Source organism: Lichenifustis flavocetrariae (genome assembly GCF_026130545.1).
In the GTDB taxonomy this organism is placed as follows: Bacteria; Pseudomonadota; Alphaproteobacteria; order Rhizobiales; family Beijerinckiaceae; genus Lichenihabitans; species Lichenihabitans flavocetrariae.
This window is the reverse complement of the sequence record NZ_JAMOIM010000002.1, coordinates 111,795-225,701: the sequence shown is the minus strand read 5'-3', so window position 1 is coordinate 225,701 and position 113,907 is coordinate 111,795. Positions and strand designations below refer to the sequence as shown.

General features: G+C 62.9%; 108 protein-coding genes and 4 tRNA genes (2 of these 112 running past the window's edge). 55 read left to right on the top strand and 57 right to left on the bottom strand.

What is annotated here, in order from left to right; genetic code table 11:
* From M8523_RS04510 to M8523_RS04475, 8 genes are all read right to left on the bottom strand, one after another.
* Positions 1–132, bottom strand: the beginning of a protein-coding gene (locus tag M8523_RS04510; RefSeq protein WP_282583640.1) for an alpha/beta fold hydrolase. The gene continues 984 nt to the left of window position 1, outside the view; the window shows 132 of its 1,116 coding nt (coding positions 1–132); its start codon is at positions 130–132; the stop codon falls past the left edge of the window.
* Positions 133–335: 203 nt separating this feature from the next.
* Complete coding sequence (locus tag M8523_RS04505) at positions 336–2,123, bottom strand: magnesium chelatase subunit D (RefSeq protein ID WP_282583639.1); 1,788 nt, start codon at positions 2,121–2,123, stop codon at positions 336–338.
* Positions 2,120–3,145 (bottom strand): magnesium chelatase ATPase subunit I, encoded by a 1,026-nt coding sequence (gene bchI / locus M8523_RS04500; RefSeq protein WP_282583638.1) that lies wholly within the window; start codon positions 3,143–3,145, stop codon positions 2,120–2,122. The genes M8523_RS04505 and bchI overlap by 4 nt, the downstream gene beginning before the upstream one ends.
* Before the next feature lie 89 nt (positions 3,146–3,234).
* A complete protein-coding gene (locus M8523_RS04495) occupies positions 3,235–3,501 on the bottom strand; it encodes a hypothetical protein (protein WP_282583637.1) in 267 nt (88 codons plus the stop codon).
* Positions 3,502–3,597: 96 nt separating this feature from the next.
* On the bottom strand, positions 3,598–3,990 hold the full coding sequence (locus M8523_RS04490; RefSeq protein WP_428349882.1) for a c-type cytochrome: 393 nt from the start codon (positions 3,988–3,990) through the stop codon (positions 3,598–3,600).
* A gap of 231 nt (positions 3,991–4,221) precedes the next feature.
* Positions 4,222–4,998: an exodeoxyribonuclease III gene (xth, locus tag M8523_RS04485; protein WP_282583635.1), complete on the bottom strand. Its 777-nt coding sequence runs from the start codon at positions 4,996–4,998 to the stop codon at positions 4,222–4,224.
* Between the two features lie 4 nt (positions 4,999–5,002).
* On the bottom strand, positions 5,003–5,881 hold the full coding sequence (locus M8523_RS04480; RefSeq protein WP_282583634.1) for a lysophospholipid acyltransferase family protein: 879 nt from the start codon (positions 5,879–5,881) through the stop codon (positions 5,003–5,005).
* Between the two features lie 67 nt (positions 5,882–5,948).
* Positions 5,949–7,184 carry an FAD-dependent monooxygenase gene (locus tag M8523_RS04475; RefSeq protein WP_282583633.1) on the bottom strand — a complete coding sequence of 412 codons (1,236 nt, stop codon included), beginning with the start codon at positions 7,182–7,184 and terminating at the stop codon, positions 5,949–5,951.
* Positions 7,185–7,412: 228 nt separating this feature from the next.
* On the opposite strand from M8523_RS04475, the gene sdhC reads away from it, so the two are divergent.
* The 6 genes from sdhC (at position 7,413) to M8523_RS04445 (ending at position 12,470) form a co-directional block, all read left to right on the top strand.
* On the top strand, positions 7,413–7,829 hold the full coding sequence (gene sdhC / locus M8523_RS04470; RefSeq protein WP_282583632.1) for a succinate dehydrogenase, cytochrome b556 subunit: 417 nt from the start codon (positions 7,413–7,415) through the stop codon (positions 7,827–7,829).
* 7 nt (positions 7,830–7,836) lie between these two features.
* Entirely contained in the window at positions 7,837–8,229 is a 393-nt protein-coding gene (gene sdhD, locus M8523_RS04465) for a succinate dehydrogenase, hydrophobic membrane anchor protein (protein ID WP_282583631.1), read from the top strand.
* A 48-nt stretch (positions 8,230–8,277) separates the two neighbouring features.
* Positions 8,278–10,098 (top strand): succinate dehydrogenase flavoprotein subunit, encoded by a 1,821-nt coding sequence (gene sdhA, locus M8523_RS04460; protein WP_282583630.1) that lies wholly within the window; start codon positions 8,278–8,280, stop codon positions 10,096–10,098.
* Positions 10,099–10,248: 150 nt separating this feature from the next.
* A complete protein-coding gene (locus M8523_RS04455; RefSeq protein WP_282583629.1) occupies positions 10,249–11,028 on the top strand; it encodes a succinate dehydrogenase iron-sulfur subunit in 780 nt (259 codons plus the stop codon).
* A gap of 322 nt (positions 11,029–11,350) precedes the next feature.
* A complete protein-coding gene (locus M8523_RS04450) occupies positions 11,351–11,746 on the top strand; it encodes a thioredoxin family protein (RefSeq protein ID WP_282583628.1) in 396 nt (131 codons plus the stop codon).
* A 4-nt stretch (positions 11,747–11,750) separates the two neighbouring features.
* Complete coding sequence (locus M8523_RS04445) at positions 11,751–12,470, top strand: cytochrome c biogenesis CcdA family protein (protein WP_282583627.1); 720 nt, start codon at positions 11,751–11,753, stop codon at positions 12,468–12,470.
* 75 nt (positions 12,471–12,545) lie between these two features.
* Here the strand turns inward: M8523_RS04445 and M8523_RS04440 are convergent, their stop codons facing one another.
* Positions 12,546–13,784, bottom strand: coding sequence for a cation:proton antiporter (locus M8523_RS04440; protein WP_282583816.1), 1,239 nt, complete (start codon positions 13,782–13,784; stop codon positions 12,546–12,548).
* Between the two features lie 81 nt (positions 13,785–13,865).
* Positions 13,866–15,185 (bottom strand): DUF2254 domain-containing protein, encoded by a 1,320-nt coding sequence (locus tag M8523_RS04435; RefSeq protein WP_282583626.1) that lies wholly within the window; start codon positions 15,183–15,185, stop codon positions 13,866–13,868.
* Positions 15,186–15,285: 100 nt separating this feature from the next.
* On the opposite strand from M8523_RS04435, the gene M8523_RS04430 reads away from it, so the two are divergent.
* A complete protein-coding gene (locus M8523_RS04430) occupies positions 15,286–15,576 on the top strand; it encodes a hypothetical protein (RefSeq protein WP_282583625.1) in 291 nt (96 codons plus the stop codon).
* A gap of 117 nt (positions 15,577–15,693) precedes the next feature.
* Here M8523_RS04430 and purC read toward each other — a convergent pair whose 3' ends face one another.
* On the bottom strand, positions 15,694–16,488 hold the full coding sequence (gene purC / locus M8523_RS04425) for a phosphoribosylaminoimidazolesuccinocarboxamide synthase (protein ID WP_282583624.1): 795 nt from the start codon (positions 16,486–16,488) through the stop codon (positions 15,694–15,696).
* Positions 16,489–16,818: 330 nt separating this feature from the next.
* Between purC and M8523_RS04420 the strand changes: the two genes are divergently transcribed.
* From M8523_RS04420 to M8523_RS04385, 8 genes are all read left to right on the top strand, one after another.
* The gene (locus M8523_RS04420) at positions 16,819–17,139 is read left to right on the top strand and encodes a DUF1476 domain-containing protein (protein ID WP_282583623.1); all 321 of its coding nucleotides are present in this window, start codon (positions 16,819–16,821) and stop codon (positions 17,137–17,139) included.
* A 57-nt stretch (positions 17,140–17,196) separates the two neighbouring features.
* Complete coding sequence (gene tesB, locus M8523_RS04415; RefSeq protein ID WP_282583622.1) at positions 17,197–18,057, top strand: acyl-CoA thioesterase II; 861 nt, start codon at positions 17,197–17,199, stop codon at positions 18,055–18,057.
* A gap of 220 nt (positions 18,058–18,277) precedes the next feature.
* Positions 18,278–18,616, top strand: coding sequence for a P-II family nitrogen regulator (locus M8523_RS04410; protein ID WP_282583621.1), 339 nt, complete (start codon positions 18,278–18,280; stop codon positions 18,614–18,616).
* A 41-nt stretch (positions 18,617–18,657) separates the two neighbouring features.
* Complete coding sequence (locus M8523_RS04405; RefSeq protein ID WP_428349800.1) at positions 18,658–20,178, top strand: ammonium transporter; 1,521 nt, start codon at positions 18,658–18,660, stop codon at positions 20,176–20,178.
* Positions 20,179–20,411: 233 nt separating this feature from the next.
* Positions 20,412–23,054 (top strand): DNA translocase FtsK, encoded by a 2,643-nt coding sequence (locus M8523_RS04400; protein ID WP_282583620.1) that lies wholly within the window; start codon positions 20,412–20,414, stop codon positions 23,052–23,054.
* A gap of 115 nt (positions 23,055–23,169) precedes the next feature.
* Entirely contained in the window at positions 23,170–23,853 is a 684-nt protein-coding gene (locus M8523_RS04395) for a LolA family protein (RefSeq protein WP_282583619.1), read from the top strand.
* A gap of 67 nt (positions 23,854–23,920) precedes the next feature.
* Entirely contained in the window at positions 23,921–25,360 is a 1,440-nt protein-coding gene (locus tag M8523_RS04390) for a lipopolysaccharide biosynthesis protein (RefSeq protein ID WP_282583618.1), read from the top strand.
* Positions 25,361–25,612: 252 nt separating this feature from the next.
* Entirely contained in the window at positions 25,613–26,428 is an 816-nt protein-coding gene (locus M8523_RS04385; protein ID WP_282583617.1) for an exodeoxyribonuclease III, read from the top strand.
* 58 nt (positions 26,429–26,486) lie between these two features.
* Here the strand turns inward: M8523_RS04385 and M8523_RS04380 are convergent, their stop codons facing one another.
* Both M8523_RS04380 and M8523_RS04375 read right to left on the bottom strand, forming a co-directional pair.
* The gene (locus tag M8523_RS04380; protein ID WP_282583616.1) at positions 26,487–26,915 is read right to left on the bottom strand and encodes a cyclic nucleotide-binding domain-containing protein; all 429 of its coding nucleotides are present in this window, start codon (positions 26,913–26,915) and stop codon (positions 26,487–26,489) included.
* Between the two features lie 42 nt (positions 26,916–26,957).
* The gene (locus M8523_RS04375) at positions 26,958–27,644 is read right to left on the bottom strand and encodes a response regulator transcription factor (protein WP_282583615.1); all 687 of its coding nucleotides are present in this window, start codon (positions 27,642–27,644) and stop codon (positions 26,958–26,960) included.
* Positions 27,645–27,871: 227 nt separating this feature from the next.
* On the opposite strand from M8523_RS04375, the gene M8523_RS04370 reads away from it, so the two are divergent.
* The 3 genes from M8523_RS04370 to M8523_RS04360 all read left to right on the top strand — a co-directional run bounded on the left by M8523_RS04370 (position 27,872) and on the right by M8523_RS04360 (position 31,987).
* Positions 27,872–28,369 carry a L,D-transpeptidase family protein gene (locus M8523_RS04370; RefSeq protein ID WP_345894220.1) on the top strand — a complete coding sequence of 166 codons (498 nt, stop codon included), beginning with the start codon at positions 27,872–27,874 and terminating at the stop codon, positions 28,367–28,369.
* Between the two features lie 284 nt (positions 28,370–28,653).
* On the top strand, positions 28,654–31,482 hold the full coding sequence (locus M8523_RS04365; RefSeq protein ID WP_282583613.1) for an EAL domain-containing protein: 2,829 nt from the start codon (positions 28,654–28,656) through the stop codon (positions 31,480–31,482).
* A gap of 28 nt (positions 31,483–31,510) precedes the next feature.
* Positions 31,511–31,987: a hypothetical protein gene (locus M8523_RS04360; protein ID WP_282583612.1), complete on the top strand. Its 477-nt coding sequence runs from the start codon at positions 31,511–31,513 to the stop codon at positions 31,985–31,987.
* A 190-nt stretch (positions 31,988–32,177) separates the two neighbouring features.
* On the opposite strand, the gene groL is transcribed toward M8523_RS04360, so the two are convergent.
* Positions 32,178–33,818, bottom strand: a complete 1,641-nt coding sequence (groL, locus tag M8523_RS04355) for a chaperonin GroEL (protein WP_282583611.1) — start codon at positions 33,816–33,818, stop codon at positions 32,178–32,180.
* A 43-nt stretch (positions 33,819–33,861) separates the two neighbouring features.
* Complete coding sequence (gene groES, locus M8523_RS04350) at positions 33,862–34,149, bottom strand: co-chaperone GroES (protein WP_129219255.1); 288 nt, start codon at positions 34,147–34,149, stop codon at positions 33,862–33,864.
* A 457-nt stretch (positions 34,150–34,606) separates the two neighbouring features.
* Between groES and M8523_RS04345 the strand changes: the two genes are divergently transcribed.
* Positions 34,607–35,593, top strand: a complete 987-nt coding sequence (locus M8523_RS04345) for a glutathione S-transferase family protein (protein ID WP_282583610.1) — start codon at positions 34,607–34,609, stop codon at positions 35,591–35,593.
* Positions 35,594–35,606: 13 nt separating this feature from the next.
* Here the strand turns inward: M8523_RS04345 and nhaA are convergent, their stop codons facing one another.
* From nhaA to M8523_RS04310, 7 genes are all read right to left on the bottom strand, one after another.
* Positions 35,607–36,782: a Na+/H+ antiporter NhaA gene (nhaA, locus tag M8523_RS04340; protein ID WP_282583609.1), complete on the bottom strand. Its 1,176-nt coding sequence runs from the start codon at positions 36,780–36,782 to the stop codon at positions 35,607–35,609.
* A 147-nt stretch (positions 36,783–36,929) separates the two neighbouring features.
* The gene (locus M8523_RS04335; protein ID WP_282583608.1) at positions 36,930–37,478 is read right to left on the bottom strand and encodes a cytochrome b; all 549 of its coding nucleotides are present in this window, start codon (positions 37,476–37,478) and stop codon (positions 36,930–36,932) included.
* A 121-nt stretch (positions 37,479–37,599) separates the two neighbouring features.
* The gene (ppc, locus tag M8523_RS04330; RefSeq protein WP_282583607.1) at positions 37,600–40,386 is read right to left on the bottom strand and encodes a phosphoenolpyruvate carboxylase; all 2,787 of its coding nucleotides are present in this window, start codon (positions 40,384–40,386) and stop codon (positions 37,600–37,602) included.
* 130 nt (positions 40,387–40,516) lie between these two features.
* Entirely contained in the window at positions 40,517–41,656 is a 1,140-nt protein-coding gene (locus M8523_RS04325; RefSeq protein WP_282583606.1) for a zinc-binding metallopeptidase family protein, read from the bottom strand.
* Between the two features lie 130 nt (positions 41,657–41,786).
* Positions 41,787–42,719 carry a division plane positioning ATPase MipZ gene (locus M8523_RS04320; protein ID WP_282583605.1) on the bottom strand — a complete coding sequence of 311 codons (933 nt, stop codon included), beginning with the start codon at positions 42,717–42,719 and terminating at the stop codon, positions 41,787–41,789.
* 115 nt (positions 42,720–42,834) lie between these two features.
* Positions 42,835–43,995 carry an FAD-dependent monooxygenase gene (locus tag M8523_RS04315; protein WP_282583604.1) on the bottom strand — a complete coding sequence of 387 codons (1,161 nt, stop codon included), beginning with the start codon at positions 43,993–43,995 and terminating at the stop codon, positions 42,835–42,837.
* A 22-nt stretch (positions 43,996–44,017) separates the two neighbouring features.
* Positions 44,018–44,266 (bottom strand): zinc-finger domain-containing protein, encoded by a 249-nt coding sequence (locus M8523_RS04310; protein ID WP_282583603.1) that lies wholly within the window; start codon positions 44,264–44,266, stop codon positions 44,018–44,020.
* Positions 44,267–44,434: 168 nt separating this feature from the next.
* Here M8523_RS04310 and M8523_RS04305 point away from each other — a divergent pair, with 168 nt between their 5' ends.
* The 3 genes from M8523_RS04305 (at position 44,435) to M8523_RS04295 (ending at position 46,770) form a co-directional block, all read left to right on the top strand.
* Positions 44,435–45,202 (top strand): alpha/beta fold hydrolase, encoded by a 768-nt coding sequence (locus M8523_RS04305; protein WP_282583602.1) that lies wholly within the window; start codon positions 44,435–44,437, stop codon positions 45,200–45,202.
* Positions 45,203–45,346: 144 nt separating this feature from the next.
* Positions 45,347–46,192, top strand: coding sequence for a serine O-acetyltransferase (gene cysE / locus M8523_RS04300; RefSeq protein WP_282583601.1), 846 nt, complete (start codon positions 45,347–45,349; stop codon positions 46,190–46,192).
* 182 nt (positions 46,193–46,374) lie between these two features.
* On the top strand, positions 46,375–46,770 hold the full coding sequence (locus M8523_RS04295) for a DUF3126 family protein (protein WP_282583814.1): 396 nt from the start codon (positions 46,375–46,377) through the stop codon (positions 46,768–46,770).
* 260 nt (positions 46,771–47,030) lie between these two features.
* Here the strand turns inward: M8523_RS04295 and M8523_RS04290 are convergent, their stop codons facing one another.
* From M8523_RS04290 to ndk, 7 genes are all read right to left on the bottom strand, one after another.
* Entirely contained in the window at positions 47,031–48,518 is a 1,488-nt protein-coding gene (locus M8523_RS04290) for an ABC transporter substrate-binding protein (protein WP_282583600.1), read from the bottom strand.
* 107 nt (positions 48,519–48,625) lie between these two features.
* The gene (locus tag M8523_RS04285; RefSeq protein ID WP_282583599.1) at positions 48,626–49,147 is read right to left on the bottom strand and encodes a GNAT family N-acetyltransferase; all 522 of its coding nucleotides are present in this window, start codon (positions 49,145–49,147) and stop codon (positions 48,626–48,628) included.
* Positions 49,126–50,166 carry an extracellular solute-binding protein gene (locus M8523_RS04280; protein ID WP_282583598.1) on the bottom strand — a complete coding sequence of 347 codons (1,041 nt, stop codon included), beginning with the start codon at positions 50,164–50,166 and terminating at the stop codon, positions 49,126–49,128. The genes M8523_RS04285 and M8523_RS04280 overlap by 22 nt, the downstream gene beginning before the upstream one ends.
* Positions 50,167–50,190: 24 nt before the next feature.
* A complete protein-coding gene (locus tag M8523_RS04275; RefSeq protein WP_282583597.1) occupies positions 50,191–50,964 on the bottom strand; it encodes an ABC transporter permease in 774 nt (257 codons plus the stop codon).
* A 26-nt stretch (positions 50,965–50,990) separates the two neighbouring features.
* The gene (locus tag M8523_RS04270; RefSeq protein ID WP_282583596.1) at positions 50,991–51,881 is read right to left on the bottom strand and encodes an ABC transporter permease; all 891 of its coding nucleotides are present in this window, start codon (positions 51,879–51,881) and stop codon (positions 50,991–50,993) included.
* Positions 51,882–51,883: 2 nt separating this feature from the next.
* Positions 51,884–52,987: an ABC transporter ATP-binding protein gene (locus M8523_RS04265; protein WP_282583595.1), complete on the bottom strand. Its 1,104-nt coding sequence runs from the start codon at positions 52,985–52,987 to the stop codon at positions 51,884–51,886.
* Between the two features lie 307 nt (positions 52,988–53,294).
* Positions 53,295–53,717, bottom strand: coding sequence for a nucleoside-diphosphate kinase (gene ndk / locus M8523_RS04260; protein ID WP_282583594.1), 423 nt, complete (start codon positions 53,715–53,717; stop codon positions 53,295–53,297).
* A 198-nt stretch (positions 53,718–53,915) separates the two neighbouring features.
* Between ndk and panS the strand changes: the two genes are divergently transcribed.
* Positions 53,916–54,860 (top strand): ketopantoate/pantoate/pantothenate transporter PanS, encoded by a 945-nt coding sequence (panS, locus tag M8523_RS04255; protein ID WP_282583593.1) that lies wholly within the window; start codon positions 53,916–53,918, stop codon positions 54,858–54,860.
* Positions 54,861–54,869: 9 nt separating this feature from the next.
* Here the strand turns inward: panS and M8523_RS04250 are convergent, their stop codons facing one another.
* The 3 genes from M8523_RS04250 to M8523_RS04240 are packed head-to-tail and all read right to left on the bottom strand — an operon-like array spanning position 54,870 to position 58,201.
* Positions 54,870–56,387: a DHA2 family efflux MFS transporter permease subunit gene (locus M8523_RS04250; RefSeq protein ID WP_282583813.1), complete on the bottom strand. Its 1,518-nt coding sequence runs from the start codon at positions 56,385–56,387 to the stop codon at positions 54,870–54,872.
* 10 nt (positions 56,388–56,397) lie between these two features.
* Complete coding sequence (locus M8523_RS04245) at positions 56,398–57,741, bottom strand: HlyD family secretion protein (protein WP_282583592.1); 1,344 nt, start codon at positions 57,739–57,741, stop codon at positions 56,398–56,400.
* Positions 57,734–58,201, bottom strand: a complete 468-nt coding sequence (locus M8523_RS04240; protein WP_282583591.1) for a MarR family winged helix-turn-helix transcriptional regulator — start codon at positions 58,199–58,201, stop codon at positions 57,734–57,736. Before M8523_RS04240 ends, M8523_RS04245 begins: the two co-directional genes overlap by 8 nt.
* Positions 58,202–58,254: 53 nt before the next feature.
* On the opposite strand from M8523_RS04240, the gene M8523_RS04235 reads away from it, so the two are divergent.
* From M8523_RS04235 to M8523_RS04225, 3 genes are all read left to right on the top strand, one after another.
* Positions 58,255–58,656: a hypothetical protein gene (locus tag M8523_RS04235; protein WP_282583590.1), complete on the top strand. Its 402-nt coding sequence runs from the start codon at positions 58,255–58,257 to the stop codon at positions 58,654–58,656.
* 154 nt (positions 58,657–58,810) lie between these two features.
* Positions 58,811–60,691, top strand: coding sequence for an ABC-F family ATP-binding cassette domain-containing protein (locus M8523_RS04230; protein ID WP_282583589.1), 1,881 nt, complete (start codon positions 58,811–58,813; stop codon positions 60,689–60,691).
* A 70-nt stretch (positions 60,692–60,761) separates the two neighbouring features.
* A complete protein-coding gene (locus M8523_RS04225) occupies positions 60,762–61,304 on the top strand; it encodes a VPLPA-CTERM sorting domain-containing protein (RefSeq protein WP_282583588.1) in 543 nt (180 codons plus the stop codon).
* 103 nt (positions 61,305–61,407) lie between these two features.
* Here the strand turns inward: M8523_RS04225 and msrB are convergent, their stop codons facing one another.
* Together msrB and M8523_RS04215 are read right to left on the bottom strand one after the other, a co-directional pair.
* On the bottom strand, positions 61,408–61,812 hold the full coding sequence (gene msrB / locus M8523_RS04220; protein ID WP_345894219.1) for a peptide-methionine (R)-S-oxide reductase MsrB: 405 nt from the start codon (positions 61,810–61,812) through the stop codon (positions 61,408–61,410).
* Between the two features lie 12 nt (positions 61,813–61,824).
* The gene (locus M8523_RS04215) at positions 61,825–62,394 is read right to left on the bottom strand and encodes a GNAT family N-acetyltransferase (protein WP_282583587.1); all 570 of its coding nucleotides are present in this window, start codon (positions 62,392–62,394) and stop codon (positions 61,825–61,827) included.
* Positions 62,395–62,521: 127 nt separating this feature from the next.
* Between M8523_RS04215 and M8523_RS04210 the strand changes: the two genes are divergently transcribed.
* Complete coding sequence (locus tag M8523_RS04210; RefSeq protein ID WP_282583586.1) at positions 62,522–63,550, top strand: agmatine deiminase family protein; 1,029 nt, start codon at positions 62,522–62,524, stop codon at positions 63,548–63,550.
* Here the strand turns inward: M8523_RS04210 and M8523_RS04205 are convergent.
* The 5 genes from M8523_RS04205 to M8523_RS04185 form a co-directional block, all read right to left on the bottom strand.
* Complete coding sequence (locus tag M8523_RS04205) at positions 63,547–64,032, bottom strand: GNAT family N-acetyltransferase (RefSeq protein WP_282583585.1); 486 nt, start codon at positions 64,030–64,032, stop codon at positions 63,547–63,549. The two genes, M8523_RS04210 and M8523_RS04205, sit on opposite strands and share 4 nt — an antisense overlap.
* Complete coding sequence (locus M8523_RS04200) at positions 64,029–64,463, bottom strand: GNAT family N-acetyltransferase (protein WP_282583584.1); 435 nt, start codon at positions 64,461–64,463, stop codon at positions 64,029–64,031. The genes M8523_RS04205 and M8523_RS04200 overlap by 4 nt, the downstream gene beginning before the upstream one ends.
* Before the next feature lie 107 nt (positions 64,464–64,570).
* Complete coding sequence (locus tag M8523_RS04195; protein WP_428349879.1) at positions 64,571–68,167, bottom strand: molybdopterin cofactor-binding domain-containing protein; 3,597 nt, start codon at positions 68,165–68,167, stop codon at positions 64,571–64,573.
* An 11-nt stretch (positions 68,168–68,178) separates the two neighbouring features.
* Positions 68,179–68,652: a (2Fe-2S)-binding protein gene (locus M8523_RS04190; protein ID WP_282583582.1), complete on the bottom strand. Its 474-nt coding sequence runs from the start codon at positions 68,650–68,652 to the stop codon at positions 68,179–68,181.
* Between the two features lie 144 nt (positions 68,653–68,796).
* The gene (locus tag M8523_RS04185; RefSeq protein ID WP_282583581.1) at positions 68,797–69,441 is read right to left on the bottom strand and encodes a glutathione S-transferase family protein; all 645 of its coding nucleotides are present in this window, start codon (positions 69,439–69,441) and stop codon (positions 68,797–68,799) included.
* 233 nt (positions 69,442–69,674) lie between these two features.
* On the opposite strand from M8523_RS04185, the gene M8523_RS04180 reads away from it, so the two are divergent.
* From M8523_RS04180 to M8523_RS04130, 11 genes are all read left to right on the top strand, one after another.
* Positions 69,675–71,171, top strand: a complete 1,497-nt coding sequence (locus M8523_RS04180) for a 6-hydroxynicotinate reductase (RefSeq protein WP_282583580.1) — start codon at positions 69,675–69,677, stop codon at positions 71,169–71,171.
* The gene (locus tag M8523_RS04175; RefSeq protein WP_282583579.1) at positions 71,168–72,070 is read left to right on the top strand and encodes a UPF0280 family protein; all 903 of its coding nucleotides are present in this window, start codon (positions 71,168–71,170) and stop codon (positions 72,068–72,070) included. The genes M8523_RS04180 and M8523_RS04175 overlap by 4 nt, the downstream gene beginning before the upstream one ends.
* The gene (locus tag M8523_RS04170; RefSeq protein WP_282583578.1) at positions 72,063–72,644 is read left to right on the top strand and encodes an amino acid synthesis family protein; all 582 of its coding nucleotides are present in this window, start codon (positions 72,063–72,065) and stop codon (positions 72,642–72,644) included. Before M8523_RS04175 ends, M8523_RS04170 begins: the two co-directional genes overlap by 8 nt.
* The gene (locus M8523_RS04165; protein WP_282583577.1) at positions 72,641–73,225 is read left to right on the top strand and encodes an amino acid synthesis family protein; all 585 of its coding nucleotides are present in this window, start codon (positions 72,641–72,643) and stop codon (positions 73,223–73,225) included. The genes M8523_RS04170 and M8523_RS04165 overlap by 4 nt, the downstream gene beginning before the upstream one ends.
* A 118-nt stretch (positions 73,226–73,343) precedes the next feature.
* Positions 73,344–74,543 carry an ABC transporter substrate-binding protein gene (locus tag M8523_RS04160; protein ID WP_282583576.1) on the top strand — a complete coding sequence of 400 codons (1,200 nt, stop codon included), beginning with the start codon at positions 73,344–73,346 and terminating at the stop codon, positions 74,541–74,543.
* 38 nt (positions 74,544–74,581) lie between these two features.
* Positions 74,582–76,462, top strand: a complete 1,881-nt coding sequence (locus M8523_RS04155) for an ABC transporter permease (RefSeq protein ID WP_282583575.1) — start codon at positions 74,582–74,584, stop codon at positions 76,460–76,462.
* Entirely contained in the window at positions 76,459–77,244 is a 786-nt protein-coding gene (locus tag M8523_RS04150) for an ABC transporter ATP-binding protein (RefSeq protein ID WP_282583574.1), read from the top strand. Before M8523_RS04155 ends, M8523_RS04150 begins: the two co-directional genes overlap by 4 nt.
* Complete coding sequence (locus M8523_RS04145) at positions 77,241–77,945, top strand: ABC transporter ATP-binding protein (RefSeq protein ID WP_282583573.1); 705 nt, start codon at positions 77,241–77,243, stop codon at positions 77,943–77,945. Before M8523_RS04150 ends, M8523_RS04145 begins: the two co-directional genes overlap by 4 nt.
* Positions 77,946–77,987: 42 nt before the next feature.
* The gene (locus tag M8523_RS04140; protein WP_282583572.1) at positions 77,988–78,434 is read left to right on the top strand and encodes a MarR family winged helix-turn-helix transcriptional regulator; all 447 of its coding nucleotides are present in this window, start codon (positions 77,988–77,990) and stop codon (positions 78,432–78,434) included.
* 406 nt (positions 78,435–78,840) lie between these two features.
* Entirely contained in the window at positions 78,841–80,655 is a 1,815-nt protein-coding gene (locus tag M8523_RS04135; RefSeq protein ID WP_428349877.1) for a methyl-accepting chemotaxis protein, read from the top strand.
* Positions 80,656–80,764: 109 nt separating this feature from the next.
* Entirely contained in the window at positions 80,765–81,241 is a 477-nt protein-coding gene (locus M8523_RS04130) for a MarR family winged helix-turn-helix transcriptional regulator (RefSeq protein ID WP_282583570.1), read from the top strand.
* A 227-nt stretch (positions 81,242–81,468) separates the two neighbouring features.
* Here the strand turns inward: M8523_RS04130 and M8523_RS04125 are convergent.
* Positions 81,469–81,544 (bottom strand) — tRNA-Asn (locus tag M8523_RS04125).
* Positions 81,545–81,741: 197 nt separating this feature from the next.
* On the opposite strand from M8523_RS04125, the gene M8523_RS04120 reads away from it, so the two are divergent.
* Positions 81,742–81,815: transfer RNA gene (locus tag M8523_RS04120), tRNA-Cys, on the top strand.
* 210 nt (positions 81,816–82,025) lie between these two features.
* Entirely contained in the window at positions 82,026–82,310 is a 285-nt protein-coding gene (locus M8523_RS04115; RefSeq protein WP_282583569.1) for a cysteine rich repeat-containing protein, read from the top strand.
* Between the two features lie 94 nt (positions 82,311–82,404).
* On the opposite strand, the gene M8523_RS04110 is transcribed toward M8523_RS04115, so the two are convergent.
* The gene (locus M8523_RS04110; protein ID WP_282583568.1) at positions 82,405–83,247 is read right to left on the bottom strand and encodes an EcsC family protein; all 843 of its coding nucleotides are present in this window, start codon (positions 83,245–83,247) and stop codon (positions 82,405–82,407) included.
* 297 nt (positions 83,248–83,544) lie between these two features.
* Here M8523_RS04110 and M8523_RS04105 point away from each other — a divergent pair, with 297 nt between their 5' ends.
* The 4 genes from M8523_RS04105 (at position 83,545) to M8523_RS04090 (ending at position 87,770) form a co-directional block, all read left to right on the top strand.
* Entirely contained in the window at positions 83,545–85,272 is a 1,728-nt protein-coding gene (locus M8523_RS04105) for a tetratricopeptide repeat protein (RefSeq protein WP_428349875.1), read from the top strand.
* A gap of 30 nt (positions 85,273–85,302) precedes the next feature.
* Positions 85,303–86,367 (top strand): RluA family pseudouridine synthase, encoded by a 1,065-nt coding sequence (locus M8523_RS04100; protein WP_282583566.1) that lies wholly within the window; start codon positions 85,303–85,305, stop codon positions 86,365–86,367.
* Between the two features lie 15 nt (positions 86,368–86,382).
* Positions 86,383–87,162 carry an ATP12 family chaperone protein gene (locus tag M8523_RS04095; protein WP_282583565.1) on the top strand — a complete coding sequence of 260 codons (780 nt, stop codon included), beginning with the start codon at positions 86,383–86,385 and terminating at the stop codon, positions 87,160–87,162.
* A 146-nt stretch (positions 87,163–87,308) separates the two neighbouring features.
* The gene (locus tag M8523_RS04090; RefSeq protein ID WP_282583564.1) at positions 87,309–87,770 is read left to right on the top strand and encodes a hypothetical protein; all 462 of its coding nucleotides are present in this window, start codon (positions 87,309–87,311) and stop codon (positions 87,768–87,770) included.
* Positions 87,771–87,878: 108 nt separating this feature from the next.
* Here M8523_RS04090 and M8523_RS04085 read toward each other — a convergent pair whose 3' ends face one another.
* Positions 87,879–88,028, bottom strand: coding sequence for a hypothetical protein (locus tag M8523_RS04085; protein ID WP_282583563.1), 150 nt, complete (start codon positions 88,026–88,028; stop codon positions 87,879–87,881).
* A gap of 104 nt (positions 88,029–88,132) precedes the next feature.
* Between M8523_RS04085 and M8523_RS04080 the strand changes: the two genes are divergently transcribed.
* Positions 88,133–88,582 (top strand): gamma-glutamylcyclotransferase family protein, encoded by a 450-nt coding sequence (locus M8523_RS04080; protein ID WP_282583562.1) that lies wholly within the window; start codon positions 88,133–88,135, stop codon positions 88,580–88,582.
* A gap of 2 nt (positions 88,583–88,584) precedes the next feature.
* Here the strand turns inward: M8523_RS04080 and lipB are convergent, their stop codons facing one another.
* Positions 88,585–89,334, bottom strand: coding sequence for a lipoyl(octanoyl) transferase LipB (gene lipB, locus M8523_RS04075; RefSeq protein WP_282583561.1), 750 nt, complete (start codon positions 89,332–89,334; stop codon positions 88,585–88,587).
* 145 nt (positions 89,335–89,479) lie between these two features.
* Between lipB and M8523_RS04070 the strand changes: the two genes are divergently transcribed.
* Together M8523_RS04070 and M8523_RS04065 are read left to right on the top strand one after the other, a co-directional pair.
* Positions 89,480–89,564, top strand: a tRNA-Leu gene (locus M8523_RS04070).
* Positions 89,565–89,611: 47 nt separating this feature from the next.
* Positions 89,612–89,752, top strand: a complete 141-nt coding sequence (locus M8523_RS04065) for a glutathione S-transferase family protein (RefSeq protein WP_282583560.1) — start codon at positions 89,612–89,614, stop codon at positions 89,750–89,752.
* Between the two features lie 26 nt (positions 89,753–89,778).
* Here M8523_RS04065 and M8523_RS04060 read toward each other — a convergent pair whose 3' ends face one another.
* The 3 genes from M8523_RS04060 to M8523_RS04050 form a co-directional block, all read right to left on the bottom strand.
* Positions 89,779–90,099 carry a cupin domain-containing protein gene (locus M8523_RS04060; RefSeq protein ID WP_282583559.1) on the bottom strand — a complete coding sequence of 107 codons (321 nt, stop codon included), beginning with the start codon at positions 90,097–90,099 and terminating at the stop codon, positions 89,779–89,781.
* A 172-nt stretch (positions 90,100–90,271) separates the two neighbouring features.
* The gene (locus tag M8523_RS04055) at positions 90,272–90,406 is read right to left on the bottom strand and encodes a hypothetical protein (protein ID WP_282583558.1); all 135 of its coding nucleotides are present in this window, start codon (positions 90,404–90,406) and stop codon (positions 90,272–90,274) included.
* 1,185 nt (positions 90,407–91,591) lie between these two features.
* Entirely contained in the window at positions 91,592–93,865 is a 2,274-nt protein-coding gene (locus tag M8523_RS04050) for an FdhF/YdeP family oxidoreductase (RefSeq protein ID WP_282583557.1), read from the bottom strand.
* A gap of 196 nt (positions 93,866–94,061) precedes the next feature.
* Here M8523_RS04050 and M8523_RS04045 point away from each other — a divergent pair, with 196 nt between their 5' ends.
* The 4 genes from M8523_RS04045 to M8523_RS04030 all read left to right on the top strand — a co-directional run bounded on the left by M8523_RS04045 (position 94,062) and on the right by M8523_RS04030 (position 97,561).
* Positions 94,062–95,141: an inositol-3-phosphate synthase gene (locus M8523_RS04045; RefSeq protein WP_282583556.1), complete on the top strand. Its 1,080-nt coding sequence runs from the start codon at positions 94,062–94,064 to the stop codon at positions 95,139–95,141.
* Between the two features lie 8 nt (positions 95,142–95,149).
* Positions 95,150–95,743 carry a histidine phosphatase family protein gene (locus M8523_RS04040; RefSeq protein ID WP_282583555.1) on the top strand — a complete coding sequence of 198 codons (594 nt, stop codon included), beginning with the start codon at positions 95,150–95,152 and terminating at the stop codon, positions 95,741–95,743.
* Between the two features lie 88 nt (positions 95,744–95,831).
* Positions 95,832–96,599, top strand: a complete 768-nt coding sequence (locus M8523_RS04035; protein WP_282583554.1) for a TIGR04290 family methyltransferase — start codon at positions 95,832–95,834, stop codon at positions 96,597–96,599.
* Positions 96,596–97,561, top strand: a complete 966-nt coding sequence (locus M8523_RS04030) for a beta-xylosidase (RefSeq protein ID WP_282583553.1) — start codon at positions 96,596–96,598, stop codon at positions 97,559–97,561. The genes M8523_RS04035 and M8523_RS04030 overlap by 4 nt, the downstream gene beginning before the upstream one ends.
* 136 nt (positions 97,562–97,697) lie before the next feature.
* Here M8523_RS04030 and M8523_RS04025 read toward each other — a convergent pair whose 3' ends face one another.
* The 7 genes from M8523_RS04025 to M8523_RS03995 all read right to left on the bottom strand — a co-directional run bounded on the left by M8523_RS04025 (position 97,698) and on the right by M8523_RS03995 (position 105,677).
* Positions 97,698–98,717 carry a UDP-glucuronic acid decarboxylase family protein gene (locus M8523_RS04025; protein WP_282583552.1) on the bottom strand — a complete coding sequence of 340 codons (1,020 nt, stop codon included), beginning with the start codon at positions 98,715–98,717 and terminating at the stop codon, positions 97,698–97,700.
* A 75-nt stretch (positions 98,718–98,792) separates the two neighbouring features.
* Positions 98,793–99,869: a CgeB family protein gene (locus M8523_RS04020; protein ID WP_282583551.1), complete on the bottom strand. Its 1,077-nt coding sequence runs from the start codon at positions 99,867–99,869 to the stop codon at positions 98,793–98,795.
* Positions 99,866–100,957, bottom strand: coding sequence for a CgeB family protein (locus tag M8523_RS04015; protein ID WP_282583550.1), 1,092 nt, complete (start codon positions 100,955–100,957; stop codon positions 99,866–99,868). The genes M8523_RS04020 and M8523_RS04015 overlap by 4 nt, the downstream gene beginning before the upstream one ends.
* Positions 100,954–102,081, bottom strand: a complete 1,128-nt coding sequence (locus M8523_RS04010; protein ID WP_282583549.1) for a CgeB family protein — start codon at positions 102,079–102,081, stop codon at positions 100,954–100,956. Before M8523_RS04010 ends, M8523_RS04015 begins: the two co-directional genes overlap by 4 nt.
* Before the next feature lie 127 nt (positions 102,082–102,208).
* Positions 102,209–103,504, bottom strand: a complete 1,296-nt coding sequence (locus M8523_RS04005; RefSeq protein WP_282583548.1) for a TIGR04295 family B12-binding domain-containing radical SAM protein — start codon at positions 103,502–103,504, stop codon at positions 102,209–102,211.
* On the bottom strand, positions 103,501–104,565 hold the full coding sequence (locus M8523_RS04000) for an SDR family NAD(P)-dependent oxidoreductase (RefSeq protein WP_282583547.1): 1,065 nt from the start codon (positions 104,563–104,565) through the stop codon (positions 103,501–103,503). The genes M8523_RS04005 and M8523_RS04000 overlap by 4 nt, the downstream gene beginning before the upstream one ends.
* Positions 104,562–105,677, bottom strand: a complete 1,116-nt coding sequence (locus M8523_RS03995; protein WP_282583546.1) for an NAD-dependent epimerase/dehydratase family protein — start codon at positions 105,675–105,677, stop codon at positions 104,562–104,564. The genes M8523_RS04000 and M8523_RS03995 overlap by 4 nt, the downstream gene beginning before the upstream one ends.
* Positions 105,678–106,040: 363 nt before the next feature.
* On the opposite strand from M8523_RS03995, the gene M8523_RS03990 reads away from it, so the two are divergent.
* From M8523_RS03990 to M8523_RS03980, 3 genes are all read left to right on the top strand, one after another.
* Positions 106,041–107,216, top strand: coding sequence for a zinc-dependent alcohol dehydrogenase (locus tag M8523_RS03990; RefSeq protein ID WP_282583545.1), 1,176 nt, complete (start codon positions 106,041–106,043; stop codon positions 107,214–107,216).
* Positions 107,217–107,589: 373 nt separating this feature from the next.
* Positions 107,590–107,665: transfer RNA gene (locus tag M8523_RS03985), tRNA-Ile, on the top strand.
* Between the two features lie 250 nt (positions 107,666–107,915).
* The gene (locus M8523_RS03980; RefSeq protein ID WP_428349772.1) at positions 107,916–109,172 is read left to right on the top strand and encodes an ABC transporter substrate-binding protein; all 1,257 of its coding nucleotides are present in this window, start codon (positions 107,916–107,918) and stop codon (positions 109,170–109,172) included.
* 344 nt (positions 109,173–109,516) lie between these two features.
* On the opposite strand, the gene M8523_RS03975 is transcribed toward M8523_RS03980, so the two are convergent.
* On the bottom strand, positions 109,517–109,792 hold the full coding sequence (locus M8523_RS03975; protein ID WP_282583544.1) for a hypothetical protein: 276 nt from the start codon (positions 109,790–109,792) through the stop codon (positions 109,517–109,519).
* A 662-nt stretch (positions 109,793–110,454) separates the two neighbouring features.
* Here M8523_RS03975 and M8523_RS03970 point away from each other — a divergent pair.
* Positions 110,455–110,721 (top strand): DUF1488 family protein, encoded by a 267-nt coding sequence (locus M8523_RS03970; RefSeq protein ID WP_282583543.1) that lies wholly within the window; start codon positions 110,455–110,457, stop codon positions 110,719–110,721.
* Between the two features lie 440 nt (positions 110,722–111,161).
* Here the strand turns inward: M8523_RS03970 and M8523_RS03965 are convergent, their stop codons facing one another.
* From M8523_RS03965 to M8523_RS03955, 3 genes are all read right to left on the bottom strand, one after another.
* Positions 111,162–111,887: an SDR family oxidoreductase gene (locus tag M8523_RS03965; protein WP_282583542.1), complete on the bottom strand. Its 726-nt coding sequence runs from the start codon at positions 111,885–111,887 to the stop codon at positions 111,162–111,164.
* A 330-nt stretch (positions 111,888–112,217) separates the two neighbouring features.
* Entirely contained in the window at positions 112,218–113,060 is an 843-nt protein-coding gene (locus M8523_RS03960; protein ID WP_282583541.1) for a transglutaminase-like domain-containing protein, read from the bottom strand.
* Between the two features lie 62 nt (positions 113,061–113,122).
* A protein-coding gene (locus M8523_RS03955) for an acyl-CoA dehydrogenase family protein (RefSeq protein ID WP_282583540.1) crosses the window boundary here: on the bottom strand, positions 113,123–113,907 show its 3' end. It continues 964 nt past the right edge of the window; 785 of the gene's 1,749 nt are visible here — the last part of the coding sequence; its start codon lies beyond the right edge, outside the window — the gene reads right to left on this strand; its stop codon occupies positions 113,123–113,125.

Here is a 113,907-nt window from a genome sequence, read left to right as displayed (position 1 = left end):
CCAGGCGCTGGCTGCCAGCAAAGGAATGCCAATCACTGCCTTGCTCAATCGATGCCCGCGCGGTTGATGCCGCGATCGACTGCCACGGTGATCGGGCGGACCGGCGTGTTGCTGCTTGGGTGCCACGGTCATGCGCCGCTCCTCTCAATGTCCACTTTAATGAACGGCTGGCCGACTGATGTGCCTTCCGGTCAACTCTCGTTGGAGATAACCATCAAAGAGAGGTTCGGTCCCGTTTTCAAACCATTTTGGATCCCTTCAGGGTACGACCATTGTGCGGTCGCGATTGGCAGAGACGCAATCTCCCTGAGCTTAGCGAACGTACAGCCGTCGGTTCATGCCCCTCCGGCTGCCCGGACGGCCTGCGACAGAGTCGCTGCTTCTGCGCGCGGCAGGGGGAGATACATGGCGTTCATGGCGGTCGCCAATGCGCGGGCCTGGGCCTGGGGGCGGGGCGAAGCGTCGACCACCAGCATGCGGATACCTGTCGCGCCTGCCGCCTTTGCGGCAGCGCCCGCGTCGTCTTCGGCTCGCGCCCGCCCGGTCGTGCCATCACGGGCCACATTGGCCCGGCCGTCAGTCAGAAACACCACCAAGGGAGTCTGACCACGCCGCCGAAGTTGCTCGGCGAGCGTCACCGCCGCATCGATGGCACCGGCAAGCGGTGTGGCGCCACCGCCCGGAAGTTCCGCCAGACCGCGCTTGGCGCGGGTGAGCGAGCGGGTCGGCGGGAGCACCAGTTCGGTGCCCCTGCCGCGAAAGGCGAGCAGGGCCACTTGGTCGCGGCGTGTGTAGCATTCCGCGAGAAGCAACTCGACCGCGCCTTTGGCTTCGGCGAGACGGTTGACGGCGAGGGACCCCGAGGCGTCGACCGCGAAGATCGTGGTTGTTTCGGTCCGCTGCTTGTAGCGCGTGATGCGCAGATCGTCGCGACGGATCATGACACGGGGCGGCGGCACGGCGGCCGAGTCGCCGCGACCTCGCAGCTTCTGCCATGGAGCCGCGGCACGAAGAGTCTCGATCACGTTCAGTCGTGCGGTGCCGCCGGGCACGCCGCGCCGCACCCCGGAAGGGCGGCCCCGCTTGGCCGTCTCTTGCATCGCTCCGGCTCGGCCTGCGGCATCTTTCGATGTGCGCATGACCATCAAGCTCTGGAGGCGCAGCAACAACCCGGGCGGGATCGCGGCCTTGGCGGCCGCCAGAACCATGTCGTTCGGCGCCTCCTGGGTGCCATGCTGCTCCAGAGCCTCGTTCGCGCCTGGATGCTGCGACGGGCCGCTATCCGGCTCGCTCGGAGTCTGCCGCCCAGGCTCTTGCGACGGCGCCTCAGGGGCATCGGATGCGGCCGGTAGACGTGTGGCGCGGGGCGCCAGGACGAGGCGGGCGGCGATTGCCGCATCCTCGGTCGTGACGGTCTCACGACCGGCAAGCGCCGCAGCCGCACGCGCCGCCCTCACGGCCATGATGGTCGCCCGCAGCGAGTCGACTCCGAGTGCGACCGCGGTCCCGGACAAGACGGTGAGGATCGCATCGTCTGCGACGACATCGGCATAGAGGTCGCGCGCGTGCTTTACCGTCTCCCGGCCATCGGCGACGACAGGATCGGGCACGACCTGATCGAGCTCCACCAGGAAGGCCATGCGGTCTCGGAGGACCGCTGCCAGATGCTCCTCGTCAATTCCTTCGTCGAGCGCGATCATCGCGACCCGCGCGCCCGATGTGCCGTTGAGACCGTCGCGCGCGACAATCACCTGGCCGCTGTCCAGTACCGATCCGAGGCGTGCCGCCAGGGGGACGGTGAGGCGTTCCGCCATGGGGATGAGCAGGATGCCGCCGTCCGCGTCGGCCAGCAGTCCCCGTTCGGCAACGGGACGACCTGCCGCCAGCGTGGCGGCCAGATCCAACCCGCCGAACAGACGGCTTTCGGCGGTACTCATCGGCAATCGGCGCCAGGGTGTCTCAGGCGGCAGCAGTTCGCGCATCTGTGCGAGCCAGCGGTCGCGCGCCAACCCGGCTCGAGCGCGAAGGACAACGCCGCCGAAGCCGAAGGGATCGACCGCACAGAGTAGGGCCGCCCACATTGGGTCGGTCCACTCCGTCGGATCGACCGCCGGTCGGGTCATGCCGCGAACACCTCCGCGACTGCGCGTTCCACTCTCGCGGTGGAGCCCGAATCATCAAGCGGATTGCGCCGCAAGCGATGGCGGAGTGCGGAGGGGGCGAGACGTCGCAGATGGCCGTCGTCCACATGCGCCGCGCCCTCGAAGCTCGCCAGAGCCCGGGCCGCCCGCATGAGGGTGAGTTCGCCACGCAAACCATCGGTCCCGAGCTTGATGCAGAGCGTCGCGGCCCGTTCGAGCGCCGCATCCGGGACGGTCACATCGGGCAGCCGGCTGCGTGCCTCGACGAGGCGTTCGCGCAACCGGGCATCCTCCCTCGACCATTGTGCCTTGAAGCCGGCGGGATCTCGTTCGAACGAATCCCGTCGTCGCACCACCTCGATCCGCAACGGAAGTTCTGTGGGCGTCTTCACCTCGACCGAGAGCCCGAACCGGTCGAGAAGCTGGGGCCGCAATTCGCCTTCTTCGGGGTTGCCGGTGCCCACGAGAACGAGCCGGGCCGCATGGCGGACGCTCAAGCCTTCGCGCTCGACGATATTCTCGCCGGACGCTGCGACATCGAGCAGCAAATCGACGATGTGATCCTCCAGCAGGTTCACTTCATCGATATAGAGGAAGCCACGGTGCGCGCGGGCGAGTAGTCCAGGCTCGAAGGCCTTGATGCCGTGGGCCAGGGCACGCTCCAGATCGAGCGCACCGACGACCCTGTCTTCGGTGGCGCCGAGCGGGAGATCGACCACGGGAACGGGGACTTTCTTGGTTTTCAGAGGACCTTGAAGAGAACGGGCGCTGCAATCCGAGCAAAACAGTGCCGGCGTGGCGGGGTCGCAATTATAGAGGCAACCAGCGTTGACCAACATTGGCGGCAAAAGGTCCGACAATCCCCGCACCGCGGTCGACTTGCCGCTGCCGCGGTCGCCAAACACCAAGACCCCGCCGACCGCGGGGTCGATCGCCGCGATCAGCATCGCGAGCTTCATGTCGTCCTGTGCCACGATCGCCGAAAAAGGAAAGTGCGCTGCCATCGTCGACGTTTCCAGTCAGGATTGAACTTGGAGGCCGTGAGCGTCGTGTTTCGCGCAGCGTCGCTAAGAGGCGACAGACCACGTTGTCGTCATCGGATCCAACGATGTCCCAGGTCTGCCACATGCGCCACCAGTGCGCCGGTGAGGCTTGCTGCGATCCAACCCCACCACCCGTTCACCAGCGCCTCGCGCAGAGCCAGCAGCAGCAGCATGCCGGACAGCAAGTTGCGGTTGAAGTCCCGTGGCGGCACGCCCCGTCCGGTGAGACGGTGGTAGGCCGACAGCGCCAGCCATTCCACCGCCGTCAGTGCCAGAATGGCCTCGACCAGATGCCCGCTTCTGATCAGATCGCCCATGATGCTTTCGTCTGCTTGAGGCCCTGAGCTTCAAGACGTCGCGCCATCGCGCGACGAAACATCCACCGATCTGCAGACACGCGAACGAGAGCGGTTTTACTTTGTCTTGCCGTCCGGACCGAGGGTTTTCAGAAACGCGACCACATTGTTGATGTCGGAATCCTTCTGAAATCCAACGAAGCTCATCTTCGTTCCAGGGACTTTGGCCTTCGGGTTCTTGAGGTAGACCTTCAATGTAGCCTCGTCCCAGGTGATTCCGGAGTTCTTGTTGGCTTCCGAATAATCGTACCCGGGATAGGTCCCCGCTTTCCGGCCCACGACACCATTGAGCACGGGTCCGATCGCATTCTTTGCGCCTTCCCCGAATTGATGACAGGTCTTGCAGATCTTCGCTTTGTTGGCGCCGGCAGCAGCGTCCCCATCAGCGGCGTCTTGCGCCAACGCGCTGTGAGCGCTTGAGAGCAGTACAACACCTGCCAGCACTTTTATAAGTTTCAAGCCAGCCTCCCTTTCCTGGATGTAACAAGGAGAAGATGGCGTCTTTCGGTGCGTGGCGTCAATCCAGATTGACATGAATCAAAGGTGCAAAAGCCGCTAAGGCACGAAGGACCATGCCGGAAAGTCCGCCTCTCTCGACAATTCCTTCGAGATGTCGTGACAATCATCATCAGGAGACGCCGCTGTGCGACCCATGGCCGCGACCGTATCCGTATCGGCAAACTACCGAAGCTCGATCCTGACCGGCACGTGATCGGACGGTTTGTCGGCCGCGCGGGTGTCCTTGTCGATCGTGACGTCCAGGAGCCGGTCAGCTGCCGAGGGCGAGAGGAGCAGGTGGTCGATTCGGATGCCCTTGTTCCGCTGCCAGGCTCCCGCCTGATAGTCCCAGAAGCTGTAGAGGCCGGCCGCATCCGTCGTCGCCCGCAGCGCATCGGTCAGTCCGAGCGACAGCAGGGTTCTGAAACGCTCCCGCGTGGGCGGGAGGAAAAGCGCATCGTCGATCCAGTTCTCCGGGTCGGCCACGTCTCGCGCCTCGGGAATCACGTTGTAGTCGCCCGCGAGCACTAGCGTGGCACCTTCGTTCAAGCGTTGGCGCGCATGGGCGATCAGTCGATCCATGAAGGCCAGCTTGTAGGGATATTTTTCGCTCCCGACAGGGTTCCCGTTCGGCAGATAGATCGAAGCGACATGGATGGAGCCGGCACCGTCCGGCACTTTGGCTTCGATGTAGCGGGACTGGACATCGTCGGGGTCGCCCGGCAGACCGGAGGAGGCCTCGAGCGGCTGCTTGGCCAGGATCGCGACGCCATTGAAGCCTTTTTGACCGTGCACATGGCAATGATAGCCCTGAGCTTCGATCTCGGTGCGCGGGAATGCCTCGTCGGCGCACTTCAGTTCCTGCAGGCACAACACATCGGGTGCGACACTCGCAAGATATCCGAGAACGTGTTCAAGGCGTTGCCGGATGGAATTGACGTTCCAGGTCGCTATTCGCATCCGTTCAGCTCCAGCGCCGATGAGCCCACATCCATTGGTCCGGCGCGTCCCGGACATATCGTTCGAAGGTCTGCTGGATGGCAAGGGTCGCGGCCTCGATGTCGGCTTTGCGATCGTCCGTCTCGGGGATCTCTAGGAGCTCGAAGGATTGTACGAAACGGACGTCAGGCAGGCGCCGCATGCGGACCATCAGGATCGGCGCTCCAATGCTGCGCGCCAGCATGGCCGGGAAGGTGGTGGACGGCGCCGGCTTGCCGAACAAGGACACGACGATGCCGTTGTTTTCCCGCTGATCGCTCAGAAAGCCGATCGTCCCTCCGTCGCGCACGATTTTGAGAAATTGCCGGGGGATGCTTGGCCCCTTGGGCTCGAGACCGCCCGTGTAGAGGAAGCTCCGCATGCGCAGCACTTCGGCGTCCACCAACGGATTATTCATCGGCCGGTAGATGCTCCAGGGCTGAGCGCCCGCCTGCATGATGCCGAGGATCGCGAGTTCCCAATTGCCCAAATGTCCGGCGCAGGCCACTTTTCCGCCCGGCCGAGCGGCCCAGCGCTGAAGCAACTCGACATTCTCCATCCTGACCCGATCGCTCGCCGCGATAGCCTTCAGGTGGAACGATTCGGCAAAGGTGCGGCCGAGGTTTTCCCACATGGCTCGCGCGATCGCCTCACGTTCGGCCTCGGTCTTCTCCGGGAAGGCGTCACGCAGATGACCGAGCGCGCGGCCGTGACGATGGGTCATGGGCGCCACATGACGCCACAAGCTGCCGGAGACACGTGAGGCCGTTTCGACCTTCAAGGCGCCAAATAGTGTCCCGACGGCACGAAACAGGACATATTCGATCCGGTGTCGACACGATGTCCAAAGCGATCGAAGCGACAAAATAAGATCCGGACACCGCAATTGCGCGCGAAAGAGGGCGCTTGATGACCGATGAGGGGGACATGCGTCAAGTGGGTGCGGGAAGCCGCTCCTTCGCGGCCAACCCTTGTCGCATTGCCAAGCGGCGGAGCGGCGCGATGCCGCCGAGAGCCGCAAGCCCCAGTCCGCGCATCAGATCCATGCCGGTCCGGTGGTTGAGAAGCGATCCGTTCAGGGCGCCTACACCCGCGGTGCGGGCCATCACATCGCCGGTTCGTGCGCGGGCATAGTGGTCGAGGCCTTGAATGGCGCCGATATCCTCGCGGTGCCCCCTTGCTGCACGCAGGTGGTCGACAAGGGCTATGACATCTCGGTAGCTGAGATTGAGGCCCTGTGCACCGATCGGCGGCAGCGCATGGGCCGCTTCGCCAATCAAGACCAATCGCTTCGCGGTCAGGCGCAGGGCCGAGCTCGTGACGATCGGAAACGCTCCGATTTGGCTGTCGAGCGTCATATCGCCCAGCAGCCTCGTGCATTGCGTTTCCGCTTCACGCGCGAAATCCGCCGCCGCAAGGAGACGCCGGCGCGCCGCTTCCTTTGGGTTCATCACCCACACGAGGCTCGACCGGTGCACCCCCGCAGAGGTCGGGGGCATGGGTACGAGGGTGAATGGACCCTGGCGTGTGTGAAATTCTGTTGAGGTGTCGTGATGAGGGGCCTCGTGCCTGAAAATTGCCGTCAGGGCTGTCTGAGGATGGTCCGTGACACGGACGCCGATGCGGGCCGCCTTGCGGGCCTGGGACTGGCGTCCATCGGCCGCAACCAGCAGGTGACCCGAGAATCGCTGCTGTCGATCCGTCGTGACAAGGGCCTCGCCGTCACCATAGGCAAAGTCTTTTGCCGACGCGGTGACAACCGTAAGTCCCGGTGTGGCTGTTGCCACAGCCTGAAGCGCATGCTCGAGCGCGGCGTTGTCGACATTGTAGCCGAATGCGTCGAGACCGATCTCCGAAGCCCGGAAGCTCACGGGTGGCGGGCTGAACAGTGAGCCCGTGGCATCGACGAGGCGCATCGTCCGCAAAGGCGCCACCGAGGGGGCCAGCGTTGTCCACACGCCAATATCGTCGAGCAACGCAACCGATCCCTGCAGCATTGCCACCGTTCGGCCAGGCCGCTGCGTCGCTGGCTGGCCCACGAGCGTCACGTGAAAGCCCAGCCCGGCAAGGCCGATCCCGGCGGCGAGCCCGACGGCGCCAGCGCCCACGACGATGATGTCACAGGACGCCGGAGGGGGCAGATGTCCGGATGGCGGTTGCACAGTCATGAAATGCCAAATCCAGTGGGAGCGTGGCTGATGATCCGCGCGACGGTTTGAAGCGAAACAAGGCACGGTTCGGATTGTCAACGCCGAGCCGAGGCGGCAGCGGGCGCGGCACGATGTCCGCTGGTGACCCGGATTTGGGCACAGCGTGTGGTTCCGCCGGGCCCGAACCTGTTGTGCGCTGCGATGGTTCCTTATATCAGTTCCGCGTTACATTCATTGAGGCACCTTATGGCCGATCTCTCCGGGCCGACCACGGCCCCGGTCCGGCACCAGCGTCCCCTGTCGCCCCACCTCCAAATCTATACCCCCATGCTCACGATGATGATGTCGATTGCGCATCGCATCACGGGGGTGGCCCTCTATGTCGGCACCCTGTTGCTGGCGTGGTTCCTGATTGCTTTGGCAAGCGGGCCAGATTCCTTCGCGACCGTCGCTTGGTTCATGGATTCCATCCTGGGCAAGCTCGTCCTCCTCGGTTTCACCTGGGCCTTGTTTCACCACCTTCTCGGCGGCTTGCGTCATTTCCTTTGGGATTCAGGATGGGGCATGGACCACCCGCAAAGGGAATGGCTGGCCCAGGGTACGCTGATTGGCGGCATTGTCCTGACGGTCCTGGTCTGGGCCGCTGCTTTCGCATTGCGTTGAGGGCTCGATGAGCGACAATCCACGTCACGCCAAGAACGAAGCCCGCCGCGTCCGGTATCTCGGCTCAGCCAAATCCGGCACTGCTGGCCTGCAGCATATGCGGCTCACCTCGCTGGCCCTTGTGCCGCTGACGATCGCCTTCGTGTGGCTCGTCCTCTCATTGGTGGGGAGGACCTATGATGAAGTGCATGAGATCATGGCGCGACCTTTTCCCGCGATCGTGATGCTGCTGGTCATCGGTGCAAGCCTCTACCATATGCAGCTCGGGATGCGGACGATCATCGAGGATTATATCCATGGCGAGCATCTGAAGGACTGGAGCCTCGCGGCAAACCTGTTCTTTGCCGTCATCGTCGCCGTGGCATGTGTCTACGCCGTGCTGCGGCTGAGTTTTACCTGATCTGAAATGCGCGGATACCTTCGATGAAGGTGTCGACGGGGATGTTCTATGGCCAGCAACGGCAGCAATGGGGCGGGCACAAGCCCGGCCTATCCGATCACAGATCATACGTTTGATGTCGTCGTCGTCGGCGCCGGCGGCGCCGGTTTAAGGGCGACTGTCGGTTGCGCCCAAGCCGGACTTCGGACGGCTTGCGTCACCAAAGTGTTCCCCACCCGGTCACATACGGTGGCGGCCCAGGGCGGCATTTCGGCGTCGCTCGGCAATATGGGGCCAGATGATTGGCGCTGGCACATGTATGACACCGTCAAGGGGTCGGACTGGCTCGGCGACCAGGACGCCATCGAATATCTCTGCAAGAACGCGCCGGCTGCCGTCTACGAGCTCGAACATTGGGGCGTGCCCTTCTCGCGCACCGACGAGGGCAAAATCTACCAGCGTCCCTTCGGGGGCATGACAACGGACTATGGTAAGGGCACAGCCCAGCGCACCTGCGCGGCTGCCGACCGCACCGGGCACGCGATCCTGCATACGCTCTATGGCCAAGCCTTGCGGGCCAAGACCGAGTTCTTCATCGAATATTTTGCGCTGGACCTCATCATGGAGGAGGGGCGTTGCCGCGGCATCGTGGCGCTCAAGATGGATGACGGAACGATCCACCGGTTCCGTGCCAATCTCGTGATCCTTGCGACAGGCGGTTACGGCCGCGCCTATTTCTCGGCGACCTCGGCCCACACGTGTACGGGCGATGGAAACGCCATGGTGCTGCGCGCCGGCTTGCCGTTGCAGGACATGGAATTCGTGCAGTTCCATCCGACCGGCATCTACGGGGCAGGGTGTCTTATCACGGAGGGCTCGCGCGGCGAAGGAGGTTACCTCACCAATTCCGAGGGTGAGCGCTTCATGGAGCGCTATGCGCCATCGGCCAAGGACCTTGCCTCGCGTGACGTGGTGTCGCGCGCCATGACCATGGAGATCCGCGAGGGGCGGGGCGTCGGCAAGCAGAAGGATCATATCTATCTGCACCTCGATCACCTCGACCCGAAGATCCTGCACGAACGGCTGCCCGGGATTTCCGAATCGGCGAAGATTTTTGCTGGCGTCGATGTCACCAAGGAGCCTATCCCGGTCTTGCCGACGGTCCATTACAACATGGGCGGTATTCCAACGAACTATCACGGTGAGGTGTTGACCAAGGTCAACGGCAACCCGGACGCGATCGTGCCCGGCCTGATGGCGTTGGGAGAAGCCGCCTGCGTCTCTGTGCATGGGGCGAACCGCCTCGGCTCGAACTCTCTGATCGACCTGGTGGTGTTTGGCCGCGCCGCCGGCCTGCGGGCCGCCGAGATCGTCACGCCCGGTGAGAAACAGTCCGAATTGCCCAAGGGCTCGGCCGACCCGGCGTTATCGCGCCTCGATCGCTTCCGCAATGCCGCCGGCTCGACACCGACGGCAGAGCTTCGTTTGCAGATGCAGCGCACGATGCAGAGCAATTGCGCGGTGTTCCGTACCGGTGAAGTGCTGGAGGAGGGCGTCAAGCTCATCCGTGACGTCTACAAAGGCGCATCCGATGTGCGGGTCAGCGACCGGTCACTGATCTGGAACTCCGACCTGATCGAGACACTCGAATTCGACAACATGATCGGCCAGGCGGTGGTGACCATGGAGAGTGCCGCGAACCGCACCGAGTCGCGGGGCGCGCATGCACGTGAGGATCATCCGAAGCGCGACGACAAGGAATGGATGAAGCACACGCTCTCGTGGCTCGATGTGAAGGCCGGTCAGGCCGTGATCGACTATAGGCCGGTGCATACCTACACGATGTCGAACGAGGTCCAGTACGTGGAGCCCAAAGCACGGGTTTATTGATCATGAAGCGGGCCGTGCGCGTCATTCGCAAAACGCCCGCCCCGCCGACAATAACCTCGTTCGCTACGAGCGTAGGAAGCATTCCCGAAACACCGCCGCAGCAGGGTCTTGAGCGCTTGCCGGCACAAGTTCCATTAGGCATCAGCCCCCATGGTCGAACTCGCACTTCCCAAGAATTCGCAGATGAAGCCGGGGAAGACCTGGCCGAAGCCCAGCGGCGCGAAAAGGCTGCAGGAGTATAAGGTCTATCGCTGGGACCCTGACACGGGGGCAAACCCGCGCATCGACACCTATTTCGTCGACCGCGACGATTGCGGTCCCATGGTCCTCGACGGGTTGATCTGGATCAAGTCCAAGGTCGATTCGACGCTGACCTTCCGCCGCTCCTGCCGGGAAGGCATCTGCGGCTCCTGCGCGATGAATATCGACGGCACCAACACACTCGCCTGTACCAAGGGCATGGACGAGGTGAAGGGAGCGATCAAGCTCTACCCCTTGCCGCACATGGAGGTCGTCAAGGATCTCGTGCCCGACCTCACCCGCTTTTATGCGCAGCATGCCCTGATCGAGCCGTGGCTGCACACAACCAGCCCACAGCCCGAAAAGGAATGGAAGCAATCGCCGACCGAGCGGCAGGCGCTCGACGGTCTCTACGAGTGCATCCTGTGCGCCTGCTGCTCGACCTCCTGCCCGAGTTATTGGTGGAACGGGGATCGTTACCTCGGCCCGGCCGCCCTGCTGCAGGCCTACCGCTGGCTGATCGACTCCCGCGACGAGGCGACGGGTGATCGGCTCGACACCCTCGAGGACCCGTTTCGGCTCTACCGCTGCCACACCATCATGAACTGCGCGAAGGCCTGCCCGAAAGGCTTGAACCCAGCCAAGGCCATTTCGGAGATCAAGAACATGATGGTGGCGCGCCAGAACTGAGGCTTGTCGCGAACGTCAGGATGACGGTTGGGGTGGTCGCCGACGCGTGGGCCGTGGCCAAAGGGCCGGCCTAGCTCGGTGCCGGCCACAATCCTGGCGTGCGCCGGTCCCCTTCGATCGATGTGGGCCCGACTGTTCCGATGCAATCCTTCGGCGAGGCTCCGACGAGAGCGTTGTCGTGCCCAAACCGCATGCCCCGACCCTGCTCGGCACCTGTTGCCGATAATCCCCATCGAGATTCAAGAAAGACTGTAACCTCGCCCGGTCGGAGGACGAAGATCTTCGTATCTGGCCGATGCGGGAATCTCGAAGGAGTTCGAATATGATCGACAGGCGTTCCGTTTTGCTGGGCTTTGTGCTCGCCGCAGGTCTCACGGCCTCAACGCGCGCTTTCGCATTCGAGGCTCAACCATTCAGTGAGAAGAGCTTCGAGGCAGCTCAGGCGGCAGGCAAGCCTATCCTGGTCGAGGTGACGGCGCCCTGGTGCCCTACTTGCAAAGCTCAGAAACCAATTCTGTCCGATTTAAGCCAAAAGCCCAAGTTCCAGAACGTCGTAGCGTTTCAGATCGATTTTGATTCGCAGAAGGACCTTCTGCGCAAATTCAACGTCCGCATGCAGAGCACGCTGATCTGTTTTGCGGGTCGCAAGGAAGTGGCTCGCTCCACCGGCGATACCAATAGCGTGTCGATCGAAGCCATGCTCGACAAATCAGTTTAGGCGCATGGGTGCTGCATTCGGCTTTGCTTTCGTGGCGGGCCTCGCCTCGATGTTGTCGCCATGCGTGCTGCCACTTGTCCCTCTCGTGCTTGCGCCAGCGCTCTCGACCCATCGGTTCGGGCCGCTTGTTCTTGCCGGCGGTCTTGCGATGTCGTTTACGATCGTAGGCCTCTTCGTGGCCACGATTGGTTACGCTCTCAACATTGATGGAAGTGTTTTCCGCTCCGCGGGCGCCATCGTGATGGTGTTGGTGGGCCTGATGCTCCTGGTGCCCTCGCTGCAGGTCAGGTTTGCCACTGTATCCGGGCCGGTTGCCAACTGGGCCGACCAACGAATGGGGCATCCTGTTGCATCGGGGCTTGCGGGCCAATTTGGCATTGGGCTGCTCCTCGGCCTTGTCTGGTCACCTTGTGTCGGGCCGACACTCGGGGCCGCATCTCTGATGGCGGCGCAGGGCCATAACCTGGGTGAGGTCGCATGCGTCATGCTGTTCTTCGGCATTGGCGCCGCCGTTCCGCTTCTTGCTCTCGGGGTATTGTCGCGCCAGACATTGCAGATTGCTCGCGGCGGCCTCTTGGACGCCGGCAAGGCAGCCAAGATTGCGATCGGACTGCTTCTCGTATTGTTCGGGGGAGGGATCCTGTTCGGACTCGACAAGATCATCGAGGCCGTTCTGGTGGATTGGTCGCCGGCTTGGCTCGTTTCCACGGCGACTCGATTTTGACACCGAGACCACGACCGCCTGCCTCCGAGCTTGGGGCTGAGGCGAGCGGTATGACAAGTCGATCCGGCAGTTTGCTTACCGTTTGACGCTCGGTGCCAACAGGCGTTCGATCGTGGCGCCCTGGGCAATCACCGCAAACAGCACGACCATGTAGGTCGCGGCAAGTATGACCGCGCGCGACGACGTATCGGACAGGCTCAGAGCGAGTGCCACCGATATGCCGCCGCGCAGGCCGCCCCAAATCAGGGTGGCGGGCGCTTGCGGACCGAGCCGCAGGACAGGACGCAGGACAACCAAGGGCAACAGCACCGAGGCGGTGCGGGCCGCGAGTGCCAGCGGAATGGCCAGCGCACCGAGTGCCAGCACGCGAAGGTCGTGCGAGACGGTGATCACTTCGAGGCCGATCAGCAGGAAAAGGATGGCGTTGAGGATTTCGTCCACGAGCGACCAAAATTTTAGTAGGTAGTCCTTGGTCGTCTCGCTCATGGCTTGGGCGACACCGTGATTGCCGATCAGGATTCCCGCGACCGCCATGGCGACGGGGCCACTCACATCGATCTGGTTGGCAAGCGCGTAACCGCCCATGACCACTGCGAGTGTCATCATCACCTCGACGTTGTATTCGTCGATCGATTGCATCGCTCGGACGGCGATCCAGCCGATGAGCAGACCAAGCACGACCCCACCGCCAGCTTCGATGGCGAAAAGTTCGAGCGCGTGGGGTACCGAAAAGGCTTCGCCGCCTGACGCCGCGCTCAACAGGATCGAGAACACCACGACGCCAACGCCATCGTTGAAAAGGCTCTCGCCGGCGACAGTCGCTTGCAAGGTCGGCGACACATCGGTCCGTTTGAGGACGCCCATAACGGCCACCGGGTCGGTCGGGCTAATGAGGGCGCCGAAGACCAGGCACCAGATCGGTGGCACGGCAAGTCCGAGCCAGCCCGACAACAGATAGAAGCCACCGCCGATCAGCGTCGTCGAGAGCAGGACACCGATCGTGCTCAAAACCAGGATCGGCCAGCGTCCTCGCCGCATCTCTTCCCAGTCGACGTGAAGTGCACCCGCGAAAAGCAGGAAAGACAGCATGCCGTTCATCAGGGTCTGGTGAAAGTCGATGCTGGTGATCAGGGAAACAATGTCGTCCGTTGCTCGACTGGCCGGCACAAGCCGATCCACAGCCAAGACGATCAACGAGGAGAATGCCCCCATCAGCGTCAAGCCGACCGATGACGGAAGTCGGATGAAGCGGTTGTTCAGATAGGCGAAGGCGGCCGCAAGGACGATCAGGATGGCGGCGACGTCGAAAGGCATCAGGGTCACGCTGCGGCCACCTGCAATGAAGGCCGGCGATGATTTTGGGACGACCACAAGATGTGTTTGGGGGCCGCCAAATCAGAAATCCAGTCGATCGACGCAGGCAGCTGGACCGCCTGACCGCATTGCTGCGAAGCGACGATGTCGCATGCGCAGATCAAGCAGATCGGAGGGCGTCTCGATGCTCCGCTCCCCGTCACTGAGCACGAGGTCGGCATGCCGCTGAAGGGCTGCGACGCGCCTCGGCTGGGCCTCACAACTTACCACGGCGGTCAGCACCTCGAGGATTCGAATGAGGATGGCGGCGCTGCCATCCGCATTTTGCCGGATCATGTGGAACATGGTGTCCGTCAGCCCATCGTAATCAACGCGAGGCACGAGCAGAACCGCGCGCCCCTCCCTGACCGACACTCCACTCGGCAGGTGACGCGGAACAAGCTCGCAGAGAGCCGCGCCCAGGCGCTCCAGGACGCTCATGGCGGTGTGAGGGTCATTAATGCCGGGCGACAAGGCCCTGACCGCCACCTCGACCAACTGACGCACGGCGAATTCGAGATCGGCGGCACTCACGCGTTGGGGGCCAAGGGCGGTTGCGTCTCGAATAGCGGCATCGGTGCCCTCGATGAGCGGCATGGCCAGCGCAATCGGCGCGCCAGGAAAGACGTAGTCGCCGGGCCGAGCCAGCAGACGGATACGTGTTCCATGCGCCGCAGCCCAGTCAGCGAGCCCCTCTTCGTCAAGGTGTTGAAGATAGCCGCGGCGCGGGTCGCTCACGGGCCTGGCCGACCGCCACATTTCTGACGAGGGAAGGGAGGCTCCGGGCTCCTCTGTGGCGAGGCGCTGCAGGGTCGCCGTCACGTCCTGGCTGACGAGTTCGATCACGGTGTCGACGTTGATGCGCCCCGCCATGTGATTGACGAAGAAAACCAGCATCCCCACGCACACGAAGGCGAGCAGGATGCCGACGCTCATCGAGACGTGCGGAACGAATTCACCCTCGTTCTGCGTCCGGACACTGCGCAAAACCATCAGGGCGTAGGAGAATGTTCCAAGGAAGCTCCCGAGGGTGATCTGGTTGACGCGATCCTTCGTGAAGTTGCGCAATAGGCGAGGCCCCATCTGACCAGCAGCGAGCGACAAGGCCGCAATGGTGATGGAGAACACTGTGCCGGCCACACCGATGGTAGACGACGCCACGGCACCGAGCAGCGTGCGTGCACCGGTGCCGCCGCCGTTGTAAAGCCACGCGCTCTGCAGCAATGCCGGAGGAACGATCCCACTGCGGTCAAGGCTGACCAGGCTCAAGGCGAGGAGAATCCCCGCAAGAACCATAGAGCCAGGCACAATCCAGAACGTTTCCCCGAGCGCGGTGACCAGTTTGCGGACGCGTGCTTTCACGTGCGCGGCCGCACCAGGGGCGGATCTGATTGGAGACGAGGATCAAGCCGCGAGGTGAGGCTGGCAAAGACGAGTGGAATCATGCCCCCTGAAGTGCCGTATGGTCGTGGGTGGCGCCAGCTTTATGTTGCAGGCGCCATGGGGGCAGGCCTTGATCGATGGGTGTGTATCGAGGGCAATCCATAGCGAATCCTGGCCCGCACCGGCCCGTCCATTCGGCACAGCTCTGCAGGACTGCCGCAAGACCGGGATCAAGGCGAAGCTTGTGGCGGCGGGTCGCGTGTCCAACGGCTTCAGCATCGCCGACCCGATAGATGCAAGCATGATGGACGTCGTCGGCTTCGACACCTCGGCGCCCACTTTGATCGCGGATTTCATCCGGGCCGAATGACAAAGGGAGCGATGGGCGATCCACCGCTCCCAAATTTATTTTGTCACAAACCACCGAACTTTCGCTAAGCGGGCTTTATCGACCTGAAAAGACCACTCGCCTCGGCTTTCGGAGGGTTTACTGAACGAGCTGCGGACCAGGTGGGCGCGTCGTTTCATTTTCCTGCATGATTCCGAGGCGGCGTGCGACTTCGCTATAGGCCTCGACCAGCCCGCCGAGATCGCGTCGAAAGCGATCCTTGTCGAGTTTGTTGTTCGATTTGATATCCCACAGACGGCAGGAGTCAGGCGAAATCTCGTCCGCCACGACGATCCGCATCATGTCGCCTTCCCAGAGCCGACCCGTCTCCATTTTGAAATCGACGAGCCGAATACCGACGCCGAGGAAGACGCCCGAGAGGAAATCGTTGACCCGAATGGCAAGCGCCATGATGTCGTCGATCTCTTGCGGAGCCGCCCAACCGAACGCGGTGATATGCTCTTCTGACACCATCGGGTCGTTGAGCTGGTCGTTCTTGTAATAGAATTCGATGATCGAGCGCGGCAGCTGCGTGCCTTCCTCGATGCCAAGACGGGTTGCCAGAGAGCCTGCCGCGACATTGCGGACGACCACTTCTAACGGAATGATCTCAACCTCTTTAATAAGTTGCTCGCGCATGTTCAATCGTTTGATGAAGTGCGTCGGCACGCCGATATTGTTGAGGTTCTGAAAGACGTACTCCGAAATGCGGTTGTTGAGGACGCCCTTGCCGTCGATCACTTGGTGCTTCTTGGCGTTGAAGGCCGTGGCGTCGTCCTTGAAGTGCTGGATCAGCGTACCTGGCTCAGGCCCTTCATAGAGGACCTTGGCCTTGCCTTCATAGATGCGGCGGCGGCGGTTCATGGGGATCAACCGTGGCTTGAGGAAATCCATGGGTCGGCCTGAGCTCCTTTGATCGATCTCTGCCCGTCCCTTGCGGGACTGGCAGAGCGCACTTGCACGAGTGGCCGTTATGACGGTCGGGGTTCCGTTAGAACTCAAACCCTCACCCATCCAACCTATCCGATCGTGGATCATGGCACAATCTGACGCGCTCACGCGCCAGCCGATGAGTCAGGCCTGAACACCTCTCTTGAGATGGTGAATGCAAGGCATCCTTCAATGGCGGGAAGGGCCATGGCTGTCACGCCAGCGGCATCGGGCTGACTTCGGGGGACAGCAGTTCTATGTTCGTCGATGGGCGAACTCGGTAGGGGGAAAACAATGACGACGTTTGATGAACGCGAACATGCCTTCGAGAATTTGTACGTCCACGACCAGGACGTCCGGTTTCGGGTCCTGGCTCGGCGCAACAAGGCGCTGGCCGATTGGGCAGCGGCTCTCGTGGGGAAGACAGGGGCCGACGCCGCGGCCTACCGAGACGATGTCCTCGCTTATGCCTTGTCGCACGATGGCGATGAGATGCTCGCCCAGAAGATCCTGGAGGATCTTCGAAATGGGCAGAAGATCGTCGCTTTGCCGGACATTCGGGCCCAGATGGACAAGTTCATGGCCGCGGCGCTGCAGCACGAAAAGGAAGGGTGACAGGACCATGCGGTCGCGCCATCCGCGTCGCTCTCAGGTTCATGCGGGGCTCTGACAATGTCTTTTTCCGTCGCGGACCTTGTCGGGATCCTCGATCTCGAGCAGCTGGAAGACAACATCTATCGCGGCCGCAGCCCTCAGGTGGGTTGGCAACGTGTCTTTGGTGGCCTCGTGATCTCGCAGGCGCTTGTGGCTTGCAGCCGCACGGCTCCGGAACGTCCTCCCCATTCGCTGCACGGCTACTTTCTTCTGCCCGGCGATCCAACGACTCCGATCGTCTATGAAGTCGATCGCCTCCGTGACGGCCACAGTTTTGCGACCCGGCGCTGTACGGCGATCCAGCACGGCCGCCCCATCTTCACACTGGCGGCTTCGTTTCAAACCGGAGAGGTCGGACTGGATCACGCCATGCCGATGCCTTTGGTCCCGATGCCGGACGATCTACCAAGCGAGACCGAACTGCTGCGGACGTATGGGGCCCGCTTGCCGGCAGCGGTCCGCCGCTACCTCGAGAGGGAGCGGCCTTTGGAACTTCGCCCCGTCGACCTGACGCGCTACGAAGCCGACGCCGATGTGCCCGCAAAGCCTATCCAACGCATTTGGATGCGGATGAACGGTCAACTAGACGACGATCCCGCACTCCATCGCGCCGCGCTCGCCTACCTGTCCGATATGACGCTGCTCGACACCGCGCTTGTGGCGCACCGGCGCTCGATTTTCGAACCGGATTTGCAAGTCGCCAGTCTCGACCATGCCTTGTGGTTCCACCGCCCGTTCAGGGCGGACGACTGGTTGCTCTACGCCCAAGACAGCCCGACGTCGCAGGGTGCGCGTGGGTTCACCCGGGGGTTGATCTACGCGGTCGACGGCACGCTCGTGGCCTCCGTGGCGCAGGAAGGCCTCATCCGCGAGCGGTGAGAGGGTGCTCGAAATTGCCTCTTTCATAGGCACAAAGCTTAGCCATTAGGCCGTTGCCGCACCTTCATTACGGAAGTGTGGCGGAACGCCGTCAAATCCGCGACATCTCGGTTGGCATGGCGCTTGAAGGGACGCACCTGTGCTGCTCCGCCTCGCGGGTCGGCTGATGTCGAACCGTCTGGCGAAGCGCCGCGGTTTCAGTGTTGGAGGAACCGGTGCGATGAAGATTGTGACGGCGATTATCAAACCGTTCAAACTGGAAGAAGTTCGGGATGCGCTTACAGCCGTTGGAGTGCATGGGCTCACGGTGACTGAGGTCAAGGGCTATGGGCGCCAGAAAGGTCACACGGAGATCTACCGTGGCGCCGAATACGCTGTGAGCTTTCTGCCGAAACTCAAGATCGAGGTCGCGGTCGCGGCCGAACTGCTCGACACGGTGGTGGACGCCATCACGGCGACAGCACGGACCGGACAGATCGGCGACGGCAAGATCTTTGTGACCAGCCTCGAAAAAGCTGTCCGCATCCGTACTGGCGAAGTGGACAACGACGCTCTCTGACCCTTCGACACAATCGAACAAAGTATCCCCGGAGTAACAACATGCAGTTGATGAAGACGTCCTCGCGGATGCGATGGGGCGTGGGAATAGGCCTTGTCTCGCTGGCCCTTTTGGCAGCCGGTGCCGCCTATGCGCAAACACCGGCGCCACAGCCAGATGCCGCTGCTGCGGCAGCGGCGGCAGCACCGGTTCCGAACAAGGGCGACACGGCCTGGATGCTCGTCTCGTCGCTCTTGGTTCTGATGATGTCCATTCCCGGACTGGCCCTGTTCTACGGCGGTCTCGTCCGCACGAAGAACATGCTGTCCGTGCTGAGCCAGGTCTTCATGATCGTGGCGCTGCTCGGCGTGATCTGGGCTGTTTATGGCTACTCGCTGGCCTTTGGCGACGGCGGTGCCTGGACGGCTTATATCGGTGGTTTCGGTAAAGCCTTCCTGTCCGGGGTCACCCCGTCCTCGAATGCGGCGACGTTCTCGAACGGCGTGGTCATCCCGGAACTCGTCTATATGGTGTTCCAGATGACCTTCGCGATGATCACGCCAGCCCTGATCGTCGGCGCCTTCGCGGAGAGGATCAAGTTCTCGGCGCTGATCGTCTTCATCGTCCTTTGGTCGACCTTCATCTACTTCCCGATCGCGCATTGGGTTTGGTACGTGGCGGCTCCGGACGACATCGCGAATGCCGCCAAGGCCGTCGCGGCTGCGACCGGGGACGCGAAGACGGCCGCCCAAGGCAAGCTTGATGCTTTGATGGCTGGAACCGGTTGGCTGGCTCAAGCTGGCGCTCTCGACTTCGCGGGTGGTACCGTCGTGCATATCGATGCCGGTATTGCCGGCCTCGTCGGGTGCATCATCATAGGCAAGCGGATCGGTTATCCGCGCGAGCCGATGCCCCCGCATTCGCTCACCATGACCATGATCGGCGCTTCGCTCCTGTGGGTCGGCTGGTTCGGCTTCAACGCGGGTTCCAATCTGGAAGCCAATGGCGGCACAGCCCTCGCTTTCGTGAACACGATGGTGGCGACCTCGGCTGCGACACTGTCATGGTTGTTCGTGGAATGGGCCGTGAAGGGTAAACCTTCCATGCTCGGCATGGCCTCCGGTGCCGTTGCCGGTCTCGTGGCGATCACGCCAGCCTGCGGCTTCGCGGGTCCCATGGGTTCGATCATTCTCGGACTTGTCGTCAGCCCAGTCTGCATCTTCTTCGTCTCGGTGGTGAAGAACAAGCTCGGCTACGACGATGCACTTGACGTCTTTGGCGTTCACTGCATTGGCGGGATCATCGGCGCCCTCGGTACCGGCATCCTGGTGGCGCCCTATTTCGGCGGCACAGGCCTGACCGACTACACGCAATATGCCAACGGCAATACGGGCACCTACGACATGGCGACCCAGATGATCGCCCAGGGCAAGGGTGTCCTTGCGACGCTCGTCTGGTCGGGCGTGGGCTCGGCGATCCTGTATAAGCTCGTCGACCTGGTGATCGGGCTGCGTGTGTCGCCTGAGAAGGAACGCGAAGGCCTCGACATCGCAGAGCACAGCGAGCGCGCCTACAACTACTGATCCTTCATATCTCAAAAGCACATGAAGTGATGGCGGCGCTCTGTTGAGCGCCGCTTTCGTTTGAACGTCCGCAACGGCTGTTCGGTGTGACAAAGCGGGATCGGACGCGAAAATCGAAGCGTTGATGCCGTGCGGTCCACGTCTCGTTAACCTTCACAACCTAATTTTACCCTGTGTCCGCCCGGCGTCGCTAGCCGGCGATGCGACGTTCGTTCGGCGTGGCGGAAAGGCTCATGCGCGCAGGCACATTCTCGCCGGTCGACTTTTTATCCGACGGTGCACGCGAGTTCCTCGCGCGCCGCGCGGCTGAGGCCCTCGGTTTGCTCGTCGTCGGGTCGATCGGGGCGATCAGTCTCTCGCTGGCGACCTGGTCCATCAATGATCCGAGCTGGAATCATGCGTCGGACGGGCCTGTTCACAATCTTCTCGGGTCAACCGGGGCCATCTGCGCCGATATGGTCATGCAGTTGTTCGGCGTGGCGGTCGTGGCTCTCCTGACGCCGATCGCGTGTTGGGGCTGGAGCTTGCTGACCCGCCGCCGCTTGCACCACGTCAAGACCAGACTCGTCCTCCTGCTGGTTGGAACGGCCGCAGCAGCGGCTCTCGTGTCGCTGTTGCCGCCCACGGACCGCTGGCCTCTGCCGACGGGACTGGGTGGCGTCATGGGAGACGCGCTGCTGGCCCTGCCGCGCCGCATCGTCGGGGCATCCGAGCCAGGACGCATGATGGTGGGCCTGTTTTTCGCCGGCACCGCGATCCTGACCCTGACTGCATCGGCGGGCTTCGGCCTCAAGGAAGACGTTGACGACGGCGAGAGAGGTGCGGCGTATCGGTGGGTTCCCGAGGCGCGTGACGCTCCGCAGCGTCAGGAATCGGACGAGGCAGGCGAACCGGGCTTCGCTCTCATGGCTCTGGGAGGCCTCGTTCAACTCGGAATGACCGCACGGGATGCCCTAATGCGATCTTTTCGTCGGCGCGAAGCATCGGCTTCGGAGTCTGACGGTCGCTTTGCTCCCTGGCTCGGCAAGGACGATGCGGCGAAATCGCCTTTCGCGGACTTCGAAGATCCCGCTGCGCGCGCCGCACGTGGCGAGGCTCTCGCAGACGACGGCCGCCTGGAGCCCATTTTCGACGAGGCCTTAGATCTTCGCCGCGCCGCCATGCCCGAGACCCCACAGCGGCCGGGTGGCAAGGGCCGGGCGAAGGCCGATCCACGCGATACGAACGCTCAGGGGTCGGTTCCCTTGAGCAAACGGGTGACGATGCCGATCCGGCCTCCCAAGCCGGATGCGCCCGACTGGGACCGCGAGCCCGGCTGGGACTCGGCTTCGTTTCAGATGCCGCCGGTCACGGTGTTGGCGGAGCCGCGGAAGCAGCATTCGGGCATTTCGGAAGATGCGCTGGAACAGAATGCGCGCCTGCTTGAAGGGGTTCTCGAAGATTTCGGGGTGCGCGGCGAGATCATCAACGTCCGCCCCGGGCCAGTGGTGACGCTGTACGAACTGGAACCTGCGCCGGGCATCAAATCTTCACGGGTGATTGGCTTGGCGGACGATATCGCTCGCTCCATGTCGGCCGTCTCGGCCCGCGTGGCGGTGGTTCAGGGTCGCAACGTGATCGGCATCGAACTCCCGAACCAGCGGCGCGAAACCGTGTTTCTGCGCGAATTGATCGGCTCCGAGGAGTTTGGCGAATCGAAGCACAAGCTCGCGATCGCTCTCGGCAAGACGATCGGCGGCGAGCCCGTCATCGTCGATCTCGCCCGCATGCCGCATCTCTTGGTCGCCGGCACGACCGGCTCCGGCAAGTCCGTCGCCATCAACACCATGATCCTGTCGTTGCTCTACCGCATGAAGCCGGAAGAGTGTCGCCTGATCATGGTCGACCCGAAGATGCTGGAACTCTCGATCTACGACGGCATTCCGCATCTCCTCACGCCAGTCGTCACCGACCCGAAGAAGGCCGTGATCGCCCTGAAATGGGCGGTTCGCGAGATGGAGGACCGCTACAAGAAGATGTCGAAGGTGGGCGTCCGCAATATCGACGGCTTCAACGCCCGTGTCACGGAGGCGGCCGAACGAGGCGAGGTGATCACCCGCACGGTCCAGACCGGCTACGACAAGGAAACCGGCGAGGCGGTCTACGAGCACGAAACCATGGATCTCGCGCTCCTCCCCTACATCGTGGTGGTGGTCGACGAGATGGCCGACCTGATGATGGTGGCCGGCAAGGAGATCGAAGGCGCCATCCAGCGCCTCGCCCAGATGGCGCGCGCGGCCGGCATCCATCTCATCATGGCGACCCAGCGGCCGTCCGTGGATGTCATCACCGGCACCATCAAGGCGAATTTCCCGACCCGCATCTCCTTCCAGGTGACCAGCAAGATCGACTCGCGCACCATTCTCGGTGAGCAAGGTGCCGAGCAACTGCTTGGCCAGGGCGACATGCTGTATATGGCGGGCGGCGGACGCATTTCGCGTGTCCATGGTCCGTTCGTGTCGGACGGCGAAGTGGAAAAGGTCGTGCTGCACCTGAAGTCGCAAGGGCATCCCGACTATCTCGACGTGGTGACGGTTGATCTCGACGGCGAAGACGAGGCCGAGCAGGATCAAGCCGTTATCGACAAGGGTGGGTTCGGCGACGAGTCGGGCGATCTCTACGACCAGGCTGTCCGCGTCGTTCTCCGCGACAAGAAGTGCTCGACGTCCTACATCCAGCGCCGGTTGCAGATCGGCTACAACAAGGCAGCCTCACTCGTCGAGCGTATGGAACGTGAGGGCCTTGTCGGAGCATCCAACCACGCCGGCAAGCGCGAGATCCTGGTCGAGCCCGATCGGCGTGGAAGCTACGAAGGCGAGGATGACGATATGAGATGAGGCGAATGCCTCTTTATTCGCCAATGGAGGGACCAGTTGAGCCGTGCCGTCTCACAATGGCCACACCCCATGACTAACGCGTGAAATGCTTCTGACACGGAAAGATTCGCTGCGAATGACCACCCGCTTGCTAGCTGCCGTTCTTGCTTTTGCAGTGATCCCCCTGGCGGCATCGGCGGAAACTGGACCGCTGCAACTGCAGCCGGCGCGCAAGGCCGCTTCGACCAAAACCGCACCCGTAACCGCACCCTCTCTGAGCCCAGAAGACGTAATTACCAAGGCTGACGAATACTTTAACACCGCCGGCACGATGCAGGCGGACTTCACGCAGATCGGGGGGGATGGACGCAGGACAGACGGCAAGCTCTACGTCGACCGGCCGGGTAAGATGCGATTCACCTACGCACCGCCCGCAACCCTCGAAGTCATTGCCGATGGGACCTCGGTGGCCGTGATCGATCGCAAGCTTCACACGCAGGACCTCTACTTCATCGCCCAAACCCCGCTGAAGTTTCTGCTGAAAGACCATATCGATCTGGCTCAAGATGCGCAGATCATCGATGTCACAAGCGATGCCAAGGATGCATCGATCCTGATCGAGGATCATCAGACCTTCGGCGGAACGTCACGGATCCGTCTGACGTTTTCGATCGAGCCCTTCGCGCTGCGTCAGTGGACCATCACCGACCCGCAAGGCTATGAAACGATGGTCTCGCTGAACGACATGGACCTCGCCAGCAAGCCCGATCCCGCGCTATTTCGTATCTCATCGGAGCGGATGCTCAACTCGCGCAACTGATAAGTTGGCCGGTAACCCTCCCTTCAATCCTCCCGGCTAGCATGTGCCCGTCTCTCGCACGGGCGTCATGCGGACAGTCATCACCTTCCTGCTGAATGCCGGGCTCAATTTCGCGGTCGGCCTGTCGATCGCGGCCGTGCTCGGTCCGGCCGGATATGGGCACTTCGCGGTCGCGGCCTCAGCCGGGGCGCTGATTGCGACGGGATTGTTCGATTGGCTGCGGCTTTCGACGACGCGGTTCTACGGCGAGCCGCAACGCTTACTCTCCCCCGCCTTGCGGCCGACGCTCGACTTCGCGTATCGCGGGTTGACGCTGTTAGTGCTCTGTGGGACCGCCTTGGTGATCTGTGTCGGGATTGATCCGTTCCTGACGCGCGGCTTGGTGATCGCCGTCGCGGTGACCGGGATCGCCAACGGAGCCTTCGACTTTCAGGCGGCGCTTGCGCGGGCCCGTTTCAAAGACCGGGACTATGCGGTTCTGGTGATTGGCAAGGGCGTCTTGGGCCTCGCCTTTGCGCTCGGAGCCGCGCTGCTCACTGAGGATCCGGCTCTTGTTCTCGCCGCGCAGGCAGGTGGCATCCTGCTCGCGACACTTCCGGTGCGGTCCAAACTGCTCGATCCGCCGGGCGCCCGTGCCGAGTCCGCGCTGCTGCGTCGCTTTGCGTCTTACGGTGTGCCCGTGGTGGTCGCCAACGTCGTCTTCCAAACAATGTTGCTGTGTAACCGCAGCGCGGCCGCGTCTCACTTCGGCTATGCGTCCGCCGGACAATTGTCGCTCGCCACCGATATCGCGCTTCGTTTGCTGCTCGCCATGGGCGCGGCCGTCGATGTCTTCGTCTTTCAGTTGGCGGTGCGGGCCGAAGCAACGGAGGGGCATGCGGCGGCCGAACGCCAGCTGCGAGTCAATATGGTGACCGTGTCTGCCGTGCTCGTCCTGTTGGCGGTCGGTTTTGCGCTCACCCTGCCGGCCTTCGTGGCTTTGATCGTTCCTGCTCGGTTTCGCAGCGATTTCGTGCCGCTCGGCCTAACCATTCTCCCTGGCATCCTCTTATTCTGTCTGGGCCAATTCGCCGTGAACCCGGTGTTCCAGATCGCGCATCGCACAGCCCCGATCGTCGGCGCCGCCTTAGTGTCGGCGGCGGTCGATGGCGCGGGGCTGCTGTTGATGCCCGTTGGAGCCGGGCCGATCGGGATCGCGGCCCTGCATTCCGCAAGTCTCGCCGTCGGGTTTGTCATCTTGCTTGGCTTGGCCATGCGAACGCCAGCCGTTCGTCCGCCATTTGGAGACATCGTGGGAATCCTTGTCGCAGCGGCAGTCACGTCCGTCGGGCTGTGGCCAATGCGCGCGATCCCTTCGCCCATACTTTCATTAATCCTCGCCGCGTCCATCGGCCCCTGTCTCTATGGGGCATTGTTGTTTGCATTGGATGTCGGAACGATCCGAGCCGAGGCGGCGCGATGGGCAATCCGGATCAAGCGTCGCGCGAGTGTCCCGGAACCGGTTTAGAAGCCAGAGGCACGACAATCCCGCGTCTGCATCCCGCTTCTCCAGCGTTTAATCGCAGGGAAGGACCACAACGCGAGCCCAGTGGCTTTCGAGCGGCCACGAGTTGAGAGCGTCGTCCGCGGGAGCGGTGAAGCAAGGACTGGCCCGCTTCCGCCCGTTCCGGAGATCAACCCTGGCGGCGTGCAATTCGCTTGCCTGCGGGAGGCGCAGGATGCCAAGTGCCAGCTTTCCCGATCCGACCATGAGCCTTTCGTGCCGCTGACACTTGCCACGTGGAACATCAACTCCGTTCGCCTGCGCCTGCCGATCGTCCGACGTTTCATCGGCGAATATCAGCCGGACATCGTGTGCCTGCAGGAGACCAAATGTCCGGACGATCAGTTTCCGACGGCAGATCTGCGGGCCCTGGGCTACGAACATATCGTGGTCAATGGCCAGAAGGGCTACCATGGCGTGGCCGTGCTCTCGCGTTTGCCGATCGCGTCCGTCGAGAGGGGGCTGTTCTGCCGGCATGGACACTCGCGGCATCTCGCCGTCACGTTGGGAGAGGCAGCCGGTTCAGCAAGCGGCCTGACCATCCATAATTTCTACGTCCCGGCGGGTGGCGACGAGCCTGATCCGGAGATCAACGATAAATTTGCCCACAAGCTCCATTTTCTTGACTGCATGGAGGCCGCGCCCGGCAACGGCACACTGCGCTCGCAGCGGGCGGTCCTGGTCGGCGACCTCAATATCGCTCCGCTCGAAACCGATGTCTGGAGCCACAAGGCGCTTCTGTCCGTGGTCAGCCACACGCCGGTCGAAGTCGAACGGTTCGGCCGCGTGATGCGGGCCGGCGCCTGGATCGATGCCATGCGCCAGTGCATCCCGGCCGAACAGAAGCTCTATACATGGTGGAGCTACCGCTCGCCCGATTGGGCTGCCGCCGACAAGGGCCGGCGTCTGGATCATGTGTGGGTCAGCCAGGATCTCGGCGCGGCGGTTGACGACATCCGGGTGATCAAGGAAGCGCGCGGCTGGGATCGCCCGTCCGATCACGTGCCGGTCCTTGCGACACTGCAGCTTTGATCTTTGCGCCGGGCATTGACGTCGAACCGCCGGTTGGCGGCAGAGTGTTCGCTATAACTCAGGCGTCACCAGCGGGAAGCACCAAGGCACGATTCAAACGCTGCGCCAGAAAGCCAAGGAGGCGCTGTGCCGAAACTGGATGTTCTTCCAGGACCCGCAGCATCGTCGTACGCGGCACCTTGAAGACGGTCGAGGTTTCCTCGGCGACCGCGCTCCGCTCATGGACCGTTTCGCGCAAGAGAGCCGCCTCTCCGAGCAGCGTTCCCGGCCCGAAGCGGGGTCCCTGCCCGTCTCGATCGTGCAGAAGAAACGAACCGCTGAGGACAAGGTAGCCGCCATTGCTCTTTTCTCCTTGTTGGAACAGAGCCGTATCGGCCAGAACGATGCGGGTTTCTCCGGCAAAGGCGAGAAGACGCAGCGCATCCGGTTCCATGACTCGCAGCAACGGAATCTGGGCAAGCCGTTCGATGTCTTGACCGAGTGCCATAGGCCGCGTGCTTCTCCGGACACATGAACGCTGACGGGATCGTCAGGGAACGAGTCGATAGCCTCCCGCCTCCGTGACCAGAAGCTGGGCCTGGGCTGGATCGGACTCGATCTTTTGCCGTAGCCGGTAGATGTGTGTCTCAAGTGTGTGGGTGGTTACGGCGGCATTGTAGCCCCAAACCTCCCGGAGCAGCGTCTCCCGTGGAACAACCTGATCGCCGGCCCGATACAAGAACCGAAGAATCGCGGTTTCCTTTTCGGTGAGCCGCAGCTTGCCCCCCTTGTGATCCACGAGATGCTTGAGGCCCGGTCGAAAACTATAATCGCCGATCTGGAACATAGCATCATCGCTGCTTTCATGGCTGCGAAGATGCGCCCGGATTCGCGCCAACAGCACGGCAAAACGAAACGGCTTGCTCACGTAGTCGTTCGCACCCGATTCGAGGCCACGCACCACGTCCGCATCACCCGAGTGCCCCGTTATGATGATGACGGGGTTCTTAAATCCTTGTTCCCGCATGGCCGCGACGGCGTCGCGGCCATCCATATCCGGGAGGCTGACATCCATGATCACGAGGTCGGGATGTTGATCGGCCGCCAACGCCATGGCAGTGCTGGCCGTCGCAGCCTCGATCGTCTCGAACTCGTCATGGCAATCGAATTGCTCGACCAGCAAGGATCGAAGATCGCCGTCGTCGTCGACAATCAGGATCCTGCGTACCTGGCTCATATGCGTGCAAACTCCTCCTGTGCCACGCCATTCTGGACGCGAGCGAGTTCTCCTTGCTGCAGGACCACGCCTTTCGCAAGGTGCGCAATGCTTGAAGGCTGCGCAAGCGACTTCGGTGTATCGGACCTCGACTGGGAGGAAAAGTCATCGCCACCAAGTTCTCCGCCACAAGACACTCGGGTTTTCTCCGTTCGAAGCCCTGCGGCGGGCTGGCGCGCCTGCGCGTCGTGCGCGCCCTCGGCAACCGCTGGCAGGGAAAACTTCTTGTGGGAACATCGGTGATCCCCTGCTCGCTGGGCCCAGCCGGCATCTCGCATCGCAAACGGGAAGGGGACGGAGCAACTCCGGCCGGCACCTTTCGGCTCGAGGCTGTGATGTTCCGTTCGGATCGGAAGGCACGGCCTTTGTCGGCTCTTGGGAGCCGTCCCCTCTGTCCAAGGGACGGATGGTGTGACGACCCTGCTTCGACGAACTATAATCAGCCCGTCAATCTTCCATCTGCACAAAGCCACGAGCATTTGTGGCGGAATGACACGCTCTATGACCTGATTGTGGTGATCGACCATAATCGCCATCCTGCGCGAAAGCGGAAGGGAAGCGCGATCTTTCTCCACGTGCGGGATCCCGCCGGCGCGCCAACCGCCGGGTGCATCGCCGTCGACGCGGCCGCGCTCCGGAGAGTGCTTGCTCGAATATCAGGCCGAACCAGCATCACGATTGGCTAACCTTGCAGTCCGAACGGCAGGGGAGAGTACGCGGTTGCGTCTCCTATCGGACGTCGAAGCGAAGAAAATCTTGCCCGCAAGCTGATGTTCAGAGCAGCTCCGCTGAGAATTGTTCAGCCGATACAGTCAGATCGCTTAAATCCGGTGTTTTCCTGCAAAGCCGATATGAACCAGACCTGAACTCCGGAAACGTTCCCGATAGGAATAATTCCGAAAGTATCCGATGCTAGCCTTCAGTCTCGGCAAGTCGAACCGCAACTTGCTCGATTGTCTGGAACAAGATCATGGCGGAAGCGCTGCCTCGGCGGTTCATGGTACGGTGGACGATCGGACGTCGGATCACCCTGGCGTTCGCGACGATGGTGGTGGTTGGCGCTACGCTGACAGGACTGACGGTTCTCAACGCCAAGCGTGCCGGCAATGTCGCGCTCGAAGTCTTCACAGACGTCGTTGTGCCGACCAACTTCGCTCGCTCGATCGGCAATGATTTCAGCCGTATGCGCGCCGAGTTCGCGCAAACCGGGCATCTCGAAGGCCCGAACATTTCGGCGCTGCATAGATCTTTTTTGACCGACGTTGAGACTGCCTTGGAGCGCACACCTTCGCTCAGGCAAAGTGGCCTCGGAGACAAGCTTCGCGGCGCCGAGGCTGCTTGGCTCGCGGCCGCGAGATCCGTCGAGGAAAATGGGCCCAAATCCCCGGCCGCCCGTGATTTGGAGGGGCTCTCCCATCAAGTTGACAGCAAAGTCGAGGAGTTGATCAATCTCATCGGGGAGGCCGCCGATCAGCATCAGCGTGCCGCGAGCACGATGGTTGAACATAGCGTCGCTGTGGCTCTGGTCAGTGCTCTATTGGCGTCGATGGTCGCGACCATGGCCGCCTTCGCACTCTTCTACGGGTTGAAGGCCCCGCTCGGACGTGCGGTTACCTTTGCAAACGATATCGCCCAAGGACGCCTTGATGGAGAAGCGCCGAAAACCGGGAGTGACGAACTTGGCCATCTGATCCATGCGATGACGATCATGCGGTTCCGGATCAAGGCCATGATGGACGAGCAGATCATTCTGCGCACCAAGAGCCAGACCCGTTTGGCCGAAGCGATCAATGGATCGCACGAGGGCGTGATCGTCGCTGATGAGAGTGGGGTGATCCAGATCGCCAATGCGCGGGCTTTGGACTTCCTCGGACTCGGTCACACCAAGCTTGCCGCCGGAGCGACCTTGGAGACCGTGCGCAAGCTTGTCGGCCTCTACGGGCACGCCCGGCGCGCCATGCTGGCCGAAGTCGCGGATGAGCCAGACACGCGGGAGAGTGTTCTGCCCGATGGGCGCCGCATTCAAAACAGCCGCAATCGAACGAGCGAAGGTGGGTTTGTCGGTCTTTATACCGACATCACCACGATTGCCGAGCAGAAGGAAACACTATCGGCCGCCAAGGCGACCTTGGATGCGGCCCTCGCCAACATCAGCCAGGGTTTGTGTGTTTTCGACAGCGAGGGTCGGCTCAAGCTTGCGAACCGGCAATGCCTGTCGCTGTTTGGCTTCGACGTCGACGAAGCCAAACCGGGTACGACCTACCAGGCCCTCCTTGATCTCAGCATCCGGAAAGGGAACCATCCAGGCTTCAATCCGGCAAGACTGCGCCGACACGAACGGTTCGTGGTGGCCCGCCGCATCCGCACATCGCGTTTCGCAGCGTTCGGGCGCGATCGTGTGATTGCAATCACGCACGAACCGATGGACGACGGTGGCTGGCTTGCGACCTACGAAGACATTACGGAAAGGCGGCGTGCCGAATCGCGGATCGCCCATCTGGCCACGCACGATGTCCTAACGGGTTTACCCAATCGGCTGATGTTCGAGCAGAAGGCCCGCGAAGCGGCGGAACGCCTTGAGTCGGGCGATGGCTTCGCGGTGTTTTGCCTGGACATCGACCACTTCAAGGAGATCAACGACACCCTCGGTCATTCGGTCGGCGACGGCCTGCTGCGAGGTGTCGCGGACCGACTGTCCCGGATGGTTCGTCGGACCGATCTGGTCGTGCGACTCGACGGGGATGAATTTGCCGTCTTGCGCTCGTCCGTGTCAGATCCTGAGGAAAGCTCGGCCTTTGCCACCTCCTGCCTTGAGGTTCTCCGAATACCGTTCGAGATCGAAGGCCACAGCCTCACCATCAGCGCGACGGCTGGGGTCGTAACGGCGCCGCAGCATGGTCGATCCTACGGCGACCTCTTGAAAAATGCGGATGTGGCCTTGCACAAGGCCAAGGAAGAGGGGCGGGGATCGCTCTGCGCGTTCGAGCCGGCCATGCAGGAAGTGCTCAATGCGCGCGTAACCCTGGAGGCGGATCTCAGGCGAGCCGTGAGGAACGGCGAATTCGAGCTCTATTACCAGCCGTTGCTCGATCTCGCCACGATGGAGGTGCGGGCGTTCGAGGCGTTGATCCGCTGGCATCATCCGACTCGCGGGATGGTGTCGCCGGGCGAATTCATCCCGATGGCTGAGCGTACCGGCATCATAGGGGCCATCGGCGCCTGGGCGCTCCGGCAGGCCTGTACTGAGGCCGTCGGGTGGCCGCCTGAGATCCGGGTAGCCGTCAATGTGTCGATCGCCCAGCTTCGCGATCTGACCTTTCCAGAGATCGCGAGGGTTGTGATTGCCGAAACCGGGATCGCACCCAACCGTCTGGAGCTCGAACTGACCGAGTCGGTCTTCATGACCAACAACACCCGAGCCATGGAGAATCTTCTGGCCATGAAGAGCATGGGCATTCGATTCGCCATGGACGATTTCGGAACGGGCTATTCGAGCCTCAGCTACCTTCGCCGTTTTGCTTTCGACAAGATCAAGATCGATCGCTCGTTCCTTCAGAATTTGAACGAAAGCCAGGAGGCGGAGCAGATCATCCGCACGATCGTAACCCTCGGCCGTAACCTCGGCATGCGCGTGACCGCGGAGGGTGTTGAGACACCGCGGCAGCTCAAATATCTGACGGATATCGGCTGCGATGAAATCCAGGGTTACCTGATCGGACGCCCAATGCCCGCCGGGCAAGTCGTGAGCTTGCTCGCTGAGCACAACGGTGTGCGCGACACGGCAATTCGTGCAGCTTGAACATGACAGCGTTGGGTAGAGAGTTCCGATGATCCGCCACGCCAAACGCATCGTCCTGATCGCTTTCGGCATTGTTGCGGCGATGCTGGGCTTGGTGGCGACGGAAAGCACTGTCGATGGCGCGGTTCGTCGCCAGGCGCTCAAGAGCAACAGCCTGACCGGTATCCGGGACGAAGCTTTGTCCCTCTTCCCACGAGGTTCGAGACTTCAGCCTGCCGCCACACGTCTCGTCGATATGGGTTTCACCTGTGAGCCATTGAAACATGCCATGCCGGATATCAGCGGCCCGTCGCTGATATGCTCATCGAGCGGACGGGGCTACCCGGATTATCCTGCCATCAACGTGACCCTCGTGACCCGCAACGGACTGATCTCGGACATCGAGGTCTGGAACATGATGGGCCGGGCAGACGGAAGCGGAGACGATGTCTCGGATCTCTTGCAGCACCAGGAGTGGCAGTCGAACGGAGCCGTTCAAGACCAGACGTCGAATGCGTCGTCCTGAAGGGCGAACACCCTCGTGGTCGAGTGACGCCGCCCGCCGAGATGAAACGTCCGAACCGGTATCAAGCCGCGTCAGTCTTCCAACCAAAAGCGCTGTGGTTGAGCGAGTTCTTTCGAAATGCAAAAACCCCGGATCGCTCCGGGGTTTCTGGTCTTAAATCGCTTCTGCGGATTGAGCCCGCATAGACCTTTTAGAAGTCCATGCCGCCCATGCCGCCGCCCGGGCCACCCATCGGCATCGCGGGCTTGTCCTTCGGAAGCTCAGCCACCATCGCTTCGGTGGTGATCAGCAGGCCGGCAACCGAAGCCGCATCCTGGAGAGCCGTGCGCACGACCTTTGCGGGGTCGACGATGCCGGCTTCGATCATGTCGACATATTGCTCGGTCTGAGCATTATAGCCGAACGTCGCGGAGCCGTTCTCGGTGACCTTGCCAACAACGATCGAGCCTTCGACGCCGGCGTTCTCGGCGATCTGGCGGATCGGGGCTTCAAGCGCCTTCGACACGATGTTGATGCCGGCTTGCACGTCCGGGAACTCGCTCTTGAGCTTGGCGACCGCAAGCTTGGCGCGCAGAAGCGCCGTGCCACCGCCAGGAACGATGCCTTCTTCCACGGCCGCGCGGGTCGCGTTCAGGGCGTCGTCGACGCGATCCTTCTTTTCCTTCACTTCGACTTCCGTCGAGCCGCCGACGCGGATCACCGCGACACCGCCCGCGAGCTTCGCCAGACGCTCCTGGAGCTTCTCACGATCGTAGTCCGAGGTGGTTTCCTCGATCTGCGCCTTGATCTGGGCGATGCGGCCGTCGATGTCGGCCTTCTCGCCATAGCCGTCGATGACGGTGGTGTTTTCCTTGTCGATGCGGACCCGCTTGGCGCGGCCGAGCATCTGCAGGGTCACGGATTCGAGCTTGATGCCGAGTTCTTCCGAGATCATCTGACCCTGGGTCAGGATCGCGATGTCTTCCAGCATGGCCTTGCGGCGATCGCCGAAGCCCGGGGCCTTGACGGCCGCGACCTTGAGGCCACCGCGCAGCTTGTTGACCACGAGGGTCGCGAGCGCTTCCCCTTCGATATCCTCGGCGACGATCAGCAGCGGCTTGCCAGTCTGAACGACGGCTTCGAGCACCGGCAGCATCGCCTGCAGCGACGAGAGCTTCTTCTCGTGGATCAGGATGTAGGGCTCGTCGAGCTCCGCAACCATCTTCTCGGCATTGGTGATGAAATAGGGGCTGAGATAGCCACGGTCGAACTGCATGCCCTCGACGACGTCGAGCTCGGTCTCGGCCGTCTTGGCTTCCTCGACGGTGATGACGCCCTCGTTGCCGACCTTCTGCATCGCTTGAGCGATCATTTCGCCGATCGACTTATCGCCGTTCGCCGAGATCGTGCCGACCTGGGCCACTTCGTCCGACGAGTTGATCTTCTTCGACTGCGACTTGATGTCCTCAAGAGCCGCCGTCACGGCCAAATCGACGCCGCGCTTCAGGTCCATCGGGTTCATGCCGGCGGCCACATATTTGGCGCCTTCGCGAACGATGGCTTGGGCCAGAACCGTCGCGGTCGTGGTGCCGTCGCCGGCCTTGTCATTGGTCTTCGAGGCCACTTCGCGCACCATCTGGGCGCCCATGTTCTCGAACTTGTCTTCGAGTTCGATTTCCTTCGCGACCGTCACACCGTCCTTGGTGATGCGGGGGGCACCGAAGCTCTTGTCGATCACGACGTTGCGGCCCTTCGGGCCCAAGGTCACCTTGACCGCATCGGCCAGGATATCGACGCCGCGCAGCATCTTGGCGCGGGCATCAGAGGAAAAACGTACGTCTTTCGCTGCCATGTTGAGATTCTCCTAAAGGAAATTACGGGGTGGGGCGGGGCAGTTAGCCGACGACGCCCATGATGTCGCTCTCCTTCATGATGAGGAGATCCTGGCCATCGATCTTGACCTCTGTGCCCGACCACTTGCCGAACAGCACCTTGTCGCCAGCCTTGACGTCGAGGGGGGTCAACTTGCCGGATTCGTCACGGCCGCCCGGACCTACCGCGATGATCTCGCCCTCCTGGGGCTTTTCCTTCGCAGTATCGGGGATGATGATGCCGCCCTTGGTCTTTTCTTCGCCTTCGAGACGCTTCACGACCACGCGGTCGTGCAGGGGACGGAAATTCATGTGTCGACTTCCTGTTTCACACCCGCCGTTGCTCCTGATAGAAGCACACCGACGCGGGATCAGCCTCGTCAGATTCCAGAATTAGCACTCAATGCGGGAGAGTGCTAACCGGTGGCGCTGAGGTAGTCGGACGCGGTTCCGTTGTCAAGACGTGAATGCCGCAGCCCCTGAGGGGGCGCAGGCGGGACTTCTTGCAAAGATGCTGAACGAACTGTTTCCTCGGCGCACGTGAGAGGGCCTCCATCGCGCCCCCCCGGTCGCGGAAGGCGAGGCTGACGGTATCCTGTGCATCTCCGGCCTGTCACCGCAGCCCGGCGAGCGCTGGCCGCGAGGATCTCGTCCAAGGTGCCTTCGGGCGCCCCCGATCAGTTAGCCTAGCGGTCCATTCACCCGGTTTGACGCTGCGACCCACATGGCCGATGCTCGGTTGAACCTTCTAGGACATGGAGCGCGGATCATGGGACTGCTCGTCGATGGGCGCTGGCAGGATCGTTGGTACGACACAAAAGAGAGCGGCGGTCGCTTCGTCCGGAAGGAGTCAGGCTTCCGAAACTGGATCACGCGGGATGGCGCACCCGGTCCCTCCGGCGAAGAGGGATTTCAGGCGGCGCTCGGCCGCTATCACCTCTACGTCTCGTTGGCCTGCCCCTGGGCCCATCGCACCCTGATCCTGCGGGCCCTGAAGGGCCTGGAGGCGGCGCTGCCGATCTCGGTCGTGCATTGGTACATGGCTGAGCAAGGCTGGACCTTCGCGGAGGGCCCTGGCGTGATCCCGGATCCGATCCACCACGCTGCCTTCTTGCACGAGATCTACGTCGCCGCCGATCCCACCTATACCGGCCGGGTGACGGTCCCGGTTCTATGGGACAAGGAGCGCGGCACGATCGTCAGCAACGAGTCCTCTGAAATCATCCGCATGTTCAACACGGCCTTCGATGATCTGGGCGCGCACCAAGGGGACTTTTACCCCGAGCCGCTCCGGCCTGAGATCGATCTCGTAAATGCGCGCATCTACGACACGTTGAACAACGGCGTCTACAAGGCCGGCTTTGCCACCACCGAGGCGGCCTACGCCGAGGCGTTCGGCCCGCTCTTCGAGACGCTCGATTGGCTGGAAAGCAGGCTCGCCGATCGGCGCTATCTCATGGGGACCGCGCTGACGGAAGCCGACATCCGCCTGTTCACGACGTTGGTCCGGTTCGATGCCGTCTACTTCGGCCACTTCAAATGCAATCGCCAACGGATCGTCGATTACCCGGCGGTGTCCGCCTATCTGCGCGATCTCTACCAGACGCCGGGCTTTGGGACGACCGTCGATCTGATGCATATCAAACGGCATTATTACGAGAGCCATGGCACCATCAATCCGACCGGCATCGTGCCGCTCGGGCCTGATCTCGACTTCATGGCGCCCTCCGGGCGCGAGGGTCTGGGCGCGCACTGAAACGAACGTCAGATCAGGCCTTCCCCGCCGGGCGGGGGCGGGCCGTAAGGCGCAGCACGAGCGCGCCCGCGCAGGCGGAGAGGAGTGAGCCGACCAGCACACCGATCTTCGTCTGGTCCTGGTAGTCCGGCCGCGCCGCGTAGGCCAACAGGCCGATGAACAGGCTCATGGTGAAGCCGATCCCGCACAGGAGCGCGACACCATAGACCTGACCCCAACTCGCACCGGCCGGACGCTGGGCAAGTCCACTGCGAACCGCAACCCACAAGCTTGCCATCACACCGCACTGCTTGCCCAGGGCCAGGCCCGCTGCCACGCCGAGCGTGACGGGATGCAGAAGGGCCGTCACCCCCTGGGCGCCGAACGACACGCCGGCATTGACGAAGGCGAAGATGGGCAGAACCGCGAAGGCCACCCATGGCTCCAGACCCATTTCGAGTCGTTGCAGCGGTGTGGCTGTCTCGCGTGATCGCCCCTCCGGCACCGTGACGGCAAGCAGGACACCGGCCACCGTCGGATGGATCCCGGATCGCCAAACCAGAGCCCAGAGGACCGCACCCACCAGCAGGTAGGGCCACAGGCGGCGAACCCCTGCGCGATTCATGGCCACCAACCCGGCGAATGTCAGCGCTGCAAGGCCCAGCATCGGCCATGAGAGGGCGTCGGTGTAGAAGAGCGCGATGATCAGGACGGCTCCCAGGTCGTCTAGGACCGCCAAGGCCGTCAGAAACACCTTGAGCGAGGCCGGCACCCGCTTACCGAGCAGTGATAGAACGCCGAGCGCGAACGCGATATCGGTTGCCGAGGGGATGGCCCAGCCGCGCAGGCTGCCAGGATGGGTCCAGTTGATCGCCGCGAAAACGACTGCCGGAACCAGCATCCCGCCGATCGCGCCGAAGCCGGGCAACACGCGGTCGTGCCAACTGCGCAACTGCCCGTGCAGGACCTCCCGTTTGATCTCAAGTCCAACCAGGAGGAAGAACACGGCCATGAGGGCATCGTTCACCCAAGTCTCCAGGGACAATCCCGCAACTGGAGAGTGGACGAAGGCACGGTAGAGGGACAGCAGAGGGGAATTCGCGAGCAGGAGCGCGAGCGCCGCAACCGCCATCAGCACAAGCCCGCCGCTCGCTTCGCTGTTCATGAAACGACGAAGCGCGGAGGGAATGTGGGGGCTTCTTGGGGTCATGATCCCTTGTGGCAGGACTCCCGAAACGGTTCAAATCGCCGGAACGGCAGCTTCAATGTCCCGGGCGGATTGAGGCCCGTTCGACGGGAGACATGCGGGCCTGCCGTCCGTGTGTTGTGCAAGCGGCTTTCGTGGACGGGGTTGCCCTCAAGAGGAATGAGTCTGCTCCGGCAGCATCCGATCCAGGAGGGCGTCACGGCGGACCACGATATGCCACGCTGTCGCGGCAAGGTGCAGCACGATGAGTGCATAGACGGCCCATTGCCCAAGAATGTGGACTGTGGCGCCGGCGCGGGACAGGGTTGGGGATTGCGGCACGAGATTTGGGATCTCGAACAAGCCGAAATAGCTGACAGGATGCCCGCCGGCGGCCGACAGGAGATAGCCGCTGATCGGCATGGCCAGGAGCACGACATACAGAAGCCAATGGCTGAGAACCGCCGCGCCGTCCTCGATCTTGCTCATTGTGTCCGGAAGGGGCGGCGGCGGATGCAAGCCACGCCAGACAAGGCGCAAAACAGCCAGGGCCAGGATCGTGATGCCAATCGATTTGTGAACCGTGTACCACGTCTCTCGCTGAGGATTGTCGCGGGCCAGCATGATCATGTGCCACGCGATCGGCAGGATCGCGAAGATCAGCAGGGCCGTAAGCCAGTGCAGGGCTTGCGCCACTCGATCGTAGCGAGTGGGAGGCATCAGAGGGGCCCGAAATGTCGATGGCGATGGATTTGACAAGCTTCTGTCCTCTGCTTGGCCGAAAACGGATCAGCCAAAGCTAGCGAGGGTTTGCGGGCAGTTTGTGATCGCCTGCGTGCGCTTAGCCGGTATTCCGCAGGCCTGCCGCCACACCATTGATCGAAATAAGAATGCCTCGCTGGATCTTCTCCTCGGTCTGGCCTGCCCGCCAGCGCCGGATGAGGTCGACCTGCAGGTGATTGAGCGGCGTGATATAGGGGAAGCGATGGGCGATGGAACGGGCGAGGCTCGGATTCTCGGCGAGACGCTCGGTCGAGCCCGTGATCTGGTCGAGCGCCCAGACGGTACTGTCCCACTCCTTTTCGATGGCCTGGAAAATGCGGTTGGCCAGGGCGCGATCAGGCACGAGTTCGGCGTAGCGCCGCGCGACTGACCGGTCGGCCTTGGCCAGCACCATGTCCATGTTCGACAGAAGCGTGGTGAAGAATGGCCACTCGCGATGCATGCGCTGAAGCAACGCCAAGCCATCGGGATTCTGATCGAGGAAGGCCGCCACGCTTGATCCGAAGCCGAACCAGCCCGGCAGGGTGACCCGGCTCTGGCCCCAGGAGAAACTCCATGGAATGGCGCGAAGGTCTTCGATCCGTCGGTTTGCTTTCCGCGATGCGGGCCGCGACCCGATGTTGAGTTCGGCGATTTCCGAGATCGGCGTCGCGGAGAAGAAATAGTCGGTGAAGCCCGGCATGTCGTAAACGACGGCCCGGTACGCCGCCATGCTGTTAGCCGACAGCGTTGCCGCAGCGTCCAAAAACGCGTCTGGCGGCACCTCCTTGCCGGACAGGAGCGTGGCCTCAAGGCTCGCGGCCATCAGCGTCTCCAGGTTGCGGCGGCCGATATCCGCATTGGCGTATTTGCTTGAAATAACCTCGCCTTGTTCGGTCAGGCGGATCTGGCCTTTGACGGTCCCGGGCGGCTGCGCCAGGATCGCCTGATAGCTCGGACCACCGCCGCGCCCGACGACGCCGCCGCGACCATGGAACAGCCGCAGGGTGATCTTTGGCATCTGGTCGAAGAAGCGCACCAGAGCGGTCGAACCACGATAGAGCTCCCAGGAACTCGTGAAGAAGCCGCCATCCTTGTTGCTGTCGGAGTAGCCGAGCATGATGTCCTGCTCGGCGCCGGAGCGCTCGATGAGGCCGAGAATGCCCGGCAGGCCGTAGAAGGCCCGCATGATGGGTTCGGCATTGCGCAGGTCCGCGATGGTCTCGAACAGGGGAGAGACGATGAGTTCGGCCCTGCTGCTGTTCCCCTCGTCGGCGCTCACATTGCCGTGCAGCAGGCCGAATTCCTTCTGCAGCAGCAAGACCTCAAGAAGGTCGCTGACCGTTTCGGTGTGGCTGATGATGTAGTGGCGGATGGTGTCAGGACCGAAGGCGCGGCGCATGTCGCGCGCCTTGAGGAAAATGTCGAACTCGCCTTGGGTTCGCTCCGAATAGGTCGCGAAAGGCAGCCTGAGTGGGCGTGGGTCGCCAAGGACCTTCAGCAGGAGGGACTGCTTGGCCTGTTCATCGAGAGCGGAATAGTCTTCCTCGACCCCGGCCTGGGCGAAGAGCTCGACCAACACCTCCTCGTGACGATCGGAACTCTGCCGCAAGTCGACCGTCGCCAGGTGGAAGCCGAAGACCTCCACGGCGCGGATGAGCGGACGCAGCCGCAACCCGGCAACGGCCGCAGCATGATGCGCGTCCAAGGACGATTCGATGATCCGCAGATCGCTCAGAAGGGAGATCGAGTCTTCATAAGGGGCAAAAGGCGTCGCGCTCGTGTGCGGCGCAATGGCGCCGGTCAGCGACTTCAGCGTCGCCGCGAGCCGGCCATAAACGCCGAGCGTGGCCCGACGGTAGGGCTCGTCCTCCCGGTGGGCGCTCGAATCCTTAGACGCGCTTGCGAGCGCATCGACCTCCTCCGAACAGCCGACCAGCATCCGCGACAGCGACAATTCCGCGCCGAGATGATGCAATTCTTCCAGGTAATAGGTGAGGGCTGTCTCGCATTGCCGCCGCACCGCGACGTCGAGGGTTTCCGCGTTCACGTTCGGGTTGCCGTCGCGATCGCCGCCGATCCAATTCCCCATGCGGAAGAAGGGCGCGACGGGCTGGCCGACGAGATGTTCGAGTTCCGCATAGAGCTTGGGGATTTCCCGCAGAAAGGTCGTGCGGTAGTAGCTCAGGGCGTTCTCGATCTCGTCCCGCACGGTCAGCTTGCGGAAGCGGAGCAGACGCGTCTGCCAAAGTTGGACGATCCGGGTCCTGATGAGGTTTTCGTTTACGGCGCGTTCCCTGGCATTGTACAGCGTGTCCCGCTCGGCCAGAAGTTCGGCGATCGCGAGTTCCGCGTCGAGCAGGCTCTTGCGCTGGACTTCGGTCGGGTGTGCGGTCAGCACCGGGGACACCCAGGCGTGCTCCAGCGCGGCCACCACGGCGTCCTTGCCGATCCCTGCCTCAGCAAAGCGCTGGAAGGCGCGCGCAAGGCTTCCGGCTTGCGGCAGGCTCCCATCCGGATTTTCGCGGTCGTGAAGCGCCCGCCGGCGCACGTGGTGACGGTCTTCCGCGATATTCGTCAAATGTGAGAAATACGTGAAGGCGCGGACCACGGAGACGGCCTGCGACGGGGTCAGGCCCCTCAGAAGCAGTTCGAGGGCGTGGCCGGCGGCCGCATCCGCCGTGCGCTGATGCGCGACGCTGTAGCGCCGGATGGTCTCGACCAGTTCGAAGGCGGCGGGCCCTTCCTGCTCCCGGATGATGTCGCCGAGCATCGTCCCGAGCAGCCGGATGTCCTCGATCAGCGGTTGATTTTTCGCGTCGACGCCGGCTGTGGCGCCGAGGCTTGGGGTCGCAACCGCATCCATGATTCACCTTCGAAAAGCGCTTGGAGGACCCTGCCGTTGCCAGCGGGCCCATATCGCCTTGTTGCAAATCACGTGCCCAAGAACAACAAGCAGGCTCTGGGTCCAGAACCTGCCGCCTTGGCTGGCGCCGTCAGGCCGCGTTGCTTTCCGGCACTTTGCGATTGTCGGAATCGATCGTTGGCTGCGCGCGTCGCTCGGCGCCTACCCAGCCATGCACGAGATCGTGGATGAATCCGATCTTCTCGATGATCATGGGGGTGAGAACGAAGGGGTAGAAATCACGCAGCCCCATGCTCCGATTGAGGCTGTTCACCGCAAAGGTCAACGGGACCCAGGCTTCGACGATAGGGGCGATGCTGTCGGCCGTGTAGGGCGAGAAATCGACCTGCGTGGTCAATGCCTCCGAGGCCACGATCTCCTTCGGCTTGATTCTGATCCCGAATGAATCGGCCGTATCGAGCGTATCAATGATATGCAGGTAGTGAGCCCAGGTCTCTGCAAAGTCTTCCCACGGGTGGGTGGTCGCATAGGCGCTGACGAAGTTCTCTCGCCAATTCTCCGGCGGCCCTTCGCGATAATGTTTCTGCAGCGCTTCGTTGTAGTCCGCCCGCTCGTCTCCGAAGATCGCTCTATAGGGTTCGAGGGCGGGTGCGTCTCGAACGAGGCGATCCCAGTAGTAATGCCCGACCTCATGGCGGAAGTGGCCGAGCAGGGTCCGATAGGGCTCATGCATCGCGGTCCGGCGTCGCTCGCGTTCGGCGTCGTCGGCTTCCACGATGTTGATGGTGATGTCGCCATGCTCGTGTCCGGTCAGGACCTTCTTGTCTTCGGACTCGTCCTCTTTGAACTCGAACATCAGGCCCTCCTCCGGATCATCGACCCGGGTGGCCAGCGGCAACTTCAGCGCCAACAAGGTGTAGAAGAGGCGGTGTTTGGCATATTCCATCTGCTGCCAAAGGTGCTTGTTGTGCTCCTTGTCGAGATCCGGGACCGTGCGGTTGTGCTTGCAGGCGAGGCAGTAGCTGTCATTCGACTCTGCAGGGATCAGCCAGTTGCACACGTCGTGCGCGGCATTCACACAGAATTTGAAGGAGCGGCTCGTGTCACCGGCCGCATGCCAGACGAGGTTGTTGAGTTCCTTGACGGTGCGATCGAGAGCCAGAAGGGACTGTGAGCCCGTGTCGTATCCCACCCGCAAGCCGCAATGCTCGCAGCGCGTGTTCTCGAAAAATAATGTCTGACCACAATTCTGGCAGTCAAAAAGCTTCATCCGGATCCCCCTCGGTCACGAAAAAGCGCAGCCATCAGCCACGCCTTTAATCCCTGGCAAACCCCAAGGTGCCGCGTTCGATCCGGGAGCCTCGAAATAAATATCCGCGTGGTCGGATGGCCAACCGGCTTCAGCGCCAAGCTGAGCGGCCGTTGCCCATGCTGGCGTAGATGCTCGAAATGCGGTCGAACCAGTCGTGCCGCGCTTCGATATAGGAGTGACCGGCGCGATGCACCGGCAACTGCAAGGCCTCGATCAATTCCGCGATCTCTTTGCGGGCGCCCGCCTGTGAGGCCGTCAGGGTTCCTGATTTGGTCGCCTCTTCGATGGCGTCGAGGGCGGTCAGGCCGATCGGGAAGAGTTCACGGAAGATCACGCGGTCGTGCAGGCCTTCGGCCGTTCGGAATTGCAATTCGGGGGCGAGCCGACTGAGGCTGATCGCCACCTGCCGGGCATTGTTCGACTGGATCGACGCCACGCGATTGCGCACCAGCACCCAATCGATCAGTCCCGCGTCGGCCTGACGCCTTCGTCGGCGCGCCTCCAGAACCAGATCTGCATAATGAGCCACCCTGCCGCGCTGCGAGCGGTCATGGTGCACGCGCGAGAAGACATCGATGTCGATGTAACTGTCGTTGACCGGAGAAACGAGCGTGTCCGCGAGGGAATGGGCCAAGCGCATGAGGTAGGAGTCGCTCGCCGGCGTGTCGATGATCAGGAATTCATAATCATGCTCGACGGCCGAGACCGCGTCCGCAAATTCCGCGAACTCACGCTCTTCGTTGTCGGCCACATTGCGAGAGCTGCCTCGATCGGGCGCGCGATGCAACGGCAGTTCGATCGATTTTCCGAGGCTGAGGGCCCAGGACTCCCGGTTTTCCAGGAAACGTGTGAGCGTGCGCTGCCGCGTGTCGAGATCGATCGAGGCGACGCGGTAGCCAGCCTTGAGCAAGGCGATGGTCAGATGGATCGACATCGTCGATTTTCCTGTCCCCCCCTTTTCATTCGCGACCACGATGACATGGGCGCTCCGAAGGTCGGGACGTTCCTTTTCGGTCGTCATGAACTCTCGAATCAGCGCGCGGCGCCGGACTGTGCGGCGAAAGGCGGATGGAGGGAAAGCGAATTGCACGCGAGATGTGATGCGACGAATTGATTCGTCGTGCGGGGAAGATCCCTCACATCGGGCCGTAGAGCCAGTCCATACTGGCCAAAGCGCGTTGCCCGCCGAGCGCCCGCATTACGAGATCGCGGGCGTCCGAGGCCGGTCGCGGCAGGTGGTAGATGTCGCCCTGTCGGCGCGAGGCGCGTTGCACGCGGGCGGCTCGCGGTGCTCTCCGCCGGTCATAGGCCTGCAAGGCCGCGACGATTCCTCCTGGTTGACTCAATGCCCAGGCGAGCACGCCCGCATCCTCGATGGCCTGCGACGCGCCCTGAGCCAGGAATGGCAGCATGGGATGCGCGGCATCGCCGAGCCGGGTGGCACGGCCCTCGCTCCAGGACATCAGGGGCTCCGCATCGAACAACGGCCAACGCCGCCAGTCGACGTGCGTTTCAAGGAGCCTGAGAGCGTCGCGGTGCCAGCCCCGGAAGGCGTGGCGCAATTCGGCGGCATCGCCCGGTTGCGACCAGAAATCCTGGTTTGGATCACCCCCCGACCCATGATGCTCGGTGATGGCCACGACGTTGATCAAAGCCGCCGATCGAAGCGGGTAGTGCACCAGATGCGTGCGGTGTCCGAGCCACAGATGGGTCTCGGGTCTCGCGTAGGAGGGCGGCAAGGCGGCTGCCGGGACCAAGGCCCGCCAGGCGGTGCGTCGTGCCGACCGCCTGCTCGCGGCAAGACGGTCCGGCGCGTGCAGGCCTCCAGCGTCGACCCATGCCTCGGCACTGTAGGAGGCTTGGTCGGTCACGACGGTGACGTCGTCCCGGCCTTGCTGCACCCCGAGAACCGCGACACCGAGTTCGATGTGGATCGTCGGGCGCGCTCGGGCATGTTCTGCCAAAACCCGATGCAAATCGGCCCTGTGGACCAGTAGAAACGGAGCACCGTAGCGTTGCTCCGCGCCGGCCCCGAGAGGGAGGGCGATCAGGTCCCGGGCGTCGCGACCACGGCGGATACGCAGGGTCTGCGGTTCCGTGGCAATCGACCGAACGGGTTCGAGCAGATCGAGCGAAGCCAGCACCCGGGTAGCGTTCGGGCCAAGCTGGAGCCCGGCTCCGATCTCCGCGAACGATTGTCGACGCTCGATCAGCGTCACGCGCGATCCTGCCTGGCTCATGGCCAGGGCCGCCGTCAGACCACCGATGCCGGCGCCGCCGACGATTACATGCGCCATCGGCCTGCCGATTCGGGCGCGTTCAGGGCGCCGTGTCGGGCCGGTACTCGCAAGAGGCCGGCTCGCAGCCGTGGCCGAGGCTACCGTCGTGCAGGTACCGCGTGGAACAATAGGGACAGACCGCATCGTCGCTGTCACCCATGTCGATGAACGTGTGCGGGTGATCGAAAGGCGGCAGGGCGCCGGTGCACATGAACTCGCGCACGCCGACCCTGATCGTCGGGACGCCGATCTCGTTGTGAAAATGCGGCGTCTGATGCGAACTGGCCATGCGTGATCTTCCGAAAGCGATGAAGATGGCCGGTGTATCACCCAGATCGATCGGCGATGCGAGAAAAAACAGGGTCGACACGCCTTGAACCCGATCCGTCCGGTGTGCTCAACCGGATCTGGACGCGGGTGACAGGCGTCCATCGCGTGTCCTGCCGAGAGCTGTTCCATGGCCGAGTTTCGATCCGGCGACCTATCCCTTTTTTACATCGATGTCCCGGCAACCTGCTTCGATCGTGGTGAACCCATCTTGTTGATCCACGGGTTCGCGTCGAACCACACCATCAACTGGGTCAACACCAATTGGCTGGCGACCCTGACCGGGGCCGGCCGCCGGGTCATCGCGATCGACAACCGCGGGCACGGCCTGAGCGATAAGCCTCGTCGACCGGAAGACTATCACGTCGATCGCATGGCCCGCGACGCCGAAGCGTTGCTCGATCACCTCGGTCTCGATCGGGTCGATGTCATGGGTTACTCGATGGGCGCTCGTATCGCGGCGTTTCTGGCGCTGCGGGCCAAGGCGAGAATACGTTCCGTCATTTTGGGGGGGCTCGGGATCCATCTTGTGGATGGGTCCGGGTTGCCACAGTCGATCGCCGAGGCCATGGAGGCACCGTCACTCGACGATGTCACCGAGCCGATGCCGCGCATGTTCCGCCGCTTCGCGGAGGCGACGGGCAGCGATCTCCAGGCCCTCGCGGCCTGTATCAGGGGGACGCGGCAAAGCCTTGGGCCAAGCGACCTCGCCGAGATTCTCTGCCCGGTGCTGGTCGCTGTGGGAACGGCCGACCCCATCGCCGGGGACCCATATGCCCTCGCAGAGCTTCTGCCGCAGGGGCGGGTGCTGGACATTCCGGGCCGCGATCACAATCTTGCTGTCGGAGACAAGGCCTTCAAGGCGGGAGCGCTCGACTTTCTCGTGGAGCGCCCGTAACGGCTTTGCGGTCGGCGTCGAAAAGCCTGAGCCGACCGGTCGCGCGGTCGGCCCTGGGCATGCTATAGATGGCGGCCTTGGTCCGGCAGCCGGCCGGGATGGGAAGCGACCCGCACAAGGGCCGCTGCGGCAGGGAGAGCCGTTATGATGCACGGTATTTCGGCGAAAGTGATCGAATTCGCGGTTGGCGATCCGGTCTTTTCCCGCGTTCGGGTCGAAGCCGAAGAGGTGGTCCGGGCGGAGCCGCGCCTCGCGGGCTTCGTCTTCTCGAACATCCTGAATCACGCATCGCTGGTGCAGGCCGTGATCTACAGGCTGGCCACGCGACTCGGGCACGAGGATCTTCCGACCTCGCTGTTGCAACAGACGTTCGGCGATCTTCTTGCCGACGATCCCTCGATCGGTGTCGCGATCCATGCCGATGTGATGGCCGTTTTCGACCGCGATCCGGCCTGCACGCGGCTGCTCGAGCCGGTGCTCTATTTCAAGGGCTTTCACGCCATCCAGACGCATCGACTGGCTCATGCGCTCTGGCGCAACGGCCGCCGCGACCTCGCGCTTTACCTGCAGAGCCGCTCGTCGAACGTATTCCAGACCGACATTCATCCCAATGCCGAATTCGGCAAGGGGATTTTTCTCGATCATGCCACCGGGCTCGTGGTGGGTGCGACGACAGTCGTGGAAGACAATGTCTCGCTGCTCCAGGACGTCACACTCGGCGGCACCGGCAAGGAACAGGGCGACCGCCATCCGAAGATCCGTCAGGGCGTGTTGATCGGGGCGGGCGCGAAAGTATTGGGGAACATCGAAGTCGGCCGATGCTCGCGGATCGCGGCAGGGTCGGTCGTTCTTGCGGCCGTGCCACCCAACAAGACAGTGGCAGGTGTGCCTGGCAGGGTGGTCGGTGAAGCAGGCTGCGCGGAACCTGCCCGCACGATGGATCAGATCCTCGCGCAAAAGACCGCGGACCGGCCTGACGGTTCCTTTTGACGGGTTTATTGGTGTGGCGTTGAACGCTATCCCTTACGTCTGTGTCGTCACTCCATTGGTAGGGCGGGGTGACTCGGAACGAAGGCCGAATGGCAGAACTGGCGCTGACGCCTCAAGGGGGTCAGGCCGCGACCGGCGAAGGCAAGGGGCTCACGCCGGGCATTTCGAAGGAAGTTTACGTGCTGGATAAAACCGAGTGCCACAAGCTGCAGGATTTTCTGCGTCGCACCTTCGGCAACCAAGGTCTGAAGGTCACCCAGGGTGCCCGTGACGACGATGCCGCCGACGTCTTCCTCGGCGAGAAGAAAATCGCCCACATCACGGTCGACGACGAAGACGGCGACCGCTCGTTTTCGCTCGACATGAAAGTGCCGGTCGAGCGACCCGTGCTCGAATCCTATCTGCGGAAGCTCTTCGACAACGACAAGCTCAAGATTGCGGCGCGTCTGAAGAAGACGGATTCGGTCGAGCTCAATTCCGGCAGTGACTTCATCGGCATCATTTCCGCCGACGATCCGAAGGGCAAATCGTTCACGCTGCAAATGGCCATCCTCGACTTCGATCTTGAGGACCTCTGACCGGCCACATGCGGATTGTGTGAGATGGAATTGGCGGCTAAGGATGGTTCCAAAGATCTGAAGCCCGATCAGTGCTCCCGAACCCGAGAAATCGGGATTGGGACATTTCCGTCGCTTGTTCCGATCTGTTCCCCCGGAGCCGTGAACCGAAGAGCCCGATGGGAGGTACCGGATCGTTCCGGGCCAGGATCAGTCGGTCGATACGATCGTCGACCGATGTTCAGCATCACGGGGCGGACACCCCCCGAGGAACTCCCTCTTCACCGGATCCAACCGGCATCCTTCACCAGCATCTGCGGGAGGGGTTCGTCCGGCCACAGGCCTTGCAGATCCTTGTTCCAGACGTTTAACCGAGGCAGGTCGAAGAGGTAGAGCGCAGGCACATCCCGCGCCAGGATCTTCTGTGCGTCGCCAAACAGACGGTTGCGCTCGCTCTCGTCGGACGTGCCGTCGGCCTTGGCGATCAGCGCGTCGAACGCCGGATTGTGATAGCCGAAGTAGTAATCGGGCCGCGCGTAGATCCCGATGTCCATCGGCTCGGCATGGTCGATGATCGTCATCTCGAAGTTCTTCTTCAAGAACACGTCGTCGATCCATTGCGCTGGAAATTCGCTCGACACGATGTTCAGCGTCACGCCGATCTCGGCCAGCATGGCCTGGAGGATCTGTGACGTGCGGGTCGTCTCGGCCATCTGCGGAGCCTTGATGGTCAAAGTAAGCCCGTTGGCATAGCCCGCTTCAGCCAAGAGCCTTTTTGCCTTGTCGGAGTCATGCGGCATGACCCCTACCAGATCGAGATATCCTGGGTCGGACGGTGCGTAATGGGAGCCAATCGGAGTTCCAAAGCCGGAATAGGCGCCTTCGATCACACTGGCGCGGTCGATGGCGCTCATCAAGGCTTGGCGCACGCGCACATCGTCGAGCGGTTTCTTGGCACAATTCATTCCGGCCACGAGCTTGCGGGGCGTTTTGCCGACGATGGTCGTGAACCGGGGGTCTTTTTGGAATTCGGCGAATAATTCCGGCGCCGAAAAATTCGGGAAGCCGTCGATATCTCCCGCTTTCAAGGCCGCGGCCTGGGCTTGTGGATCGCCGATGAACCGGAACGTGACACTGCTCAGTCGGGGTGTGCCGGCCTGCCAATAGCTGGCATTGCGGGCCAGCACCACGCGGTCGCCGCGCCGCCATTCCTTCAAGGTGAACGGTCCGGTGCCGATCGGATTGGTCTTCTCCGTGGCAACGGAACTCGGCTCAACCATGGCGGCGTCACCCCAGGCAAGCCAATAGAGGAACAGCCCGACCGGATGCTTGAGCGTGATGACGGCCGTTTGCGGGTCGGGGGTCGCGATCGATTGAATCGGTTCGAAGAACTGCTTTTGCGCATTGGTCGAGTCGGTTGCCCGAGCCCGATCGAGCGAAAATTTGACGATCGAGGCGTCGAACGGGATGCCGTTGTGGAATTTCACCTTGGGTTGCAGCGTGAATCGATAGGTGAGGCCATCGTCCGACACCGTCCAGCTCTTCGCCAGAAGCGGCACGATCTTGCCGTCCCGGTCGAGCGTCACCAGTCCTTCGAAGAGGTTGCCCCAGGTGACTTCGCGGATGGCTGTCGGAGCCGCAACCGTCGGATCGAGCCCCGATGGCTCCACCGGCATGCCCAGCGTGAGGGAATCCCGCGACGATGCCGCGATGGCCGGCGGCGTCATCGCGGCAAGGAGGCTCGCAAAAACCGCAAGACTCTTGAGCATCGACCGCCGACGCACCCGTGAAGAAGCAGACCGCATGAACCAAGCTCTCAGAATCTGTCGAACGCGGACGAGCCCCGTTGACTCGGGCGCTGGGACGCCCTCTCTCATCAGAGATCGAGGCTTGCCGTCATGTAGCAGGCGGTTGAGCCATAGACGGCAAGCTTCTTTGCCATGTCCGGCGCGGAAGTCATCTTAAAACCGCAGGCGGTCCAGATCGGACGTGAGTCGTAGACCGACACAAGGGCCAGACTCGGCAGCCTGTCGCGACGCGCGAGCGTCGAAACATGCCCGATATAGCGGCGGCCCGCCCCGGCGCCACGTCCTGCGGGCAGGATGGCAACATCATGCACAAACAGACAATCCGCGCGCTCGGGCAGCGCCGTCATAGGCGTATCGAGAGGCGGCACATCTCCCAGTCGCCAGGGATAGCTGATGCCGTATCCGAGAACGACGTCATCGCGACCGAGAACCAAGCAGCCTTCGCCAAACAGCATGAGCTTGTTGGCGAAGGTCGCACGCTGCTCGGGGAGCATGGTGTGGACTTGATCTTGGATCGCCACAATGGCGTCGAGATCGGCCGCGGCCGCTCGGCGCCAAACGAGAGGGCCTACTTCTTCAGCTTGGTCCACACGCGATCCATCAGCTTCGTGGCCTCTTCGGGGCATGCGGGCGTGAAGGCGATCTTCTCGTCAGCCGGCACTTTCAGTTCGGGCGCGTCTTTCATGTTGGCGTCGAAATAGGCGTCCGCGCCTGTCACCGCACTCGCATAATGAGTGAAGTTCGAGGACAGGCCGCTGTTCTCCGGCTTCAGCAGAAACTCGATGAATTTCTTCGCATTCTCCGGGTCTTTCGCGCTGGTCGGAACCGCGACATTGTCCATCCAGCCGACGACGCCTTCCTTCGGGAAGACGAATTTGATGTCCGGGTTGTTGACCCGCGCGCGCGCCGAATCGCCGTTCCAAACCTCATGAATCCAAGTTTCACCGGAGCTTTGCCGGTCGATGATTCCGTCGGAATTGTAGACCTTCACGAAAGGCGCCTGACCCTCGAGCAACTCGGACACTTTCTTCATATTGGCGACATCCGTCTGGCACGGTGTCATGCCGAGATAGACCTCGGCCAACGACATCACCTCGCTGGGCGAGCCGAACATGCCGATCTTGCCCTTGGCCTCCGGCGGCGGTTCGAACAGCAGCTTCAGGGAATCGGCTGGAGCTTTGACTTGCTTGGTGTTCACCGAATAGGAGGTCACGCCCCAGTCGTAGGGAATCGTATATTGGTTGTCCTTGTCCCAGACGGGGCTTTTCCAACGGTCCATGATGTTCGCATAGCCCGCGAGCTTGGGAGCATCGATCTTCTGGATCACGCCCTCTTTTGCGAAGATCGGCACGAAGTCCGACGACACGACGACGATGTCGTAGCCCGAAGATCCCGATTTGAGCTTGGCCAGCAGCGTCTCGTTTGAGTCGTAGGTGTCGAGCGTGACCTTGATACCGCTCTCCTGCTCGAATTTCTTGATGAGGTCGGGCGACGTGTAGTCGGTCCAATTATAGATGAAGAGGTCGCCGGCCGCCTGGGCGCCATGGCCGGCCACCAGGCCGCCTAAAACTGCCACCGCAGCCAGAGCTTGGAGAGCTTTGCGTTTCATCGTTACGATCCCTCACGAGGTTCATCAGGCTTTCACAGTCCGGGGTCGGACCAGAACGGAAGACAGCACCACCGCGGCGATCGAAATGACCAGCAGGATGGTGGCCGCTGCATTGGCTTCGGGCGTCACCCCCACACGCAGCATGCCGTAAAGATAGACCGGCAGTGTCGTGGCTCCGGCCGGAGCCACCATGAAGGTGATCAGGAAATCATCGAGCGACACCACGAACGCGAGGGTCGCGCCCGCCACGATGGCCGGCATCAGCAGTGGCAGGGTGACGCGCGAGAACACGGCCCAGCTATCGGCATAAAGGTCGCGCGCCGCATCCTCGATGTCGCGCGGCATCTCACGCAATCGGGCGCGGATCGGCAGCAGCGCGAACGGGATGCAGAACACGATATGCGCGATGGCGATATTGCCGACACCGGCCCGCAGGCCGATCGCCTCGAAGAAAATCAATGTTGCTATGGCGGTGACGATCTCGGGCGCCACGAGCGGCATGCCGATCAGCGCCTCTCCCGTGGAACGCCCTGGAAAGAACCGACCGCGTTCGAAGGCGAGGGCCGCCGGGATGGCGACAAGGGTCGAGACCGGCGTCGCGATCGCAGCCACAATCAGACTGTTCAGGGCCGAGCGCCGCAGGTCGTCGTTCAAGACGGCTTTGACGAACCATTGCGTGCTGAAGCCACCCCAGATCAAGGCGGCGCGGTTCGCGTTGAACGCATAGACGATCAGAATGATCAGCGGCGCATAGAGGAATACGAAAGCCAGGAGGCTGATCGTTCGGTATTCCGGCATCCGCCGCCAGTCGAAGACCCTCGCTCTCATACGGGAACCGCGATTGCGGCACGCCGCCAGGCGCTCCACATCATCGCCCCGAGCACGAAGGCCATCAGGATCATCGACAAGGCGGCGCCGAACGCCCAGTTTCGCCCTGTCGTGAATTGCTGCTGGATCAGGCTGCCGATCATCAGCTTCTTACCGCCGCCTAAAATATCGGGCTGCAGGAAGGCTCCCAGCGCGGGCACGAAAACCAGAAGGTTGCCGGCCGCGACGCCCGGCTTCGCCAAAGGCCAGACCAGCTTGCGCATGATGGCCCAGCGGTCCGCGTAGAGATCGTAAGCGGCCTCGACGAGACGAGGATCCATTTTTTCTAGCGCCCCGTAGATCGGCAGCACCATGAAGGGCAGGCTTGAATAGATCAGCCCCAGCAGCACGGCGCCGTCTGAATACAGGAACGTGATGGGTGCTTTGGTGAGGCCAAGCCACAGCAGAACGTTATTGACCAACCCCTGATCGCGCAGAAGCAGTACCCAGCAATAGGTGCGGATCAGGAGATTGGTCCAGAACGGGATCGTGACGAGCAATACAAGGATCTGCCGCTGGACTGGCCGGCGCGTCGCCACATACCAGGCCATCGGCAGACCGATCAGCAGACAGCCAAGGCTCGTGAGCGCCGCCAGGATCAGAGAGCGGGCGAAGATCTGAAGATAAGTCGTGTCGAAGACAAGCGAGTCGTCGAGGTCGCGATCATAGACGAAGCGCACGTAGGCGCCGGCCGTATAGGGTTTCTCGACGCCCCCGTAGGGGCTTGCGGTCATGAAGGAGTAGACGAGCGCGATCGCCATGGGCAGGACCATGAAGATCACGATGGTCAAGAGGGCCGGACCGGCCAGGAGAAGCGCGCGATCACGAAATCTCGGTTGAGCCGCCACGGTCAGCTTTCGAGCGGCAAAAGGGCATCGTGAGGAAACCGGCAGATCACTGGCCGGTCCGGCACGAGCCCGGTTGGAAGGTCACTTCGTTCGACCTTGACTAGGGGACCGCCTTGAAGCGCGACGGTGCAGGATGTGGTGGCGCCCAGATACACGACCTCGACCACGTGGCCAGGCAGCCCGCTGTTCTCAGGATCTTGCTTCATGCTGAGAAGAACGCGCTCGGGCCTGATCGCCACATAGGGTGCTTTGAAGCCGAAGAGCGAGCCAGGAAGAACATTGGCTTCGCCGATGAAATCGGCCACGAACCGGCAATTGGGGCGCTCGTAGATGTCGCTCGGCCGGCCGAGTTGCAGCACACGGCCATGATCCATCACGGCAATGCGATCCGACATCGACAAGGCTTCTTCCTGGTCATGGGTGACCAGGACAAAGGTGATACCGGTCTCGCGCTGGATCCGCTTCAATTCCACTTGCATGCCGCGGCGCAGCTTGAGATCGAGTGCGGACAAGGGTTCGTCGAGAAGCAGCAGGCGGGGTTGCGGCGCGAGCGCACGCGCGAGTGCCACGCGTTGCTGTTGGCCGCCGGACAATTGACTCGGGCGGCGTTTGGCCAGCGCCTCCAGTCGGACGAGCTTGAGCATCGCCGCGACCCGCTCGGCCACCTCCGGCCCGCGTTGGCCCAGTCGCTCAAGCCCGAAGGCGACGTTCTGCTCCACACTCATGTGCGGAAACAGGGCGTAGGACTGGAACACCGTATTGACCGGTCGCTTGTTGGGCGGGTCATTCACCACATGTTTGTTGTCGAGGAGGATCGCACCCTCGGTCGGATGTTCGAAGCCGGCCAGCAGGCGGAGCAGGGTGGTCTTGCCGCAGCCGGACGGGCCGAGGAGCGTGAAGAACTCGTTCGTGCGGATCGTCAGGGACACATTGTCGAGAGCTTTGAGTGCCGTCGGCCCGACGCCAAACGCCTTTGTGACGCCTTGCACCTGAACTAATCTGACTGACGAGTCTGTCTCGATGTCGAGAGATTGATCCTGCGACTGGCCCTCGGAGCCGACGCGCAAATTGATTTCGGGTCGCGCAACGGTTTGCAAGGACTGCATGCGACCGCCGTCTCCCTCTCGATCCAACCTGCCTCAGTCAAGCAGGGATCATGCCGGGAAGCGAGGGTGACGGGACGAGCCTTGCGGGATCAAACGGATGTGCTGTCCCCAGGCAAGACAGCCGGCCTGGGTCAGTTTGCGGAGGGAAGCCCGAAACGAGATCCTCGTTTCAGCCCGGCCTCGCGATCACGCCGATTGATCATAGAAAACTTCGGAGCCATCGCTCAAGAATGCAACAGACAGAAAAAGGCTGCCCAATCAGGATGCAGCAATCGAGAGGCCGCCGGTATCGGCGGCCTTCAGGTCGTCAGCCGACGATTTCGGATTCGGTGAAGAACTGCGCGATTTCAGTCGCTGCGGTCTCGGGCGCGTCCGAGCCATGCACCGAATTCTCGCCCATCGAGAGGGCGAATTCCTTACGGATCGTGCCGGCGTCGGCCTTCTCGGGGTTCGTGGCGCCCATGACTTCGCGATACTTCGCGATGGCGCTTTCCCCGCGCAGAACCTGCACCACCACAGGCTCGGAGATCATCATCTCGACGAGCTCGCCGAAGAACGGCCGCTCCTTGTGGACGCCGTAGAAGCTCTCGGCCTGAGGCCGGGTCATGTGGATGCGCTTCTGCGCCACGATGCGCAAGCCAGCCGCCTCGATCTTGGCATTGACCGCGCCGGTCAGATTGCGCCGGGTGACGTCGGGCTTGAGGATGGAGAATGTCTGTTCGATCGCCATGGCGCGGTCCGGTCCGTTCTGCTGTGTCTTTGGGCAGGGATTGCGGGCGGCTTATAGCGGCCCCTCGAACGGGCAGCAAGGGAGCCTGCCCCCTTGCGGTCGACGACCGGCCGATCGTGCTGTAGGAGCCTCGAAGGTCGGGCATTCGCGCGGTTTGCGCAACGAGCCGGCCCGACTTCCTCTCGATCGGACTCCGTAGTGTCATTCAGCCGGTTATTCCCACTGTGGGCGCTCCTCGTGGCGGGCGCCGCTTATGTCTCTCCCGGGACTTTCCGGCCCTTGCTGCCCTATGTCACGACGTTGTTGACGATCGTGATGTTCGGCCTGGGCGTGACGCTGACCTTCGCGGATTTCCGCCGCGTGATTGTCCGGCCCGCGCCTGTCATCGCCGGAGTCGTGATCCATTATCTCGTGATGCCTTTGGCGGCCTTTTTGATCGCCCGCGCGCTCCACATGTCGGCCGATCTCAGCACCGGCATGATCCTCGTCGGAAGCGTGGCGAGCGGCACGAGTTCGACCCTCATGGTGTTCCTGGCGGGCGGCGACGTGGCGTTGTCAGTCTCGATCAGCGCCATGTCGACGCTTGTCGGTATCGTTGCGACGCCGCTCCTCACACGCCTCTATGTCGATGCCTCGGTCGCCGTCGATGTCGGCGGCATGCTGCTCAGCATCGTGCAGATCGTGGCTCTCCCGGTGGCTGTCGGGCTCACGTTGAACCACTTCGTTCCGGCGCTCGTGAAGCGCGTGGAACCGGCTTTGCCATTCGTGTCGATCATCGCCGTTCTTCTGATCATCGGCGCCGTCGTGGCTGGCAGCCAGGCCAGTATCGCCACCGTCGGCCCGCTGGTGATCGTGGCCGTGATCCTGCACAATGGTCTCGGGCTTGTCGGCGGCTATTGGGGCGGGCGCCTGCTGGGCTTCGAGGAGAGCGTCTGCCGCACCTTGGCGCTCGAAGTCGGCATGCAGAACTCCGGCCTGGCGGCGGCGCTCGGCAAGCTCTACTTCTCGCCGCTCGCGGCACTGCCGGGCGCCATGTTTTCCGTTTGGCACAACCTGTCGGGGTCTTTGCTCGCCGGCTACTGGTCGGCCCGAAACCCGCTTACGGCCGGCGATCCACCCCGCCCGCTACCGGAAGAGGCCTGAGCCGCCGCATTATTCCATCACGGCGCTATGGTCGACGACCGCGGGCTGCGCCGCTTTGCGCAGCAGGAACACGAGCGGCATGGCGGCCAGACACATGAGCATCATCAGCTTGAAATCGTCCATGTAGCCGATGATGGTTGCCTGCACGGTGATCATGCTGTCGAGCGCGGCGCGTCCGGCAGCCGTCAGCGGGTTGAGCATGTGGAGCACGGCCTGTGAATGCATGGCCGGGTTGAAGGGCGTGATGTTGCCGACGATCTCGGCATGATTTTCCTGCACGTTCTCGGTGAGGAGCGCACTGACGACCGAGATGCCGACGGCCGAGCCGATATTACGGGAGAGGTTGTAGAGTCCGGTGCCTTCCCCGCGCTTCTCGGCCGGCAAGGTGGAGAAGGTCACGACCGTGAGAGGGACAAACAGAAACCCAAGGCCCATGCCCTGAACGAAACCGGTGGAAATGATCCGTCCTTCGGAAACGTCCGGCGTCCAACCGGTCATATCCCACATGGCCCAGGCCGTGAGAGCGAGGCCAGCGAGCAGGAGCCACCGGATCTCGACCTTGCCGATCAGCTTGCCGACAAAGAACATGCACAGCATGGTGCCCATCCCGCGCGGGCCCATCGCAATACCGGCGGTGACCACGGGGTAGCCCATCAGCGTCTGGAGGTAAGGCGTCATCAGCGCCATCGAGGCCAGATAGGTCACGCCGACGATGAAAATGAAGATCATGCCCACCGCGAAGTTGCGGTCGAGAAACAGGCGCGGATTGACGAAGGACGCCTTCGCCGTGAATGTATGGACCACGAAGATATAGGCCGCGCTGGCTGCGACCAATCCCTCGATCATCACTTCGCCCGACGAGAACCAGTCGAGCTGCTCGCCGCGGTCGAGACACAGCTGCAGCGCCGCGATGGCGAGGCTGAGGCTCCCAAAGCCCAGCCAGTCGAGCTTGGCGGTCGCATCCTTCTTCGATTCCGTCACGAAGGCACTCACGCCCGCGAAGGCCACCGCGCCGATGCCGAGGTTGATATAGAACACCCATCGCCAGCTGATATTGTCGGTCAGCCAGCCGCCGATCACCGGGCCGAGCACCGGCCCCACCATCACCGAGACGCCGAACAACGCCATGGCGGAGCCACGTTCCTCGGGCGTGTAAATGTCGAGTAAGATCGCCTGGGAGAGCGGCACGAGGGCGGCGCCGAAGAATCCCTGCAGCAGCCGGAAGCCCACGATCTCGATCAGGGACTGCGCGATGCCGCACAGGATCGATGCAATGACGAAACCGGCGATCGAGACGAGCAGGATGCGCTTTCGCCCGAACCGGTTGGCGATATAGCCCGAGGGCGGCGTCATGATAGCCGCCGCCACGATATAGGAGGTCAGCACCCAGTTGATCTGGTCGGCACTCGCCGAGACACTGCCCTGGATGTAGGGCAGCGCCACATTGGCGATGGTCGTGTCGAGTGCCTGCATGATGACGGCCAGGATCACGCAGGCCGTGATCATGCCCCGATTGGCGACCGGCATCGGTGTGGCGTCAGACACGGGTGTGGAGATGCTCGGCGGCGAAGCGTTTTACCTGCTCGACATAGGGGGCAAGCCGCGCGACGATCGGTTTCAGGCTTTCGGGAACGCCGCGAGGATGCCCCGTGTCGATTTCGACCACGACGCTCATGCCGACGCGCAACGGAGGCTTGCCGTCGAGCGAGTCGATGTGCACCCGCATGGGAATGCGCTGCACCACCTTGACCCAATTGCCGGTCGTATTCTGAGCCGGCAGAAGTGCGAAGCTGCCACCCGAGGCGGGATTGATGCTGTCGACCGTCGCGCTCCATTCGACGCCGGGATAGGTGTCGACCGTCACGGTCGCGGCTTGGCCGGGGCGCACCCAGGTCAGCTCCGTTTCCTTGGGGCTCGCCTCGACCCAGAGGTTGCTGTCGGACACGAGCATGAAGCCCTGCTGCGACGCCGGCAGATAGGCGCCGACCTGGAGCGAATCGACTCGCGTCACGACCCCGTCGAAGGGCGCGCGGACGATCGTGTCGTTCAAGTCGCGTTGGGCATTGTCGACCAGCGACTTGGCTTGGAGATAGAAGGGGTTCTGCTCCACGGACTGGTCGGCGTCGCCGCCGAGCTGCGCCAACATCGATTGCGCCTGGGCCTGGGACACGATCAGACGCTCACGCGCCGAGATCAGGTCATGCTCCGCCTGGTCGAAGATGGATTTCGAGGCCGCCGCGGACGCCACGAGGTCCTTCTGCCGCTTGAATGTCGTCTCGTAATAGGGGAGGTCGGCCTTGGCCTGCTCGATCTGCGCCAAGGACTGCTTGTAGGTGGCCTGAAGGGTCAGGACCTGGTTTCTCACCGTGCCGAGCTGGGCTTGAGCGCCTTCGAGCGCGATACGAAATGAATCTGGCCGCAGGCGGAACAGGATCTGCCCTTTTTTGACCGCTTCATTGTTATGCACGTCGATCTCGAACACGGTGCCGGAGACGTCGGTCGACAATCCAATCGTTTGCGCCTGAACATAAGCGTTGTCGGTCGACATCACCTGGCCGCCGACGACATAATAGTAGCCGCCCGCAACAAGACCGATCGGGAGCAGGACGAACAGGATCGGACGCTTCCAACTTCGCTTCGGTTTGGCGGCAGCCTGCGCCACCGCCGCGACGGGCTGCGGCTCGGAAGCCTTCGGCGGGTCAACGGACTCGGCCGGTTGCTCAATACGACCGACAGGCTCGGGTGCGACCGCGGCCTCGAAATCAGCCTTGGGGCGCCGATCGTCATCCCGGTAGTCGTGGGGGGAGGATCCGGCATCGGATTCATGCCGGGTGAGGGAGGTCTCTTCATCCGCTCCACGCGGCGACGAATATTCAACCATAGCTCGCCTTACGGTCCTCGACAGGAAGGTTGCAGGCCTTCAACAGATTCGACTTCATGGTGCTCAGCGTTTCGAAGAGCTGCTTCTGTTCCGCCTCGGAAATGCCGGCCAAAGCTTCACTCCGGGCCGCGTCTCCGACGGCACGCAACTCCTTCAACAGGGGATGAGCGTCTTCACGCAGGTAGAGAAGCCAGATCCTGCGGTCGGTTTCGTGCCGCCGCCGCTCGATGAGGTCACGGACTTCGAGCTTGTCGAGGATTCGAACCAACGTGATCGGCTCGATTTCCAGCAGCTCCGCCAAGCCACCCTGATGAATACCTTCATTCGCTGCGAGATAGACCAGCACCTGCCATTGGGCCCGGGTCAGACCAAGCTGACGCGCTCGCTGCTCGAACCTCTTTCTGAGGAGCCGCGCAACGTCATGGACCAGGAACCCCAAGGTCGGTGTGTTATAAGCCATTGACGATGAAGCGCCTACAATCGATAAGCATGCTTACGATAGCGGTGTTTATAATGAGTTACTTCTCAGGATTCAAGACGCATTGTGATGGGCCGGGACGGGCCATCCAGCCTCCAGGGCGCGCAGGCTTGGCCAAGCGCCGGCTGTCGTGGCTTCTGGCGGCCGGCGTCTTCTGGACCGTGGGACACGCCGAAGCCGACACGGCTGTGAATTGCGGCGGGTTCGCGATGCTGGGGGGCGCGCAGATCGTATGCAGCCAAGTTCAATCCCAAGCGCCGACCCAGTTTTGCACATTCAGTTGGGCCTTGCTGACGACAGGAGGAGCCGTGAACACCACACAGGGGTCGTTTCTCCTGCCGCCAGGCGCTTCGGATGTGACGGTTTACCAGGGTGCGGGCTTTGCCACTGCGCTCTCCGAACCTATCGTGCTCTGTCAGGGGAAGAAGAGCCGCTGATCCCGAGCGTTGCTTTGGATTGCCTCGCTGCCGATATTCTCCGCGAGGTCTGAACGCATCCTTCTTGATCGCAGTGGGTGCGGTGCAGCATGTTGGGTGAAAACAGACACGAATAGGCTTGCATGATCGGGGGCGGCACGCGACATAGCCGGCCATGCTCCACATCAATGACCTGACGTATCGGCTGGGCCCGCGCATTCTGTTCGACAAGGCGTCGGTGGCCCTCCCGGAGGGCGGTCGGGTCGGTTTCGTGGGTCGCAACGGCACCGGCAAGACCACACTGTTCAACATGATCGCCGGCGACCTGCACCCGGAAAGCGGGTCGATCACGCTGCCACGAACGATGCGGATGGGGCGCGTCGAACAGGAGGCACCCGGCGGTCCGACGAGCCTCATCGATTTCGTCCTCGCGGCCGATACCGAACGCGCCGCCCTGTTGCACGAAGCCGAGACCGCGACGGAGGCCGGCCGCATCGCCGACATCCACACGCGACTGGTCGACATCGACGCCCATTCGGCGCCGGCCCGGGCCGCCACGATCCTGTCGGGCCTGGGCTTCGACAGTGAAGCGCAGGACCGGGCCTTGTCGGAATTTTCCGGTGGGTGGCGGATGCGCGTCGCATTGGCGGCGGTGCTGTTCTCGCAGCCGGACTTCCTGCTGCTCGACGAGCCCACAAACTATCTCGATCTCGAAGGCACGCTGTGGCTGATCGACTATCTGTCGACCTATCCGGCCACCATGCTGGTCATCAGCCACGATCGCGACCTGCTCGATGCGGTTTGCGATCACATCCTCCACCTCGACCGCTCCAAGCTGACGCTTTGGAAGGGCAATTACGATAGTTTCGAGCGCCAGCGGCGCGAGCAGCAGGCGATCCAGCTCAAGCACCAGAAGAAGCAGGACGAACATCGCAAGCACTTGCAGGCCTTTGTGGACCGCTTCCGGGCCAAGGCCTCCAAGGCGCGGCAGGCGCAGTCGCGGATCAAGATGCTGGAAAAACTGCAGCCGATCAGCGCCATGGTTGACAGCGACGTGCTGCCGATCGTGCTGCCGTCACCGCAGAAGGAATTGAGCCCGCCCATCATCGCCATGGAAGGCGTCAGCACCGGCTACGGCGAACGCACTATTCTATCGAAGCTTAGCCTCAACATTTCGAACGACGACCGGATCGGCCTTCTTGGGTCGAACGGCAATGGGAAATCGACTTTCGCCAAACTGATCGCCGGTCGGCTCGCGGCCACGACCGGCGCCATGCGGCGATCCTCGAAGCTCGAGGTCGGCTTCTTCGCCCAGCATCAGGTGGAAGAACTCGATCTGACCCAAACGCCGTTCCTCTGCCTGTCCGAGATCATGCGCGACCAGCCGGAATCAAAGGTTCGGGGGAAATGCGCGCAGTTCGGTTTTCCCGGCATGAAGGCCGATACGCCGGTGTCGCAGCTTTCGGGCGGCGAGAAGGCCCGGCTGATGATGGGCCTTGCAACCTTCCACGGCCCGCATCTTCTCATCCTCGACGAGCCCACGAACCATCTCGACATCGACAGCCGGGCCGCGCTGATCGAAGCGATCAACGACTATGAGGGCGCCATCATCCTGATCGCCCATGATCGCCATTTGATCGACGCCTGTGCGGATCGACTCTGGTTGGTCGACCAGGGCACCGTCCAGGCCTTCGACGGGGACATGGACGATTACAAGAAACTCGTCCTTGACCGTGCCGGTGGGGGACGTCGCGAGGGGCGGCGTGCGAACCGGGCCGAGGCGAAGGTCGCCGAACGCGCGATCCCGAACGCATCCACGCCGACGGCCAAACCTGTTTCCATGAAAAAGCAGATCGCCGCGCAGGAAGAGCGCATGGCGAAATTCACGGAGCTGATTGCCCGCATCGACAAGGCGTTGGGCGACACCGCCGTGTTTTCCCGCGAACCCGCGCGCGCTTCCACCCTGTCTCGGCAGCGCGCCGAATTGGAGAAAGCGCTTGTGCTTGCCGAGGAAGACTGGCTGCGGCTGACGATGGCACAGGAAGACGCCGGCTGAGGCAAATCTTAACTTGCTTTTAACATTTAATTTCTACTTGTAGTTGTAAGCTGCAATGTAGGGATTCGCAATGCGACGTTTGTTTTTGGCACTCACGGCTTGTGTGGCCGTTTGGCCGGTGGGTATCGCCGCCGCGTTTCCGCTGACCGCCACGTTTACAGGCTCGCTTTACGGCACCAACACGCCGTTCACGGCAGTATTTTCTTATGATACAAACGACTTCGTCCCTGTACCTAATTCGAATACATTTGACGGCAAAGGGACGGCAACATTTATGTCCCCTGGTATTAACCTGACGTTCGATGACAGTGGCTACTTCTACCAAACCGTTTCGAGCGGCTTCGGGCCTTTGTACGAATTCGGGATCGGCGGATCTCAGGGATTTCTTTATCTGAAGTACAGCGGCGACGTGGCAGAGGGAAATTATCAGGTCGGAAGTGATCTAGCATCTTACACCAATCTCGATCCGGATAAGGTCACAATCACAGGCGCCGTGTCGCCCGTACCGCTTCCATCTGCCGCCTGGCTCTTCGGCGGAGCTATCGCAGTACTTGGCATGGCGGGACACAAGAAGAGACATCGCAAAATGGCATTCGACGCGTCGCCCGTCTGAGGGCGATAATTTCCGAGGTCAGTAGGGGACGGCGGGAGCCCGCAATCCGGGCCTTCCCGCCACACCTGTGACAGGCCGCGTCTCAAGGGGTGCGCGGTGCAGATCAAGCCGGTACGAAGTTCAACGCCACCCCGTTGATGCAATAGCGCTGGAACGTGGGAGGGGGCCCGTCGGGGAAGACGTGACCGAGGTGGCTGCCGCAGGTCGCGCAATGCACCTCCGTCCGGACCATCCCGTGGGTTCGGTCGACTGTCGTTTCGACCGAACCGGCGATCGGGTCGTTGAAGCTCGGCCAGCCGGTCCCGCTCTCGAATTTGAGCTGCGTTTCGAACAGCGGCGTGTCGCATCCGGCGCATAGAAAGCGGCCGGCACGTTTTTCATGCAGCAGCGCGCAACTGCCTGGCGCTTCCGTCCCATGGCGGCGCATCACCTGATACTGCTCCGGGGTCAGCATCTCGCGCCATTCGGCGTCCGTGTGGGTGACTGGGTAGGTGGTCGTCATCGTCATGACAGCTTGCCTCTATTCGATCGTGTCGATCAGGAACTGTTGATCCACGAGGCCGGCGTCAAGAGGGGCCGCGCGGCTGACGGCTGCGCGCTCCAGGTCCCGAACCATGACGATCGACGTTTGCACAAAACCCTGGCGGGCGAAGAAGCGGTGGGCCGCATGGTTGTCGGCGCCGCTCTCCAGGAACAACCGATGGAAGCCGAGGTCGCGGCATTCCGTTTCGATCCAACCCAACAGGCTCGCGCCTAGGCCGCAACCCCGCGTGTCGGGCGCAATGAGAAGATCTTCCACCGTCGCAAACGGGCGTCTGACGTCGGGCGTTAAGGACACGAACGCCATGGCGGCCAATTCGCCTGCACTTGTCGCCAGGGCGAGACGAGACCCGCTGGCGGTCGCAGTGTTGTTGGCGGCCCCCACCGCCTGTGCTTCGATTTGGGCCGCGAGAGTGTCGCTCCAAAGCGACATCGATTCGGCGCGGCCGAATTGCAGTTCCGAATGCGAAATGTAGCTCGGCTCGGCATGGGCCACAAAAAACGCGGCGATTGTCGCGGCTTCGGCCGGCTCGCGGCACCAGTCAACCACTATGCTTCGACCCGGAAGGCTGAGATTCATCGGGATGTGTGGACCCAAGGTGGTGCGGGGCAATGGACCATGCCATTGAGCCATCGAAATGGCCTCGCCGGGAAGGCTGATCGAGGGGTGTGATAGCATGACAGGCGCATCGGAGTCCGGTCTGCGCATGCCGGCCGAGTGGGCGCCGCACGAGCGGTGCTGGATGGCGTGGCCCTGCCGGCCGGAAGGCTGGCGCAACGGGCTCGGCCCCGCTCGCGAAGCCCTGGCGGCGGTCGTGCGCGCAATCGCCCGGTTCGAGCCCGTGACCCTCCTGGTTCGGCCCGAGGATCTCGACGAAGCGGCCCGGCTGACCCGGGGCGCCGCGGAACTGGTCGCGACTGAGCTCGATGATAGTTGGACGCGCGACACCGGGCCAACCTTCGTACAGGACCGGGACGGGCAGCTTGCGGGGATCGATTGGGGCTTCAACGGCTGGGGGTTGGTTTACCCCGGATTCGCCCGTGATGCCCGTCTGGCGCGTCACATTCTCGGGCTCGCTGATGCTCGGCGCATCGTCGGCCCGCAAATTCTCGAAGGCGGTTCGATCCATGTCGATGGTGAAGGAACCCTGCTCACGACCGAACAATGCCTGCTGGACCCTCAGCGCAACCCGCATCTCGACAAAGCGGACATCGAGGCAAACCTGACCGGGCTGCTTGGGATCGACGCAGTGGTGTGGCTGCCTCGCGGCCTGACTGGAGATGAGACCCGCGGTCATGTCGACAATCTCTGCTGCTTCTTCAAACCCGGTCATGTGTTGCTGCCCGCTCTCGCCGACCGGGCCGATCCGGATTGGGCCGTGCTGGCCGAGGCACGGGCTGTGCTGGAGCGGAGTGTCGACGCCAAGGGGCGCCGCTTCACGATCCTGGAACTCCCCACGCCGCCGAGGCGGCGCGATAAGCGCGGTGAGTTGATGGCGCTCTCCTACGTCAATTTCTACGTGGCCAACGGGGCCATCGTCATGCCTGGCTTCGACGCGGCATCCGACCGGGAGGCGGCCCGCGTTCTGAAGGCGGCTTTTCCGGATCGTGAGATCGTCGTGGTTCCCGGACACGGGATCGCCGACGGAGGGGGCAACATCCACTGCATCACGCAGCAGCAGCCACGCGCCGCACCTGCAGGTTAGCCTGAGGCGAGATCGCGCCGCATCAAGGCTGTGTCATGACCCAGATGATCGAAACGCTCCACCGTGCGCCATCCGGCCCGCGCGTAAATCGGCTCGGCTGTGCTGGTGTAGAGCCAGAGCGTCGACACCGAAGCGGCGCGTGCCGCGCCTTCGACCGCTGCGACGAGCCGTGCAGCATAGCCGCGCCTTCGCCATTCGGGCGTGACGAAGACGGACGCAAGCCAGGGCGTCAATTCCGGACGGCTGTCGAGATCCTGCGCGATAAGGCTGGCTGTCCCGACCGGGACACCGTCGACCAGAAGGACAAAACATTGGGGTATCTCACAGCCGGAGATCGATTCCGCCACGAGCGCCCGCACGTGCTCAAGGGATGCGCCTTCCTGGCGCCAGAAAGCCTGCCATAGCCAATCGGCGACAAGAGGCGCGAGGTCAGGACGAGCCACCAGGGTCGCCAAGACCGGCTCGGGTGCCTCACCGATCATCGCGGCAGTGCCTTCTGCATGAACAGGCGGCGTTCGCCGGGCGGTTGCCCCTCCAGCGTGCCGAAGGTCTGGAATCCAAGCTTTTCGTAGAAGTGCGGCGCCTGGAAACTATAGGTGTCGAGCCAGATGCCGATGCAGCCACGCTCGCGTGCGATACACTCGGCCGTGGCCATGATCTGCGTGCCGAGCCCCTCGCCACGGCACTGTTCCGGAACGAACAAGAGTTCGATCACGAGCCACCGGAACATCGAGGTGCCCCAGAGACCGCCGATGGTCTTCCCCGCGTCGTCCTTGATCAGGATGGCCAGTGGCTTGATGTGAAGCGGTCCCGCCGCAGCCTCTTCGAACACCACCAGACCTTGGAGGATCACTTCGCGATCCGCCCGATTTGGCGTTTCGGGAACTTCGATGCGGGAGAAAACTGCAGTCACGAACGACCTTCTTGCGAGCACCGCACATGATTGGCCCGGATTGCTCCAACTTTCCAGCCCTGTTGCCCAGGATGGAAAGGAGGCCGGCATCGCAGCCGATCACCGCCTCAAGAATGGTTGTCGCCGGCCCTAATCCTCGCCACGTTTGAATCGAGATTTTCCCAAGCCGGCTCGGCTGGGGCGAAGCGTGCCCGGATGTAGCGGAGAAGATCCGCGACCTGGATATCGGAAAAGCTGCCGGCGAAACCCGGCATCGCTCCGAGGTCGGGGTGGGCCGGCGTCGCAATGCCATCGAGGACGACGTGGATCAGATTGTCCGGGCGGGCGCTGTGCACGCTGGTATTGAGGGCAAGGAGTGGCCTGGCGCCGAAGAGGGCAGGGCCGTTCGGTTCGTGGCAGGTCGCGCAGGCTCCCGCATAGATCCGCTCGCCCGCTGCCGTCGCTTCGGGCGAAATGCCGGCCGTCCGGACCAGCAGGGTCCCGGCGAGCGACTCGGCTTGCGGTTGCGGCAACGACGAGGTCTGGAGCGACGCGAGATAGGTCGCCATGGCGCGCCGATCGCTGTCCGGCACGACCCGGAGTTCCGCCACGACGGCAGTCATCGGGCCGGCCGCAACACCGTGCAGGGGCGCGTGTCCCGTCGACAGGTAGGAGTAGAATTCTGCTTCGGTCCATGGGACGGGGGATTTTGAGAGGTTCGTCAGGGCCGGCGCTTCCCAGCCGTCGACGACAGCACCGGCGAGATGGGCCTCGCCACCTTGTTCGGCACCCAGGGCATTGCGGGGAGAATGGCAGGCGGAGCAATGGCCGAGCCCCTCGACCAGCTCCCGGCCCCGGTTCCAGGCCTCGGATCGAGACGGATCGGGCGCAAGGGTGCCACTCCGCAGGAAAAGCGTGTTCCAGGCCGCCAGCAAGGGCCGCAGGTTGAACGGGAAGTGGAGGCGCGTCCGCGGTGGGACATGGGCCAAGGCGGGTTGCGCCATCAGATAGGCATAGAGCGATTGCAGGTCGGCATCGCTCGATCGCGTGAAGGCGGTATAGGGATGGGCCGGGTAAAGGTGGTGACCGTCGCGGCTCAACCCCTCACGCATCGCGCGCTCGAAGGCCGGATAGGACCACGCGCCGATTCCGGCGAAGGGATCGGGCGTGATATTTGTCGCATAGACCGTACCGAAGGGTGTCGCGAGAGCGTGGCCCCCCGCCAACGCCGTGCCGTCTGGCCCGAGATGGCAGCCGAAGCAGTTTCCAAGGGCCGCGACGGCTCGCCCGCGTGCCAAAGTAGCGGCCGCGTAGACCGAAGGGTCGGGGCGCGTGATCGGCGCGATCATGCCGCGACCCGGCAGCATCGCCATCGCGACCCCGAGCCCACCAGCCATCGCGGCGCCCACAAGACCGAACCAGCGACGCCAGGGTTTTTGCGACCGGGGGACGGTGGCGACCGGCGAGAAATCGCCTGAAGATATTTTTGCGGGCGGCGGCAGGGGATTGAGTGCAGCGAGGATCCGGTCCGGCGTGAAGGGCGGCTCGCGGAAGCGCACGCCGGTCGCGTCGAAGATCGCATTGGCGATGGCCGCGGCGCTCGGCACGGAGGCCGACTCGCCGACGCCGAGCGGGGGCTCATCCGGGCGCGGCACCATCACGACGTCGATGGCTGGCACTTCGGGGAAGGTCAGGATCGGGTAGCCGCCCCATTCGCGGCTCGTCACGCCGGTCCGGTCGAACGTCACCTGCTCCTTCAGCACACGGCTCGTCGACTGAATGACATTGCCGTGGATCTGGTGCTCGACGCCGGCCGGATTGATCATCAGTCCGGAATCCTGCCCGACCACGACGCGGCTCAGCACCACGTCGCCGGTGGTGCGGTTGACCGACACATCGGCCACCCAGGCCGACCACGCCGCAGCGGTGCCCGGGAATGTGCCATGCACGTAGACCGCATAGGCGAAGCCGCGCCCGTGCAGCACGTCGCCGTCGGGCGGCAGGCTCTGCGGCCCCGTTCGCGGCACCCAACCGGCCTTCTCGGCCACTGTCTTGATGAGATCGATCGCCCGCGTGTCGTCGAGGTGGCGCAGCCGGTAGGCCACCGGGTCGACCCCGGCCGCGGTCGCCAACTCGTCGACGAAGGATTCATGCGCAAAGGAATTGGGCATCGCCGACACGCCGCGCAGCCAGGAGGCACGGACGATCGGGGCCATGTCATGCACGACCACCCGGCGCTTCGGATAGAGGTAGGGCGGAATGGCGGTACGGTCGCCCATCTGCAGCACATTCGGCACGGCGGGGATCGTGCCTGTCAGCAAGAGCGCCAGCGTGGGCGCGGCATTCGACGGATATCGCGTCGCGAAATCATAGGCGACGGGCCGGCCCTCTGCATCGAGCCCACCACCGACATCCATGACCTGGGCCGCGCCCTTCGGCTCCCAAGCGTGCTCCTGTTCACGCGAGAGCTGGACGCGAACCGGACGACCGACGGCGCGCGACAGCAGCGCCGCATCCGCACCCACATCGTCGGCGCAATTGCGGCCGTAGCATCCCGCCGCCTCGTGCCGGACGATCGCAATCCGCTCCTCGGGCAGATCGAGCAGACGGGCCAAGTCTGTCACCAGCATGCGTGGGTTCTGGGTGCCCGACCACACCGTGAGGCCATCCTGTCGGAAGTCCGCGACCGAACAGGAGGGGCCGATCGAGCCATGCATCTGGTAGGGCCAGACATAAGTCCGCCGCATCGGCTGGGCCGCTGCCGCGATCGCCTCGGCGGAGCCGCCTTCGTCGAGGAGAACACGGGGGCGGGACGAAGCTGCCCGGAGCGTCTGCTCGGGCCGGTCGAGATCGGAGAGACCCGGCCAAGTCTTCCATTCGAGCCGCAGCTTCGCGGCGGCTTCAACCGCCTGCTCCTCGCGCTCCGCCACCACGCCAACGAAATCGCGGATGACCACGACGGCGATCAGGCCCGGCACATGGGCGATGGAGGTCCTGTCCACCGCAACGAGGCTGTTACCGACGAATTCGCCCGCGTCGAGCCCGGCATAGGGTGGCCGCACGACGCGGCCATGCAGCATGCCGGGAAGGCGGACGTCATGCACATAGGTGAATTGGCCGGTGGCCTTGGCCGGAATGTCGATCCGGGGCTGGCGCTGCCCGACGACGCGATAGTGCGCTGTGGCCTTCAAGGGCACCGTCGGGTCGAGCGCGAGGCGGATGTGGCCGTCGCGCAGGAGTTCGGCATAGCTGACGCTCGCGTTGCCGCCGTCCCGGCGGCGGGCGACCCCGTTTTCCACATCGAGTTCATCGATCCGCACATCGAGACGCTCGGCGGCCAGCGAGATTAGGTGCCGTCGCGCTTGAGCGGCCGCTTGGCGAAGCGGAATGGCCGTCACCTGGATGGTTTCGGAGGCGATTGTGGCGCCCTGGTTCGGCGCCTTGTCGGACTCGCCGAGCACGATGCGGACATGCTCGAAAGCGACATCCAGTTCTTCCGCCACGATCTGCCCGAGCGCGGTCCCGATGCCGGTCCCGAGATCGACGTGACCGTTGTAGCCGGTGACGAATCCGTCGCGGTCGACGACCAGGAAGACCTCGACCTCGTCATCCGGCTGCTGCGGCCCGGCTGCCGCCGGCTCTTCCTGGATCGGGCCGCCGCCATGTGGTGGCAGGTAGATGAGAAGGACGCCGTCCCGCGTCAGCGCATCCCGGGCATGAAGCATGGCGGGGCCGCTCAAGCGGCCCGATCCCGGCGGACGAGGGTCGCGGCGCGATGGGCGGCCCGCAGGATCTCGACATGGGCACCACAGCGGCAGAGATTGCCACGCAGTTCGGCGCGGATTTCGGTATCGTTCGGGGAGGGGTTACGGTTGAGGAGTGCCGTAACCGTCATGATCATCCCATTGAGGCAGTAGCCGCATTGCGCGGCCTGGGCGTCGATGAAGGCCTGCTGCACCGGATGCAGCGCCTCCGGGGTGCCCAGTCCTTCGAGCGTCGTCACCGAACGCCCCGCCATGATCCCGAGCGGAATGACGCAGGATCGTGCCGCGATCCCATCGACCAGCACCGTGCAGGCGCCGCATTCTCCAAGCCCACAGCCGTATTTGGGGCCGTTCAGCTGAAGATCGTTCCGCAGAACATAGAGAAGCGGCACGTCAGGCTGCACATCGAGAGCGTGAGATGTTCCATTCACGGTGAGGTGGATCATGCAGCCAGCGATACCGCGCGGAATCGTTTGTGTACGAACATGTTCAGGGCGATCGACTCAAAGGTCAATCGACGAGATTTCATTTCTTTCGATGGCGGGGCAACCGCCGAACCTCTCCGGCCGGAACGCCGCCCGCGGCATGCATCACGTTGGAAAGGCGATCTGTTCGCGCGCCAAAGCCCGCTGCACCGCGGGCCGCTTTCCCATGGCCCGCGCCTGTGCGGTCCATGCCGGACAGAACTCCGCCATGGGAAGCTGGAGCGCCGGGCCCTGTCCCCAGAGCCAGAAGACGAACAGGTAGGCATCGACCACCGTATATCGCTCGCCAAGCACCCAAGGGCCCGCCCCGACCTGCCGCTCGATGGCGCGCCACAGGTCGCGGGAGGCGTCCAGCCCTTTGGCGCGCACGTCCGCCAAGGCGGCTTCCGATGTCGCGTAACGCTCCGCACGGCGGACATGCGCATAGGCGACATGCACCGTGGAGGCGATCCAGGCGAGCCACTCCATGGCCTTGGCCTGTGCCCGCAGATCTTCGGGCCAGAGCCCTGCGTCCGGATAAGACCGGGCGATGAACTGAAGAAGGGCCGGATTTTCGGTCAGCACCCAATCCCCGATGGCCAGGGCCGGAACGCGCGCCTTGGGATTGATGCGGAGATAAGGCGGTTCCCTGTGGACGCCCGTCTTGGTGTCGACAAGAACGGGCTCGAAGGGTTCGCCGGTCTCTTCGAGCGCGATATGGGGCGCCAACGAACAGGCACCGGGCGAGTAGAACAGCTTCGGGGAAATCACGTCGACCTTCCTTCGTGGGGGACCGCTGCGGCGAACTCACGCCAGCGACCCGAGCGGCTTTTGACATACTGCCGCAGGTGTCGAGCGGTGCGAAAGGCTCATTTGAGCGTAGGGCCGGAGGTGCCTTGACAGCGTTCTAATCTGGAGCGCAAACTCGTTTGTACACGAACGATCTTTCGCGTGGTGCTCGCGGGAATGATCGGGCTCTCCGGCGAAGCGGGGATCAGACAGCCATGACGCTGCTGCAGGACGATGCTACGGCCGCAGGCGACAAGATCCGCTGCGATGCCTGCCCGGTGATGTGCTACATCAAGCCGGGCGCGCGCGGCGCTTGCGATCGCTACGCCAACGATGCGGGCGCGCTGGTACGCGTCGACCCACACATCATCCTTGAGCAGGCACTCGAGAACGGCGACCTCGTCGTGCCGTTCGGTTCGGGCACCCTCGATTGGGACGGCAATATTCTTCGGGAGCCGCAGACCTTCGTCACCGCCATCGGGGCCGGCACGACCTATCCGGACTACAAGCCCGCGCCCTTCATCGTGGCCTCGGAGATCGACGGCGTGGACATGGTCACTGTGGTGACCGAAGGCATCTTCTCCTATTGCGGCGTGAAGGTGAAGATCGACACGGACCGGCACCTCGGCCCCGAATGCGCGGCCGTGCGGGTCGACGGCGAGCCGGTTGGCCACGTCACCACCGGCGAATACGGCTCGCAGATGCTGTCGCTCGGCGGGGTGCACCACTTGACGGGCGGCTCCAAGAAGGAAGGCCGCGTCACCTGCGACGCGCTGTTGACGCTGTGCAACGGCGGCGCCGTCGAACTCACGGTCGATGGCGGCGCGACCGTGCTGGTGCAGGCGGGGCGACCGCCCATCGTGAATGGCGCGATTGAGGAGCGCATGCGCGTCGGCTGCGGGTCGGCCACGATCGGCATGTTCGCCAAGCAATGGCATGATCGTGTCGACGAGGTGGTGGTGGTCGACGACCATATCACCGGCGTCCTGTCCGAGCATCAGGCCGGCAAACTTCTGGGCATCCGCGATACCGGACTGAAGATGAAGGGGCGGCGCTCGACGCCGGGACGCTATTTTCAGGTCGCCGAGCCCGGCACGGGCTGGGGAGGCACCAACGTGGCCGATCCGCTGCAGATCCTGGGGCCGTTCGACCCCAAGGTCGCGCGGCCCGGCCTGACGCTGCTGATGGTATCGACCACCGGCGAACACGCCGGCTACTACGTGCTCGACGAGGCGTTGCGCCCGGTGGAGCAGAGCATGCCGGAGGACCTTCGAAGGTCGGTTTCGCTGATCCAGGAAAACTGCGAGCCGGCACTCTGCACCGTCTTGTTCATGGGCGGCGCCGGGGGGTCGCTCCGGGCGGGCGTCACCGAGAACCCGGTGCGGCTGACGCGTTCAGTCAAGGATGCGCTGACAATCGTCACCTGCGGCGGTGCGCCGACCTACGTGTGGCCGGGCGGGGGCATCACCTTCATGGTCGATGTCTCGCGCGTGCCGCCCAACGGCTTCGGCTACGTGCCGACGCCGGCACTGGTCGCGCCGATCGAATTCACGCTGCGCATGTCGGATTATGAGAAGCTCGGCGGCCACATGGATCAGGTGCGGCCGCTTTCGGAGTTTCGCGCGCCGAGCGAACATCGGCGGCAGGTGCCGCACCGGGCCGACAATCCTTGGCCTTTGCTCGCCGACGCCGCAAAGGCGCTGCACCGGTGAGCGCCGGGCCGCAGATCAGGCTTCTGCCCGATGGTCGGCGGCTGCACCTGCGGCACGGTCCGATCGACCTCGTGATCGGTGCGTCCGGATCGGATGCATCGGTCGAGATGGCTTATCGCTCTGCCGCCGCGCGTTTTCATACCGTCCTCGATGAACTTTGCGGCGAACTCGATCGTCTTCGCGCACCGGCGCGGCTCGACGATGCGGCAATGACGGGTCTCGTGGCGGGCCGCATGCAGGCCGCGGTGACGCCTTTTGCGACGCTGCATTTCATCACCCCCATGGCGGCCGTGGCCGGTGCGGTGGCGGAAGAAATCCTTGGTGCCATGACGGGGGCGGCCGACCTCACCCGAGCCTTCGTGAACAATGGCGGGGATATCGCGCTGCATCTCGCGCCGGGGGCACGGTTTCGGGTCGGCATGATCGATCGAGACGATCGGCCGAGCCTTGTCGGCCATATCGATCTCACGGGCGAAGATCGGGTGCTTGGCATTGCGACGAGCGGCTGGCGGGGCCGCAGCTTTTCGCTCGGCATCGCCGATGCCGTCACGGTCCTGGCCCGCACGGCCGCCGCGGCCGATGCGGCGGCGACCATCATCGCCAATGCGGTCGACCTGCCCGGCCATCGGGCGGTTCGACGCGCGCCAGCCTCGACGATCCAGTTGGACAATGACCTCGGTGATCGCCTGGTGACCCGTTCCGTGGGGCCACTTTCCAGCGTCGAAATCGACACCGCCCTGCAGGCCGGTGTCGCGCGGACGCGGGCGTTGATCGAGCAGGATCTCATCTGCGGCGCTGCTTTGCACCTTCAGGGCGTCACGGAGTCGGTTGGTTTCCGTCCTCTGCCCCCCATGCGCCGGACCATTTCGGTGCGGCAGGAGAATCTCGTTTATGCCTGAGGTCGTGATCCGAAAGCGGTGTCTCACGGTGGAGGAAATCTTCCATGAGGGCGGTCCGGTCGCCGCGAAGCCGCTCAAGCGCGGCGCGGTGCTCGCCGTGATCCGCAACCCCTTCGCGGGCCGGTATGTCGAGGAGATCGTCGGTTTCATGGACGACCTAAAGCCGCTCGGGCTCGCCATGGCGCGCGATCTTGCGGCGGCGCTCGGTGGCCCGGCCGCGATCGAAGGCTACGGCAAGGGCGCGATCGTGGGGCAGGCGGGTGAAGTGGAACATGGTGCGCTGTGGCATGCGCCCGGCGGCTATGCGATGCGCGAGATCCTGGGCGACGCTAAGGCGATCGTTCCTTCCACCAAGAAGGTGGGTGGACCGGGGACACGCCTTGACGTGCCGGTGACCCACATCAACGCCTCCTACGTGCGCAGCCATTTCGATGCCATGGAGGTCGGCATCGCCGACGGGCCGCGGGCCGACGAAATCCTGCTCGCACTGGTGATGACGACGGGGGCCCGCATCCACAATCGTGCCGGTGGCCTGAAGGCGAGCGACATCAAGGGAGAGGATGGGTTGCGATGAGCGCTAAGATCCGCAAGATCGTCACCTTTGTCGAGGAGGTCCACAGCGAGATGGGGCGCTCTATCAGCCCGCCGACGCGCCGTGCGGCCGCCGTCGCCGTCATCGCCAACCCGTTTGCTGGGAACTATGTCGAGGATCTCTCGGGCCTCGTCATGATCGGTGAGGAACTCGGGGCGCTGCTGACCGAGCGTGCGGTCGCGGCACTGGGGATCCCGGGCGCCAAGGCCGAAAGTTATGGCAAGGCGGCCTGCGTCGGGGAGGATGGCGAACTCGAACACGCGGCGGCCGTTCTGCATCCAAAAATGGGCGCGCCAGTCCGCAAGACCCTCGGCAAGGGCGCGGCGCTCATCCCATCGTCCAAGAAACGCGGCGGTCCTGGCACGGTTCTTGATGTGCCACTCGGGCACAAGGATGCGGCCTTCGTGCGCAGCCATTTTGACGGTATGGAAGTGCGGATCAACGATGCGCCACGGGCCGGCGAGATCATGGTGGCGATCGCCGTCACGGACAGTGGCCGCCCCCTGGCCCGCGTCGGCGGCCTCACGGTGGCGGAGATCAAGGGCGAGGACGGATTGCGGTAGTGGTCGCAGGCCCGCTTTATCTTCGCGTCCGCCTTCGAATCGGTGAAGTCAGGGCCTTGACCTCGCGACGTGGCAGCGGCCCGGGTGCGACGGTGAGATCAATCAGCAAGGGGATCGGATGAAACGTGTTCTCATCGCCGCTCTTTTGGGAGGCACCTTCTTCGGCAGCGGTCTTGCGCCGACCCGCGCCGACGACATCAAGATCGGCGAGATTAACTCCTATTCGGCGCTGCCCGGCTTCACAGAACCGTACCGCAAGGGCTGGCAACTCGCCGTCGAGGAGATCAACGCGGCGGGCGGCATCAATGGCAAGACACTGGTCGTCGTGTCCAAAGACGATGCCGGCAAGCCGGCCGAGGCGGTGACGGCCGCCAACGAGCTCGTATCGAGTGAAGGCGTCGCCATGCTGGCGGGTGGGTTCTTCTCGAACATCGGTTTGGCGCTCGCGGATTTCGCCAAGCAGAAGAAGGTCTTCTACTTTGCCGGCGAGCCCTTGACCGACGCGATGGTGTGGGCGCACGGCAACCATTACACCTTCCGGCTGCGCCCCTCGAATTACATGCAGGCCGCGATGCTGGCTGAGGAAGCCGCCAAGCTGCCCGCCAAACGTTGGGCAACGATCGCGCCCAATTACGAATACGGCCAATCGGCCGTCGCGGTGTTCAAGAATCTTTTATCGGCGAAACGGCCCGACATCGAGTGGGTCGGCGAGCAATGGCCGACGCAGGGCAAGATCGACGCCGGCCCGGTGGTGGCCGCCATCGCGGCCACGCAACCCGACGCGATTCTCAATGTCGAGTTTGGCCCCGACCTCGTGAAACTCGTTCGCGAGGGCAACACGCGCGGGCTTTTCAAAGACCGGGCCGTGGTGAGTTTCCTGACCGGCGAGCCCGAATATCTCGAACCCCTGAAGGATGAAGCACCGCAGGGATGGATCGTCACCGGTTACCCCTGGTATGGCATTCACACGCCCGCGCATGACGCCTTCCTCAAGGCCTATGAGGCCAAGTACAATGATCATCCGCGTCTCGGTTCCGTCGTGGGCTATACGCTGATCAAGGCGGCGGCCGAGGTGCTGCGCAAGGCAGGCTCGACCGACACCGACAAACTCGTCGGCGCCGCCGAAGGCCTGTCCTTCCCGACGCCATTCGGAAACGCGACACTTCGGGCGATCGACCATCAGGCGACGCTCGGGGCCTTCGTGGGCAAGACGGCCGTGCAGGACGGCAAGGGCGTCATGGTCGATTTCGCTTATCGCGACGGCGCCAAATATCTGCCGCCGGATAGCGAGGTGAAGACGTTCCGTCCGGCCGAGTAGGTCCGTCCTTCTTCATTGCCCTTCCGCGAGGCGCACGCTTGGCTCTTTACCTCGCCCAGTTCCTGACCGGTCTTGCAGGCGCAGCCTCGCTGTTCCTCGTCGCGTCGGGCCTGTCGATCATTTTCGGCGTCACCCGCGTCGTGAATTTCGCGCATGGCGCCTTCTACATGGTTGGCGCCTATGTGGCCTATACGTTGACCGAGCGCTTCGAAGGAGCGATCGGCTTCTGGGGCGGTATCGTGCTTTCGGTGCTGGTGGTGGCGGCGCTGGGAGGGCTTGTCGAGATTCTCCTGCTGCGGCGGATCTATCATGCGCCGGATCTCTTCCAGCTGCTCGCTACCTTCGGTCTCACCTTGATGGCCGAGGATCTCGTGGTGATCATCTGGGGACCGGAGGATCTCGTTGGGCCACGGGCGCCGGGGCTCAAGGGTGCCGTCGAAGTGCTGGGCCAGGCGGTACCCAGCTACGATCTCGTTTTGATCGCGCTCGGTCCACTCGTGCTCGGCGCCCTGTGGCTGCTGTTCCACCGTACTCGTTTCGGCATTCTGGTGCGGGCCGCGACCCAGGACCGCGACATGGTGGCGGCGCTCGGGGTCAACCAGAAATGGCTGTTCACGGCCGTCTTTTGCCTCGGCGTCGGGCTCGCGGCGCTCGGCGGCGCCCTCCAGATCCCGCGTGACGCCGTCAATCACGCGATGGATCTGACCGTCATCGTAGAGGCCTTCGTGGTCGTGGTGATCGGCGGCCTGGGGAGCGTCGGCGGCGCCTTTCTGGCGTCCCTCCTGGTGGCGGAACTCAACGCCTTCGGGATTCTGGTGCTGCCGGGCGTTTCGCTCGTGCTGGTCTTCGTGGTGATGGCCGTCGTCCTGGTGCTGCGCCCCAATGGTCTCCTGGGCCGGGCCGAAGCCCCGGCGCGAGGGACAGGGCAGATGAGCTCGCGGCCCTGGCGGCCGCTCGATGCCAAAGCACAATTTATCGCCCTGGTGGCCGTGGCGGTTGCGGCTCTGCTCCCGCTGTGGCTCGGCCCCTACGGGCTCGCGGTCGGGGCCGAAATGCTGATCTTCGCGCTCTTCGCCATGAGCTTGCAGTTCTTGATGTCGACAGGTGGACTGGCCTCCTTCGGCCATGCCGCCTATTTCGGGCTCGGCGCCTACGGGGCGGCGCTCGCCGTGAAGAGTCTCGGCTGGCCGATGATCCCGGCGCTCGGCTGTGGTGTCATGCTCGGGCTGGCAGGGGCGGCTTTGTTCGGCTGGTTTTGCGTCCGTCTGGCCGGCGTGTATTTCGCCATGCTTACACTCGCCTTCGCCCAGATCGCCTGGTCCGCCGCCTTTCAGTGGACCGCCGTGACAGGGGGCGACAATGGTCTTCTGGGAAGCTGGCCCGACGCTTGGGCGGCGAGCCCGCGCGCGTTCTACTGGCTGTCGCTTGCGGTCGCAGTTGGTGGCATCGGGGCGCTGCGGATCCTCACCTTCTCGCCCTTCGGCTACGGGCTGCGGGCGGTGCGGGACTCGAGCCTTCGCGCCGAAGCGATCGGCATCGGTCGGCGCCACACCCAGTGGGTCTGCTTCATCGTGGCTGGCGGCTTCGCGGCGCTGGCCGGGGGGCTTTTCGCTTTCCTGAAGGGCAGTGTCTTCCCCGATGCGCTCGGGATTCCGACGTCGGTCGATGGTCTCGTCATGGTGCTGCTGGGCGGTGTGGGCACCGTGTCGGGCAGTGTCTTGGGCGCCGTCGTGTACAAGGCGCTGTCGGTCTGGTTGATCAGCCAGACCGACTATTCGAAGCTGGTGCTCGGTGCCGCGATCGTCGGCCTGGTGGTTCTCTTTCCGAGCGGTATCGGTGGCTTCTTCTCAGCATGGGCCGGTCGGCGGAGGGTCTCGACCCGAGCGACGGCTGCCGCGCCCGTCGAGGCCGCGGAATGAACCAGAGCCTTCTTCGCGTCGAAAGCCTTGCCAAGTCCTACCACGGCGTGCCCGCCGTCCGTGGGGTCTCGTTCACGCTCGAACGCGGCGAGATCCTGGCCTTGATCGGGCCCAACGGCGCCGGCAAGTCGACCTGTTTCAACATGCTGAACGGTCAAATCCGCCCGAATGCCGGCACCATCCTGTTCGAAGGCCAGGATGTCACCGCTTCCTCGCCGCGCTCCATGTGGCGGCGTGGAGTCGGACGCACGTTCCAGATCACTGCCACCTTCACGTCGATGACGGTTCGTGAGAACCTGCAGACGGCCCTGCTGTCGCATGCCGGTCAGCTGTCCCGCCCATTCGGAAAGGCGAACCGGGCGTTCGAGGTCGAGGCGGATGCGCTACTCGACCGCGTGGGTCTGCGGGGGCAGGCGGACCGCTCCTGTGGAGAGCTTGCCTATGGCGATCTCAAACGCCTCGAATTGGCTGTCGCCCTCACCAACTCGCCCTCGCTCTTGCTCATGGATGAGCCCACGGCCGGCATGGCCCCCAAGGAGCGCGCCGACTTGATGCGAGCCACGGCAGCCATCGCGCGGGAGCGCAATGTGGGCATCCTGTTCACGGAACACGACATGGACATCGTGTTCGAACACGCCGATCGCGTCATGGTGCTGAATCGCGGCGAATTGATCGCAATGGGCGCCCCCGATGTCGTTCGCCAGGACCGCCAAGTGCGGGCCATCTATCTCGGCGAGGGTCTCGTACACGGCGACCTGGCGGCCGCGCAGGTGCGTCATTGACGCTGCGTGTCTCGAACCTTTGCGGATGGTACGGCCAGGCCCAAATCCTCTTCGAAGTGGCGCTCGACGTCGGGCCCGGCTCGGTCGTGGCGCTGCTCGGCCGCAACGGGGCCGGCAAGACGACGACCTTCCGGTCGATCGCCGGGCTCGTGCCGCGCCGGGAAGGCGTCGTCGTCTTCGGTGACCAGGATGTGTCCCGTCTGCCGACCTACGAGATTGTCCGGCGCGGCCTCGCCTTCGTGCCGGAAGACCGCCGCATCTTCACCGACCTGACGGTCGAGGAAAACCTGGAGGTCGGCCGTCAGCCGCCCCGCCTTGGCGTCCCGCATTGGACCCCGGAGCGTCTCTATGAGCTATTCCCCAACCTCGCCGCAATGCGCCGCCGCCTCGGCGGCCGGATGAGCGGCGGCGAACAGCAGATGCTGACAATTGCGCGCTCGCTGATGGGCAACCCGCGCTTGGTGCTGCTCGACGAGCCCTCGGAAGGGCTCGCGCCCAAGATCGTCGAAGACATGGCGCATGCGATCGTCGCCATGAAGCGCGAGGGACTGAGCATTCTCCTGTCCGAGCAAAACCTGCATTTCGCCCGGCTGATTAGCGACGCCGCCGTGGTGATCGAGAGCGGCCACGTGCGCTTTGCCGGCCCGATGGCGGAGTTGGTCTCTCATCCGGATGTCTATGAAGCCTATCTGGCGGTGTGATACGTGTGGGGTAGCCCACCTCACGGGCGGCCCTGGATCGACATGCCCCGAACGAATGCCTGTGCGACGAGCGTCGAGCCGGCCTATGTCCTCGACCGACAGATCGGCTTCCTCCTTCGACAAGTCGCGCAGCGGCACGCGCTGATCTTCGCGGCGGGAGTCGAGGGCGAAGTGACGGCGACCCAATGGGCTGCGCTCGCCAAGCTTTACGAGGTGGGAGCCCTCAGCCAGAACCGCCTCGGGCGTCTGACCGTCATGGATGCCGCGACCGTCAAGGGCGTGATCGACCGTCTGTCGCAACGTGAACTCACCGAGACCCGACCGGACCCTGAAGATGGGCGGCGGATCATCGTCGAGCTGACGGTGGCAGGACGAACCCTTGTGGAGCGTCTGATCCCGCAAGCGCTGGCCATCACGGACGAGACGTTGGCACCGCTCACCTCCGAGGAGCGGCAACTTCTCTGGGAGTTGCTGACACGGTTGCGCTGAGGGCGTAACTTGCACTTGGCGTTTGACGCGGACATAGGCTTCTGCCCGCTAATTTCGTGGTAGCGCGCAGAGCTGTTTGGTTCGTCTCCGAAGTAACGTGCATTTCGATCGAGCCCTGGGGCGGAAACCAACCTGCACCGTTTCTTCGGTCCTCATGCGACGGAGCGCCACACCATGGGCTTTCACGAAGCTGCAGGCGCCAGCAAGGCTGGATTAAACCCACATATGTTTCTGAATTAAGAAGCAATTTACTCCCCGATCGGGCCTACGACTATCGATTGTTAAGCCCTGCCGTGGTTACCTCGCGCACGAGTAAATCGTGTTTGAAGGCAATAGGGATCGCTTCGGTGATCTCAAGGTCAAGCTGCCGACAAACAACTTTCCCTTGCTTGTTGTGGAGTCGCTTATGCTGGGTCTGAATGGCGGGTCTGTGTCGGACAAAGCGACGCTGGCCGCTCTTGGCCATTCCTTGGCGCTGATCGAGTTCGATCTGCAAGGTAAAGTCCTGACGGCCAACAATAATTTTTGTGCTGTGATGGGTTACGGTCTCGATGAGATTAGCGGACGGCATCACAGTATGTTCGTCGATCCCCACCATGCACAAACGGCGGAGTACAGAGCGTTCTGGGACAAGCTCCGTCGTGGCGAATGTGAGGCCCGGGAATACAAGCGCTTTGGCAAGGGAGGGCGGGAGGTTTGGATCCAGGCGTCCTACAATCCGGTTCGCAATGCGTCCGGCAAAGTCGTCAGGATCATCAAGCAGGCGACCGACATCACCGTCGACAAGCAGCATGCGATGGATTCCAATGCAAAGCTTGATGCTGTGTCCCGGGTCCAGGCCGTGATCGAGTTCAAGCCAACTGGCGAGATCATCACCGCCAATGACAATTTCCTGAAAACCCTTGGTTACACGCTTGCCGAGATCAGAGGGCAACACCACCGCATCTTCGTCGAACCGTCGGAGGCGCAGTCGTCAGAGTACCAGCACTTTTGGACGCGGCTGAACGCGGGCGAGTATGTTGCGGCCGAATTCATGCGGATCGGCAAGAACGGCAACAGGGTCTGGATCCAGGCTTCCTACAATCCTGTGTTCGGCTCCGACGGAAACGTCGTTAAAATTGTTAAATTCGCCACTGACATCACGGATCGCGTTCAGGCCGTCACGACCATCGCGGACGGATTGAGGCAGTTGGCGGACAGCAATCTGACGTTCCGGATCGAGACGGAGCTCGCTCCGGCCTTCGAACAACTCCGCCGTGACCTGAATGCATCGCTTGCGAAGATGCAGGCTACGGTGCTCCAGATTTCGGGCAGCGCCACCGCGATCCAGGCCGGCACCCAGGAGATTTCAACGTCGGCCGCGGACCTGTCGCGCCGCACGGAGCAACAAGCGGCCAGCCTGGAGCAAACGGCTGCCGCGCTCGACGAGATTACCGCAACCGTCAAGAAGACCGCCGAAGGCACAGCTCACGCTTTGGTCGTGGTCTCGACGGCCAAGCAGGATGCGGAGAGCGCGGGCGAGGTTGTCGAGCGCGCCGTGAACGCGATGACGACGATCGAGACATCGTCCAAACAAATCGGCGAGATTATCGGCGTCATCGACGAGATTGCCTTTCAGACCAACCTGCTGGCGCTGAACGCGGGGGTCGAAGCGGCTCGGGCCGGGGAGGCCGGACGCGGTTTTGCGGTCGTCGCCTCCGAAGTGCGCGCTCTGGCGCAACGATCGGCTGAGGCCGCGAAGGAGATCAAGTCGCTGATCTCTACCTCGGCCCGACAAGTGACGGAAGGTGTGCGCTTGGTAGGCGACACCGGAGATGTGCTTCGGCGCATCGCAACGCAAGTGACGGAGATCAGTACACTTGTGACGGATACGACCCTCTCGGCGCGAGAGCAGGCGACCGCGTTGCAGGAAGTCAACACGGCTATCAACCATATGGATCAGATGACACAACAGAATGCCGCGATGGTCGAGGAATCCACCGCCGCGAGCCAGTCTCTCGCTAGTGAAGCGTCAGTTCTCTCGGCGATGGTCAAACAGTTCAAGATTGCTCAAGACCGACCCGCGTCGCAGGCCGTCGGGGCGGCTATGATGAAGCGAAGTGCACGCCCGGTGGTGAGAGCTCGTGGTGGCGTAAGGGGTGTGGGCTCACGGGCAGGGGCCCAGATTGTGGATTTGAAATCGAACCGACCAAATGTCCAAGAGCAGTGGGAGGAGTTTTGAGAGCAGTCATCGTTGGCAAATTCATCAGCCGGCGTATAAGCTCCCAAAGCTCACCTTATAAGGCTGTCTGAATACTGGTGAGAAGTATGCGAAGCGACAAGTTCAGCCTGTGCCTCGATCCAAAAAGACCGCCAGCAGGGCTAAGCCCGGCGAGAATAAGCTGAAGCTGCGCAGTCAGCTTAGTTTCGCCCTATATGCCAGTACCAACAGGGTGTCACGCCTGTATCGGTCCTATCTGGAGCCGCTGGGACTGACGTTTCCGCAATATCTCGTGCTTCTGGTGCTTTGGGAGCAGGCTCCGTGTGCGGTCACCAACCTCGCTCACGCGCTCGATCTCGAGTCGAACACCATCACACCAATCGTAAAGCGGATGGAAGGGCTGGGATATGTGACTCGCTCACGCGATCCGCTGGACGAGAGGCGCGTGCTGGTCGGATTGACTGAGCAGGGGCAGGCCTTTCGGAGGCAGGCGATCCTAATGCGAGAGAGGATGGTGGCTCAGATTGGATTAGAAGAGCGCACCCTCGACGAGTTGAGAGATTCTCTATGGGACTTGTCCGGCGTCATCGATGCGAGGTCGGCATGACCGTGATCGTCTGGCTTTGCTAGGGTTAGCTGACGACAAGCCTTTGCGCTGGAGAATGGAACCTTCCACACGAGCCGCATCCAAAGTCTCACACCGCCGGCTGAAGTGGGAGAAACCAGCTTGGGGTTAGTGGTGCGGCCTCCAAACTTCTCGAGACCCGGCAGATATGCCTGGATAAAAGCCTAGCGGAAAGTGCGGGACTTAGCTTTCGCAGATTCCTGTAGAAGTGGCTCCCCGAGCAGGACTCGAACCTGCGACCATTCGATTAACAGTCGAATGCTCTACCAACTGAGCTATCGGGGAACAGGGCGACGAAGCGTCCTGCCATGGGGCGGGTTGATAACATCGCGGAACGGAATTGCAAGCCAAGATTTGCGCCGTCTCGCTCCGGGTGTCCGTCACCCTGACGGCTTGCAGCCTTGAGCGCACTTTCGGCCCTTGCGGGATCGGGGATCGGTGGGCTAAGAAGCGCCCGTGCCGGCATTGATTGCGGTACACGAGGCCTCGTGGCGGAGTGGCTACGCAGAGGACTGCAAATCCTTGCACCCCGGTTCGATTCCGGGCGAGGCCTCCACGACTTCGACGCCGCTCTGCGTCACGTAGCGAGTTCCGAGCCGCGGCAGGCTCTTTTTTGACCGCAGTCTTCCGCAGTCAAAGTTCTGAATGCGATGCGAAAAGTCCGGTCGTTCGATCCGCCTCTCGACGACGCAACCTTTGCAGGAATTGAGCATTCAAGGCTTGGGCCTGCGATCCAGGGTCATTCTCCCTTCTGTCGGAAACTCAGATGAACCTCAGGATTGCTGCGGCTGCCTCGATCACAATTTGTGGTGTGATGTCGGGAGGGAGCGCCTGGGCTTCGGAACCACGATTGTCACCACCGCCGGCAAACAAATATCAAATCACGGCTGAGGAGCAGTCTGCCTGCGGTACCGATGCTGCTACCTTTTGCAGTGCCGTCTATCCAGATGAAGACAAGATGCTGGCATGCATGAAATTGAACCGATCGAGCCTGAGCGCGGCCTGTCGCCCTGTGTTCGACATGGGCATGCGCCGCCGTCATCTGAACTGAGGCACTCTCGTCTCACGAATCGAATGGATCGCTCAAGGCGAACTGCCGCTGACGTTCCGGTTCGAGCATCTTGGTCGGGCAACTCTTTCGGTGGTCAAGCGGCGGCTGGCTCAGCAGCCAGCAGCCGGCGATACTCGCGAGTGATCACGTCTGTGCCGTAGCGACGTTCCAGGCGGCGCACCTGAAAGTGCGCGCGGGCCAGTCCCTGAAAATGTTCGGTGAAAGCGGCGTTGATGGCGGCCCCTGTGACGGCGCTGATCACCGGAATGGCTTGAGCCATCGCCTTCTGACTGACGGCCACGCTGAAACGCGACACGATTTGCCCGATGAAGCGAACCATCGCCGGCGTCGCTTCGTCCATGAGGCCCCGCTGGAGCATCACCCGCGAGGCCTGCTGCACCGATCTTGCCAACACGGCTCGCACCGCCAGGTAGCCACTGTTGCTGGCCGGTCCCGCCTCATGGCCGCCGCCCAGGGCGAAGACTTCGAGACAGGCCAGCGCGGTCGCAGGATCATTCGGGTCCTCACCCTCTTGACGGGCGATGTCGGCGATAGACCGAAGGATGATGGTGGTCGAGATCGGCAGTTCGACGGGGAGGGACGCGAGGCCAAAGATGCCGCCGGCCGCTCCCGATACCGCTGCCAGCGCCGTATGCAACCGGGCCGGTGCCGCTTTGCCGCCTTTCGGCAGAGTTGCAATGGCGGTCTTCAGGGCGGCCCTCAAGGCAATCGTCGCGGCAGAATTGGCAGCCGAAAGGATGGAATCGGGAACGAATTGCCCGGCGAGAGAAAATTGATGACCGAGCAGCACGCTGAGCCGCCCCGGAAGACTGGGATGCTCCAGCGTCATGACGGCCCTTGCCAAAGTATCCTGATCTTCCGGAGCCAGCAGGCCGTGCGTGTCAGCGTCGATCAGGGACGGCAGGTTGGCGTTCATCAGGTTCACTTCCTCACTCTCGACGGGTGGCGCTTATGATTGCAACGCGCTCGTCCGGGAACGGTTCGCCGCCGACAGCGTGTCCTGCGGCAACGCCGAGACCGCACCGGCCTTGCTCCCTCTGCGCAAAAAGGACATGTTCGCATCACAAATGTATCGGTCGGACGCCACGTGTGGGCGCTCTTCCGTCATGCTTGATTCATGAAAGCCTTAGCTTTGCCTCACCTGCTCTCGCGCGAATCACCTTCCTGGCCAGTTCTGGTTCGAAGCGGGCGCGGCGCGCTCGCCGCAACCGTGATGCTCGCGATGATGGTGCCGGCGACCAGCCAGGCCCGCGATGTCGTCACGATCGCCAAGCCCTTTGAGGTCGGCGAAAGCTCGGTTGGAAATTATCTCGCGGCATTGGTGGCGGGCGCTGATCGTGACACGCTGGCGGCGGCCACGTTCTTTCGGGAAGCATTGCGGGCGGATCCCGGCAATGGAGAGTTGCTGGAACGCACCTTTGTGGCCGCCTTATCAAATGGCGATATGCAGGAATCCTTCGATTTCGCTCGGCGTTTGCTCACGATAGACCCGAAGAACGGGTTGGCGCACCTTGTGCTCGGTGTCGAGCAGTTGAAGGATAAGCACTACGTTGCGGCGCGTCGCCAGCTGTCGACCGGGGGTGCGGGACGGGAGCGGGACGTCACGGCGACGCTTCTGACCGCCTGGACCTGGGCCGGGCAGGGCGATGAGAAGAAGGCGCTCGCCGCGGTCGACGGCCTGACGGATAGCAATCTCGGTGTATTCCGCGACTACCACGCCGCCTTGATTGCGGATCTGACCGGCGATGTGCCCGAAGCAACGCGACGCTTCAAGCAGGCCTATGCGGCCGACAAGACCATCCTTCGCCTTGTCGACGCCTACGGGCGCTTCGAGGCGCGCCACGGCGACAACGCCGAGGCCATGCGGGCCTACACGGCCTTCGGTGAGGTTCTTCCGCACCATCCGTTGATCGAGTCCGCCCTGGCCGACGTCAAGGCCGGCAAGCCGCTCCAGCCGCTGATCCGGTCCGCGCAGGACGGTGCGGCCGAAGTCCTGTATGGGCTCGGTGCGGCGGGGGGTCGGCAAGGTGATGATCTTGCGGCGATGATCTATCTGCGATTGTCGCTGTATCTCTCGCCTGACAACAGTCTCGTCATGGTGACGCTCGCCGACACCTATGCCCGGCTGAAGCAGAACGAAGTGGCGATCGACGTCTACGAGATGGTGCCGGCCACAAGTCCCCTCCGGGCCAACGCCGATATCCAGACCGGACTCACGCTGGACACGCTGGGGCGCGGTGACGAGGCGATCAAGCAACTGACCGATATCGTCAAGGAACGCCCGCAGGACATCGAAGCATGGACGACGCTCGGCAACATCCAGCGCGAGCAGAAGAAATATGACGAGGCGATCGCCAGCTACACCAAGGCGATCGAGGCAACCCCGGCGAACGAAAAAAGCCTGTGGGGCCTGCTTTATTTCCGCGGCATCGCGTTTGAGCGCAACAAGGAATGGCCGAAGGCCGAAGCCGATTTCCAGCGCGCGCTCACGCTTTTCCCGGACCAACCGCTCGTTCTCAATTACCTCGGCTATTCCTGGATTGATCAGGGCATTCATCTCGACGAAGGATTCAAGATGCTCCGTCGGGCCGTCGCGCTGCGGCCCGAGGACGGCTTCATCGTCGACAGCCTCGGCTGGGCTCACTTCAAGCTCGGCGAATACGACGAAGCCGTGAAAGATCTCGAACGCGCCGTGACCCTGAAGCCGGCCGACCCGACGATCAACGATCATCTGGGGGACGCCTATTGGCGGGTAGGGCGCAAACTCGAGGCCCAGTTCCAGTGGAACCATGCCCGCGACCTCAATCCCGAGCCCGAGGATCTCGCCAAGATCCAGGCCAAGATCAAGACTGGCCTGCCTGACGAGAAACTGCCGGCAGCCGCCGATAGTTCACCGCCGCCTCCGGCCGCGGTCGAAGTACCGAAAAACAATGGCGGTTGAACCGCATCCCTTGAACGCCGCCGGTCTCGCATGAGCGTCGAATCCATCACCGTCGCGTCTGAAGAGGACGGCATGCGGCTTGACCGCTGGTTCAAGCGCAGGGTCCCGGCATTGTCGGTTGCGCATTTGAACAAGATCGTCCGCACCGGACAGGTGCGGGTCGACGGCGGGCGCGTGAAGGTCTCGACGCGATTGGGGCAGGGGCAGGTGGTGCGTGTCCCCCCGCTGGGCGTCGATACATTGGCCACGCCAGCCGTCAAACGCGAGGTGCCGTTACGCTCCACCGAGGACCGGCGCGCGCTTTCCGACATGATTCTGTTCGAGGATCGTGATCTCCTGGTTCTGAACAAACCCTATGGTCTCGCGGTCCAAGGTGGCTCCGGCACGCGGCAGCATATCGACGGCATGCTGGAAGCGCTCGCCGACGAGCGCGGCAACCGCCCCCTTCTCGTTCATCGTCTCGACAAGGACACGTCGGGCGTCCTCCTGGTCGCCCGCAACAGGAAGATCGCGGCCGATCTCGGGCAAGTGTTTCGCTCGCGACAGGCGAGGAAGATTTATTGGGCTTTGGTCGAGGGTGTGCCGAAACCGTCTCAGGGGCGCATTTCGCTGTTCCTGGCAAAAGGCGACGGGATGGGGGAGGGGCGATCCAGCCCGCGAACCAGTCCGGACAGGGCCGCTCTTGAAAAGATGCGGGTCGCCAAGCATGGTGAAGAGGACGCGCAGCATTCTGTGACGCTCTATGCAACCGTCGATAAGGTTGCGCCGCGTCTTGCTTGGCTCTCCATGAAGCCGATCACCGGTCGGACTCATCAACTGCGGGCTCATGCGGAAGCGATCGGCCATCCCATCGTGGGCGATCCGAAATATACCGGCGGGATCGAATCAAAGCCGCGCCGCATGGATCCTCTGCGCGCCATTCCGACCGACGTCGACGACAGGCTGCACCTGCTTGCGCGCCGCCTCGTGTTGCCCCATCCCGGCGGTGGAACCCTCGACGTGACGGCGCCGTTGCCGCCGCACATGCAGAAAAGTTGGGATCTGTTCGGGTTCGACGTATCCGGACGCGACCCGATCGAAGATGCACCCGAATAGCACCCGAGTCCCGACATGAGTTCGAACAGCACGGGCGGCGCGTCGCCTTTCAGCGGGCCGGGCGAGCAAGTCTTTCCGAAGCGCTTCTATAAGGCAGCCGCCATCGGCCCGGCTGGAGACGGGTTCGCGCTGCTGCTCGACGGTCGTCCAGCCAAAACGCCGGCGCGAAATCCAGTCATCCTGCCCAACGAGGCCGCCGCCCAGGCCGTCGCAAATGAATGGGAGGGCGTGCAGGGCACGATCGACCCACGGGTGATGCCGATGACCCGCCTGGTGAATTCGGTGATCGATGGCGTCAGCCATACGCAGGCGGGCGTGATGGAGGAGGTGCTTCGCTACGGCGGCACGGATCTTCTCGTCTACCGAGCCGCCGAGCCGGACGAGCTCGTGCGCGCCCAGCAGGCCGCCTGGGACCCCATCATCGCGTGGAGCCGACAGTCGCTTGGCGTGGACTTCGTGATTGGCCAAGGCGTGATGTTCATCCCTCAACGTCCTGAGTCGCTAGACCGGCTCGGCGATGCTCTCAGAGCGTTGGTCACTGACCCTCGAACCGCCCCGTTTCGGCTCGGAGCCATCCATGTCATGACGACGCTGACGGGCTCCCTGCTGTTGGCGCTCGCCATTGCAGCCGGGCTGCTCCATGCCGAGGAAGCCTGGAGGGCCGCCCATATCGACGAGGACCACCAGATTGCCCGCTGGGGCGCCGATCAGGAGGCAGCCGACCGACGTGCACGTCGCTGGACCGAGATGGAGACTGCCGCACGCCTCGATCGGCTGGTCACGCACGGCCTTTAGCCGAACAGAACAAATGCAGACAATGAATTTACACCTCGCTTACCTCTTGTATTCAAGACTTTAACCGTGAGAAAATTGCAAGCATAAGCATTCAGACGGTGTTTATCTCCGTCTTTCAAAGTCGCGATAGAACAGGAGCGCGACCGATGCCTAAGCTCTCTCCCGAAGAACCGATCCCTCCAGAGGCGAGCGATCGTCTGCTGCGCCGTCTTTTGAAGAAGTCCACCGTCTCCAAAGCCGATGTGGCGGCTCTTCGGGCGTCAGAGCTGGGTCTCGGCGTGCGCTCGGTTGCCGAGGCAGAAATGCTGTTTGCGATCGAACGAAAGCGCAGCGAAAAATGCCGCGAATGGGGCGATCTGTTGGTCGAATTCGTGGCGGACTTCGCCATTTGGGGAGAGCGCCCAACCGGGACCTTGTCGGAAAGCCGAGCGCTCTGGCTCAGTGATCAGGTCGGCGAGTTGCCGTCGCCGGCTTGTCTTGCCTTGCTGATCGCCGTGATCGACGACGCGCAGGACCTCCCAGCCTGGTTTGTTCCGGCTGTCCGAGTCCGGGCCAGCAAGGTTTTCGGCGCCGGCCGCGAACGCACCGCGCTGCAGCAAGCTGCGTGAGGATACCGGTTCAGATGATTAGTGTCCGCGGACATACCGCAGCGATTCCAAAGCAGAACTGCTCTGCAGGGCGCAATTATAAAAGTAGCCGTATTCGTTGGACGATCTTCAGCCCGAGGTCCCCTTGAGGACGAAATAGATCACCACAAAGGCGACGACCACGAGAATGAGCCCCCACACCAGCACGTTGCGAACGCCCACGCCGGTTTTTCCCTGACGGGCGTCCTGCTGGTCCAAGCTGGTCGGAATTTTGCTCATCGTTCGTCTCCCTCGATGAAATGGAACCCCGTCTTTGGCGAGAAGTTCCGCTGTGCGAGCGGGGTCACGCATGGCATGACCGCGCAGGTGCGACGGGAACCTCGATGCCGGCTTACTTCGCCTATGGCGCCAACCTCGACCGGATCGGCATGGCGCAACGGTGCCCAGGGTCGCATGTCGTTGCGCCAGCTCGGCTCGCGGATTACCGATTTTTCATTATGGTCGATGGCTACGCGTCCCTGCGCCCCGAACAGGGTGCGGTCGTGCATGGCCTGCTCTGGCAATTGGCGCCGGACGACCTCGCGGCTCTCGATGCCTATGAAGAGATCGGGGCGGGCCTCTACCGCCGTCTGACACTTTCGGTCATGCACGACGCTGGAGTGGCCGACGCCATCGTGTATGTGGGGCGCAGCCGCGAAACCGGCGAGTCCCGGCCGGGCTATATGGAGAACGTCCTTGCGGCAGCGACCCTAGGCGGCCTGCCGGAGGCCTATCTTCGTGAATTGCGCGGTTGGCTTCCCGCTACCAGCCGTCCCAGCGCGGCTATGGCTTAAGTTCATGATCCAGCTTGCTCGAGCCGAACCGGGTCGGCCGCCTCGGTCGGGCCGAATATGGTTTCGAATTCCGAGCGCAGGAGAGCATCGATCTCCGGCATCGACATGATGAGCCCGAGATCGAGCACGCTCGTCACGCCGAACGGCCCAGCAGCGATGCCGCAGGGCACGATTCCGGAAAAGTGCGAAAGATCGGGATCGACATTGATCGAGATGCCGTGAAAGCTGACCCAGCGGCGCAGCCGGATCCCGATCGCCGCGATCTTGTCTTCGGCCGGCGTGCCATCGGCGCCGCCCCTCTTCTCGGGCCGGCGCACCCACACTCCCACTCTGTCGTCACGCTGCTCGCCTTTGATGTTAAGACGCCCCAGCGTTGCGATGATCCACGCTTCAAGAGCCGCCACGAAGGCGCGCACATCCTGCCTCCGCTGTTTGAGGTCGAGCATCACATAGGCCACGCGCTGGCCCGGTCCGTGGTAGGTGTACTGACCGCCGCGCCCCGTCGCATAGACCGGGAAACGCTGCGGGCTGACAAGATCGTCGCTCCGGGCCGACGTGCCGGCGGTGTAGACGGGGGGATGCTCCAGGAGCCAGACACATTCCGGCGCAACCCCCGCCGCGATCGCCTCGACGCGGCGCTCCATCGCCTCGACCGCCTCCGGATAGTCGACAGATCGCTCCGCCACGTACCAGGCGACCGGCAATCCATCGGCACGGGCAAAGCTGCGGGAGCTGAGGGCGCTACGATCCATAGGGGCGTGGTAGGCTCTCCATCGACCGTCATCAAGGTCGTCGTTGCACGACAAAACACAGCCGAGGGCGACTTCGGCCTTGTCATCCCGGCCGCAATACGTTAGTTCGGCCCTCGCGACGACAAGCAAGGTTCTTGCTTCTTGTGCGGCCATGGCGGAATTGGTAGACGCGCTAGCTTGAGGTGCTAGTTGGGAAACTAGTGGAGGTTCGAGTCCTCTTGGCCGCACCAATCGTTGTTTTAGCTTTGCGCTAGAATGTTCGCCCCCCCTGCCGTTGATGCTAGCGAACCATCCGTTCACGACGTTCCGCCGGCACATCCGGCCGCTCGACCTCGGCCTTTACCCGGCCATCGCGGCTTATGCCGCTCGGCTCGAAGCCCGCCCCGCACTCCGCAAGGTCGTCGCGCCGGTCGCCTGACGCATCCGACCCTCGCCTGGCCGAACTCAGGTCGCGGACGAGGCGGACTTGAAGAGGATCACCTCCGCGCCGTTTGACGAGGTTCCCTTATGGTCGAGGCCGATCGGGATCGCGCAGCATTGCCCAGGATGAAGAGAGATACTGTGGTCACGAAAGGCTACGTCGAACGTGCCGCTCCAGACGATCACCGTCTCGGCGGTGTCGTCGTGCCGGTCCCAGCGCCCCGCGGCGCCGCCCTCGACCCGGACAAGCCGAACATCCACGCCGCCGGTGATGACGTGGTGCTGGCGCTCTCCGTCCGCCACCAAGCGTTCGAAGAGGGCGCCGAAGTCCAAGATTTCATCCATGTTGGCTCCCTTTGAGCTCGCGTCGCGGGCGAGGCCGCATGCAACACCAAGTGAGGTTGGCGATAAGCCGAACATCGACCATGCGAGCCCCGGAATGTCTTGGAGCGGACTCGGTAAGAAGCAACCACCAGACCCGCCGGCATGCGGCATTGCGTAGCGAGCGTTTAGATCTTCAAAAATCGGGCAGCGTGCAGGAGAGATCCTGGCGCGGCGCGAGATGATCGTGTTGGTCGGCGAGAAGATTGAGCTGTCCTAAGCCGATTCCTACGTGCTGATCAGCCTTGCGGGTGACCTGCACATCACCCAAGACGCAACTTTGTCACTTGATCGGTCCTCGCGAGCGGCTTTCCTCAACCGCTCGCGAGGACCATTTGTGGTCAGTGGCTTAGCTGAAGACTAGCGCTTCGCGCACATCACGACCGGATTCACACTGGGCTGACCTTCGCAACTGGCCCCGTTCGCCCCCTTGAAATGCAGGGTGCTGCCATCTTGAGGACACAGCGCGCTGACCAGGACCTCGTCCGCGTTGCAAGCCGCTTCCTGTTGATCGTTGACGATCCTGAACCCAGGTCCGTCGCCTTTGGGCCCTTGCGGTCCACTGGGTCCCATCGCACCAACGTCGCCTTTGGGCCCTGCTGGACCGGTCGCGCCCTGTTTGCCCTCCGGTCCTGCCGGCCCGACAGGCCCGATCGCGCCCGCGTCGCCTTTCGGCCCGGCAGGACCTGTGGCACCCGGCTTTCCTTCCGGTCCCGCCGATCCCACGGGGCCGATCCCTCCGGCCTCGCCCTTCGGCCCTGCAGGACCCGTGGCGCCAGCTTTACCTTCGGATCCTGTCGCGCCTGTCTGTCCTGGCTTGCCTTCGGGACCCGCAGGGCCAACAGGTCCGGCGCCACCGGCTTCGCCCTTCGGTCCAACAGGACCGATCTCGCCAGCCTCTCCCTTCGGTCCCGCCGGGCCAGTTGATCCCGTATCACCCTTGGGTCCGGCGGGTCCTGCGCTTCCCGTCTCACCTTTCGGCCCTGCCGGACCCGCAGGACCGGCATCACCCTTCGGCCCCGCGAGGCCTGCCGGCCCGGCCATACCTGCCGTTCCTTGGGGGCCAGGAGGGCCGGGAGGGCCCTGATCACCGTTGTTGCCTTTCGAACAGCCTGCGAGAGCAACGGTCACTGCAAGGGATAAAACGGCCAAAGACATCCGCATTACGGTTCTCCTTCGGATCGAGCGTTCGATCCCTCTTCTCGGCCGGCATTCGCTTCTTGAAGCGTTTTCAGCATTCAGCGGCCGCGCCGGCGCGAGCGTAGGGAGACTACGTGTCATTGTTCCGACAAGCCAGGGACACGCTTTCGAGGGCGCGAGGCGCGGGAACTGTCGACGCTCGCGACCGTTCCAGAGGCACCCCCGTGCAATCGCGACGCTGCAGGTTCACCAGTGCAACGACGCGATCGACTCCATTTCGATCCTGCTTCCTCTTCGCTCCATCTGCCTGAAGGCTTCAGACGATGATCCGCACCGGAACGCCCTTCGCGGCCGGCGTCTGCGAGTGGATATCGTGATGGGCCAGGGGAATCAGTGGATTCATCTCGGGATAGTAGGAGCCGATGCAGCCATTCGGTAGACGGAACGGCGTCACCTTCAAGGGTCCAACCTGGCGATGGACGCCATCGCCAGCATCGCTGATAAGGCTGACCATCTGGCCTTGCTGAAGCCCAGCCTGTTCGATGTCGTCAGGGTTCATCAGCAGCACCTGTCGCGTGCCTTCGATGCCGCGCAGGCGATCGCTGAACCCGTAGATCGTGGTGTTGAATTGATCGTTGCTGCGCATCGTGATCAGCCGGTACCGGCCGACGGCGTCGTCGAAATTCACGGCCGTCAACATGTCGGGCGTCGTGAACTCGGCTTTACCACTCTCGGTGTTCCAGATCCGCTCGCGCGCCTTGTTGCCCTTGTAGAAACCGCCGGGCTTCCACATCCGTCTCTCATATCCTTTGAAAATGTCGGGATAGGTCTCGGCGATGGTGGCGCGGATCTGTTTGTAGTCGCCCAGCCACGCGTCCCACGGCACCTTCGGGTTTGGGGCCAGAGTTGCCTTGGCGAGCCCGACGATGATCGCGATCTCGCTACGCAAGTGCTCGCTCGCCGGCTTCCGCTTCGCCAATGAACCGACGATGTGGCTGAACGTATCCTCCATGCTCACCGCCTGAGGGCCGCTTGCCTGGAGGTCCTGCTCGGTGCGGCCGAGGCAGGGCAGCAGATAGGCGATCTTTCCGTTGACGAGATGGCTGCGATTGAGCTTCGTCGCGACCTGCACGGTCAGGCGCAAGTCCGTCCACTTCTCCTCCATGAGATCGCGCTCGGGAATTGCACGCACGAAATTGCCGCCGAGACCGATGAACGCTTTGACCTCGCCGGAGATGATCCCCTCGCAGGCCGCGACCGTGTTCATCCCCTTCTCGCGTGGCGGCTCGAACCCGAATTGCGCGGCGAGCTTGTCGAGCGGCACCTCCTCGGGCTTCTCGCCGATGCCGACCGTGCGTTGACCCTGCACATTGGAGTGACCGCGCACCGGAGAGATGCCGGTGCCCTCCCGGCCGATGTTCCCACGGAGAAGGAGCATGTTGAGCACGAGCGCCACGTTCTCGAAGCCGTGGACGTGTTGGGTGAGACCCATGCCGTAGAAGGCTGTCACCCGCTCGGCCTTGACGTAGACCCGCCCGGCCGCCTCGATGTCCGATCGTGGCAGACCCGACTCCCTCTCGATATCCTCCCAGGACGTCGCGCGTACCTTGGCTTCAAAGGCCTCGAAGCCATGCGTGTGTTGCTCGATGAAGGACGTGTCGAGGACCCGCTTGCCCTGCTTTTGCGCTTCGTCGTCCGACGCAAAGACGTGCTTGCAGATCCCCAGGATGGCCGCGATGTCCCCGCCTGGACGTACCTGATGATACTGGCTCGAGATTCGCGTCTCCTTGCCGGTGAGCATCTCGATCGGGCTTTGCGGATTGATGAAGACTTCGAGGCCGCGCTCCCGCACGGGATTGAAGGTGATGATCTCGCACCCCCGCTTGGCCGCATCCTGGAGCGGGTGCAGGAAGCGGGGGCTGTTGGTGCCAGGGTTTTGTCCGAAGAAGAAGATGGCGTCGCTCTTGGCGAGATCGTCGTAGATGACCGTGCCGACACCGACGCCGATCAGCTTCGTGAGAGCCACCGAGGTCGTCTCGTGGCACATGTTCGAGGAATCGGGCAGGTTGTTGTTGCCATAGAGGCGCGCGAACAGTGCATAGAGGTAGGATGTCTCCAGGCTCGCGCGGCCTGAGGCATAGAAGATGACGGATTTCGGATCGAGCGCCTTCAGTTCGGCTCCGATCGCCGCGAAGGCCTCGTCCCAGTCGCAAGGTACATAGTGGTCCGTGGCCGGGTCGTAGCGGAGCGGATGGGTCAGTCGACCTTCCTGCTCGAGGTCATGATCGTCCCATCGTCGAAGTTCTGAGACGGTATGCTTGGCGAAGAACGCGGGCGTGCAACGGTGGGTGGTCAGTTCCCACAGCGTGGCCTTGGCGCCGTTCTCGCAGAATTCGAAATTGTGGTAGTCTGCGGGCTTCGCCCATGAGCAGGACACGCACATGAAGCCACCGGGCTTGTTCTGGCGCAGGAGTGTTTCAAGCGCGGTGGGGGAATTCCATTCCTTGCCGAAGATCCGGCTGACGCCCTCGAGAGATCCCCAACCGCCGGTCGGCCCGTGATACTCGACAGTTTTGTCATTGGTCGCCATTGTGATCTCCCCCAGGCCCAGGCCGCTACGCAAACTGCCGAGATGTCCTGCGAGGTGCGGCGCCTATTGCCGCAGTGGGCTTTGGCGGCGCCGGAGACCAGCGGCGCACTTCCACCTTAATTGATAATTGCCGATCGGGAATTTGGACAAATGCGTGACCCGATCTAGCTAATGGGTCTCATGCGTGGAGGATATTTTGGCGCGGCAATCACTTCGGGTCGCTTTGGTAGGTGTCGGCAATTGTGCGTCGTCGTTCGTGCAGGGCATGGAATACTATAAGGAGGCGCGTTCCAACGAGCCGGTACCGGGGCTGATGAACGCCTCGGTCGGCGGGTACCATGTCAGCGATATCGCAATCGCGGCCGCGTTCGACATCAATGCCCACAAGGTCGGCCGGGATGTTGCCGAAGCCATTGCGTGCAAGCCGAACAACACGATGAGCTTTGCGACTGTACCGGCGACCGGTGTCACGGTGCGTCGTGGTCCAACGCTCGACGGTCTCGGCAAGTATCTCCGCGACGTCGTGGAAGAATCCGAGGTGCCAGAAGCCGACGTGACCCAGGTCTTGAAAGAGTCGCGCACCGATGTTCTGGTGTCGTACCTCCCTGTCGGCTCGCAGCATGCTGCTGAATATTATGCCGAGCGGGCGCTCGAAGCCGGCTGCGCCTTTGTCAATTGCATGCCGGTCTTCATCGCTTCGAACCCCTCGTGGGAACGACGGTTCGCGGCCAAGACCCTTCCCATCATTGGCGATGACATCAAAAGCCAGGTCGGCGCGACGATCCTGCACCGTACGCTCGTCAACCTGTTCCGCGATCGTGGCGTGCGGATCGATCGCACGTACCAGCTTAATTTCGGTGGCAACACCGATTTTCAAAATATGCTGGAGCGCGAGCGTCTCGAATCCAAGAAGATCTCGAAGACGCAGTCGGTGACCAGCCAGTTCGACGTGCCGATCGATCCTGAAAACATCCACGTCGGCCCGAGTGATCACGTGCCTTGGCTGACCGACCGCAAGTGGGCTCATATTCGCATTGAGGGGACCGCGTTCGGCGGTGTGCCGTTGAACCTCGAACTCAAGCTGGAAGTTTGGGATTCCCCAAATTCGGCCGGCATCGTGATCGACGCGGTGCGGTGCGCGAAGCTTGCGCTCGACCGTGGCATCGGTGGGGCCCTGATCGGGCCGTCGAGCTATTTCATGAAATCTCCACCCGTGCAGTTCACCGATACCGAAGCGATGGAGCGCACGCGGGCCTTCATGGCAGGCGAGGCCTGAGAACCGGGATGACAAGGGTCTTTCTCGTCCGGCACGGGACGCATGACGTCGTCGGCAAGGTGCTGGCCGGTCGCATGCCTGGCGTTTCGCTGTCCGCGGAGGGGCACCGTCAGGCGGTTGCGCTTGCGGATCATTTTGCCGGAGCTCAGATCCGTGCGGTGTGGTCGAGTCCCTTGGAACGCTGCCAGCAGACGGCGGCTCCCATCGCGCAACGCCATGGCCTCAGAGTCGAGCTCAGTGAGGCCTTGATCGAGATCGACTGCGGCGAATGGACGGGCAAGAGCTTCGAGGTGCTGACGGGTGATCCGCGGTGGCGTGCCTGGAACGCCGAGCGCGGCCAAGCGGCTGTGCCGGGGGGAGAGACTGCGGCTGCCGTTTGCGCACGGGTCATGGGGCTCCTGCAAAAGCTCATGAACGACGGCGGAGGGGCCACGATCCTGGTGACGCATAGCGATATCATCAAGTTTGCGATGTTAGGCTTGCTGGGGGCCGCGCTCGACGTCCACGATCGTCTCGAGATCGATCCCGCCTCGGTCACCACCCTCGACCTGTGGCACGGCGGCGGCAAGATCGTCCGCAGCAACCAGATCGTCAGCCTGTGACAATGATTGTGCTCGGTCTCGTGATCTCGCCATCCTGGGGCAACATCCGGCGAACATTCCACAATTCCTTACCTCAGGGGAATGGTCCATGAACGTTGCCCCCAGCCTTACGCCGGAGATCATCGAAGAGCGGATCCGCGCATTGGGACCCTGGTTCCACAACATGAAGCTCGGTGGCATGTGGACCGCACCGGACCATTTCCTCGGCGACTATCCAGGTGTGAAGTTCCGCCGCTTCGCGGACACTCTGCCGGCCGACATGACAGGCAAAACTGTGCTCGACATCGGCTGCAACGGCGGCTTCTACGCCATCGAGATGAAGCGACGCGGTGCTGACCGCGTGCTCGGCATCGACTTCGATGAGGCCTACCTGTCCCAGGCGCGCTTCGCGGCCGAGGTCAACGGTCTGGCGATCGAGTTCCGCAAGATGTCGGTCTACGACGTTGGCTCACTCGGCGAGCGTTTCGACCTCGTGATCTTCATGGGCGTACTTTACCACCTTCGCCATCCGCTACTCGCGCTCGACATCATCCACGATACGGTGGCGAAGGACCTCCTGCTGTTCCAATCGTTGCAGCGGGGGAGCGCAACGGTCGATCCTGTTGCGGAAGACTACGACTTCTGGCAGCAGGACCATTTTGACAGCCCGGGCTATCCCAGAATGTTTTTCGTCGAACACCGATACAGCGGCGACCCCACCAACTGGTGGATCCCAAACACCGCCTGTTCGGCCGCCATGCTGCGCAGCGCCGGTTTCACCATTGAGGCGCATCCGGAGGAGGAGGTGTTTCTCTGCCGCCGAACAGCCCTCGCGCACCCTGGCGCTGTCTACCCCTCCAAGGATACGCGCCCGTGATCGAAGCCGCGATGCTCTGGAACGAGCCCAACAACAAGTCGCACTGGGACCCGGCGATTGATCCGGACTGGTCGCAATTCGCCACCATGATCACACTCGCGTCTCAGGCGATCCGGGCCGAGAACAGCAGCCTACCCCGCGTGCTCGGCGGTATGTCACCGATCGACCCGACCTTCGTGACCAATCTCACCGGCCGAGGTGTATTCGACCACCTCGAAGCTCTCGCGGTGCATGGATTCCCGCTCGACTGGAATCTGTGGCAGCTCGACGAGTGGCCGCAGAAGATCGAAGAGATACGGGCGGTGACGTCGCTGCCGGTCTGGGTCAGCGAAGTCGGTGTCTCGACTTTCGGAGCCGAGGAGGTCCAGGATTGGGGTCTCAGGCGGACCGCCGAACTCCTGGTCGGCAAGGCGCCGCGCATCCACTGGTACTCGCTCTACGATCTGCCGCGCGCCTGGGAGGCAACCACCCGCCATAAGGAGGCGGAAGGGTCGTCTTACTATCGGCATTTCGCAATGGGGCTGTTGCGCGAAGATGGGACGCCGAAGCTCGCCGCGCGGCACTTCCACGACTGCACCCCAGCGCTTGGGCTCTGCCAGTGGTTCCATTTCGAGGATCACAGGCTCGACGATGCGGTCGCGTGGATGCAGCGCATGGGCGTACGCTACCTCCGCACGGGGTTGTCCTGGGCAGATTGGTTTCGCCCCGACGCGGAACGCTGGTTCGACCGGATGGTCAAGGCCTTGGAGCCGTTCCAGGTCACCGTGACATTCTGCTTTACGCCGGAGCATCTCGGCATCGAGCCCCACCACACCAGTCCGCCCCGTGACCCTGGGCTCTTCGCGGAGTTCTGCGCCACGATGGTCCGGCGCTATGTCGGTGCTGGGGCTGTCCCGCCGATCGTTCCGCTGCCGTTCGGCACGGCTCATGCGGACCGCGGCCTCGTGTCGGCTAACGCTTGAGCATTGCTGAGGCCCACGGTTCGTGACCGCCCAGCCAACGACAAAGGTTGGAGCCTGCTGATCTTCCAGCTGAAGCATTCGGGTTCAGCGAACTGTCATTACGCGGAGGTTGGGCTGACCCCAGCCTCGAGTCACATCATCTCGCGTCAACGGCCGTGAGGGGCTCACGCAGGGTTTTCGCGTCGCCTGCGAACTGCCGGGCAAAGTGGGCGATGGTCCGACTCAACCCCGTCGCAAGGTCGACCGTCGGCTGCCAGTCGAGATGACGTTTGGCGAGAGCGATATCCGGACGGCGGCGCTGCGGATCGTCCGGCGGAAGCGGGAGCTTCACCACGGTGGAGCGCGTGTCGATCATTTCCAACACCGTCGACACCAAATCCGCGATCGTGATCTCGTTCGGGTTACCGAGGTTGATGGCGCTCTGGAGAGGCCCTTTGTGGGCGGCAAGTCGCATCAGGCCATCCACCATGTCGCTGACATAGCAGAACGAACGTGTCTGCCGACCCTCACCATAGATCGTGATGTCGGCATCGGCGAGCGCCTGGCACACGATGTTCGAGACGACCCGGCCATCGTCGGCCCGCATGCGCGGCCCATAGGTGTTGAAGATGCGCGCGACGCGTACGTCCACACGGGCCTGGCGAAGATAGTCAAAGCACAGGGTCTCTGCGGCGCGTTTGCCCTCATCGTAACACGCACGCGGGCCCGTGGGATTGACGTTGCCCCAATAAGTTTCGGCCTGCGGATGCACCAGGGGGTCGCCATAGACCTCACTGGTGGAGCACATGACAAACCGTGCCCCATGTTGTTCGGCAAGCCCCAGCAGCATGTTGGTGCCGACAACGCATGTGAGCAGGGTATGCTGCGGGTCCGCCTGGTAGTGCGGGGGTGAGGCCGGGCAGGCCGCGTTGATGATAAGCGAAAATGGAGATCCCTTGCCCGCCACTTTCTTCGGCGCGACCGTGGCAATGTCGGCCTCGATCAGGTCGAACCGTGGATCGCTGCCGAAAGCTCGGACGTTTTCGGGCAGGCCCGTGTGGAGATTGTCGAGACAGACGACCTGCGCGCCCTCCGCCAGATAGGCTTCGCATAAATAGGACCCGATGAAGCCAGCACCACCCGCGATAAGTATACGCTCGCCCTTGCCGCTCTTCATCGTTTGCCCTCCGCGTGATTGATTGCGGCATTCCGCGCCTGAAAACGTTGCAGGGCCGAATACGTTGCAGTTTTGTTACGAGGCGCGGCGTTTGATCCGCACGGTGCTCAATGCCGCTTCCAACTCCAAGGCGCGATGGGCGGCGGTGTGACGGGCCAGCACTTCGGCTCTCGCGCGCTCGCCGATAAGACGCCCGTTTTCCGGGGGCATGTCATCGAGCACGCCGAGCACGTCATCCGCAGTGGTGGCGAGCAGGATGCTTTCGCCTGGCGTGAATACCGTCTCGATCCCCATCCAGCGATCCGAGATCGTAGGGGTCGCGCAGGCCCCCGCTTCGAACAACCGCACGCTCGGACTGAAGCCCGCCCGCACCATGTCGGCCCGGGTCACGTTCAGCGTGAACCGGCTCGCGCCGTAGAAGCCGGCATGGTCGTGCGGACTGACATGCTCGATCCGTTCCACATTGGCCGGCCAGGCGATGGTTCCGGGATATTGCGAACCAGCGACCACGAAACGCAGGTGCGGCGCTTGGCGGGCAGGCTGCAACAACAATCGGTCGAGCACCGGGTGCCGGTCGTCGCTATAGGTGCCGAGGTAGGACAGGTCCCAACGTTTGGCTTGCTCGGAAGGACGGTAGACCGCGGGATCGGCGCAGCAGTAGAGCGCGACCGCCTGTGGCGACCCGAACTCGTTGCGCAAGCGATGGAGCATCGGCCCGCCGGTGAACGAGAGATAGAGGTCATAGCCGGCGATCTGATCTGCGCCGAGGTAGGCGCAGCGGCCCGCCTCGACCGCAGCGATCGTGACCGGGGTATCGATGTCATAGAAGGCCGTCACGCCGCGCGCGGTCTCCTGAATCATCCGGCCGACGGCTTGGCCATCCGGGACATAGGACCCGACGATCACCGCGTCGGCAGCCGCGATTTCCGCTGCATGATCCTGCAGCCCTGCCAGATCCTCATAGAAGGAGAGCTTGCAGTAGTCCGGGTCGTGCAGGTCGCGGGCGGGGCCGGAATACCAGGGAACATCGCGCTCCAGGAAGGTCACCACGTGTCCGCGTGCCGCAAAGGCTCGCAGCAGCGACCTGTAGGTGGTCGCGTGTCCATTTCCCCAGGACGAGGACAGGCTCAGACCGACGACGACGAGCTTCACGCCGCGGCTCGGGGCTTGGCGTCGCGCAGAGATCGCAGAATGGCGTCAACCTCACCGCCGCGCCGCGCGTAGGTATGATCGCGCAGAATGCGGATGCGGGCGGCTTCACCGATGGTTCGCGCACGCTCTGGCGTGAGATTGGCGACATGATCGGCGACATCTGCGCCGTCACGCGCTACGAGAACCTCTTCGTTCTCGGCCAGGAATTCGCCGAGCCCCACCCAGGCATCCGTGATCAGACAAGCGCCGGCTCCCGCGGCCTCGAACACACGGGTCGCAGGCGAATAGCCGACGCTGGCCATGCTGTCGCGGGCGATATTGAGCACCGCGAGCGGCGATGTATTGAAGGCGTTGTGTTCACGCGTGTAGACGTGCCCGAGCGAACGGACGTTGGCCGGCATGGCCCTATCGTGCCAGCCGTTGCCGCCGATGAGGAACGATCGGTTCGGGGACAGCGCCGCGGCGCGCAGGAAGAATTCCTCGACGCGGGCCTCACGGTCGGGCAGGCGGTTGCCGAGGAACGACAGATCCGCCGCGAACCGTGGCTCGGCCGGCACCGGGTGGTGGGTCGCGGGATCGAGCGCATTGTAGACAGGAACGCAGCGTTGCGCCCCGAAGGCCTCATAGGCCGCTACCACCGGCGGGCCACCCCCGTAGGTGAAAACAAGATCGAGCCGTGGCAGCGCGGCGTGAAGAGGGTGGTCTGGCGCCTCGCGCAACTCGGCAAGCGTCGCGGGTGCGTCGACGTCCCAGAAGATGCGGATCGCGTCAGGGCGCGCGGCTGCGATCACACCCGCGAGCAGTTCTGTGTCGAACACCCCGACGCCGCTCGCTTTGACGACCACGTCAGCTCCAGCCGCTTCCGCCACGACGTCCTTCAGGGCCGCCGCCGTCGCGGGATAGACCACCACCCGCGCCCAGTCCGGTGGGTCGATGTCGCGATGCTGCTGCCGCCCGAAAGCGTCGGGTTCGTAGAACGTGACGTCATAGCCACGGCGATAGAGGTCGCTGATGATGCCGCGATAGTAGGTGGCGGCACCGTTCCAGTAGGACGACAGGAGGCTCGATCCGTAGAACGCGACCTTCATGGAGCACTTTCGGTGAGAGACGCGAGGCGCAGGGCAGGCGTGTCGAGAGCCGACAGGATCGTCAGGAGTTCGTCGACCCTGTGAGCGCAGGTGTGGCGCGCCTTGATGGTTGCGAGACCGTTCTCGATCAGAGCGCGGCGGAGATCGCGGTCATCCCGCACGGCGCGCAGGCAATCCGCCATGGCGGCTCCGTCTTGCGCCATCAGGAAGTCCGCTCCGATCGTAAAAAGACCCTCGCGGTCCGACCACGGTGCCGAGACTAGCGGGATTCCGCAAGCGAGCGCCTCGAACACCCGGATGGTGGGAATTCCCGGCAGGTTGGTGACATAGAAGCGACGCGGGACGTGAACGGTCGCAAGATGCCGCGCGAAGACCTCTGGGGCCGCTGCGTTTGGGAGCCAGCCGCGATAGTCGATCCCGTAACGCGCAAGGGTCTCTCGCGCGGCCTTTGGGTAACGGACACCATAGATGTCGAGCGGCAGGCCGGTCGCCCGGGCCGGACCGAACAGAAAGGTCTCGAGCTCCGCGCTCCGCTCGTCGTCGCCCCAATTGCCGATCCAGACGAGCCCCTCACGCTCGGTCTCATGCGTCGGCGGCCTAAACACATTGGTGTCGGCGGCCTCGTGCCAGACGAAAACGCGGGCGCCCCAACCCCACTGCCGGTACACGGCCGCGAGTGTCTCGCCGAAGGCCAGCACCCCGTCGTAGCCATCGAGATCGAAGGTCCGGATGGCCTCAGGATCGCTGACCGCGCGGTGATGGGTATCGTGGAAGAGAAGCGTGAAGGAAGCCCCGGCCCGACGAAGCGCCCCGAGGGCCGCAACGAGCCCAGGATCGTTCCACTCATGAACGATCACGACATCCGCATCGGCACAAAGCGCGGCGGGATCGGCATCCAGACCGTAGATAACGGGCCTGAGCGCGGGATAAGCACGAGCGAACGGGGCCAGCCCTGCCGCGCCGCCATCGCGGATCAGGTTTTCGTAGCTCCAGCTGTCTTCGGGTTCCAGAGCCACCACGGTATGGCCTCGGCGGGCGAGGTCGCTCAATACGCCGCGCAGGAAGTGGGCATTGCCGTGATTCCAGCATGAGCGGAGCGAGTGCGTGAAATAAAGGATCCTCACGCCGTGCGAACTCCGTCAGGTAGCCTTTCGGAGTGCTCCGCTTCAGCCAGGATCGCACAATCTCCGGGCGCTTCCACTTTGGATCGGCGGACCGCGATGACAACCGGCCCTTCTGTTCGCCCCACCATCAGCAGGTGCCGCAGCAGGCGGCTTCGAGCTCGGGCAGCGGGACCGGACGCTCGTCCTGGATCTCGCTGAAGGCGGTGAATTGCCCGAGATAATGGGCATGCGCCCGCTCCCACGCCTGCGCGTCGGGCAGCCCCCAAAGCTTTCGATAGTCGGGTGAACTCGGGTAAGGGTAGAGCGGAACGGGATCGTTGGCCCAGACACCCTGGGACCGCAGGCCTTCGCGCCACGCTGCGACCATGTCCGGATCGTCGTTCGCGGTCTCAATGAGGTTGGCTTGGACGAAAGGCACGCTACGGCGTGCGTAGAGAAGCCGCTCGGCAAGATCGTCGGTCGACATGCGGCACTGTTTGTCCAAGACCGCCCGCCCCTCGACCGTGAGGCTCTCCACGCCGGCCTCGATCGAGACGCAGCCGGCCGCGCCCAAAAGGTCGAGCATGTCGTGTTTCCACAGATCGATGCGGGTCTGGATGCCGAATTCGACCTGCCGCGTCCGAAGGGCTTCCAGCAGCGGGCGGTTGGGTAGAAAGATCTCGTCGATGAAGTAGATGTACTCGACGCCCTGCGCGATCAGGCCGTCGATTTCAGACAGCAGTGGGATCAAATCGCGTTTGCGGTAGGCATCGCGAAAATCGATCTTGGCGCAGAACGAACAATGATAGGGGCAACCTCGGGACGCCTCCACCTCGGCGCCCGGCCGCTCCGGCTTGCGATCAAATCGGTGATGATGGTGGTGGTGCCGCGCCACCCAGCCGTCCGGCCAGTGCAGCGCCGGCAGGTCGGTGAACCGCGCGGCATGCGGCCCACCGGTGGTACGGATCGCATCTTCGCTCCGGAACGCGATGGAAGGCACATCCGCCAGGGCCGTCGCGCCCGCGAGCAGCAGCACGATCTCCTCGCACTCGCCGCGCACAACGACGTCGACGCCAAGCTTGCGCAGCGTGGTCTCAGGGGTCACTGACCCATGCGGTCCGACCGCGATCGTGCGCCCGCCCCGAGGGCCAAGTGCGACCAGGAATTCGCGCGGCACGCGCAATTCGGGCGGCGCGCATCGCCAGAAAAGGTAGCTCGGCGCCGTGGTCACGACTGTTATCTCAGGCGCGAAGGCCGCGACCTCGTCGGCCAGCACCGCGTTCTGCGTGTCGCACAAGTGCCCGTCGAGCATCAGCACGGTATGGCCTGAGGCCTCCAGCAATGCCTTGGCGTAGCCGAGTTCCAAGGGCAGATGGGGCGCGCGACAGCCGAAGTAGATGCTGCGCGCGAAGTCCCAACGCGGATTGACGAGGGCGACTTTCACGACAATGCCTCCTCCACCCGCATGGCGGGCTCCGGCAACCCTCGCTCGGCCGCGAGCCATCTCACGAGGCGTGCGACCCCGTCAGTCCAGGACACGAACGGTGCCATGTCCAACACATTGATCAAGGCGCGGGTATCAGACACGTAATATTTCTGATCCCCGGCGCGCCAGTCTGAATAGTCGACACGCAGGGGGCGCTGCAGCAGGGATTCGAGATACCTCAACAATTGCCGAAGGCTGACGGCATTTGCCGGGCCTCCGCCGAGGTTGAAAGCGCCTCCGCGTAGCCTGTCGATGTTGCGCCAGACCCCGACATAAGCCGCCACCGCATCGGACACATCGAGCACGTCGCGAACCTGGCAACCGTCTCCGAAGATCGAAATCGGCTGGCCTTCGAGGGCCCGGATGGCGAAATGCGCCACCCAGCCCTGGTCCTCGGTGCCCATCTGCCGCTGTCCGTAGATGCAGCTCATGCGGAGCACCGCCGTCGGCACCCCGAAGGAGCGGGCATAGTCCAGAACATACTGATCCGCAGCGCCCTTCGAGCAGCCGTAGGGCGTGTGGAAATCGAGCGGCCGGTCCTCGCCGATCCCGTCGCGACGAAGCGAGAGCGTGTCCGGCAAATAACTGTCGTTGGTCTGCACCAGCGCGACATTGCCGAGGTCTCCATAGACCTTGTTGGTCGAGGCGAAGATCAGCGGCGGCGGCTCGGCGCGCCGGCGCAGCGCGTCGAGCAGGTGAACGGTAGCCGCGACGTTGATCGCAAAATCGTCGAGCGGCTCGACGAGACTTGTCGTGACGGCAACCTGGGCCGCGAAATGAAAGACAACGTCGACCTCCGCCGCCGCAGCCTCGAGTGCCTTATGATCACGCACGTCGGCCCGCACAGGCCTGATGCGGTCGGGATGGCGGGAGAGAAGCCAATCGAGGTTGCGTTCGGACCCGGGACGCTGCAGGGAATCGAACACCGTCACTGTGTGCCCGTCACGGGCGAGACGGTCGGCAAGGTTGCTGCCGATGAAACCTGCTCCGCCCGTCACCAGCGCGTGTGCTGGCCTCACGTGACGAGGCCCCGAGCTTCGAGTTCACGTCGGGCTTCGCTCACCCGATCGTCGGCCTGTTGCTCTGCCACCCAGCCGGCCAATTCGGTAAGACCGGCACGAAAATCCTCCTGCGGCCGGTAACCAAGCTCCCCCACGGCCTTACCGATATCCGGGATGCAGTGGCGTATATCGCCGGCCCGCCCCTTGTCGGCGATCTCGGGGGGAAGATCAGGGCGGCCCATGGCCTCTGCCAGCATGGTCGCCACATCGTTGACGGAACGATCCTCGCCGCTGCCGATGTTATAGACCCCGCCTGCCGCCTCGGGCTTGTCAAGCGCGAGCAGGAAGGCGCGTGCGACATCGCGCACGTGGACGAAGTCTCGGCGCTGCCGACCGTCTTCGAAGATGATGGGCGCTTTGCCATTGTGCAGACGAGAGGCGAAAATCGCCAGCACACCCGTATAGGGGTTCGACAGCGCCTGTCCCGGCCCATAGGCGTTCCACAGTCGCAGGGCCACGCCTTCCATGCCGTAGGATGGTGCCAGGGTGAGGGTCAGCCGCTCTTGAACGAACTTGGTGATGGCGTAGACGGAAGCGAGCGTCGGCCGCTTCCATTCAGGCGTGGGAACTGGAAGCAGCGGGTGGCCTTCCTGATCAAGCGGGTCCCAACTCGCGGATGTCTCCCTCCGTGCTTGGCGCACGACGTCTTCATGCACACGGCCGCCGGCATCTTGATAGAGCCCTTCGCCGTAGATGCTCATTGAAGAAGCGACGACGACGCGTTTCACGGGATTGTCGATCAAAACCTGGAAGAGCGCCGCAGTGCCGAGGTCGTTGACCGACACATATCGCTCGATTGCGTACATGCTCTGCCCGACGCCGACCTCCGCGGCGAGGTGCACCACCTTGTCGACACCCCTGAGGGCCCGCGTCATGGCCGTGAAATCTCGAACATCGCCGTGGATGAATTCAACCTGCGAGGAAAGTGCGTCAAACGCAGAACTGCCGGCGTGAACCTGTTCGATTAAGCTGTCGAGAACCCGGACGCGGTCCCCCCGACCGATCAATTGGGTAGCCACGGCACGGCCGATGAACCCGGCACCTCCGGTAATTAAAATCGTTTGGGGCATCGATCCGTTTGTCGCTCGTTTCTCCACCGATGTACATAGCGCGGCCGCTCGGCCTCGGCGAGGCCTTCATCGTTACTCACGTTGCGATGACTGCCTGGGCCAAGCAGCGTGATGGAGGCCGTTAGATGACATTGCGGTCGTGCCGAGATCAATTAGCAGTTCGCGAGAGCAGAAAGCCACAAACCATTGTTAGTATCATTTGTTAGTCTTCCGTTGTCCTGTCGGATCTCGAACTTAAATGCCAGGCCCGGCGTTATGAACAGTGAGAAGGGACGCAGCGATCTTGGTCGCCGTTGATCTCGGGGATGCCGTCGCGCAGTCCCAACCTTCCTGAAACGCCTCTGACAACATCGGACCCTCCTTATGAAAGCTCTCTGCTGGCACGGCACCAATGATATTCGGTGCGACAGCGTCCCGGATCCGAAGATAGAGGACGCTCGCGATGTCATCATTAAAGTGACGGCTTGCGCGATCTGCGGGTCGGATTTGCATTTGATGGACGGCATGATGCCCACCATGAAGTCGGGTGACGTGCTCGGCCATGAATTCATGGGCGAGGTGGTTGAAGTCGGCCGGGGTTTTACGAAGTTCAAAAAGGGCGACAAGATCGTCGTCCCCTTTAATATCAACTGCGGCGAATGCCGCCAGTGCAAGATGGGCAATTACTCTTGCTGCCAGCGCTCCAACCGCAATGCTGCGATGGCGGCCGAGCAGTTTGGCTACACGATCGCCGGGCTCTTCGGCTATTCGCACATGCTCGGGGGTTATTGGGGCGGTCAGGCCGAATACGTCCGGGTTCCGATGGCCGATGTGGCGCCCATGAAGGTCCCTGAAGGTGTCACCGATGATGAAATTCTCTTCCTCTCGGACATCTTCCCGACGGGCTATCAGGGCGCAGAGCAGGCGGGGATCAAGGGCGGCGAGATCGTGGCGATCTGGGGGGCTGGACCGGTGGGATATTTCGCCATCCAATCGGCGAAGGTTCTAGGTGCCGCGCGCATCATTGTCATCGAGACAGTGCCGGAGCGCATCGCTCTCGCCAAGAAAGCCGGTGCGACTGACATCATCGATTTCGAAAAAGAGGACGTGTTCGAGCGGATCAAGGAGATCAGCAAAGGCGAAGGTGCCGATGTCGCGATCGATTGCGTCGGCATGGAAGCCAGCGGCGGCCATGGTTTTACGGGCCTGCTCGATGCCGCCAAGGAGAAGCTGACCAAGGCCGAGCGCACGACGGCGCTCGATCAAGCCATCCTGGCTGTACGTCCTGGCGGCACGGTCTCTGTGCCGGGTGTCTATGGCGGTCCGGTCACGGTCAATATGGGCTCGATCGTGCAAAAGAGCCTGACGCTCCGGAGTGGACAGACTAGCGTGAAGCGTTACCTCGAGCCTTTGACCAAGTTGATCCAAGACAAGAAAGTGGACACGACCTCGCTGATCTCGCATGTCAGCACGAAGCTTGAAGACGGCCCAGATCTTTACACAATGTTCAAAGAAAAGAAGGATGGTTGCACAAAGGTTGTATTTCACCCGGCCGGCTAGTCTTCTCTCGTGGGTTTAAGCGGGTGTTAGTGCGGGCATGGCGCTTGCTGCGGTGCCGGAAGTCGAGGAAACCTCTCGCACGCCGCCGGATGTGGTCCAGAAAGCAACTTCGATGCTAAGATCTCGCGAGTTAACGATATTTTAATGATGCTCCGTCACAACTCCTAAACATCGACACTATATTCCTGACAAGCGCGGGTCTTCGATCCGCGCTAAAACCAAAAACCCTGCCACGGATGTACTGGCAGGGTTTTTGTCGTTTTAGGGCTGTGGGCGATCGAAATGTAAAAGCTTCAGGTGTCGGGCCGAGCAAGCGGGCTGTACCGTCGAAGCGAACTTGTGTATCGCTGTCGGAGCGTCCAACGCACAGCGTGGGCCGGTAGCTCAATGGTTAGAGCCGGCCGCTCATAACGGTCTGGTTGGGGGTTCGAGTCCCTCCCGGCCCACCAGGCGGTGGTAACGCCTTCCTACTCGATTGCTGCATGAGCCGGTTAGACGCCATGCCTGGAGGCGGGGGTGAAGACGGGTCGTGCGCCAATTTGTCCTGACCCTTTGGCCTCGTGAAGCGGCAGGCCAAAGGGTGTGCCACAAAATTGATACTGGGGGGTACGCTTGGCCGTGCAGTAGCTGCGGGCGGCATTAAGCTCAGAACAGGCCTGCGAGATCACCTAACAGAAAGGCCACAGGGAGTGCAGCAAGATGAAGCAATTGCTTATGGCTGGAGTTGCCACTGTTGGCGCGCTGATCGGAACGTCTGCGATCGCGGCCGAGGGTGACATCAAGATCGGGCTGATGACCACGCTGGAGGGCACCTACACGGTGCCGGGGCAGGATGGTCAGCGCGGGTTCGAGATGGCGCTGAAGGAGCATAACAACGAAGCGGGAGGCAAGAAGGTCACCTATGTCGTGGCCTCCACCGATGCGTCGCCGGATTCGGCCGTGCGGGCCGCGACCAAGCTGGTTCAGCAGGATGGCGTTAAGATCATTGTTGGTCCGCTGTCCGGGTCCGAGGGTTTGGCGATGCGGGACTTTGCCCGCCAGCATCCGGACGTGACCGTCATCAATGGGATTTCGGGCGCGCAGGAGACCACCATGGTGGATCCCGCGCCGAACTTCTACCGGTTCAATATGGATGGGGCCCAGTGGGGCGCCGGTCTTGGGGACTATGTGGTCAACAAGAAGGGTTGGAAGACCGTGGCCACGCTCGCCGACGATTACTCGTTCGGCTACACAAACTTCCTCGGCTTCGCGCTCGGTTTCTGCAACGCTGGTGGCAAGATCGAGAAACGCTTCTGGGTGCCGCTCGGCACCAAGGATTTTGCCTCCATCATCTCCGCTCTGCCCGATGACGTCGATGCGATCTTCCTGGGGCTCGGCGGTGGCGACGCGGTGAATTTCCTGAACCAATATCAGCAGGCCGGAGGGTCGGCGCACCTGATTGGTGGGACGATCATGGCCGACCAGTCGGTCTTCGCCGCGAAGGGCAACGCCAAGAACGCGCTGATCGGCACGCCGTCGTCGGGCCCTCAGGCGGACACGTGGGACAACGCGGGCTGGAAGGCCTTCGTGAAGCGCTACCAGGATGATTTCCCCGCCGACCAACGCTTCGCATCCCCTTCGCTTTTCGCGGTCGGTTATTACAATGCCACGATGGCGACGCTCGATGCGCTCGACAAGGTAAAGGGTGACCTTGCGGATGGGCAGAAGGCATTCCGCGACGCGCTCGCGAAGACCGACCTCAAAGCCCCCAACGGCGATATCAAGCTCGACGAAAATCGTCAGGCGATCGGGACGAACTTCGTCACCGAGGTCGCGGAACAGCCGGACGGAAGCTTGGCCAACAAGCTTGTTTCGGTGGTGCCGAATGTCACGCAGACGCTTGGTCTCGACAAGTCGACATTCGCCAAGATCGGCTTGCCCAGCCGTGACGTTCCAGAGTGCAAAAAGTACCAGTGAAGTCACGATAGCCACCCTTCGGTGACGCTCCCTTTCCCGCTGGTGTCGCGGGACAGGGAGACTGAGGCTGATCAATCCTATCGAAATGCCTCAATTGGCGCCGCCCAGCCGTGAAACCGGTGGAGGTTCGGGTCTCGCGAATCGAACCTCTGGGCCGAACCCTCGATTGCCGCCACTCCGGCAATCGCGTGGCTTTGCGTCTTTAGAGCGCGACAACTTCCTCCGCTGTCGCGGCGCTACGCCACGCTCATGGAGACGGAGAACTTACCCCGCCCGATGTCGTCTGCCGCGTCGCAGGCAGCAATAGCCGAGGGGGACATGCGTCCCCTCACCGTGGGACGGGCCTATAGTTTTTGGTACCGCGGCCCCATCGCGTCCAAGGCTAGCGCAATCTCTGCTTTGTAGACTGGAAATTCTCCAAGTCGTGTGTCGACAACGCCGCCGCAGCCGCCGTCCTCGACCTGACACGTGAACTTCGGATTGTGTTCGATGTGCGGGTAGATCTTGTGGTGCTCTTTGCGGCAACTCGGGCATGGGAACGGAAACGCCACGACCCAACGCAGCTTCGACTTGCCATGTTTGATGCTGTGGGTATCCGCCGATTCAAGTTCGCCCGCCATAACGCCTCCCACGTCCCTGTCTTCACCACGTCAAGGACCACCCCGGGACCGGATGGTTCAGATTGAACTCGCGGTCGTCCCACGCAGGCCGCCGACAACAGGGATCTCCACGCGACGCCGGCATTATCGGCGCGGCCTGGAGGAAAGGACTGATCGCGGTTGCCGGGCCACGGTCAAATCACCGACGTGACAGAAGCCGAGCCCGGCATCGTCAGCGATGCTGATCTATCCGGACTGTCTGGTCCTTGTGCAGCGAGCGATGTCGGCAAGAGCGATCCGCGAGATGATGCGGCAGCCCCTCCGGGCCCCGCAGCCTCCTTTGCCAACAATGCATACACGCTACAGATTAACGGAAGTTCGATGATGGCTCTGCTGGATTTTTACTTGCTGAAAGGCTGGCAGACCTCTCGAGTGTCACGGGCTGGCCTCGTCTGTTTCGACGCGCATTCCGCTGAGTGTGCCGCAGCCGGCTAACGAGCCGGCCGTCCAATCGAGCCAGATCTACATCCGCGATGCACGGCCCCGGAAACAATCGTCGGGAGGCACAGAGGACAAAGCTGGTTGTTGCTGCCGCGGCCCGCTACGCTGCGAGCGAAAGAGCCGAAGCCCAGCCACCCTTGGCCTGGTTCCGGACGCACTCAGCATGGAAGGAAACGTTGCAAATGGCTCTCGAAGCTTTGGACGAACCGGGTGTGATCGAAGGCTGGGGTGTGACCTTCGCGATGACAGAGGATGGCAAGCGGGTCCGATGTCATGTCGGAGGAGATGCCCTGGAAGATATCGAGCATTCGGACAATCCCGGTGAAGCCGAACGGCTACGGATCTTTCAAAGGAACAGACCGACTTTCGAGCATCTTGCGGCCAAGCTGTATGACGCTGGCCACGAGCCTCGTGTCGCGAGCAAGCACCTTCCTCGCCCGCAGGTGTAATCGATAAATCGAAGAAGCTTTTGAACGATCACTCACGGGCATGGTTGTCGTGTCAGGGGTCGGGTTGGCCGACCCCGAACACGCGGTCCACCCTCATGAGCTCGAACGACAATACGCCTCCAGACACCGGGCCGAACAGTTCCCTCGTCAAGGAGGAACGTGTCGTGCGGGTCGAGCAAGACGCACGCGTACAGAAAGCCAAAGCGGAAGCGGCGACGACTTCCAAAGAGCCCGATCAACCGAAGAAGCCCTTGAACCCCGACGGTTGATCGTCGGCCTGCGACCGGCCTTCGATCAATCTGCGAGATTCCGGAGAAGCCGGACCTCACCAAACCGCGGGCCGGACGACCCCAAGCATTTGCTTGGGCGGGAGGTGCCATATTGCGGGTCGGCGCTGCCGCCTGGCTCGCACGCGAGAGCCATGAACCAGCATCGATCGCTTAGTTGATCAGGAAGCCCCCGTCGACCGGCATCGAAATCCCATTCACCATGGCGGCCTCGTCCGACAGCAGATAGGCGATGACGCTCGCGACCTCGGCGGGCTGCACGAAGCGGCCGAGTGGGATGCGGGCCAGCATGGGGCCGGATTTTGCGGGGTTGCTCCAGGCCTTCTCGGCCATAGGCGTCAAGGTGACGACCGGGTTGACAGCGTTGACCCTGATGCCCTGGCGGCCAAGCTCTAGAGCCATCACCCGTGTCATGCCGTCCAGCGCGCCTTTGGAGGCACAATAGGCGGTATGCTCGGGAACGCCGATGAGCGCGGCCACGCTCGACACATTGACGATGGCACCTTTGGCGCCACGCGCGATCCGGTCCCTCGCATAGGCCTGGCTGACGATGAGGGGGGCGCGGCAGTTGACGGCCATGATAGCGTCGAAGGTTTCTACCGGCAGATCCAGGAAGCCATCGAGTTCCGTCGTCCCGGCGCAATTGACCAGGAAGTCCGCCGGACAGGCTTCCTCGGCAGCGGATCTCGTGTCGGCGACGTCGGCCAGGTCGACGGTCCGGGTCCGGCAGCCGATTTCTGCCTTGAGACTGTCGAGATCCGCGGCCGACCGGCTTAGCGCGATCACGTCGGCACCGCGCGCCGCCAGATAGACGGCCGTGGCGCGCCCGATCCCCTTGCCGGCGCCGGTCACCACAACGCTCTTGCCCTGAAATGTCATGACGTTCCCTCATTTCTTATCGGCGGCTCAGCCGCCTGACCTGCGGTCCCGAGCAAATAGACGCATTCGACCTCGCGGCGCACGCTCTTTGAACCGAAACTCCGCGACGACTTTGGCGATGTCGGGCAGACCGGGCAGCAACCCGATACGCGCATCTGCAAGCAAGGGCCGCGGGTTCAACGCACCATAGGTCATCCCGAGGGAGAACTCGTCATCAGCGCTATGGGGTGTGTATCCACTTCGAACCCTGCTTTGGATTCTAGCGGGGACGCCACATTCGGGAACACACGTCTTGTTCGTTGAAAGCCTTCGTCTCCGGCATCCCGTCGTTCACTCGCAACGGATCGCCATGGTGGTTGGCGCTGCTGGCGGGGAGGGGTCCTGTGCGTTGATCCAAACGTCCGGCTTATCGAAGTCGACAGATCCGAAGGGCGACGCAAAGGCGACTTCCGCGGCGTCTCTGGCGATTCCAATGCGGGCGAGACCATTGGCGGCCGATTTCCGCGTCGGGTCGAAGAGGTACCAGCCCGGACCTTCGGGTCCACGCAGGTAGGCTTCGATCACGGCATGGAAATCGGGTGGGTCGAGCCGCCACGCGTAGGCACTGGCATAGCGGGCCGGAATGCCCAGGGCGCGGCAGAACGAGATGGCGAGATGCGAGAAGTCGCGGCATACGCCGGCCCGTTCCGTGGCGGTGTCGATGGCGGATGTAAGCTCGTCCGAAGCGCCGCCGACGTAATCGACATTGTCGTGGATCCAGTTGCAGATCGCGTTGACGCGGCTGTAGCCCGGCCTTTCCTTGCCGAAGGTGCGTTGCGCCAGCCGCTGAAGCCTGTCCGACTGGCAATAGCGGCTCGGGTAAAGGTGAACGAGCGTCGGCAGCGGGATTTCACCAGCCGCAAGTTCTGTCACCAGTTCAGGGCTCTCCAGCACGGGATTGAGGTCCACGTCGGCCTCGTAGCGCAAGGTGAATCGTCCTGCGGGTGCCACCACACGCAAGTAGCGGTTGCCGGTCTCGGGCATGGTCCAGCGCTCGGCCTCGAGAGAGGGTGACAGCGTCAGGGTTTCGGTGAGAATCGTTTGCGTGGCGACTTTCGCGAGTTCGACGTTGAACAGAAAAGGCGTCGGCTCTTTCACGTCATAGCCCAAGGCGCAGCCGAGCGAGAATTTCATGGGGGAACAGCCTCCTGGAGGTCTTAAGCCAAGCAAATCCGATGCCGCACGGCGCGAGAGGCTCAGTCCAGCGCCCTGAGCCAAGCCTCCGGGTCGTCGGCGAGTGCTGCACCGGCATCGAGCACGATGCGTTCGAGGCCTGTTGCTGCCGGCGCGAGCGACTCGGCAAAAAATCGCGCGATGGCGACTCTTTCTGCCTCCTCGGGGCGAGCTAGCGCGAGGTCCGCAAGGGCGGTGCCTCCACGTGCGATCGCGAACAGCCGGAGATAGGGCGCGGCTGCCGCGAGGGCTTCGACCTCGTCATCACCAAGCCGGCTCTGCATGGCCGCAGAGGCGTTTTCGAGGGCCGTGACGGCCTCGCTCAGCCGAAGAGCCGTGTGGCCGAACCCTGGTTGCGCCATCGCCTGCAGCTTGTCGACCGTCCGCCGCATGTCGGCAATCTCACGGGCCAGCACGGTGCCGCCGGCAAGCGGGAGCTTGCGGGTCGCAAAGTCAATTGCCTGGATGCCGTTGGTTCCCTCATAGATGGCCGCGATGCGAATATCCCGCAGGATCTGGGCGGCCCCTGTGTCCTCGATGTAGCCCATGCCGCCATGCACCTGAACGCCGAGGGACGCGACCTCGTTGGCGATATCGGTCGAAAAGGCTTTGGCGACCGGCGTGAGGAAGGCGGCCCGTTCGGCCGCTTCCCGACGCGCCGCTGTGTCAGAGCCTTCGCGTGCAGCATCGAGCGCCGCCGCCGTCAGATGGCACAGGCAGCGCGCCGCGGCCGTATAAGCCTTCATGGTCATCAGCATGCGGGCGACGTCCGGATGCCGGATGATGGGAATCATCTCCGGACCAGCGG

Coding starts and splice junctions, on each gene's coding strand:
- M8523_RS04505 (WP_282583639.1), bottom strand. CDS start 2,123: ATGACCCGACCGGCGGTCGATCCGACGGAGTGGACCGACCCAATGTGG.
- bchI (WP_282583638.1), bottom strand. CDS start 3,145: ATGGCAGCGCACTTTCCTTTTTCGGCGATCGTGGCACAGGACGACATG.
- M8523_RS04495 (WP_282583637.1), bottom strand. CDS start 3,501: ATGGGCGATCTGATCAGAAGCGGGCATCTGGTCGAGGCCATTCTGGCA.
- xth (WP_282583635.1), bottom strand. CDS start 4,998: ATGCGAATAGCGACCTGGAACGTCAATTCCATCCGGCAACGCCTTGAA.
- M8523_RS04475 (WP_282583633.1), bottom strand. CDS start 7,184: ATGACTGTGCAACCGCCATCCGGACATCTGCCCCCTCCGGCGTCCTGT.
- sdhC (WP_282583632.1), top strand. CDS start 7,413: ATGGCCGATCTCTCCGGGCCGACCACGGCCCCGGTCCGGCACCAGCGT.
- sdhD (WP_282583631.1), top strand. CDS start 7,837: ATGAGCGACAATCCACGTCACGCCAAGAACGAAGCCCGCCGCGTCCGG.
- sdhA (WP_282583630.1), top strand. CDS start 8,278: ATGGCCAGCAACGGCAGCAATGGGGCGGGCACAAGCCCGGCCTATCCG.
- M8523_RS04455 (WP_282583629.1), top strand. CDS start 10,249: ATGGTCGAACTCGCACTTCCCAAGAATTCGCAGATGAAGCCGGGGAAG.
- M8523_RS04450 (WP_282583628.1), top strand. CDS start 11,351: ATGATCGACAGGCGTTCCGTTTTGCTGGGCTTTGTGCTCGCCGCAGGT.
- M8523_RS04445 (WP_282583627.1), top strand. CDS start 11,751: ATGGGTGCTGCATTCGGCTTTGCTTTCGTGGCGGGCCTCGCCTCGATG.
- M8523_RS04440 (WP_282583816.1), bottom strand. CDS start 13,784: ATGCCTTTCGACGTCGCCGCCATCCTGATCGTCCTTGCGGCCGCCTTC.
- M8523_RS04430 (WP_282583625.1), top strand. CDS start 15,286: ATGGTCGTGGGTGGCGCCAGCTTTATGTTGCAGGCGCCATGGGGGCAG.
- purC (WP_282583624.1), bottom strand. CDS start 16,488: ATGGATTTCCTCAAGCCACGGTTGATCCCCATGAACCGCCGCCGCCGC.
- M8523_RS04420 (WP_282583623.1), top strand. CDS start 16,819: ATGACGACGTTTGATGAACGCGAACATGCCTTCGAGAATTTGTACGTC.
- tesB (WP_282583622.1), top strand. CDS start 17,197: ATGTCTTTTTCCGTCGCGGACCTTGTCGGGATCCTCGATCTCGAGCAG.
- M8523_RS04410 (WP_282583621.1), top strand. CDS start 18,278: ATGAAGATTGTGACGGCGATTATCAAACCGTTCAAACTGGAAGAAGTT.
- M8523_RS04405 (WP_428349800.1), top strand. CDS start 18,658: ATGCAGTTGATGAAGACGTCCTCGCGGATGCGATGGGGCGTGGGAATA.
- M8523_RS04400 (WP_282583620.1), top strand. CDS start 20,412: ATGCGCGCAGGCACATTCTCGCCGGTCGACTTTTTATCCGACGGTGCA.
- M8523_RS04395 (WP_282583619.1), top strand. CDS start 23,170: ATGACCACCCGCTTGCTAGCTGCCGTTCTTGCTTTTGCAGTGATCCCC.
- M8523_RS04390 (WP_282583618.1), top strand. CDS start 23,921: ATGCGGACAGTCATCACCTTCCTGCTGAATGCCGGGCTCAATTTCGCG.
- M8523_RS04380 (WP_282583616.1), bottom strand. CDS start 26,915: ATGGCACTCGGTCAAGACATCGAACGGCTTGCCCAGATTCCGTTGCTG.
- M8523_RS04375 (WP_282583615.1), bottom strand. CDS start 27,644: ATGAGCCAGGTACGCAGGATCCTGATTGTCGACGACGACGGCGATCTT.
- M8523_RS04365 (WP_282583613.1), top strand. CDS start 28,654: ATGGCGGAAGCGCTGCCTCGGCGGTTCATGGTACGGTGGACGATCGGA.
- M8523_RS04360 (WP_282583612.1), top strand. CDS start 31,511: ATGATCCGCCACGCCAAACGCATCGTCCTGATCGCTTTCGGCATTGTT.
- groL (WP_282583611.1), bottom strand. CDS start 33,818: ATGGCAGCGAAAGACGTACGTTTTTCCTCTGATGCCCGCGCCAAGATG.
- groES (WP_129219255.1), bottom strand. CDS start 34,149: ATGAATTTCCGTCCCCTGCACGACCGCGTGGTCGTGAAGCGTCTCGAA.
- M8523_RS04345 (WP_282583610.1), top strand. CDS start 34,607: ATGGGACTGCTCGTCGATGGGCGCTGGCAGGATCGTTGGTACGACACA.
- nhaA (WP_282583609.1), bottom strand. CDS start 36,782: ATGACCCCAAGAAGCCCCCACATTCCCTCCGCGCTTCGTCGTTTCATG.
- M8523_RS04335 (WP_282583608.1), bottom strand. CDS start 37,478: ATGCCTCCCACTCGCTACGATCGAGTGGCGCAAGCCCTGCACTGGCTT.
- ppc (WP_282583607.1), bottom strand. CDS start 40,386: ATGGATGCGGTTGCGACCCCAAGCCTCGGCGCCACAGCCGGCGTCGAC.
- M8523_RS04325 (WP_282583606.1), bottom strand. CDS start 41,656: ATGAAGCTTTTTGACTGCCAGAATTGTGGTCAGACATTATTTTTCGAG.
- M8523_RS04320 (WP_282583605.1), bottom strand. CDS start 42,719: ATGACGACCGAAAAGGAACGTCCCGACCTTCGGAGCGCCCATGTCATC.
- M8523_RS04315 (WP_282583604.1), bottom strand. CDS start 43,995: ATGGCGCATGTAATCGTCGGCGGCGCCGGCATCGGTGGTCTGACGGCG.
- M8523_RS04310 (WP_282583603.1), bottom strand. CDS start 44,266: ATGGCCAGTTCGCATCAGACGCCGCATTTTCACAACGAGATCGGCGTC.
- M8523_RS04305 (WP_282583602.1), top strand. CDS start 44,435: ATGGCCGAGTTTCGATCCGGCGACCTATCCCTTTTTTACATCGATGTC.
- cysE (WP_282583601.1), top strand. CDS start 45,347: ATGATGCACGGTATTTCGGCGAAAGTGATCGAATTCGCGGTTGGCGAT.
- M8523_RS04290 (WP_282583600.1), bottom strand. CDS start 48,518: ATGCTCAAGAGTCTTGCGGTTTTTGCGAGCCTCCTTGCCGCGATGACG.
- M8523_RS04280 (WP_282583598.1), bottom strand. CDS start 50,166: ATGAAACGCAAAGCTCTCCAAGCTCTGGCTGCGGTGGCAGTTTTAGGC.
- M8523_RS04275 (WP_282583597.1), bottom strand. CDS start 50,964: ATGCCGGAATACCGAACGATCAGCCTCCTGGCTTTCGTATTCCTCTAT.
- M8523_RS04265 (WP_282583595.1), bottom strand. CDS start 52,987: ATGCAGTCCTTGCAAACCGTTGCGCGACCCGAAATCAATTTGCGCGTC.
- ndk (WP_282583594.1), bottom strand. CDS start 53,717: ATGGCGATCGAACAGACATTCTCCATCCTCAAGCCCGACGTCACCCGG.
- M8523_RS04250 (WP_282583813.1), bottom strand. CDS start 56,387: ATGCCGGTCGCCAATCGGGGCATGATCACGGCCTGCGTGATCCTGGCC.
- M8523_RS04245 (WP_282583592.1), bottom strand. CDS start 57,741: ATGGTTGAATATTCGTCGCCGCGTGGAGCGGATGAAGAGACCTCCCTC.
- M8523_RS04240 (WP_282583591.1), bottom strand. CDS start 58,201: ATGGCTTATAACACACCGACCTTGGGGTTCCTGGTCCATGACGTTGCG.
- M8523_RS04235 (WP_282583590.1), top strand. CDS start 58,255: ATGAGTTACTTCTCAGGATTCAAGACGCATTGTGATGGGCCGGGACGG.
- M8523_RS04230 (WP_282583589.1), top strand. CDS start 58,811: ATGCTCCACATCAATGACCTGACGTATCGGCTGGGCCCGCGCATTCTG.
- M8523_RS04225 (WP_282583588.1), top strand. CDS start 60,762: ATGCGACGTTTGTTTTTGGCACTCACGGCTTGTGTGGCCGTTTGGCCG.
- msrB (WP_345894219.1), bottom strand. CDS start 61,812: ATGACGATGACGACCACCTACCCAGTCACCCACACGGACGCCGAATGG.
- M8523_RS04210 (WP_282583586.1), top strand. CDS start 62,522: ATGACAGGCGCATCGGAGTCCGGTCTGCGCATGCCGGCCGAGTGGGCG.
- M8523_RS04205 (WP_282583585.1), bottom strand. CDS start 64,032: ATGATCGGTGAGGCACCCGAGCCGGTCTTGGCGACCCTGGTGGCTCGT.
- M8523_RS04195 (WP_428349879.1), bottom strand. CDS start 68,167: ATGCTTCATGCCCGGGATGCGCTGACGCGGGACGGCGTCCTTCTCATC.
- M8523_RS04190 (WP_282583582.1), bottom strand. CDS start 68,652: ATGATCCACCTCACCGTGAATGGAACATCTCACGCTCTCGATGTGCAG.
- M8523_RS04180 (WP_282583580.1), top strand. CDS start 69,675: ATGACGCTGCTGCAGGACGATGCTACGGCCGCAGGCGACAAGATCCGC.
- M8523_RS04170 (WP_282583578.1), top strand. CDS start 72,063: ATGCCTGAGGTCGTGATCCGAAAGCGGTGTCTCACGGTGGAGGAAATC.
- M8523_RS04165 (WP_282583577.1), top strand. CDS start 72,641: ATGAGCGCTAAGATCCGCAAGATCGTCACCTTTGTCGAGGAGGTCCAC.
- M8523_RS04160 (WP_282583576.1), top strand. CDS start 73,344: ATGAAACGTGTTCTCATCGCCGCTCTTTTGGGAGGCACCTTCTTCGGC.
- M8523_RS04150 (WP_282583574.1), top strand. CDS start 76,459: ATGAACCAGAGCCTTCTTCGCGTCGAAAGCCTTGCCAAGTCCTACCAC.
- M8523_RS04140 (WP_282583572.1), top strand. CDS start 77,988: ATGCCCCGAACGAATGCCTGTGCGACGAGCGTCGAGCCGGCCTATGTC.
- M8523_RS04135 (WP_428349877.1), top strand. CDS start 78,841: ATGCTGGGTCTGAATGGCGGGTCTGTGTCGGACAAAGCGACGCTGGCC.
- M8523_RS04115 (WP_282583569.1), top strand. CDS start 82,026: ATGAACCTCAGGATTGCTGCGGCTGCCTCGATCACAATTTGTGGTGTG.
- M8523_RS04110 (WP_282583568.1), bottom strand. CDS start 83,247: ATGAACGCCAACCTGCCGTCCCTGATCGACGCTGACACGCACGGCCTG.
- M8523_RS04105 (WP_428349875.1), top strand. CDS start 83,545: ATGCTCGCGATGATGGTGCCGGCGACCAGCCAGGCCCGCGATGTCGTC.
- M8523_RS04100 (WP_282583566.1), top strand. CDS start 85,303: ATGAGCGTCGAATCCATCACCGTCGCGTCTGAAGAGGACGGCATGCGG.
- M8523_RS04095 (WP_282583565.1), top strand. CDS start 86,383: ATGAGTTCGAACAGCACGGGCGGCGCGTCGCCTTTCAGCGGGCCGGGC.
- M8523_RS04090 (WP_282583564.1), top strand. CDS start 87,309: ATGCCTAAGCTCTCTCCCGAAGAACCGATCCCTCCAGAGGCGAGCGAT.
- M8523_RS04085 (WP_282583563.1), bottom strand. CDS start 88,028: ATGAGCAAAATTCCGACCAGCTTGGACCAGCAGGACGCCCGTCAGGGA.
- M8523_RS04080 (WP_282583562.1), top strand. CDS start 88,133: ATGCCGGCTTACTTCGCCTATGGCGCCAACCTCGACCGGATCGGCATG.
- lipB (WP_282583561.1), bottom strand. CDS start 89,334: ATGGATCGTAGCGCCCTCAGCTCCCGCAGCTTTGCCCGTGCCGATGGA.
- M8523_RS04065 (WP_282583560.1), top strand. CDS start 89,612: ATGCTAGCGAACCATCCGTTCACGACGTTCCGCCGGCACATCCGGCCG.
- M8523_RS04060 (WP_282583559.1), bottom strand. CDS start 90,099: ATGGATGAAATCTTGGACTTCGGCGCCCTCTTCGAACGCTTGGTGGCG.
- M8523_RS04050 (WP_282583557.1), bottom strand. CDS start 93,865: ATGGCGACCAATGACAAAACTGTCGAGTATCACGGGCCGACCGGCGGT.
- M8523_RS04040 (WP_282583555.1), top strand. CDS start 95,150: ATGACAAGGGTCTTTCTCGTCCGGCACGGGACGCATGACGTCGTCGGC.
- M8523_RS04035 (WP_282583554.1), top strand. CDS start 95,832: ATGAACGTTGCCCCCAGCCTTACGCCGGAGATCATCGAAGAGCGGATC.
- M8523_RS04025 (WP_282583552.1), bottom strand. CDS start 98,717: ATGAAGAGCGGCAAGGGCGAGCGTATACTTATCGCGGGTGGTGCTGGC.
- M8523_RS04015 (WP_282583550.1), bottom strand. CDS start 100,957: ATGAAGGTCGCGTTCTACGGATCGAGCCTCCTGTCGTCCTACTGGAAC.
- M8523_RS03995 (WP_282583546.1), bottom strand. CDS start 105,677: ATGCCCCAAACGATTTTAATTACCGGAGGTGCCGGGTTCATCGGCCGT.
- M8523_RS03990 (WP_282583545.1), top strand. CDS start 106,041: ATGAAAGCTCTCTGCTGGCACGGCACCAATGATATTCGGTGCGACAGC.
- M8523_RS03980 (WP_428349772.1), top strand. CDS start 107,916: ATGAAGCAATTGCTTATGGCTGGAGTTGCCACTGTTGGCGCGCTGATC.
- M8523_RS03975 (WP_282583544.1), bottom strand. CDS start 109,792: ATGGCGGGCGAACTTGAATCGGCGGATACCCACAGCATCAAACATGGC.
- M8523_RS03970 (WP_282583543.1), top strand. CDS start 110,455: ATGGCTCTCGAAGCTTTGGACGAACCGGGTGTGATCGAAGGCTGGGGT.
- M8523_RS03965 (WP_282583542.1), bottom strand. CDS start 111,887: ATGACATTTCAGGGCAAGAGCGTTGTGGTGACCGGCGCCGGCAAGGGG.
- M8523_RS03960 (WP_282583541.1), bottom strand. CDS start 113,060: ATGAAATTCTCGCTCGGCTGCGCCTTGGGCTATGACGTGAAAGAGCCG.